This window comes from Aneurinibacillus tyrosinisolvens (assembly GCF_001015055.1).
Classification (GTDB): Bacteria; Bacillota; Bacilli; order Aneurinibacillales; family Aneurinibacillaceae; genus Aneurinibacillus_A; species Aneurinibacillus_A tyrosinisolvens.
Window position 1 is genome coordinate 1 of record NZ_BBWZ01000015.1, and the last position, 88936, is coordinate 88936.

General features: G+C 44.7%; 79 protein-coding genes, 12 tRNA genes, 5 pseudogenes, 1 riboswitch and 1 other annotated feature. Of the genes and pseudogenes, 62 read left to right on the plus strand and 34 right to left on the minus strand.

The window, feature by feature from the left end; genetic code table 11:
• The first annotated feature begins 108 nt into the window (after positions 1 to 108).
• The 13 genes from MBEAL2_RS14475 (at position 109) to MBEAL2_RS14535 (ending at position 2401) form a co-directional block, all read left to right on the plus strand.
• Positions 109 to 185, plus strand: a tRNA-Arg gene (locus tag MBEAL2_RS14475).
• Between the two features lie 7 nt (positions 186 to 192).
• A tRNA-Leu gene (locus tag MBEAL2_RS14480) sits at positions 193 to 277 on the plus strand.
• A gap of 20 nt (positions 278 to 297) precedes the next feature.
• A tRNA-Pro gene (locus MBEAL2_RS14485) sits at positions 298 to 374 on the plus strand.
• 9 nt (positions 375 to 383) lie between these two features.
• Positions 384 to 460 (plus strand) — tRNA-Met (locus MBEAL2_RS14490).
• 16 nt (positions 461 to 476) lie between these two features.
• Positions 477 to 552, plus strand: a tRNA-Met gene (locus MBEAL2_RS14495).
• A gap of 37 nt (positions 553 to 589) precedes the next feature.
• Positions 590 to 663, plus strand: a tRNA-Trp gene (locus MBEAL2_RS14500).
• Positions 664 to 689: 26 nt separating this feature from the next.
• Positions 690 to 778, plus strand: a tRNA-Ser gene (locus MBEAL2_RS14505).
• Positions 779 to 795: 17 nt separating this feature from the next.
• Positions 796 to 871: transfer RNA gene (locus tag MBEAL2_RS14510), tRNA-His, on the plus strand.
• A 4-nt stretch (positions 872 to 875) separates the two neighbouring features.
• Positions 876 to 948 (plus strand) — tRNA-Ile (locus MBEAL2_RS14515).
• 31 nt (positions 949 to 979) lie between these two features.
• Positions 980 to 1065: transfer RNA gene (locus tag MBEAL2_RS14520), tRNA-Leu, on the plus strand.
• 156 nt (positions 1066 to 1221) lie between these two features.
• Positions 1222 to 1296: transfer RNA gene (locus MBEAL2_RS14525), tRNA-Cys, on the plus strand.
• Between the two features lie 14 nt (positions 1297 to 1310).
• Positions 1311 to 1399: transfer RNA gene (locus MBEAL2_RS14530), tRNA-Leu, on the plus strand.
• A 117-nt stretch (positions 1400 to 1516) separates the two neighbouring features.
• Positions 1517 to 2401 carry a GNAT family N-acetyltransferase gene (locus MBEAL2_RS14535; RefSeq protein WP_047153005.1) on the plus strand — a complete coding sequence of 295 codons (885 nt, stop codon included), beginning with the start codon at positions 1517 to 1519 and terminating at the stop codon, positions 2399 to 2401.
• Positions 2402 to 2406: 5 nt separating this feature from the next.
• Here the strand turns inward: MBEAL2_RS14535 and MBEAL2_RS31805 are convergent, their stop codons facing one another.
• The 5 genes from MBEAL2_RS31805 to MBEAL2_RS14555 form a co-directional block, all read right to left on the minus strand.
• Positions 2407 to 2583, minus strand: coding sequence for a YwzD family small protein (locus MBEAL2_RS31805; RefSeq protein ID WP_161798213.1), 177 nt, complete (start codon positions 2581 to 2583; stop codon positions 2407 to 2409).
• Positions 2584 to 2705: 122 nt separating this feature from the next.
• On the minus strand, positions 2706 to 3113 hold the full coding sequence (locus tag MBEAL2_RS14540; RefSeq protein WP_047153006.1) for a KGG domain-containing protein: 408 nt from the start codon (positions 3111 to 3113) through the stop codon (positions 2706 to 2708).
• Positions 3114 to 3300: 187 nt separating this feature from the next.
• Positions 3301 to 4323 (minus strand): NADPH-dependent curcumin/dihydrocurcumin reductase, encoded by a 1023-nt coding sequence (gene curA, locus MBEAL2_RS14545; RefSeq protein WP_047153007.1) that lies wholly within the window; start codon positions 4321 to 4323, stop codon positions 3301 to 3303.
• A gap of 20 nt (positions 4324 to 4343) precedes the next feature.
• On the minus strand, positions 4344 to 4643 hold the full coding sequence (locus MBEAL2_RS14550; RefSeq protein WP_047153008.1) for a hypothetical protein: 300 nt from the start codon (positions 4641 to 4643) through the stop codon (positions 4344 to 4346).
• Between the two features lie 12 nt (positions 4644 to 4655).
• Positions 4656 to 5069: a DUF309 domain-containing protein gene (locus MBEAL2_RS14555; RefSeq protein ID WP_236692861.1), complete on the minus strand. Its 414-nt coding sequence runs from the start codon at positions 5067 to 5069 to the stop codon at positions 4656 to 4658.
• Positions 5070 to 5232: 163 nt separating this feature from the next.
• Here MBEAL2_RS14555 and comX point away from each other — a divergent pair, with 163 nt between their 5' ends.
• Positions 5233 to 5406: a competence pheromone ComX gene (gene comX / locus MBEAL2_RS14560; RefSeq protein WP_173427720.1), complete on the plus strand. Its 174-nt coding sequence runs from the start codon at positions 5233 to 5235 to the stop codon at positions 5404 to 5406.
• 58 nt (positions 5407 to 5464) lie between these two features.
• Positions 5465 to 7807 carry a sensor histidine kinase gene (locus tag MBEAL2_RS14565; protein WP_047153009.1) on the plus strand — a complete coding sequence of 781 codons (2343 nt, stop codon included), beginning with the start codon at positions 5465 to 5467 and terminating at the stop codon, positions 7805 to 7807.
• Positions 7808 to 7811: 4 nt separating this feature from the next.
• Here MBEAL2_RS14565 and recU read toward each other — a convergent pair.
• A pseudogene (gene recU, locus MBEAL2_RS14570) lies at positions 7812 to 8339 on the minus strand (Holliday junction resolvase RecU); the annotation flags it as partial.
• 240 nt (positions 8340 to 8579) lie between these two features.
• On the opposite strand from recU, the gene MBEAL2_RS14575 reads away from it, so the two are divergent.
• Both MBEAL2_RS14575 and MBEAL2_RS14580 read left to right on the plus strand, forming a co-directional pair.
• Positions 8580 to 9698, plus strand: coding sequence for an alpha/beta fold hydrolase (locus MBEAL2_RS14575; RefSeq protein ID WP_047153070.1), 1119 nt, complete (start codon positions 8580 to 8582; stop codon positions 9696 to 9698).
• Positions 9699 to 9712: 14 nt separating this feature from the next.
• Entirely contained in the window at positions 9713 to 10288 is a 576-nt protein-coding gene (locus MBEAL2_RS14580; RefSeq protein WP_047153010.1) for a nitroreductase family protein, read from the plus strand.
• 50 nt (positions 10289 to 10338) lie between these two features.
• Here the strand turns inward: MBEAL2_RS14580 and MBEAL2_RS14585 are convergent, their stop codons facing one another.
• The 3 genes from MBEAL2_RS14585 to MBEAL2_RS14595 are packed head-to-tail and all read right to left on the minus strand — an operon-like array spanning position 10339 to position 11443.
• Positions 10339 to 10908 (minus strand): manganese catalase family protein, encoded by a 570-nt coding sequence (locus tag MBEAL2_RS14585; RefSeq protein WP_047153011.1) that lies wholly within the window; start codon positions 10906 to 10908, stop codon positions 10339 to 10341.
• A 38-nt stretch (positions 10909 to 10946) separates the two neighbouring features.
• Complete coding sequence (locus tag MBEAL2_RS14590) at positions 10947 to 11210, minus strand: spore coat protein CotJB (RefSeq protein ID WP_047153012.1); 264 nt, start codon at positions 11208 to 11210, stop codon at positions 10947 to 10949.
• Positions 11207 to 11443, minus strand: coding sequence for a spore coat associated protein CotJA (locus MBEAL2_RS14595; RefSeq protein ID WP_047153013.1), 237 nt, complete (start codon positions 11441 to 11443; stop codon positions 11207 to 11209). The genes MBEAL2_RS14590 and MBEAL2_RS14595 overlap by 4 nt, the downstream gene beginning before the upstream one ends.
• 165 nt (positions 11444 to 11608) lie before the next feature.
• Here MBEAL2_RS14595 and MBEAL2_RS14600 point away from each other — a divergent pair, with 165 nt between their 5' ends.
• Complete coding sequence (locus MBEAL2_RS14600) at positions 11609 to 12181, plus strand: YhcN/YlaJ family sporulation lipoprotein (protein WP_047153014.1); 573 nt, start codon at positions 11609 to 11611, stop codon at positions 12179 to 12181.
• Between the two features lie 153 nt (positions 12182 to 12334).
• Positions 12335 to 13906 carry a peptide chain release factor 3 gene (locus MBEAL2_RS14605; RefSeq protein WP_236692863.1) on the plus strand — a complete coding sequence of 524 codons (1572 nt, stop codon included), beginning with the start codon at positions 12335 to 12337 and terminating at the stop codon, positions 13904 to 13906.
• Between the two features lie 7 nt (positions 13907 to 13913).
• Here MBEAL2_RS14605 and MBEAL2_RS14610 read toward each other — a convergent pair whose 3' ends face one another.
• Positions 13914 to 14627, minus strand: a complete 714-nt coding sequence (locus tag MBEAL2_RS14610) for a S1C family serine protease (RefSeq protein ID WP_047153016.1) — start codon at positions 14625 to 14627, stop codon at positions 13914 to 13916.
• Between the two features lie 168 nt (positions 14628 to 14795).
• On the opposite strand from MBEAL2_RS14610, the gene MBEAL2_RS14615 reads away from it, so the two are divergent.
• Complete coding sequence (locus MBEAL2_RS14615; protein WP_047153017.1) at positions 14796 to 15005, plus strand: hypothetical protein; 210 nt, start codon at positions 14796 to 14798, stop codon at positions 15003 to 15005.
• 73 nt (positions 15006 to 15078) lie between these two features.
• Positions 15079 to 15453, plus strand: coding sequence for a hypothetical protein (locus tag MBEAL2_RS14620; protein WP_047153018.1), 375 nt, complete (start codon positions 15079 to 15081; stop codon positions 15451 to 15453).
• 323 nt (positions 15454 to 15776) lie between these two features.
• Here MBEAL2_RS14620 and MBEAL2_RS14625 read toward each other — a convergent pair whose 3' ends face one another.
• Entirely contained in the window at positions 15777 to 16856 is a 1080-nt protein-coding gene (locus tag MBEAL2_RS14625) for an isocitrate/isopropylmalate family dehydrogenase (RefSeq protein WP_047153019.1), read from the minus strand.
• 234 nt (positions 16857 to 17090) lie between these two features.
• Here MBEAL2_RS14625 and ytxJ point away from each other — a divergent pair, with 234 nt between their 5' ends.
• Positions 17091 to 17411 carry a bacillithiol system redox-active protein YtxJ gene (gene ytxJ, locus MBEAL2_RS14630; protein WP_047153020.1) on the plus strand — a complete coding sequence of 107 codons (321 nt, stop codon included), beginning with the start codon at positions 17091 to 17093 and terminating at the stop codon, positions 17409 to 17411.
• A 51-nt stretch (positions 17412 to 17462) separates the two neighbouring features.
• On the opposite strand, the gene MBEAL2_RS14635 is transcribed toward ytxJ, so the two are convergent.
• A complete protein-coding gene (locus MBEAL2_RS14635) occupies positions 17463 to 19619 on the minus strand; it encodes a cell division protein FtsA (protein WP_047153021.1) in 2157 nt (718 codons plus the stop codon).
• 185 nt (positions 19620 to 19804) lie between these two features.
• Between MBEAL2_RS14635 and MBEAL2_RS14640 the strand changes: the two genes are divergently transcribed.
• From MBEAL2_RS14640 to MBEAL2_RS14665, 6 genes and pseudogenes are all read left to right on the plus strand, one after another.
• On the plus strand, positions 19805 to 20896 hold the full coding sequence (locus MBEAL2_RS14640; protein WP_047153022.1) for a bifunctional 3-deoxy-7-phosphoheptulonate synthase/chorismate mutase: 1092 nt from the start codon (positions 19805 to 19807) through the stop codon (positions 20894 to 20896).
• An 81-nt stretch (positions 20897 to 20977) separates the two neighbouring features.
• Positions 20978 to 21961 (plus strand): 2-hydroxyacid dehydrogenase, encoded by a 984-nt coding sequence (locus MBEAL2_RS14645; protein WP_047153023.1) that lies wholly within the window; start codon positions 20978 to 20980, stop codon positions 21959 to 21961.
• 111 nt (positions 21962 to 22072) lie between these two features.
• Positions 22073 to 24364 (plus strand): S-layer homology domain-containing protein, encoded by a 2292-nt coding sequence (locus tag MBEAL2_RS14650; RefSeq protein ID WP_047153024.1) that lies wholly within the window; start codon positions 22073 to 22075, stop codon positions 24362 to 24364.
• A gap of 89 nt (positions 24365 to 24453) precedes the next feature.
• On the plus strand, positions 24454 to 24966 hold the full coding sequence (locus MBEAL2_RS14655) for a hypothetical protein (protein ID WP_047153025.1): 513 nt from the start codon (positions 24454 to 24456) through the stop codon (positions 24964 to 24966).
• A gap of 152 nt (positions 24967 to 25118) precedes the next feature.
• Positions 25119 to 26148, plus strand: a pseudogene (ccpA, locus tag MBEAL2_RS14660) (catabolite control protein A).
• 16 nt (positions 26149 to 26164) lie between these two features.
• The gene (locus MBEAL2_RS14665; protein WP_047153026.1) at positions 26165 to 26860 is read left to right on the plus strand and encodes a 5'-methylthioadenosine/adenosylhomocysteine nucleosidase; all 696 of its coding nucleotides are present in this window, start codon (positions 26165 to 26167) and stop codon (positions 26858 to 26860) included.
• A gap of 196 nt (positions 26861 to 27056) precedes the next feature.
• On the opposite strand, the gene MBEAL2_RS14670 is transcribed toward MBEAL2_RS14665, so the two are convergent.
• The 3 genes from MBEAL2_RS14670 to MBEAL2_RS14680 all read right to left on the minus strand — a co-directional run bounded on the left by MBEAL2_RS14670 (position 27057) and on the right by MBEAL2_RS14680 (position 29580).
• Positions 27057 to 28214, minus strand: a complete 1158-nt coding sequence (locus tag MBEAL2_RS14670; RefSeq protein WP_047153027.1) for an acetoin utilization protein AcuC — start codon at positions 28212 to 28214, stop codon at positions 27057 to 27059.
• Positions 28211 to 28861 (minus strand): acetoin utilization AcuB family protein, encoded by a 651-nt coding sequence (locus tag MBEAL2_RS14675; protein ID WP_369405505.1) that lies wholly within the window; start codon positions 28859 to 28861, stop codon positions 28211 to 28213. Before MBEAL2_RS14675 ends, MBEAL2_RS14670 begins: the two co-directional genes overlap by 4 nt.
• Before the next feature lie 86 nt (positions 28862 to 28947).
• Positions 28948 to 29580, minus strand: coding sequence for a GNAT family N-acetyltransferase (locus MBEAL2_RS14680; RefSeq protein WP_047153028.1), 633 nt, complete (start codon positions 29578 to 29580; stop codon positions 28948 to 28950).
• Between the two features lie 222 nt (positions 29581 to 29802).
• Between MBEAL2_RS14680 and acsA the strand changes: the two genes are divergently transcribed.
• Complete coding sequence (gene acsA / locus MBEAL2_RS14685; RefSeq protein WP_439644874.1) at positions 29803 to 31521, plus strand: acetate--CoA ligase; 1719 nt, start codon at positions 29803 to 29805, stop codon at positions 31519 to 31521.
• A gap of 60 nt (positions 31522 to 31581) precedes the next feature.
• On the opposite strand, the gene MBEAL2_RS14690 is transcribed toward acsA, so the two are convergent.
• Positions 31582 to 34059, minus strand: coding sequence for a transglycosylase domain-containing protein (locus tag MBEAL2_RS14690; RefSeq protein ID WP_052947728.1), 2478 nt, complete (start codon positions 34057 to 34059; stop codon positions 31582 to 31584).
• A gap of 119 nt (positions 34060 to 34178) precedes the next feature.
• Positions 34179 to 34411, plus strand: a binding site (T-box leader).
• 76 nt (positions 34412 to 34487) lie between these two features.
• Between MBEAL2_RS14690 and tyrS the strand changes: the two genes are divergently transcribed.
• The gene (tyrS, locus tag MBEAL2_RS14700; RefSeq protein WP_047153030.1) at positions 34488 to 35750 is read left to right on the plus strand and encodes a tyrosine--tRNA ligase; all 1263 of its coding nucleotides are present in this window, start codon (positions 34488 to 34490) and stop codon (positions 35748 to 35750) included.
• A 66-nt stretch (positions 35751 to 35816) separates the two neighbouring features.
• Here the strand turns inward: tyrS and rpsD are convergent, their stop codons facing one another.
• Positions 35817 to 36413: a 30S ribosomal protein S4 gene (rpsD, locus tag MBEAL2_RS14705; protein WP_047153031.1), complete on the minus strand. Its 597-nt coding sequence runs from the start codon at positions 36411 to 36413 to the stop codon at positions 35817 to 35819.
• A 238-nt stretch (positions 36414 to 36651) separates the two neighbouring features.
• Positions 36652 to 37593, minus strand: coding sequence for a DMT family transporter (locus tag MBEAL2_RS14710; RefSeq protein WP_052947729.1), 942 nt, complete (start codon positions 37591 to 37593; stop codon positions 36652 to 36654).
• 256 nt (positions 37594 to 37849) lie between these two features.
• On the opposite strand from MBEAL2_RS14710, the gene MBEAL2_RS14715 reads away from it, so the two are divergent.
• The 6 genes from MBEAL2_RS14715 to MBEAL2_RS14740 all read left to right on the plus strand — a co-directional run bounded on the left by MBEAL2_RS14715 (position 37850) and on the right by MBEAL2_RS14740 (position 45645).
• Positions 37850 to 38455: a histidine phosphatase family protein gene (locus tag MBEAL2_RS14715; RefSeq protein WP_047153032.1), complete on the plus strand. Its 606-nt coding sequence runs from the start codon at positions 37850 to 37852 to the stop codon at positions 38453 to 38455.
• A 45-nt stretch (positions 38456 to 38500) separates the two neighbouring features.
• Positions 38501 to 40798 carry a sensor domain-containing diguanylate cyclase gene (locus MBEAL2_RS29305; protein WP_052947730.1) on the plus strand — a complete coding sequence of 766 codons (2298 nt, stop codon included), beginning with the start codon at positions 38501 to 38503 and terminating at the stop codon, positions 40796 to 40798.
• A gap of 90 nt (positions 40799 to 40888) precedes the next feature.
• On the plus strand, positions 40889 to 41869 hold the full coding sequence (locus MBEAL2_RS14725; protein WP_047153033.1) for an MBL fold metallo-hydrolase: 981 nt from the start codon (positions 40889 to 40891) through the stop codon (positions 41867 to 41869).
• Between the two features lie 113 nt (positions 41870 to 41982).
• Positions 41983 to 42642, plus strand: a complete 660-nt coding sequence (locus tag MBEAL2_RS14730; RefSeq protein WP_052947731.1) for a TVP38/TMEM64 family protein — start codon at positions 41983 to 41985, stop codon at positions 42640 to 42642.
• Positions 42643 to 42681: 39 nt separating this feature from the next.
• Entirely contained in the window at positions 42682 to 43317 is a 636-nt protein-coding gene (gene refZ / locus MBEAL2_RS14735; RefSeq protein ID WP_047153034.1) for a forespore capture DNA-binding protein RefZ, read from the plus strand.
• Between the two features lie 93 nt (positions 43318 to 43410).
• A complete protein-coding gene (locus MBEAL2_RS14740; protein ID WP_047153035.1) occupies positions 43411 to 45645 on the plus strand; it encodes a septation ring formation regulator EzrA in 2235 nt (744 codons plus the stop codon).
• A gap of 258 nt (positions 45646 to 45903) precedes the next feature.
• Here the strand turns inward: MBEAL2_RS14740 and MBEAL2_RS14745 are convergent, their stop codons facing one another.
• The 5 genes from MBEAL2_RS14745 to MBEAL2_RS14765 all read right to left on the minus strand — a co-directional run bounded on the left by MBEAL2_RS14745 (position 45904) and on the right by MBEAL2_RS14765 (position 50902).
• On the minus strand, positions 45904 to 47442 hold the full coding sequence (locus MBEAL2_RS14745) for a solute symporter family protein (protein WP_047153036.1): 1539 nt from the start codon (positions 47440 to 47442) through the stop codon (positions 45904 to 45906).
• Positions 47439 to 47801: a DUF485 domain-containing protein gene (locus MBEAL2_RS14750; RefSeq protein WP_047153037.1), complete on the minus strand. Its 363-nt coding sequence runs from the start codon at positions 47799 to 47801 to the stop codon at positions 47439 to 47441. Before MBEAL2_RS14750 ends, MBEAL2_RS14745 begins: the two co-directional genes overlap by 4 nt.
• A 252-nt stretch (positions 47802 to 48053) precedes the next feature.
• Entirely contained in the window at positions 48054 to 49214 is a 1161-nt protein-coding gene (locus tag MBEAL2_RS14755) for a DUF294 nucleotidyltransferase-like domain-containing protein (RefSeq protein ID WP_161798214.1), read from the minus strand.
• A gap of 13 nt (positions 49215 to 49227) precedes the next feature.
• The gene (locus MBEAL2_RS29310) at positions 49228 to 49581 is read right to left on the minus strand and encodes a CBS domain-containing protein (RefSeq protein WP_052947732.1); all 354 of its coding nucleotides are present in this window, start codon (positions 49579 to 49581) and stop codon (positions 49228 to 49230) included.
• 7 nt (positions 49582 to 49588) lie between these two features.
• On the minus strand, positions 49589 to 50902 hold the full coding sequence (locus MBEAL2_RS14765; RefSeq protein ID WP_047153039.1) for a BaiN/RdsA family NAD(P)/FAD-dependent oxidoreductase: 1314 nt from the start codon (positions 50900 to 50902) through the stop codon (positions 49589 to 49591).
• A 180-nt stretch (positions 50903 to 51082) separates the two neighbouring features.
• Here MBEAL2_RS14765 and MBEAL2_RS14770 point away from each other — a divergent pair, with 180 nt between their 5' ends.
• The gene (locus MBEAL2_RS14770) at positions 51083 to 51889 is read left to right on the plus strand and encodes a DUF169 domain-containing protein (RefSeq protein ID WP_047153040.1); all 807 of its coding nucleotides are present in this window, start codon (positions 51083 to 51085) and stop codon (positions 51887 to 51889) included.
• A gap of 65 nt (positions 51890 to 51954) precedes the next feature.
• Here the strand turns inward: MBEAL2_RS14770 and MBEAL2_RS14775 are convergent, their stop codons facing one another.
• Complete coding sequence (locus tag MBEAL2_RS14775) at positions 51955 to 53118, minus strand: SAM-dependent methyltransferase (RefSeq protein ID WP_047153041.1); 1164 nt, start codon at positions 53116 to 53118, stop codon at positions 51955 to 51957.
• Between the two features lie 180 nt (positions 53119 to 53298).
• On the opposite strand from MBEAL2_RS14775, the gene MBEAL2_RS14780 reads away from it, so the two are divergent.
• The 8 genes and pseudogenes from MBEAL2_RS14780 (at position 53299) to MBEAL2_RS14815 (ending at position 62249) form a co-directional block, all read left to right on the plus strand.
• Positions 53299 to 53481 carry a hypothetical protein gene (locus tag MBEAL2_RS14780; protein ID WP_047153042.1) on the plus strand — a complete coding sequence of 61 codons (183 nt, stop codon included), beginning with the start codon at positions 53299 to 53301 and terminating at the stop codon, positions 53479 to 53481.
• 289 nt (positions 53482 to 53770) lie between these two features.
• The gene (locus tag MBEAL2_RS14785; RefSeq protein WP_047153043.1) at positions 53771 to 54595 is read left to right on the plus strand and encodes an electron transfer flavoprotein subunit beta/FixA family protein; all 825 of its coding nucleotides are present in this window, start codon (positions 53771 to 53773) and stop codon (positions 54593 to 54595) included.
• 1 nt (position 54596) lies between these two features.
• A pseudogene (locus MBEAL2_RS32910) lies at positions 54597 to 54740 on the plus strand (DUF362 domain-containing protein); the annotation flags it as partial.
• Between the two features lie 138 nt (positions 54741 to 54878).
• Complete coding sequence (locus tag MBEAL2_RS14790) at positions 54879 to 55940, plus strand: electron transfer flavoprotein subunit alpha/FixB family protein (RefSeq protein ID WP_052947739.1); 1062 nt, start codon at positions 54879 to 54881, stop codon at positions 55938 to 55940.
• Entirely contained in the window at positions 55933 to 57228 is a 1296-nt protein-coding gene (locus MBEAL2_RS14795; protein WP_047153045.1) for an FAD-dependent oxidoreductase, read from the plus strand. The genes MBEAL2_RS14790 and MBEAL2_RS14795 overlap by 8 nt, the downstream gene beginning before the upstream one ends.
• Entirely contained in the window at positions 57228 to 57524 is a 297-nt protein-coding gene (locus tag MBEAL2_RS14800; protein ID WP_047153046.1) for a ferredoxin family protein, read from the plus strand. Before MBEAL2_RS14795 ends, MBEAL2_RS14800 begins: the two co-directional genes overlap by 1 nt.
• A gap of 228 nt (positions 57525 to 57752) precedes the next feature.
• A riboswitch (cyclic di-GMP riboswitch) is annotated at positions 57753 to 57854 on the plus strand.
• Between the two features lie 113 nt (positions 57855 to 57967).
• A complete protein-coding gene (locus MBEAL2_RS29315) occupies positions 57968 to 60010 on the plus strand; it encodes a methyl-accepting chemotaxis protein (RefSeq protein ID WP_052947733.1) in 2043 nt (680 codons plus the stop codon).
• A gap of 712 nt (positions 60011 to 60722) precedes the next feature.
• Complete coding sequence (locus MBEAL2_RS14815; protein WP_047153048.1) at positions 60723 to 62249, plus strand: ferredoxin-like domain-containing protein; 1527 nt, start codon at positions 60723 to 60725, stop codon at positions 62247 to 62249.
• Between the two features lie 57 nt (positions 62250 to 62306).
• Here the strand turns inward: MBEAL2_RS14815 and MBEAL2_RS14820 are convergent, their stop codons facing one another.
• Positions 62307 to 63266, minus strand: coding sequence for a proline dehydrogenase family protein (locus tag MBEAL2_RS14820; protein WP_047153049.1), 960 nt, complete (start codon positions 63264 to 63266; stop codon positions 62307 to 62309).
• Between the two features lie 124 nt (positions 63267 to 63390).
• Between MBEAL2_RS14820 and pdxR the strand changes: the two genes are divergently transcribed.
• Positions 63391 to 64791, plus strand: coding sequence for a MocR-like pyridoxine biosynthesis transcription factor PdxR (pdxR, locus tag MBEAL2_RS14825; protein ID WP_047153050.1), 1401 nt, complete (start codon positions 63391 to 63393; stop codon positions 64789 to 64791).
• Positions 64792 to 65004: 213 nt separating this feature from the next.
• Complete coding sequence (locus MBEAL2_RS14830) at positions 65005 to 65232, plus strand: hypothetical protein (protein WP_047153051.1); 228 nt, start codon at positions 65005 to 65007, stop codon at positions 65230 to 65232.
• A gap of 542 nt (positions 65233 to 65774) precedes the next feature.
• On the opposite strand, the gene MBEAL2_RS14835 is transcribed toward MBEAL2_RS14830, so the two are convergent.
• From MBEAL2_RS14835 to MBEAL2_RS14845, 3 genes are all read right to left on the minus strand, one after another.
• The gene (locus MBEAL2_RS14835) at positions 65775 to 67919 is read right to left on the minus strand and encodes a sensor domain-containing protein (RefSeq protein ID WP_047153052.1); all 2145 of its coding nucleotides are present in this window, start codon (positions 67917 to 67919) and stop codon (positions 65775 to 65777) included.
• Positions 67916 to 68932 carry a GGDEF domain-containing protein gene (locus MBEAL2_RS14840; RefSeq protein WP_269082482.1) on the minus strand — a complete coding sequence of 339 codons (1017 nt, stop codon included), beginning with the start codon at positions 68930 to 68932 and terminating at the stop codon, positions 67916 to 67918. Before MBEAL2_RS14840 ends, MBEAL2_RS14835 begins: the two co-directional genes overlap by 4 nt.
• Before the next feature lie 465 nt (positions 68933 to 69397).
• Positions 69398 to 71083: a methyl-accepting chemotaxis protein gene (locus MBEAL2_RS14845; RefSeq protein ID WP_047153054.1), complete on the minus strand. Its 1686-nt coding sequence runs from the start codon at positions 71081 to 71083 to the stop codon at positions 69398 to 69400.
• 422 nt (positions 71084 to 71505) lie between these two features.
• Here MBEAL2_RS14845 and MBEAL2_RS14850 point away from each other — a divergent pair, with 422 nt between their 5' ends.
• Positions 71506 to 71811: a PAS domain S-box protein gene (locus MBEAL2_RS14850; RefSeq protein ID WP_047153055.1), complete on the plus strand. Its 306-nt coding sequence runs from the start codon at positions 71506 to 71508 to the stop codon at positions 71809 to 71811.
• A gap of 181 nt (positions 71812 to 71992) precedes the next feature.
• On the opposite strand, the gene MBEAL2_RS14855 is transcribed toward MBEAL2_RS14850, so the two are convergent.
• Positions 71993 to 72607: a LysE family translocator gene (locus tag MBEAL2_RS14855; RefSeq protein ID WP_047153056.1), complete on the minus strand. Its 615-nt coding sequence runs from the start codon at positions 72605 to 72607 to the stop codon at positions 71993 to 71995.
• Positions 72608 to 72928: 321 nt separating this feature from the next.
• On the opposite strand from MBEAL2_RS14855, the gene MBEAL2_RS14860 reads away from it, so the two are divergent.
• From MBEAL2_RS14860 to MBEAL2_RS14870, 3 genes are read left to right on the plus strand one after another with little or no spacing between them, the layout of a single operon-like run.
• Complete coding sequence (locus MBEAL2_RS14860) at positions 72929 to 74347, plus strand: YncE family protein (RefSeq protein ID WP_152667801.1); 1419 nt, start codon at positions 72929 to 72931, stop codon at positions 74345 to 74347.
• Positions 74348 to 74386: 39 nt separating this feature from the next.
• Positions 74387 to 75127: a hypothetical protein gene (locus tag MBEAL2_RS14865; protein WP_047153058.1), complete on the plus strand. Its 741-nt coding sequence runs from the start codon at positions 74387 to 74389 to the stop codon at positions 75125 to 75127.
• Positions 75128 to 75174: 47 nt separating this feature from the next.
• A complete protein-coding gene (locus MBEAL2_RS14870) occupies positions 75175 to 75993 on the plus strand; it encodes a DUF817 domain-containing protein (RefSeq protein ID WP_047153059.1) in 819 nt (272 codons plus the stop codon).
• 5 nt (positions 75994 to 75998) lie between these two features.
• On the opposite strand, the gene MBEAL2_RS14875 is transcribed toward MBEAL2_RS14870, so the two are convergent.
• Positions 75999 to 76358 (minus strand): hypothetical protein, encoded by a 360-nt coding sequence (locus MBEAL2_RS14875; protein ID WP_047153060.1) that lies wholly within the window; start codon positions 76356 to 76358, stop codon positions 75999 to 76001.
• A 201-nt stretch (positions 76359 to 76559) separates the two neighbouring features.
• On the opposite strand from MBEAL2_RS14875, the gene MBEAL2_RS14880 reads away from it, so the two are divergent.
• Positions 76560 to 77699, plus strand: a complete 1140-nt coding sequence (locus tag MBEAL2_RS14880) for an aminotransferase class V-fold PLP-dependent enzyme (protein WP_047153061.1) — start codon at positions 76560 to 76562, stop codon at positions 77697 to 77699.
• A gap of 42 nt (positions 77700 to 77741) precedes the next feature.
• On the plus strand, positions 77742 to 77978 hold the full coding sequence (locus MBEAL2_RS14885) for an FMN-binding negative transcriptional regulator (RefSeq protein ID WP_052947734.1): 237 nt from the start codon (positions 77742 to 77744) through the stop codon (positions 77976 to 77978).
• Here MBEAL2_RS14885 and MBEAL2_RS33995 read toward each other — a convergent pair.
• Both MBEAL2_RS33995 and MBEAL2_RS31810 read right to left on the minus strand, forming a co-directional pair.
• On the minus strand, positions 77900 to 78136 hold the full coding sequence (locus MBEAL2_RS33995) for a LysE family translocator (RefSeq protein WP_082129957.1): 237 nt from the start codon (positions 78134 to 78136) through the stop codon (positions 77900 to 77902). The two genes, MBEAL2_RS14885 and MBEAL2_RS33995, sit on opposite strands and share 79 nt — an antisense overlap.
• Positions 78097 to 78246 (minus strand): hypothetical protein, encoded by a 150-nt coding sequence (locus MBEAL2_RS31810; RefSeq protein WP_161798215.1) that lies wholly within the window; start codon positions 78244 to 78246, stop codon positions 78097 to 78099. Before MBEAL2_RS31810 ends, MBEAL2_RS33995 begins: the two co-directional genes overlap by 40 nt.
• Positions 78247 to 78409: 163 nt before the next feature.
• Here MBEAL2_RS31810 and MBEAL2_RS14890 point away from each other — a divergent pair, with 163 nt between their 5' ends.
• From MBEAL2_RS14890 to MBEAL2_RS14905, 4 genes and pseudogenes are all read left to right on the plus strand, one after another.
• Positions 78410 to 79078 carry a GntR family transcriptional regulator gene (locus tag MBEAL2_RS14890; protein ID WP_047153062.1) on the plus strand — a complete coding sequence of 223 codons (669 nt, stop codon included), beginning with the start codon at positions 78410 to 78412 and terminating at the stop codon, positions 79076 to 79078.
• Positions 79079 to 79113: 35 nt separating this feature from the next.
• Positions 79114 to 79314, plus strand: a pseudogene (locus tag MBEAL2_RS14895) (cupin domain-containing protein); the annotation flags it as partial.
• Between the two features lie 998 nt (positions 79315 to 80312).
• Positions 80313 to 80702: pseudogene (locus tag MBEAL2_RS14900) on the plus strand (SRPBCC family protein); the annotation flags it as partial.
• Between the two features lie 186 nt (positions 80703 to 80888).
• Complete coding sequence (locus tag MBEAL2_RS14905; protein ID WP_052947735.1) at positions 80889 to 81722, plus strand: hypothetical protein; 834 nt, start codon at positions 80889 to 80891, stop codon at positions 81720 to 81722.
• A gap of 137 nt (positions 81723 to 81859) precedes the next feature.
• Here the strand turns inward: MBEAL2_RS14905 and MBEAL2_RS14910 are convergent, their stop codons facing one another.
• A complete protein-coding gene (locus MBEAL2_RS14910; protein ID WP_047153063.1) occupies positions 81860 to 83158 on the minus strand; it encodes an aminotransferase class I/II-fold pyridoxal phosphate-dependent enzyme in 1299 nt (432 codons plus the stop codon).
• Positions 83159 to 83432: 274 nt separating this feature from the next.
• Between MBEAL2_RS14910 and MBEAL2_RS30270 the strand changes: the two genes are divergently transcribed.
• The 4 genes from MBEAL2_RS30270 to trpB all read left to right on the plus strand — a co-directional run bounded on the left by MBEAL2_RS30270 (position 83433) and on the right by trpB (position 86125).
• Positions 83433 to 83597, plus strand: a complete 165-nt coding sequence (locus MBEAL2_RS30270; RefSeq protein ID WP_201780822.1) for a hypothetical protein — start codon at positions 83433 to 83435, stop codon at positions 83595 to 83597.
• Positions 83598 to 83616: 19 nt separating this feature from the next.
• On the plus strand, positions 83617 to 84297 hold the full coding sequence (locus MBEAL2_RS32920) for an FGGY family carbohydrate kinase (protein WP_052947736.1): 681 nt from the start codon (positions 83617 to 83619) through the stop codon (positions 84295 to 84297).
• The gene (locus MBEAL2_RS32925; protein WP_236692865.1) at positions 84251 to 84883 is read left to right on the plus strand and encodes an FGGY-family carbohydrate kinase; all 633 of its coding nucleotides are present in this window, start codon (positions 84251 to 84253) and stop codon (positions 84881 to 84883) included. The genes MBEAL2_RS32920 and MBEAL2_RS32925 overlap by 47 nt, the downstream gene beginning before the upstream one ends.
• A gap of 75 nt (positions 84884 to 84958) precedes the next feature.
• Positions 84959 to 86125, plus strand: a complete 1167-nt coding sequence (trpB, locus tag MBEAL2_RS14920; protein ID WP_047153064.1) for a tryptophan synthase subunit beta — start codon at positions 84959 to 84961, stop codon at positions 86123 to 86125.
• Between the two features lie 218 nt (positions 86126 to 86343).
• On the opposite strand, the gene MBEAL2_RS14925 is transcribed toward trpB, so the two are convergent.
• Positions 86344 to 86619 (minus strand): DUF2642 domain-containing protein, encoded by a 276-nt coding sequence (locus MBEAL2_RS14925; RefSeq protein ID WP_047153065.1) that lies wholly within the window; start codon positions 86617 to 86619, stop codon positions 86344 to 86346.
• A gap of 654 nt (positions 86620 to 87273) precedes the next feature.
• Here MBEAL2_RS14925 and MBEAL2_RS14930 point away from each other — a divergent pair.
• Positions 87274 to 88806, plus strand: a complete 1533-nt coding sequence (locus MBEAL2_RS14930; protein ID WP_047153066.1) for a phospholipase D-like domain-containing protein — start codon at positions 87274 to 87276, stop codon at positions 88804 to 88806.
• Positions 88807 to 88936 lie beyond the last annotated feature (130 nt).

The window sequence follows — 88936 nt, forward strand, 5'->3', positions numbered from 1 at the left end:
GCTACGTCGACTGTGCTTCTTTGTTCAGATGAAATCAGTAGTATCTGCGCAAGACAGATGCTCCACTGTTTTTGCAGGGATCTCAAGAAAATTATGAATAACAAACACGTGCCCGTAGCTCAATCGGATAGAGTGTCTGACTACGAATCAGAAGGTTGGGAGTTCGAGTCTCTCCGGGCACGCCATTTTTGTGCCGATGTGGCGGAATTGGCAGACGCGCACGACTCAAAATCGTGTTCCTTCTGGAGTGTCGGTTCGACCCCGACCATCGGTACCATTCATATTTGCCTTTATTAACGGGAAGTGGCTCAGCTTGGTAGAGCACCTGGTTTGGGACCAGGGGGTCGCAGGTTCAAATCCTGTCTTCCCGACCATTTTATGATGGCGGTGTAGCTCAGCTGGCTAGAGCGTACGGTTCATACCCGTAAGGTCGGGGGTTCGATCCCCTCCGCCGCTACCATTTATTATTGAATTATCGCGGGGTGGAGCAGTTGGCAGCTCGTCGGGCTCATAACCCGAAGGTCGCAGGTTCAAGTCCTGCCCCCGCAACCAATGAAATCGGGAGTACCCGCGAGGGTGCAATCAACATAGGGGCATAGTTTAAAGGTAGAACTGAGGTCTCCAAAACCTCCAGTGTGGGTTCAATTCCTACTGCCCCTGCCATAAATCTAAATAGGCTTTTTTTTTGCGGAGGGATACCGAAGTGGTCATAACGGGGCGGTCTTGAAAACCGTTAGGGTGCAAGCCCACGCGGGTTCGAATCCTGCTCCCTCCGCCAGTTTTCTTATCATGATGGCGGCCGTGGCGAAGTGGTGAACGCATCGGATTGTGGCTCCGACACTCGTGGGTTCGATTCCCATCGGTCGCCCCATTAAGGGCCCTTAGCTCAGTTGGTAGAGCGGTCGGCTCATAACCGATTGGTCACAGGTTCGAGTCCTGTAGGGCCCATTACCAACCATTAAAATTATATTCTTTCTATGCGGTCGTGGTGGAATTGGCAGACACGCTATCTTGAGGGGGTAGTGATCCTCGATCGTGCGAGTTCGAGTCTCGCCGACCGCACCATTAATTGTCATTCTGACCACGTCGAATTACTTCCTGTTAGAATGACATCAGTAGTATCTGCGAAGATAGATGCACCATAAATGTTCATCTGAACTACGTCGAATGAACTTCTTTGTTCAGATGAAATCAGTAGTACCCGAAGGGTGCACCATACATGGAGGCATAGCCAAGTGGTAAGGCAAAGGTCTGCAAAACCTTTATTCCCCGGTTCAAATCCGGGTGCCTCCTCCATATGCCCTTTATAAGCCGGGGTGGCGGAACTGGCAGACGCACAGGACTTAAAATCCTGCGGTAGGTGACTACCGTACCGGTTCGATTCCGGTCCTCGGCACCACATTTTACTGTTTTTATACATACATGATAACCTTTGATGAAAAACATCAAGGGTTTTTTGTTGTTTTGTCTAATAAATTAGGAGTACATAATACATTTGGCAAGAGGAGGAAGGGATGTGCTTACGATAAAACGATTAACCTCCTGTACTTTTGAGGAAGCAGCCCAATTGTGGAATGAAGGGTTTGCCGATTATTTTTTTCCAATGAGCATGACGGTTGATATGTACGTGAGGCGGATGGCGGGCGAGGGACTTTCCCCTGAATATTCCGTTGTAGCCTATGTAAACGAACAGCCGGCAGGCTTTATCCTTAATGGAATTAGGCATAACAAGGGGAAGAAAATAGCATGGAATGGCGGAACTGTGGTGATTCCCCGTTTCCGTGGCTTAGGGATCGCCAGGAGCATGGTTCAGGCTTCACTGGCAATCTATCAGGAGAACGGAGTGGAGATTGCAACGCTGGAAGCAATAAGTGAAAATAACAGGGCGATTCAACTGTATAAAAGTATGGGGTATAAGGTTGCAGATCATTTAGCAATATATCGTCAGGACAACGAATCCGGCGAGTGCGTCCATTACAATGAAACGCCAACCCGTTACCGAATGACATATGGGCGTCCGTCTGATACGGCCGGATTGCCTTTCTACAAGCATTTTGTTTCGTGGCAAACACAATGGCAAAGCCTCCGTGATGGAGGAGAAGCCTTTCTTGTTTCGGATAGTTCCGGCCAGACGGTTGGTTATACCCTTTATAAAAGAACGGTAGATGAATCCGGGAATTTGTTAGGTATTACCCTTTATCAGTGTGAAGCGGATAACAATAGGGAGGACAGGGAGGAAATCGCGGTGTATACCGTAAATAAGCTGTTTTCTTCCTGCACAGTACCCTGTAAACAAACAGCAGTCAACATCGCTTCTACTAATGCTCCTGCCGCAAGAGCGCTTGAAAGAATGGGCTTTACAAGAGATGCCGAGCAGGCGTGGATGGTGCGCGACCTATAAATGTCTTACACGTACGTTTCATCAGGTACGGAAGAATGAAGAGATACAAATGGCTTTAATTTGGCAGCAATGTCGGAGATAAGGTCAGCCGCCTGAAGTGTGTTTGAAGTTTGCCCTTTTTTATATGCATCAAGCAGAATAGTCAGTAATTCATTCTGGTCTAATTTCTGGTGCTGGTTCATTATGTTTATGGCTCCTTTTATTAAATGATTAAATATTGCATAGAATAATAATGAATAAGAAACAGCCCATCTAGACAAAGATGGGCTGCCTGGCCAACTTGTTTCCCGGTTGTAAGCCTTCCTTAGTCTCGATTGTTGTTATTATTACGGGCTTCTCCGCCCTTGCGTCCGATTTCCTCATAGAACTCCTTGCCATGGGATTCAGAGGTGGCTTCACCGCCTTTACGGCCGATTTCCTGGTAGAAGTCTTTATCGTGATTCTCAGCGGTCGCTTCTCCGCCTTTGCGTCCAATTTCCTCATAGAACTCTTTGCCATGGGACTCGGCGGTGGATTCTCCGCCTTTACGGCCGATTTCCTGGTAGAAGTCTTTGTCGTGGGACTCAGCAGTTGATTCTCCGCCTTTGCGTCCAATTTCCTGATAGAACTCCTTGCCACGGGACTTAGCGGTTGCTTCCCCGCCCTTGCGTCCACGTTCTTCCATGCTCATCTTATTATCATTATCGCGCCTGTTATTTTTATTACGTGCCATTTAACATCGCTCCTTTGGTAATAATTTTGTAGCATGAAATATATTTACCCCCCATTTTCATCTGTAAACATTAAATCTAAAATATGTAACTAAATCTATTTTTTTCTTACTATTCAAAAAATAGATTTACAAGTTAACTTTGAAGATGCCACAGGTACGGTGAAGGGGCGTGGCTTTTTGCATTGCGCTAACGCGTACGTTCAGCTACCTTTACCAGCTGTTTGCCAAGGTTTTCACCGGAAAACAGGCCGAGAAATGCTTTCGGAATATTTTCAAACCCTTCGACAATGTTTTCCGTGTATTTAATCTTTCCTTCGACGACCCATTGGGCAAGCTGGGTCGCTCCTTCTTTGAAGTGAGCCGAATAGTTGGAGACGATGAATCCTTGCATCATTGCGCTCTTAATCAGCAGCTGTGTTTGAACGCGAGGGCCAACGTCCTGCTTCTCAAGATTGTATAGGGAAATCTGCCCGCACAGGGGGATACGCGCGTTAAAATTAAGAAGTTTCATAACCGCGTCTGAAATCTCTCCGCCCACGTTGTCAAAGTAAACGTCGACACCGTTTGGGCAGGCCTTTTTCAGTGCGTCTTTCATATTGTCTGTTGTTTTATAATTAATCGCTTCATCGAAACCGAGCTCATCCACGAGATACCTGTTTTTTTCGTCAGACCCGGCGATGCCCACAACGCGGCACCCTTTGATTTTTGCAATCTGCCCGACAATCATTCCGACGGCTCCTGCTGCTCCCGAAATGACAACCGTTTCTCCTTCTTTTGGCTGTCCGATATACAACAGGCCGAAATACGCGGTCAGGCCCGGCATACCAAGAACGCCGAGAGCGGTAGTAACAGGGGCAATTGTAGAATCGATTTTTCTTACCTGATTCTTGTCTGCGATCGAATACTCCTGCCATCCGAGATTTCCGACGACGATATCCCCTTCTGCAAAATCCGGCGTTCGAGACTGTACGACTTCACCGACAATCCCACCGCTTATGACTTCGTTTAATGCAAAGGGAGGTACGTATGATTTTGCATCGTTCATTCGTCCGCGCATGTACGGGTCAACAGAAAGATACAGTGTTTTTACTAAAACCTCCCCTTCCGTCGGGCTGGGGATAGCAGATTCAACGAATCGAAAGTTTTCTTCTGTCGGCATTCCCTGGGGCCTGCTGGCGAGCAGAATTTGGCGGTTTACCTGTTCAGTCATATACTTATCTCCTCCATTTTTTAAATGTGAAAACGCTTGATTTGTTCCCACTGCTGTTCTTTATACAGAATTTCCTTTTGCTTCTCTCCGATTAAATCGAAATGTGGAAACGAGGCGCGGTAATGTATGTATTCCTTAGGTAAGCCGTATTTCCTTCCCCAATCGATTAATCGTTTGATATCGGAACACCCTGCTTTCGTTACCGTAGTAATTCCGGGATAGCGTGGATGCAGCCAGTAGTGGGTTAAAAAGGCGATTTCCCCCTGTGCCACCCGCTGCTTCCACTCAGTTAACTGTTCCCGTTTTATTCCAAAAGCCATAGACTCGCCTCCTTAGAATTTATCGTCCTCGGCAACTCCTTCTGGTACACACGCCGCGACTGCTTCTGCAAGTATCGGATCAAGGATGGATATATACAGCGGATAGAAGGAAAAAGGTGTGCTTTCATGCTCATGCAGCTTTTCAAGGTACTCTTTTGTTTTGGAGAAAAGGAGTGCAGCATCGATTCCAAGTTCGCCTTCCCACGTCTCGTTTGACTTGGCAAGCGCTGCCTCGAATAGCTTGATGGCGCCCTCTATGTTCTGGTTGCGGAAGTGATGCAGGCCGACGGCAACCTGCAGAAGAGCCTGGAGCAGCCGGTTTCTCCCTTCGTTTAACCAGTATTCCTCCATTACCTCATGGCATTCATAATAATCCTGCTCGATATTAAAGTAATATAAGTATTCAATATACAAACGGTGATACATGAGCATCCCTTCCTTTCTTGCTTCATCTCTGTATTCAGTTATTTTCACTATATCACCGTAACCATATTTCGGAAAACCGCAACAAGATTTGCGGACCGAAAATTTCAATTTTATGATATGTTTAACACGTGACTATATAACTATAAAAGGAGAAATGAAGACTATGCTGCAACAAATCGTAGATTATTTAGTACAAAACCCAGACGTTATCGAAAAAGTAAAAGCCGGTACGGTTAGCCTAATAGGGTTATCCGATACGGAGCAACAAGCGGTTCTCGATGTTTTTCAGAACACAGTCTCTTATGCTACTATGGCTACAATGGGTTACTGGCAATAAGATGCACATTGGTTACAGGTCAGGGGATCCTGGCCTGTTTTTTTGAAGGGAGAGCAATATGAGTAATATGAGAAAAAACGTCTTATTTTTGATGACTGTATTTATCACTTTGCTAACACCTTTTTATTTAATATGGATTACTTTGCATGTTCCTTTTGTGGGATTATCTATAGAAAAGGATAAAACAGGTCAATGGCACATTTCTCATGTTACAAAAATAAGCTGGGCTAATCAGCATGGAATTAAACTAGGGGAAACTGTTACCTCAGTAAATGGAAGTGAACCCGGTAAGCATCCAATGGTTAAAAAATACAACATTGTGGAAAATGTAGAGAGTTTTGAACTGGTAAGAAATGGTGAACGGTTTACTTACCGTATATCCAAGGATATGTTCCCTGAGCTATTCGTTTATCATACCCTGGTACCCACCGTGGCCTTTATCGTCTTTTTAGCTTTTTCTCTATTTTTGTATACGAAAAAAAGAGAGGATAAGTCCGCCATCATCCTCATTCTCTTTTTACTGGCGGTAGGGTTAAGTTATTTAAGTGCCGGGGGGTCGGCACGTGGTGATTCCGCAGCACGGTTTATAAATGGAATGACCTTTTTATTTATTCCGGTGCTCTTTCTGCATTTTCTATACCATTATTATGGACGATTGAACATTCGCCTTTGTCATTCTAAATTATTATCCGCTCTTTATGGAGTGAATGGGGCGCTTATTTTTATCAATGGAGTCTTCATTATAGGTGAGTTCGGTAAACTATTCCCTATTATTCGCATCTCTCAACTTTCTTTTTTTTGTATCAATACTTTTATTTGTCTCTACATTTTGCTTTCCGGTTATATTCGCAACAGAAAAACCATATATGAACCGGTTCTTAAATTAATAGTAGCAGGCCTTACCGTTGTCTTCTCCCCCTTTATTGGGTTAGTGGCTATACCTGGAATTTTTTGGGAAATCGAATTGATTCCCGAAACACTGGCGGCTATTTTTTTGATTTTGCTTCCTGTCTTTTTAATTTATCTTGTCATAGCGAATCGTTTACTGGATATTGATTTTGTTATTCATCGCTTACGATATTATTCTTTATTATCGATTTTTCCTACTGTCGGCATCCTTCTACTTCTTTATCTAATCGATAGAGAAGTTATGCTAATTCAATGGATTCAATCCTTTATGGTGGTTTATCTGGGAATCACAAGCTTTTTCTATATCAAAGAGGAGCTTGATTTTCGGTTTCGCCCGAAACTGTTTAAAGAAAAATATAATTTTCAGGCGAGTTTGGATCGGTTTTCTTACGATATAGCCAAGGTTATGAAGATCCCTGATTTGGAAGAGCGGTTAATAGCAGAAGTGAGGGAAGTTCTGCCTGTTAAATCCGTTGGCCTATTCGACATGGATTTGACGGATTTCTCTATCTCGATTAAGAAAGGCTCCGTTGATTCTTCGTATGAAAGAATTGCGAATCAGTTTAAACAGGACAGCAGCTTGATTTCGGTTGGCGAATACAAAGATTTGGACGACGGTATTGTTTTAATGGTTGGTGAACATAGACGGAAGTGTTATCTTTTATGGATTGGAGAAAAAAAGAATCGAGTCGATTTTAATCAGAATGAAAAAGTATGGCTAAAAACCATTGCACATTATACCAGTATCGTATATGAAAACCTGCATCTAGTTAAAGGGATGATAAAGGAGTTAGAGGAGTCAGTAAATAAGCAAACATCAGCCCCTCCCTGGATTTTGCGTCTGCTATTCAATTTATCGGAGAAGGAAAGGCGCCGCCTCGCTTCGGACTTACATGATTCCGCTCTCCAGGATCAATTGCTATGGTATCGCCAGCTGGAAATGATCTCATCACATCCAGAAATCCCCTCCTGTCTTACGGAGCGGTTAGATCAGGTGAAAGAGGGATTTCTTGATGTCATTCACCAAATTCGTGAAACTTGCAATGAATTGAGACCGCCTTTTTTAAAAGAAAAAGGGATGGTAGAAGCTTTAGAGGATTTATCCGGTTTTGCCCAGCTGCGTTCTGATTATATGGTTCATTTTCATGCAGATTTTAATCAGGACTTGGATTATGAACACATTCTGGCGATTTATCGAATCGTGCAGGAGCTTCTGACTAATGCATCGAAACACTCTAAAGCGACTCTCGTTCACATCACCTTAGGAAGTAACGATGAGTCGATTTATTTAAATTATCGGGACAACGGTGTGGGGATGGACCTGAATCTTCTGCAGCCTTCTTTTCAGCATATGGGTTTGTCTGGAATCAAAGAACGGGTTTTAAGCCTTGAAGGAGAAATCCATTTCCATTCAACAGTAGGGGAAGGGTTGGAGGTCTCGATTTGCGTACCTGTCACTCCGGCAGCGGGTATGTATGAACCAGTTGTATGACGTATTAGTAATGTTCCTTGATTACTGCAAGATAGTCCAGACGGGGGCGGTATCCGGCCGGGATAAGATATCCATGTTCCTGCACATACGCATATGGAATCGATTTGCGGCCCCCGAGTTTCGACTCCTCCCAAAACGCGATGATATGCTCAGCATCCAAAACATACGTCTCATCATGGGAAGTAAAACGGATGATCGCGAAAGAGATACCCTGATGCTTACGGACGAGGCGCATATGCTCGATCTGGTGCTCATGAAAGTTGCTTAAAGGAAGGGAGGTTTTATTCCTTGTTTCCTTTGCCTCAAAATCGAGATGGCGTCCCTCAAAAATCCCGTTATAATCCGTTGTTGAAGGCTGCCTGAAATAAGCCTCCCGAATAACGGCGGCGGAACGGGAAGGATAATCCACCTTTACTATTTGCACAGGAGTCGGCTTCTTATGCACGGACGCGATACCGTGGGCTACGTAATATTCATTGCTCTGGTTTACTTCATCTTCAAGGCTCATTCCCCGGTTGGCTGCCGTACCTTTTGCACCAAGCGCCGCCAGGAAATCCTCCGCTTTCATCCGGTCAGAGATAACAGGGCCCGAGGGGATTGTGCTGCCTGTTCCCGGATGTGGATAGCGTATTTTTCTCATTGTGCACACCTCTCATTTCTTTCTGTATCATAGCAGAAACGAAGAAAAAGTGGTATGTTCTTCTTAAATAGGATAAATTGCCATAAGAAAATCGGAAGGAAAACGAGTCAGGAGGAATGGGAGCGGATGACAATGCAAAACGTAGAAAAGCAGCCTTTTTCACTGGAGGAATACACGCTTGAATGCGGGGAAACAATTTCTGTAACCATTGGTTTTGAGACGTATGGAAAGCTGAATGCCGAGAAAAACAACGCGATTCTTGTTTGCCATTTTTTCAGCGCAACAAGCCATGCGGCGGGGAAGTATTTTCCTGCTGATGAAGAATCAGGGTGGTGGGATCAGCTAATCGGGCCGGGAAAAACGATGGATACGGACCGCTATTTTATTATTGCTTCTGACACGCTATGCAATATCCAGCTGAAAAATCCTCATGTAATTACAACCGGTCCGGGAACGATAAATCCAAAGACGGGTGAGAAATACGGAATAACATTTCCCCAATTTACATATCGTGATATGGCGGGGATTCAATACGAATTGGTTACGTCGCTTGGCATTTCACGCCTTGCCGCGGTCATCGGGCCTTCTGCGGGGGGCATGCAGGCGCTGAATTGGGCTGTCCACTACCCGGACATGCTGGAAGCGTGCGTTTGTGTCATTAGCGGCGCGCAAACCCCGGTGCTTACTTCCCTTGCGTATTTACAGTCCGCCATTGACGCCATTACGCTCGATCCGAAGTGGAAGAGTGGGAGCTACAGCGAAGGAAGCGAACCCGAAGCCGGATTGACGCTGGCCCTGTCGCTCATGAACCTGGCCGCTTACCAGTACGGGTGGTATGAGGAAGCATTTCCCCGAATTTCGAACGAAAGTAAGCCATATACCTCTATGGAAGAGCAGCCTTCTTTCCAACGCCAGTTCCGTAATATGGTCACACAGAGAATGGTACCGTACGATGCCAACCATTATATTTATACGGCACGGGCGGCGATGCTTCATAATATCGCCCACGGGTTTTCTTCACTAGAGGATGCGCTGGGCCGAATCAAGGCAAGACTATTGATGATTCCGTGTACGAGCGATTTGTTGTTTCCGCCTGAATACAGCAGGCAGGTCGTTGATATAGTTACAGGGCACGGAGGGAAAGCGGAATGTTATGAAATTAGCAGTCCATATGGTCACATGGCAGGTGTGCTTGATACCGGCCTGTTTGCTGAAAAGCTTGCTTCTTTTTTGAACAAAGCACCGGAATAGAAAGGGAGGATTCGATGGAAGAATTTTTTGAACTGGTTGCAGCGCGCAGATCGATTGGAAAAGTTACGCAAGAACCTGTTCCCCGCGAACATATTGAAAAAATGATAGCAGCGGGCAACTGGGCGCCGAGCCATCACAATACGCAGCCGTGGAAATTCTTCGTGCTGGCAGGAGAAGGCAGAAACAGGCTTGGAAAGGCGTATGGAGAAATTGCTGTTATCGAGAAAGGGGAAGGAATTTCTGAACAGGAACGGAAAGAGCTTTACGAGAAAGCTTACAAAAAAGCCTTCCGCGCCCCCCTTATTATTGCGATGGCCTGCCTTCCAACCCAGGAGGAACGGATTATTGAGTCAGAAGAATTTTCGGCTGCAGCGGCTTGTATTCAGAACATGCTGCTGGCGGCCCATTCACTTGGATACGGTTCAATCTGGCGAACAGGAAAGCCCAGCTACCATCCTGTAATGAAAAAGCTGTTCGGCCTTGGAGAGAAGGATAGGCTTATGGGGCTCGTTTATATAGGGAAACCGGACATGGTAAAAGAGCCAAAGCGGACGCCTGCCGAGGAAAAAACGGAATGGTGGTTATCTTAAAATTAACTGCAAAAAAGGGGAGGCGTCTTTGCTGGCGCCTTCCCTTTGCTTTAAAATACCTTCTTGCGATCCCGTTCCTCTTTTAATATCTCAACGCATTCCCTAAATCGCTGGGAATGAACGATTTCCCGTTCTCTTAGGAAGCTTAAACTATCCTTTAAATCGGTATCATCGGTCAAATTGATCAGCCATTGGTACGTAGCTCGGGCTTTCTCTTCTGCTGCAATATCTTCATATAAATCGGCAATCGGATCGCCCTTTGCCTGAATATATTTGGCAGAGAAAGGAACGCCTGCGGCATCACGGTAAAAGAGGGCTTTATCATGGGCTGCATAGTGATCCCCCAGTCCAGCACATTCCAGCTCTTCAGGTGTCGCATCTTTCGTTAATTTATAGACCATTGTCGCGATCATTTCCAGGTGGGCCAATTCTTCGGTTCCAATATCGTTCAGAACGCCAATCACCCTATCAGGTACAGTATAACGCTGGTTCAGGTAGCGAAGAGCGGCTGCCAGTTCCCCGTCCGCACCGCCGTATTGTTCCATGAGAAATCGAGCCATTCGCACATCGCACTTGCTCACACGAACCGGGTACTGTAGCTTTTTCTCATATATCCACAAGAAACATCCCCTCCTCTATGTTTGGTTTCGTGCTATTTTTACACCTGCCATGGCCATGGTGAACTGTTCCACGTCCACGGCGTCGTGGAGAAACTGCAGCCAAAGTTGGCAAGTGGACCGTATATCGCTTCGAAGTTTTTCTTTAACTGCATGTTCCGTTGTGTATAGTCATTGTACTGGGCAATCGCTGCCTGGTCATCCGGATGAGTATTCAGATAAAGATTAAGCTCAATGACAACGAACTCGACCTGTTGAATTTCTAGCAGAAGGTCATAATAAGCGGTGTCCGGCTGCTGTTTCATGGTTTGCTTCCTCCTTTGCTGTATTTATCTCTATAAGGGCTTTCGTACGGAGCGTACAATGCAGGCCAGAGTGTCCCCTGACAAAGCGCTTCAGGCGGCGGATATTGAGGTAAATTATAGGGCTGGAATCCCATATACAGTTGTGGCGGCGTTTCATACGTTCTTTTTACAATAGGGGGACACGGATTGTTCGGGCTGCAGTATACATGGTATTTCTTTCGGAAGGTATACATTGCGTCGCATCTCCTTTCCAATTGAATTCTTCATATAAATATTGGAGGGAGGCTTGGTTTAATTCCATCTTTTTAGTAGACAAGAAAGTATAACTTTCTTATCCATTAACCTCCAAAGTGGTGTTCAAACAAGATGAACATACTAAGGGTGGAGGTGATCAAAGCATGAAGCAAGCTGTAAAAAGCTTAGCAGTTGCCTCACTTGTTGTTGTAATGGCAGGATCAATCGTTGGATGTAACCGGGCACCGGGTGGCGATGGCAAGGCGAACACACAAAATTATCGCGCCAACCAGAACAGTACAAACAGAGTAGCAACGCCTGATGGAGTCAGAACCCGTTCGGATGGGGCCGGCACGGCACGTTACAATACGATTGGTGTCCGTCCTCATGCGGCCAGGAACAATGAGCAGCGTGTTGCAGACCACATGGCGAGATTAGCGACCGGTGTGAAAGGCGTGAGCCGCGCCAGTGCGGTCGTGAACGGCAAGGATGTTATCATTGGGATAGACGGCGCAAATGCCGCGGATGCAAAGGTAAAAGAACGTGAGGTTTACCAGGCTTTACGGAAATCGCAGCCGGGATACAACATTCATGTAACGTCCGACCGGAACCTCCACCAGCGCATACGAACGCTGAATACGCAAATGGCGGCAGGGCACCCTGTCCGGGACCTCACGGCTGACATCGGCGCGCTTATCCGCGACATCGGCCGGACGGTTACAGCACCGTTTCGTTAAACTAGAGAGGGCCTGTCTGATCGGGACGAGCCCTCTTTTTTCCTTTACATACAGCCTAGCTTTCACTACCTTCTTCCTTTTCCTATATGGTATAGTTAAATGTGGCCTATACAGCGAATTTTTATCATGGAAAACGGAGGCGTTTTTAAATATATGACAGATCCTAGAAAAACCTTTGCGATTATCTCCCACCCGGATGCCGGGAAAACGACACTTACGGAGAAACTGCTTTATTTTGGCGGAGCGATTCATACAGCCGGTATGGTAAAAAGCCGGAAATCCAAATCGGCAACGTCTGACTGGATGGAAATCGAAAAGCAGCGCGGGATTTCCGTTACATCAAGTGTGATGCAGTTTTCTTATAATGGCTACGCCATTAATATCCTTGATACACCCGGACACCAGGACTTCAGTGAAGATACGTACCGGACACTGACGGCGGCGGACTGTGCTGTCATGCTGATTGACGCGGCCAAAGGAGTAGAGCCGCAAACGATTAAGTTGTTCGAAGTGTGCCGGATGAGAAATATTCCGATTTTTACCTTTATAAACAAAATGGACCGGGATGCCCGCGACCCGCTTTCATTGCTTGAAGAGCTGGAAGAGGTGCTGGGCATTCGCTCCTGCCCGATGAACTGGCCGATCGGTTCAGGGACTGATTTTCATGGGGTATACGACAGGGAAAAACAACAGGTGGAATTGTTCAAGCGGGGTGAGGCGGAGCGGAAATTTGTTCCGGCCTTCCAGAGTGAAGAAACGGATCGGGAGATTCGGTCCATTATTGGAGATATGCTCTACACCAAGCTGGAGGAAGATGTCGAGCTGCTCGACATTGCCGGCGATCCATTTGATAAAGAAAAAATTGATTCAGGACAGCTGACCCCTGTCTTTTTCGGGAGTGCCTTAACGAATTTCGGGGTCCAATCTTTTCTTGAGTACTTCCTCAGCCTTGCGCCGGGTCCTGCGCCCCGCATGAGTGAGAAAGGGCTGATTACGCCGGATCATACTAAATTCTCCGGATTTGTTTTTAAAATCCAGGCAAACATGAACCCTGCCCACCGTGATCGGATTGCTTTCCTGCGCATTGTGTCCGGTACCTTTACGAGAGGGATGACCGTGCAGCACGTGCGGACAGGAAAGAAAATTAAATTGTCGCAGCCGCAGCAGTTTTTAGCACAGGAGCGCAGCATTGTGGAAGATGCCTACCCGGGAGATATTATTGGCCTGTTTGACCCGGGGACGTTTGGAATTGGCGATACACTTGTGGAAGGAAACAGCAGCTTTTCCTTTGCGGGCATTCCGAGTTTCTCGCCGGAGATTTTTGCCCGTGTGCGTGCAAAGGATGCGATGAAGCATAAACAATTCCATAAAGGAATGCAGCAGTTGACAGAAGAGGGGGCTGTCCAATACTTCACGACGGCCGCTCCCGGTGCCGAGAGTTTAATCCTTGGCGTGGTCGGCCAGCTGCAACTGGAAGTGTTCGAACACCGCCTTCGCGGGGAATACGGTGTGGAAGTAGAAATTCAGCCACTTGGATATGAGCTTGCCAGATGGATAAAAGGGGATAAGAAAGAACAGGATTTGAATTTAATCCAGTATGGCGGAAGCCTTCTTGTTCGTGACCGGGAAGGAAAGCTCGTTGTCCTTCTTGAAAACGAGTTTGCGGAAAGATGGGCGAAAGAGAAAAATCCGAATGTTGAGTTTGTCAGTACATCATACGAATAAAGCAGCGTTATAAATACTTGCGGATGAACGGTTTAATGCTGTCGATGCCGATGGCAAACCCAAGTCCGTGGTTATCCCGTATAATAAATGCGTTCATGCCAACCGCTTCCCCGTTCAGATTGATCAAGGGACCGCCGCTGTTGCCAGGATTAATGGCTGCGTCGGTTTGGATAATGTCTTCATATTTCCTTCCTGCGATTTGAACGGGGCGGTTTTTGGCGCTTATAACCCCCGTTGTCACTGTGTTTTCTAACCCCAGTGGATTCCCAATTGAAATGACAATTTCCCCTACCTGAGATTCCTTCGAAGAACCGATGGGCAGAACCGGATAGCTCGATCGGCCTGTGATTTGGATAAGAGCAAGATCACGCCGGGCGTCCGTCCATACAATATCCGCGTTCTTTGTCTCTCCATTTGCCAATTTTACCTGGATCGTTTTGGCATTATGAATCACATGCTCACTTGTAAGAATGTAGCCCTTGGGGTGGATAATAAACCCGGTCCCGAAGCTGCGGCGAACTTCTTTTCCTGTGGCAGGCGCATTTGGAAAAAGAAATTCATGAAGAATTTGAGACATTTTCCGGTTGGATGAGTGATCCTCTGTTGTGATGGAGATGATGGCGGGTTTCGCTTTTTCTACAATGGAAACAAAATAGTTTGCAGGATGCATATAGGAAGGCTGTCTGAATGTTTGAGTCGCATACGTTTGTTTCCGCTTCAATTCATTTCCCCCTTTCCTATTGAATAAGTAGTTGTTCAATTTCTTTTTTACTAATGTATGTAGAAAAAAGGACAATGTGAAACATATTTATTTTCATACAATTCGTATACAATCGAATGATTCAGTCAAGGATAGGCATATATCGATATCGAATCAGGAGGTTATACGATGAGTGAGAGCATTAGCTTGATTTCAACAGGTCAAACATTTAAACCTTTTGCCTGGAAAGCTAATTTTGATATGGAATTTTCGTCCGAATGTTTATATTGTGACACCGGCGTATCCCGCTTAAAAGGGTATGTTGTGGAGGATGAAAAAGGCACCGCCCTGCGTGTAGCGATTTGTCCCGTGTGCCAGAAGGTAAACGCAAGATATTAATGGGCTAAACGTTCCCTTCTTCGAATATGATCTATTGCACAAGATTGTGTTCGGCGGGAAAGGGGAAGGGACAATGGAGAAAAAGTGTGCCCAGTGCGGGCATGTTATGTATTTAAGCTTGCGAAAAGTAGTGTATATGAACGAAACCCAGATTAACCATGTTCCGGTATACAATTGCACAGAGTGTGATCATAACGAACTCGTGGAGCATGTGAAAGAGGAGTTAAAGCGATTTCTACTGCAGGTTGTACCAGCGGAAGGCGCAGGTGTTTTTTCCTTTGCGAACCATTCCGCTTTTACCCGTGTCATGCTGCGGATGAGCCAGCAAACAGAGCAGAAGCCGATAGATGATTTGCTTGATTTATACCTGCTCGCCCGCTCGCTAAATGATGCGATATGGATGGATGAAATCAAGCAGGAATGGCTCCTCAGAGCCAATTGTGAATAAAGTTTTACAATTGTCTGGAAAACACTGAAATTCCATAAAGCACCCCCTCTATAGCAATAGACGCAAATGGATGGATATGGTTAAATGGAATCATATCATCTGAGGTAGGGGGGTAACTCTGATGGGAGGACAGACAATTGCGATGGCCGGTTTAATTGGGTCCATGGCGATTCCATTAATTTTAATTACAACAATGTTTATTGCATCCAAGAGAAAACCAAGAGCGTAAACACATAGGAAAACCCCTTCTACCGGCAAGGCTGGTAAAAGGGGTTTTTGTTTATTTCCGCCAAACAAACCTGCAGGGGTTGTCCCCTTTAGGTTTAGAAGCTTTGCATCGTTGCCCAAACATCAAGTTTTGTTCTTACCTTTTTAATGACCTCGTCTGTGAAGTCGCTTGTTGTTGTGCCTCCACCTAGATCGGATGTGCGTGTGCCTTCGCTTACCGCCTCGATTGTTGCCTCGTAAATGGCCCGTGAAGCCATAGAAGCTTTTTGATCCTGGAAATAGGTGAGGAGAGAAGCCGCTGCGAGGATCATCGCCATCGGATTGGCTACATTTTTCCCGTAAAGAGCAGGAGCGGTACCGTGCGGTGCTTCCACCATAACAGCCTGTGTGTTGAACTCGTCGTCAAATCCGAGAAGGACGGATTCAGCACCGGCGATAGAGCCGAACATTTGAAGTACCATGTCGCTCAGGCAATCTCCGTCACGGTTCAATGCCGGTATCACCATCGCATCTCCGGCGGAAGAAAGAAGGAGTGCATATGTAGCATCAATGAGTTGCGGTTCATAGCGAACGGTTGGATATTTTTTGCTTGCCGCGTCCATTTCTTCCTTCAGCATACCTTCGTATACGGGGCTTACTGTATATTTCGGTCCGCCGAATACTTTTGCGTTCGTTTTCTGCGCATGACGGAAAGCAAACTCAGCAACTGCACGGCATGTTTTACGGTCGATTGTTTCTGTACGGTATGCGATTTCGTTAACGCCTTCGCCTTCGCGCCATTCTTTCGCGCCGTATGCATCGCCTACAGCCATCCGTACAACAGAGATTGGAGCGTATGCACCCGCTACCGGGCGAATCCCTGGAATTCGGCGTCCTGTACGTACAATAACTTTTCCATCAATTTCCTTGCGAAGAATCGCATTTGGACTTCCTACAGTCCCTTTTTCTTCGGGTGTAATCGTTGCGGCTTTAAAGCCGAACCCGTTCTTTTTCATTGCACGTGCAGCTTCATGCACGACTTCGTTGTCTGTTTTCTTGCGGTTTTCAAGGCTGAGGTCATATGTTTCAAAATCAATTTCAAAACCAATTACGTCTGGTTGTAATACGCGTAATGATTCCTCAAGAAGCTCCTGTCCGGTCTGGTCACCCTGCATAACAACAACTGTTTTTTTCATTCTAATCACCTCGTAATAATCTTTCCTTATCTGGGTAGGTATGACACGCAGCATTACTTATTATGCACGATTCTGTGAAATATCTCAATCGTTATTGGCTGGAATTGCGAATTACGAACATAAAAAAGCGAAATAACGAAAAATCCGATGGGCTTTCTGTGCAGTTTTTTTATTTATTGTTCGGCTGGGAACGGGTAATATAGAGGGAGACATTACAAAAAGGAGAGATAACCTATGCAGGAACTCGTATCCATTGAACAGCTGAATGAATTTCTACAACAAAATCCGGAAGCAATTTTATTAAAGCACAGCAATACATGCCCAATCAGCGCTGATGCATACAATCAATTTATGAAATACACGAAGGATGAGGAGACGAAGCCGTGGGCGCTCGTTATCGTGCAAAATGCACGCCCTGTTTCCAATGAAATTGCGGAGCGTTTCGGCATCAAACACGAATCGCCGCAAGTGCTGTATGTAAAAAACGGGCAGGTGGAATGGCACGCATCCCACTGGAACATTACACAGGACAATCTCAAAGCTGCCATCGTGTAGCAGGTAAGAAAAAGAACCGGCAGGATTAAAACTGCGGTTCTTTTTCTTTGCTCATTCCCATCGAAATTCGAGCGCATCCCCCGTTTTGATCGGATCGGTAAAGGCGGCGGGGGCGCCGTTAATTGTTGTGATGAGGGCCTTTCCTGTTTCGGGAGCGTGCAGGCTGCTCTCAACATAACGAAATACATCGCTGAATACGGGGTCGTTTCTGAAATGAACACGGGTTACAATCGTGGCGTTCGTATGGACAGGTTCGCTCCATTCTGCTTTTTTTCCATCAACGAAAAGCTCCAGCTCGCTGGACGGCATTCGAATCGTCTGCCCGTTAAATGTCACGGTGGTTGCCAGTTCGGTCCGGTCCTCCACAGGGATGACCTCCTGTAGAGAGGGCAGAGCGATACCCGGCTTTACATAAGTAATGGCATCGTTTTTGTTTACCCGGTCCTCCATCTTCGCTTCGCGGCCATTGATGTAAAAGGAATAGGGAGAGTAGGAGCAGCTCGTCCCTTTGCCATTTACGGTAAAAGGAACGACGCGCTGCTCCATCTCGGTATGGTATAGTTCTGCCGCCGCCAGAGCTTCCGCCAGAGTGCGCGGCAGCCGCACTTCAATCTGATCGCGGTCGGCAAGCGGTGTTTCCCATTCCCCCGTTTCCCCGTTAATTTTAATAAAGGGCGGCAAAGAATAAGGAGTATCATGAATCGTAATGTCAAGGGTGTCAATGCTCTCAAGCAGTTCAACCGGCCTTGCGGCAGCCGGCTGGCCATTTTCCCCTACCTGCAGTGTAATTCGATCTTCGGATTGAACGGGGGAATCAAGCAAGGCTGCTTCTCCGTTAACAAGAAGCAGAGGCGATTTGCCATGGCTTCCTGGGATCATTTTCATCTTTCCGTTAACATGTACCGTCATCGCCAGGCCGGGGCGCCCGTGAAGTCTTTTAATATCTATGCCCGCGTAAAGGAGAACGTCGCCGACCGACATTTCTTTTAAGTCAAAAATACGCAAGGGTTCTTCATTCAGGTAAACCGTTAAGTATTTAATGGGGTGCTTCTGGGCGGCTACAGCGATGCCGAGCGGCGTTACAAATTCAGGGCCGCTTAACGAGGCTTTATCTGTAAACGTCTGGATCGCATCTGCGCCGCGGACGGCCACCCTCGCCAAAGGAAGTTCGAGCTTGCTTGCCACCCGGGCAGGCAGATCCGGCGTTAGGCTTCCGCCGCCGATAAGCATGACCGCCTGCGGTGCTTTTCCGTTCAACTCAACAATACGATCGCCGATAAGTGAGGCCAGGTGGTCGATTTCGGACGCGATTTGCTCGACGACTTGCTGGCGGCTGTATGTATGTTCCATCCCGAGAATATCGTGAAAAGAAACCTCATCCTTCTCTGAAAGCTGCCGCTTCATTTCTTCCGCCACAGTAAAATCGAGCAGGTAAGCCTGGCTCAGTGCGTCTGTGATTTCGTCTCCGGCTGTAGGAACCATTCCATATGCGCTGACCGTCCCTTCTCCTGTGATGGCGATATCGGATGTGCCGGCTCCAATGTCGACAAGCGCCACATTGAGCCTGCGCATCGTGGACGGAACAAGGACGTTAATGGCGGCAATCGGCTCAAGCGTGAGCGCCTGCATCTCAAGCCCGGAGCGCTGGAGGGCCGCCATAAGCGAATCTACAACGACACGGGGCAGAAACGTAGCAATGACATCCACTTTTGCTTCCTTTCCCCGTTGATCGATTAAGTTTCCGATCATTTCACCGTCAAGAAAATAGTTCACCACACTGTATCCCACGCAGTAATACTGGCTGAAATCATTCGCATTATGTTCCTGTGCAAGCGCGTGCTGTGCCTGCTGTACCGCTGACAGTTCGAGAGCGATAATATCATTCTTCGTTACCAGCCCCGTCGTGGAGATATCCTGGGAGCTCTCCACGCGCTGTGTATGCAGCGACCTGCCTGCTGCTGCAACGGCAACACGCTGCAGGGTAACGTTTAATTTAGCTTCCAGGCGCTGTTTAACCCGGGTTATGACTTTTGCCACTTCAACGACGTCGTGAATTTGTCCGTCAAGCATGGAACGCTCCGCATGCTCCTCCCGCTCGTAGCCGATAACCTTAAACGCACCGGCTTCATCGGGTTCAACAAGCAAACCGACGACACTGCGTGTGCCAATGTCAAGGGCAAAAATTGCTTCCTTTCTTTCTTCGACCATAACCGCAACTCCTTCAATAAACGTACATCTAACCTTTTGTACGATATATGTAAATATTCGCGGCGGGAATGTAAATTCCTTTTGGAAGGGATAAATTAAAAGCTGACAAAAAACGAAGAATAAGCTATAATTCTTTTTAATATTTTTTAAAAATTATCTGAAAAAGCAGAAGAGGTGGAGAGAAGATGAGCAACGAAACATTAGAAGAGCTACGCAGAGAACTAGACGAGGTAAATCTTAAGATTCTTGAGTTGATCAATGAAAGGGCCGCACTTGTCCAGGAAATTGGAAAAGTTAAGCTTAAGCAGGGTGTGAACCGATTTGATCCGGAACGCGAGCGTCAGATGCTGAACCTGATTCTGGAACACAACGAGGGACCTTTTGAAGATAGTACGATCCAACACCTTTTCAAACAAATTTTCAGTGCATCTCTCGAATTGCAGGAGGATGATAATCGCAAAACGCTTCTTGTCAGCCGGAAGAAAAAGCAGGAGGACACAGTCGTTGTACTTGGCCCGGTTGAAGTTGGCGGAGGAGAGCCGCTGCTTGTAGCGGGACCGTGCTCTGTTGAGTCCTATGAGCAGGTGCGCCAGGTCGGGGAAGCTCTTAAAGCGAACGGAATTACCCTGCTTCGCGGCGGGGCGTTTAAGCCTCGTACATCCCCGTATGACTTCCAGGGACTCGGTTTGGAAGGGCTGCAAATTCTCCGCCGGGTAGGCGATGAACTTGGCCTGCAAGTCGTGAGTGAAATCGTAACGCCTGGGGATATTGAAATGGCAACCGAATATGTCGATGTTATCCAGATCGGTGCCCGCAACATGCAGAATTTCGAGCTGCTAAAAGCGGCCGGGCGTGTGAAAACACCGGTGCTGCTTAAGCGCGGTCTGTCTGCAACCATTGATGAATTCATTCATGCAGCCGAATACATCGTATCCGGCGGTAATTCAAATGTCATGCTCTGCGAGCGCGGAATCAGAACGTACGAGAAAGCAACGCGCAATACGCTTGATATTTCTGCGGTTCCGATTTTGAAGAAGGAAACGCATCTGCCTGTGTTTGTGGATGTTACCCATTCCACCGGCCGCCGCGATATTCTGCTGCCAACCGCGAAAGCGGCGCTTGCTGTAGGCGCGGATGGCGTAATGATCGAAGTGCATCCGGATCCGGACGTTGCTTTATCTGATGCGAAGCAGCAAATTACGATTCCACAGTTCCATGAGTTTGTTGCTAAACTTCGGGAGTCAGGCTTATACAAGGAAAGTGCACCTGTATTATAAACAGAATGACAGAGAGGGCGTCCTAAAATTACTTTTTGGGACGCCCTTTTTATATCTTTATATGAAAAAGGAGATTGGGCGATGAAGCATAATGTTATCGTATACAAGAAAATTCCGGAAGAAATACTCGATCTTATCAAGGAAACATGCAATGTTACGTATTACGAAAGGGAGGAAGATTTGTCTTCTCCCCACTTTTTTGAAAAATTGAAAGGAACGGATGGCTTACTTGGCTCCGGTCTTAAGATAAACAAGGAGTTGCTTGAACAGGCGCCGCGTTTAAAAATCGTATGCAATGCTTCGGTAGGTTACGACAACTTTGATATTGCCGAAATGACAAAACGCGGGATTATGGCCACGAATACTCCCGATGTTTTAACAGATACGACCGCGGATACTGTTTTCGGATTGTTATTAGCAAGCGCTAGGAGAATATCGGAGCTGCATAATTATGTTAGAGAAGGAAAATGGAACAAAATGATAGAGGAAGAAAGGTTCGGGGTGGACGTACACCATAAAGTGCTTGGAATTATTGGGATGGGCCGCATCGGTACAGCTGTCGCAAAAAGAGCACATTGCGGCTTTGATATGAAAATCCTCTATCATAACCGTACAAGAAATAAGGAAGCGGAAGAAAAATACATGGCGACATACAGCAGTCTCGACGAGCTGCTAAAACAATCGGATTTTGTTTGCCTTCTGACTCCGCTGTCACCTGAAACGAAAGGATTGATAGGGAGCAGGGAGTTTAACCTCATGAAAAAATCGGCTGTTTTCATTAATGCCTCACGAGGGGGAACGGTGGATGAGCATGCTTTGATAGAGGCGCTAAAAAACCGGGTGATACTGGCTGCCGGACTGGATGTGTATGAAAAAGAGCCGATACATCCTGACAACGAGCTTCTGCAATTGGATAGAGTCGTGACGCTGCCCCATATCGGTTCGGCTACTGGAGAAACTCGCTTTAAGATGGCGATGCTAGCTTCTGAAAACCTTGTTCAAGGTTTAAACGAAGAGCGGCCTTCATGCCTGCTAAACCCCGAAGCATGGCAGAAGAAGTTTTGATGTATTTATTTCCAGTATAAAATAAAAATGTTAATATATTCTTAATATTTAAGCATATAGTATAGTACAAGCGTTTTAACAGAAAGAAAACGTATGAGAGGGGTAAGGGAAGTGAAGAAAAAAGCAGAAAAAATTGCATGCACCACTGTACTTGCAGCATGTATACTCGCAGGGGAAGCTGTCCCGTACAACGTGTTCGCAGCAGAGGCTACGCCGGCGGCACTGGCAGCGGCAGCGGAAAATAAGGCCACTGTGTCTAAGATTTCCCGCGAAAAAGCAATCTCGATTGCCAAAAGCTTTGTAAATGTGCCAGAAGGCTACAGCAACACACAGGTAGCACTGGAAAATGACGTATACATGGGACGGGCTATATGGCGCATTGGCTGGAACAGGCAGGCCCCTGATTTCGGAGACATTACGGTTACAATCGATGCGCAGGAAGGAACCGTTTTAAACATGTGGTCCTGGTCGAGGGAAGCTGAGCAGAGTGCGGGTTTTCCCGGGAAAATCAACGATGAGCAGATGGTAAAGGACGCGAACGAGTTAATTCAGCGATTTTACCCGGCTTATGCAGGGCAGGTGCAGTTGGACAAAGACAGCCTGGAAAACTTGAAGAAGAGAAGCAGTTCTCCGTATGTGAATAACATGCTCTTTTTCCAGAGGCACAAGGATGGAGTTCCTGTCGCCGAACAAGGGATCCGCATGAATTATGACAAGAAGGGAAACCTGCGCGGGGTCGATTTTATGTGGAATGAGTTTGCCTTCGATAATAAAAACGGCATAAAGAGCCAGCAGGAAATTAGCAAAGCCATTAGTGAATCCCTGCGGATGGAAATTTGCTACATTCCGAATCTATATGGTTCGGGGACCAAAAGCAAAGCAGATATTGTATACATACCGGAAGGACCACTGCTGCCTTATTTTAACGCAAATCCAATTACAATTGACGCGAAAAGCGGAAAACAGGTTAACTTTCTTACAGGTAAAAATGTAGACGCAGCTAAAGAAGGAAGAAAACCGCTATCGGATAAAGAGGAAACCGTTCCAAATACGCTTAATTACGGTGAGGCGGAAGCCATTAATCGAGTGAAAGAAGTCATCCCGATCGAAGCTGGCATGGAAATCAGGCAGAAAAGCTACCGTGAGGATGCCTTCCCTAACAAACGAAGGGTTTGGGATATCTTCTGGGAGAACAAGGACAAGAGGGATGAAAGCAAGAGCGCAATGGTTGACGCCGATACAGGAGAAATTATCGGCTATAACTCGAACGCCGGGTTTGAGCGGAAAATGCGTGATCCCCAGGCGATTAAGGTGAACATTACACAGGATCAGGCGAGGGAAAAAGCGGAAGCGTTCGTTAAGAAAACGGTGCCGGCCCGGCTCGGTAAACTGCTTGGCGCACAAATTACCCCAAGTTTATACCAGGGAGACGAAACAAAACTGCTTGGGTACGATGTGTACTTCCCGAGAGTGGAGAAGGGGACCCGGGTAATAAATGAAGGTGTTAATTTAACGATTGACGCGGACACCGGACAAGTCACAAATTATAATTTGAACTGGTCCAATGTAGAGATGCCTCCGATTGCCAATGTTATTTCTGAAGAGACGGCGAAAAAGAAGTACCTTAGCGTTCTAAAAACAAAATTGCAGTATTCTACGTTCCCGCCGTACTTCGATGGAAACAGGGCGGGACAAAAGACAAAGGACAGCAAGCTTGTTTATGCTGCTTCGTTCGATAACGGGAAGAGCCCATTTGGCGAACCGAGCTATCTCAACGCAAAAACAGGCGAGTGGAACCAGTATGGACCTAGAGTTGTAAATAACGACAAGGATAAACCCGCGGGTGACATTGCTAATCACTGGGCAAGAAAAGAGCTGGAGGAATTAATTGCGAACAACTTGCTTGAAGTCAAAGACGGAAAAGTAAACCCTGATCAGAAACTCACCCGGGCAGAGCTGATTCAATTGTTCCAGACTGCAAGCGGAAACATGCCTGGATACTACGGTCCGGAACAGAAGCCGGCCTTCGTGGACGTAGCTGACGATAAAGATTACTACAGTGCTGTTCAGTGGGCCGCACAACAGCGCATTCTCGAACAGAACAGCAAAGAATTTAAACCAGATGCACCCGCTACCCGGGAATTTCTCTCCGTCCTGCTCATACGGGCGCTTGGCTATGACAAGCTGGCAAGTCGAGGAGACTTGTTTGAGTTGCCGTTCAAAGATGCAGCAGCGATTAAAAGAAAGGGGGAGGTCGGGCTTATCAGCCGCCTTCATATCGTGACAGGAAACAAAAATAATGAGTTCCTGCCCGAACAGCAAATAACGAAGGCGGAGGCCGCCGTTGCGATTTATCACTATATTAAAACGAAAGAAGAACTTGGTATAAGAGCAGGGGAATAATGGACAGAAGGCCGCCTGCCGCCTCATGTGCATAATTGCTCTGTTCGAGTACACCCTAATCATACAGGAACAAGGATAGGGTGACACATATGGAGCCATGGAGCATAAAAGCCTTGCTGGCTATAGTATTCATTTCCGGCACGCTTACGATAACGACAGCCCAGCGCAATGAGCTGGTTACAACCGTTCAAACAGCGGAGCGCATGGTTCAGGAGGCTGTTTCATCCACAAAGCATGAGACGGCCAAGGGCCGAAGGGTCTATGTTTTTTCCGATTTCATAAGTAAAAAGCAACTGTATGACTATTATGCACAGATGTGGAGTGCCTCGCTGGCCACCCAGCTTGCACATGAAACGAGTGATTTTAACCATTCCATACCGGGCAGGGGGCTCGCTATCCACCCTTATTTTCATCAGATAAGCATTCTAACGATGAAAAAACCAGAGGTGCGCGTTACTTCTTACCTTAAAAATACAGCCATTGTTGAGTGTTTGGGGCAAGTTGAAGGGGGAGAGAGGTACCGCATCGAGTATAGGCTTACGAAAAAAGCGGATAGCAGCCGCTGGCTTGTTGCCCACAAAGTCGTTACCCCGGAAAGGTGAAGAAACCGAGCTTTTTGTTTCTTCACCTTTTTCTTTTATTAAAGAAAGATGAATACGATTGCACGATTATCTCATTTGTATTATGATAAATGAAAAATTATGAAAACGATTGAAAACCATAATTTGTAAAAATGTCTTAGGAGGAGTTACTAGTGCCAGTGACTATTTATGATGTAGCAAGAGAAGCCGGTGTTTCCATGGCTACGGTTTCCCGTGTAGTCAACGGAAATCCGAATGTGAAACCGTCAACAAGAAAAAAGGTGTTGGCAGCAATCGAACAGCTCGGATACAGGCCAAATGCCGTTGCGAGAGGGCTCGCCAGCAAGAGAACCACAACGGTCGGTGTCATTATTCCGGACATTGCAAGCCCGTTCTTTGCTGAACTGGCCCGGGGGATTGATGATATCGCCAGCATGTATAAATACAACATCATTTTGTGCGATTCCGATGAACGGATTGAACGCGAGCTTCATCTTACGAATACGCTGCTGGAGAAGCAGGTAGATGGAATTATATTTATGGGCCGCGAAATCACCGAAAACCATATGCAGGTATTCACAACGGCTGCCGTACCGATTGTGCTTGCGGGTACAAAGGATCCGACCGGACAGCTTCCTTCGGTGGATATTAGTCACTTCGAGGCAGGGTATGATGCTACCCGGTTTTTAATCGAAGCCGGGCATACACGGATTGCAATGGTAACAGGCCCGCTTGTCGATCCGCTGACGGGCATGCGGCGTTTTGAAGGGTATAAGCGTGCGCTTGAGGAAGCCGGGCTGCCTTTCAAAGACAGTTACGTGTATAACGGAAACTTTAAATACGAATCAGGCATTGAGGCTGTCAAACAGTTCCTCTCCCTCGTGGAGCGGCCGACCGCTATTTTTGCCGCCAGCGATGAAATGGCAGTAGGGGTTATCCATGGCATTCAGGACAACGGCTTAAAAGTTCCGGATGACATTGATGTCGTCGGGTTTGATAACATTCGGCTTGCTGAAATGGTGCGGCCTCGCCTTTCCACTGTCGTTCAGCCGATGTATGATATCGGCGCTGTTGCTATGCGCCTTCTGACGAAGTATATGAACAACGAAAAAAGTGGAGCACCATATTGTCATTCTTCCTCACCGAATTGAGGAGCGGCAATCAACGAAGGTAAGAAATAAAGAAACACAGAACATAGATTGAGGAGAGAAAATTGGATATGAAGATCGGAATTATTGGCGCAATGGATGAGGAAATCGCCCTGTATAAGGATGGGATGGAACTTGCGCGTGAAGTGCGGAAGGCCGGCATTACATATTATGAAGGGCAATGGGACGGAAAACCGGTTGTTCTCTGTAAATCCGGGGTCGGAAAAGTGAACGCCAGTGTGTGCACCCAAATCCTTGTTGATACGTTTGCGGTTGATTCTGTTATTTTTACGGGTGTAGCAGGTGCGCTGCACCCCCAATTGGAAATCGGAGATGTTGTTGTATCGCTGGACTGCCAGCAGCACGATATGGATGTAACCGCACTTGGATTCGCAAAGGGGACGATTCCTTTTTCCGAGATCTCCATATTTGCCGCAGACCCGGGCCTTGTTGGCCTGGCTGTAAAAGCAAGCGAACAGACAGCGGAAGGAAAAACAATAACCGGCCGCATTTTGTCAGGGGATCAGTTTGTCGCGGACCGCGCTCTCGTGCAGCAGCTTCATGAGGAGATGAAGGGGGCGTGCACGGAGATGGAGGGGGCTGCTGTCGCCCAGGTATGTGCGATGAATGGAGTTCCGTTCGTCGTCATCCGTTCGATGTCTGATAAAGCGGACGGATCTGCGCATGTAAACTTTGCCGAGTTTACTGAACTGGCGTCCCGGCGTTCGTTTGAAATTGTGAAAAATATGATCGCACATATTGAATAGAGGAGCAGATAGCTTCTACAGCAGGAAAGCCCGGGTGAAAAATCCCCGGGCCTTTTATGTTCCTGGATGAGAAATTATATGCTGCATTAAAAGCAGTAGAAAAAAGACCGCAAGGTCAGAAGCGTCAGAAAAAAGGAAGGGCAGTTCTTCCTTCCTCGCGGAAGGGAAAGGCAAGTGGAATGAACTTTCTTTTTTCTTATCCTTTCGGACAATATAAAAGCGCTTTCTCAATTGTGTTCTTATTTTTTGTTGTAATTTCCTGTCGCCGCGGAATCGGAGGAAACAGGCCTTCAGGATCGAAAATCGTTGGGGCCAGCTGCACCGGGCTCTCCTGCTGGTACTTCTCAATCCACTCGGAAGGGAGCGGGAGATTATCCACGATGCGCCGCCCCGATAGCTCTGCCCAGAGGATGCTCCATGCCCTTGGAACAACCCGCCATATGTCATAGCCTCCCCCCCCTGTAGCGATAAGCCGGCCCTCACATAGCTCGTCCGCCAGCGTGCGCGCCAGCCTCGGGATTTCCCGGTAAATTTTCATGCTAGCCGACAGGTGGGTTAGCGGGTCGAATGTATGGGCATCGCATCCGTTCTGTGTAACAATAACATCCGGTTTGAATCCGCGGGCGACAGTAGGAAGCACATTGTAGTAGGCTTCCAGCCACGATTCATCTTCAGTAAATGCGTCAAGCGGAACATTTACGCTCAATCCGTACCCCTGGCCATCCCCGCGTTCAGTAATATTTCCGGTGCCAGGAAACAGGTACTTCCCGGTTTCATGAAAGGATAATGTCAGCACGTTCGGATCGTCATAAAAAGCCCACTGCACGCCGTCCCCGTGATGGGCATCCGTGTCGATGTACAGCACTCTGGCATTGTAATGCTTTCGCAAGTAAGCGACAGCTACGGAACAGTCGTTATAGATACAGAACCCGGAGGCTCGTCCACGAAAGCCGTGGTGCAATCCCCCGGCAAGATTTAACGCATGGCGGTACTCGCCGGACATGACAAGTTCGACGGCTCGAAGCGTTCCGCCCACCGTTAGGGCGGTCGCTTCATGCATGTTTGGAAAAACAGGACAGTCCTCGGTGCCAAGCCCGAAGCTTCCGGCAACCGCCAATTCTTCTGTTGCGTGCCCTGCTGCCTCTACAACTTCAATATACTGGCGATCATGGACGAGGGCGAGCTCCTCCTTGGTGGCTAATCGGGGAGCGACAATATCGCTGTCTTGCAGCAGGTTCATCATGCGCAGCAAATCAACGGTCATAACAAGCCGCTTCTGATTAAATGGATGATCATCGTTAAAGAAATAATCCAAATATTCTTCACTATAAATAAAGGCTGTTTTAATACTCATAGTACTCCCTCTGATTCCCTGGGCCATACAACGCGGTAACCGGCCTCTTCAATTTTGGAAACTACTTTGCGCGGATTAATGGTCTGCACTCGAAAAGCAAGGTTTTTCTTTCCGGTATGCTGGCCGGGGAAAACAAGAACACTTGTTACGTTGCAGTTTGTTTCCTTAAAAAGCTGTGCAACATCGGCGAGCAATCCTGTCCGGTCATCCACCTCCACTTCAATGTGCGAGCTTGGATAGTGTACGCCCATAAGTTCTACCAGAGTGTGGAGGATGTCTGTCTCGGTAAGGATTCCTACCAGTGTATCGTCAACGACAACAGGGAGGCATCCGATGTGGTTTTCATACAATACAAGAGCCGCCTCTTCGACAAAATCAAGCGGATGAGCGGTAATCACATCCTTTCTCATAATCGTGGAGACAGGTGTGGTCATTACTTTTTCATCATCCGGATGGGAAGCACTAATGATAGAAGGGCATGCGTCGCGGATATCACGATCGGAAATAATTCCAACCAGTTTTCCCTGTTCAATAATCGGGATGTGGCGAATCCGGTTCTGGTGAACCTTCAGAAGAGCCAGGCGCAGCGAATCATTTGAATCGATCGTTATAACATCCTTCTTCATTATATCCTCAACAAGCATCATATGGCCTCCCCCTGCATTAGTTATTTATCATTCTATTTCGTTCGCTTTCAAAGTAGTAAATGATTTTCGGCAAAAAGGTAAAAAGGCTAGTACATATATCTGTTTTGAAAGCGAATGCGGTCAAATGCCTGAATGGAATCAAGCGATACCCGCTTTCCTATGCGTGCCATCATACAATTGGCAGGATGAGAACAGATTTCCGGATCGTCAGTAGCAAACCATTCAAGACCGGCAGATGCCATCACCTTCTCCATAATCTTCCGGTATTCCCAAACGGTAAGACCCGTACCTTTTAAATCCCAGTGCCAGTAATATTCCGTTGTAAACACAATATAGTCTTCCATGGCATCGTCAAGAAAAGCAACGGCCAGCATATCTTCGCCGACATGCTGGTGGCGGAAGTGGCTGCTCACCTCAATTGCGCCCAGTTCGATGAGGTTATCCATGCCGGATTGCGACCAGCGTTCCATCGGATCGGGGTATAGAAAGGTTACGTAGCCGATGATCGTATCTTCGTGTACAGCGACGATAATGCGGCCTTCCGGCAGGCCGGCGATTTCAACCAGCGCTTTCTGCTGTTCATGAGGCCTTCGGAAGGCGGTTAATCCTTCGTCCATTTTTAAAGAAGCGATCGTTTCGGCAGCAGCCGGGCCATAAATGAGCAATGTTCCGGATGAAGTTGCTTTTTCTTGCTGATAAAACGCTTTATTATATTCCATTATAAATTCACACCCTGTCTGGCATACAGTCCAAAATACAAAATTCTCTATCAATTATACACGATAATCATTTCAATGATTCCGAAAATGATGTGAACGAATAAATTGCTTAAAATACAGATAATTTGATATAATAAAAATTACGAAAGGGTTTTCAAAGTAGATAGAGAATAAAATAATTAAACCATAATATAGGGAGAGGAGTTTGATCGTATGAAAGAAATGATGGACAAGAAGATACTTCCCGTAGTAGGTAGTGGATATAATATGCCCGCATATGAAGAAGCATACAAAAACTTCAGATGGGAAGATGCAGAAAAGCAGTTTACCTGGTATGAGACCGGTAAAGTAAATCTAGCTTATGAAGCCATTGACCGGCACATCGGAACTCCACGTGAAAATAAAGTAGCCCTGTATTACAGTGATGCGATTCGGGAAGAACAGTATACATTCACACAAATGAAAGCGTTATCCGATAAGTTTGGCAATGTTTTGCGCAGCCTTGGAATTGCAAAAGGGGACCGTGTTTTTGTATTCATGCCGCGCACACCTGAGCTATATGTAAGCGTTCTGGGAGCAATTAAAGTGGGAGCCATTGTCGGCCCCCTATTCGAAGCCTTCATGGAAGGGGCGGTCCGGGATCGCCTGGAAGACAGTGAAGCAACTGCGATTATTACAACGCCGGCCCTGTTGTCCCGGGTTCCGGTAGCCGAATTGCCTGCCCTTAAGCACGTTATTGTAGTTGGGGCGGAGGATAAGCTTCCTGAAGGACAAGTCAGCTATGAGCAGGAAATGGACAAGGCTTCCCTTGAGTTTGAAATCGAGTGGGTAGACCGGGAGGATGGGTTAATCCTTCATTATACATCCGGTTCGACTGGAAAACCGAAGGGAGTGCTCCACGTTCATAATGCCATGATCCAGCATTATCAGACGGCCAAGTGGGTTCTGGATTTGCAGGACAACGACGTTTACTGGTGCACAGCCGATCCGGGCTGGGTTACAGGAACATCATATGGAATCTTCGGTCCGTGGCTCAATGGAGCGACCAATGTGATCCGAGGGGGACGTTTTAGCCCGCAGGACTGGTATTCCACCCTTGAGAAATACAAAGTAACAGTATGGTATAGCGCACCAACCGCTTTCCGCATGCTGATGGGAGCAGGGGACGAGGTTGTGAAACAGTATGACCTGTCAGCCCTCCGCCATGTGCTAAGTGTCGGGGAGCCGCTTAACCCTGAGGTTGTATACTGGGGAGCGAAAGTGTTTGATAAGCGTATCCATGATACATGGTGGATGACGGAAACCGGCGGCCAGTTAATTTGCAATTATCCATCCATGGAAATTAAACCGGGTTCGATGGGTAAACCATTCCCTGGGGTTGTGGCTGCCATTATTGACGATGAGGGGAACGAGCTGCCGCCAAATCGCATGGGGAATCTGGCCATTAAAACAGGCTGGCCTTCTATGATGAGAAGGGTATGGAACAACCCTGCGAAGTATGAGGAGTACTTCCGCCTGGAAGGCTGGTATGTATCAGGTGACTCCGCCTATATGGATGAGGAAGGCTATTTCTGGTTCCAGGGCCGTGTAGACGATGTAATCATGACGGCCGGTGAGCGCGTAGGTCCGTTTGAAGTAGAGAGCAAGCTTGTTGAACACCCGGCGGTAGCAGAGGCGGGTGTAATCGGAAAGCCCGACCCGATACGTGGTGAAATTATCAAAGCCTTTATCGCACTGCGCGACGGATACGAGGAATCGGAAGAATTATTGGCAGATATTCGCCAGTTTGTAAAGGTAGGTCTGGCTGCGCATGCTGCACCGCGTGAAATCGAGGTAAGAGACAAGCTGCCGAAGACACGCTCCGGTAAGATTATGCGCCGGGTACTTAAAGCATGGGAACTCGGATTGCCAACCGGTGACCTGTCAACGATGGAAGACTAAGCAGGGGAATAAGAAAAGAGAGGCGGTTTACGTACCCGCCTCTCTTTCTTTGTGTTAATACTATTGCTGTGTTTGATCTGTTTTCTTTTTACTGTGCCTATCCGTTTGTTTGCCTGATTGCTTGTTGTCTGATTTGGTTGAGTGATCAGGCTTGCCCGATTGGCTAGGGTTGCTCGACTGATCAGGCTTGGCCGGGTGATCGGGGCTGCTTTGTGTGTCAGTCTGCTGTCCAGGTTGTTGATCCGGTGTTTTTCCCTGGCCGTTATGACTCTGATCCGTCTGCTGTCCGGATTGCTGATCCGTATTCTGGTTTTTGCCACTATCAGACTTCTTCGACCCATTTGACGAATCAAGCGGAGTTTGGTCTGCCTGGTTGTTTGTTGAGCTTCCCGTTTTCCCCTGGCCTTTTGTGCCATAGCTGGAGTAGGACGACGGATTCGTCGACTTCGCCAGGTTTTCATTGTAAACCGTGCGAAGGGAAGTTCCCGGAGGCATGGCCATCTGGTTTCCCGCAGGCGAGATGGAAGGGTCGATTTTGATAGCCGAGGTAAAGATTTTTCCCCATAACAATTGCGCCCGTGTAAAGGAGCTTTCGTTAACCTCATACTTCTTATCGTATCCGATCCACACACCGAGGGAGACATCAGGAGTGTACCCTACAAACCATTTATCCATATTGCTGTTTGTCGTCCCTGTTTTTCCTGCAACATCTCTGCCTGATGTGTATTTTCGTACCTTCGTAGCTGTTCCTGCACGTATAACATCACGGAGCATATCGGTGACAAGCCATGCGGTAGATGGCTTAAACACGCGTACAGGCTTAACCTCGTGATGATACACTTCTTCATGGTCGCTGTTTTCAATCCGTTCAATCAAATAAGCGTCTGTGAAATTTCCAGAGTTAGCGAACGTTCCATATGCGTTCGTCAATTCTTCTACCGATATCCCCGTTGTTAAACCGCCAAGACCCGTTGCGAGTCCCGTATCCCTTACAGGGTCAAGCGATGTAACGCCCATCTTTTTAACATAGGAAAGGGATTCAGGAACGCCGGTCTCAAAATATACTTTGAGCGCAGGAATGTTCGTGGAAGACCGGAGAGCATCCCTTACTGTCATCGGCCCCCTGAATTTCTCTCCGTAGTTCTTCGGCGGCTTGTCGTAGCCAGGGAATTCTGTTTCTTCATCGACAACCGTAGTGCCCGGAGAAATAATTCCGCGTTCAATGGCCGGGGCATATACAGCAATCGGCTTCATTGTTGAACCGGGCTGTCTCGGAGCCGTGGCGTGCGACATTTTCTCTATGTTGAAACCACGCCCTTCAATCATACTAATAATCGCACCGGTTTTGTTATTGATTAAAGCTGCTCCGATTTGCTCCGGCATTTTTTTTCCGTTAATTGGTTTTTTCTCCGGTCCGAAGTTGTTCGCATTGGAGGCGATTTCTCTCATCTTCTCATAAATTTTTTTGTCAATCGTCGTATAGATATGATAGCCGCCCTGGCGGATGTCCATCCGTCTTTCCTCTACCAGCTGATTAAAGTTTTTCGTTTTCAAGTCGGGATTTTTTTCAATGTCCTGGTTAACAAGCACTTCTGCTGCCCGCTTTTCAATTTCCATTGTTAAATAAGGATAATTTTCGTATGCTTTTATGCTTCGTTGTTGGGCAAGGTGGCCCTCAATATTGTAGGAGAGAGCCTCATTATATTGGCTGCTTGTTATTTTTCCGTTTTCGAGCATCCGGGTGAGAACAAGCTTCTGCCGCTTCAAACCCGCCTTTAATCCGTTTTTCTGGTACGCTTTAAAGGGTATGTAATTATACGGTGCCTGGAGCATTCCCGCCAGATAGGCTGACTGGGGAATATTTAAATCTTTTGCGTCTACCTCGAAAATTCCCTTGGCAGCAGCCTGAATGCCGTACACATTTGAGCCGCTTGCGCTCTTCCCGAAGTACATTTTATTAATATACGCATCCAGAATTTGATCTTTAGAGAACATACGCTCAACACGCATCGCAAGAAAGATTTCCCTGAACTTTCGTTCCATCGTCTGGGCGCGTGTTAAAAACGTCTGTTTAACGAGCTGCTGCGTCAGCGTGCTTCCACCAGTTTGTACGGCAGATCCTGTAATCTGCTGGATTCCGGCACGGGCGATAGCTGTGGGCACGACGCCGCGGTGCTGATAAAATTCCTTGTCTTCAGTTGAAATAACAGCGTCAATAAAATAGGGCGATACTTCTTTGTGTGTGACAAGCCGCCTGTCTTCTGTCGTCTGAAGCTGTCCGATCAGTGTTTTGTCCCTAAAGTAGGCAAAGCCAGTGAGATTATTGCTGGATAACTCTTTATTGATCTCATTATAGCTTCTTACCGGGTCATCTTTTACGAGGGAAGCTACATATCCTCCCGCAACGCCTCCGGCAAAAAATACACCCATAAAGAATAAAATAGCAGACATTTGGAAAATAACAAGAAGAGTGCGCCATATGTTTCTTTTCTTTACGGATGTATTCGGCCGATTCGATGAATCGTTTTTATGATCCATATAATTCCCCCTTACAAATAACAGCAACATTATATCATAAAGACGTTTTGTTAGGATAAATGTTGCATCTTAACATTATTTTTAGTTATTATTGAAATAACATGAGCCTAAATATTTTATTATTCACAGAGAAGGCGAGCGAGTAGCGATCCATATCCGGAGTGGCAGAGAGTCGGTGGCAGCTGAAAACCGGCCCGGGCGGAAAGTGAAGTACAGCGCTGGAGTGAATCCCTGTTCTTTCCCTGCTTTTTTGGGGAATAGGGCGGTTGGCGGCCAGCCTGCCGTTATTTTCTCAAGTGAAGGACAATATGTCCTTAATGAGGGTGGTACCGCGAGCGAACTCGTCCCTTTTATAGGGACGGGTTTTTTTTGGCTAAAGAAAGCATGTTCTTTTATTTACTATTATACGTAAAGGTGGGATTCAAAAGATGAGTGAAGAAAAAGGAAATAAGCTCACAGATGAGCAGAAGCTTGAGGTTGAGCGGCAGATGGAAGTTATTCGCCGCGGTGTGGCGGAGATTGTACCGGAGGAGGAAATGAGGAAAAAAGTTGAGCGCTCCGTTGTTACCGGTAAACCGCTAAAGGTTAAGCTTGGCCTCGATCCGTCAGCGCCGGACATTCATGTTGGACACACCGTTGTATTACATAAGCTTCGTCAGTTCCAGCAGCTTGGCCATACCGTACAGCTCGTTATCGGTGATTTTACGGGCCGCATCGGTGACCCGACAGGCAAGTCCGAGACAAGAAAACAGCTCACGGAAGAAGAAGTAAAGGCGAACGCCAGGACGTATATCGAGCAGTTCGCTAAAATCCTCGATGTAGACAAAATCGAAGTGAATTACAACAGCACCTGGCTTGCCCCGATGAATTTCTCCGATGTTGTAACGCTGGCAGCCAAAGTAACGGTTGCCCGCATGCTTGAGCGAGACGATTTTGAAAAGCGTTATACAAGTAACCAGCCGATCAGCATCCACGAATTTTTCTACCCGCTTATGCAGGGGTATGATTCCGTCGCGCTGGAGAGCGACGTAGAGCTTGGCGGGACGGACCAGAAGTTTAATTTGCTTATGGGCCGCCAGCTGCAGAAAGAATACGGCTTATCGCAGCAATGTGCACTTACGATGCCGATTATCGAGGGGCTGGACGGCGTTCAGAAAATGAGCAAAAGCCTGGGCAACTATATTGGAATCAGCGAGCCGCCGAATGAAATTTATGGTAAGGCGATGTCTATTCCCGATGAGCTAATGGTGAAATACTACGAGCTTGCGACAAGCATTTCACTTGAGGAGCTGGAAAAGCTAAAGAGTGGTCTTGCGAATGGAACGATTCACCCGCGGGATGCGAAGATGCGTCTGGCCCGTACGTTTGTAGAAATGTATGTGGGAGAAGAAGCGGCGCAGGAAGCGGAAAACCACTTCAAAACCGTCTTCCAGCAGCGCGCCCTGCCTGCGGATATACCAGAAAAGACTGTTGCAGCTGCAGATCTTGAAGATGGAAAGATGTGGATTGTAAAGCTTTTATCTGAGCTTGACCTTGTGCCGTCCAACGGAGAAGCGCGCCGGATGGTACAGCAGGGAGCGGTTAAAATTAACGAAACGAAGGTAGAATCCGTCGATGACCGCATTGCTGTAGAGGACGGCATGATCATCCAGGTAGGTAAAAGGAAGTTTGCCAAAGTTACAATTCAATAGCATCAATAGCATAAAAAAAATCTCACCGTACTGTACGGTGAGATTTTTGTGTTATTTAGAAATCGATTAACGAGAGTAGAACTCAACGATGAGTTTTTCGTTAATTTCCGCAGGAAGCTCTTCACGGTCAGGAAGACGAGTGTACGTTCCTTCTACTTTAGCATCATCAAAGCTCAAGTAGTTTGGAAGGTAAGAGCGGGCTTCAATAGAATCTTTTACGATATCAAAGCCACGGCTTTTTTCACGAAGTCCGATAACATCGCCTGGTTTTACACGGTAAGAAGGAATGTCTACTTTCTTGCCGTTTACCGTAATGTGGCCGTGTGTTGTCAGCTGGCGTGCAGCTGGACGACTAGCGGCAAATCCAAGACGGTATACAAGGTTGTCCAGACGGGACTCTAACAATTTCATGAAGTTTTCACCAACAACGCCAGGCATTTTGCTTGCATCGTCGAATACTTTACGGAATTGTTTTTCCATCATTCCGTACATGTGGCGAAGTTTTTGCTTTTCAGTCAATTGAACCGCGTATTCGCTCATTTTACGGCGACCATGTCCGTGTTGTCCCGGTGGGAAATTACGTTTGATGTCTTTGCCAGTTCCGTCTAAAGAAATTCCAAGACGGCGAGCAAGTTTGTGGCGTGGGCCAGTATAACGTGCCATATTAATTCGTTCCCCTTTACAAATAAGATTAATTAGGTGTTTACTTCCACCTGGCTAGTTCCGTAACTTTCTACATGCTCTCCGGACGGTAGCGTTTCCGCCGCATGCTCCGTTAAGGGAAGTCAGCCGCAGCCCTTAAGGGATGAAACTAATGAAAGTGACCAGGCGTTTTTACCTAAAATCATTGCTACCCTGCATAAAGCACATAAATAATATTATACATCCGGTATAGCAAAAGTCAACTTTTTTCCGCGCTTACAGCAACGATCTCTTTTTCACTGTTTACAATGACGATTCCTCCTATAACAAAAAAGAGGGAGATAAAAACGACGGAGTGCAGTGTTTCAGCAAGGAGAAGCGTGGATAGAAGCACACCGAACACCGGGACAAGAAAAAAGTACATCGATACCTTTCCAACTTTATTGAACTTTAGGAGCGTGTTCCACAGGGCAAAGCCCGCTGCGGAAAGAAAGGACAAGTATAATAAATACAGCAAAGATGTTCCGTTAAAATGAAAAGGGGCCCACCCTGCTCCGGCTGCACCGATGATGATGAGCACGAGGGAGCCCAGCAGCATTTGATAGCACGTAAGATATACCGTATTTAACGTGGACGCTTTGTTTTTCGCTAAAATTCCTCCGAGCGAATTGGAGAAAGCAGCGATGAGGAGTGCGATTTCCCCAAGGCCGAAAGCAAGATGAAAGGAACCTGCTGTGCTGCTCGCCAGGATGACACCGAAAAAGCCGAGAGTGAGCCCGATTGTTTTGTGCCAGTTCATGCGATCATTTTTATACATGTAATGGGCGAGCAGCACGGAAAAGAACGTCCCGGACCCGGTAATAATCGAACCTTGAATGCCTGTACTGTATCCCAATCCAATGTAGAACAGAATATACTGGAGGGTCGTCTGGAAAAAACCGACCTGGATGATGGCGGGAAGCGAACCTCTAACGAAGAAGGCGCGGCGCTCCTTAATGAACAAAAATCCGGCGAGCATAAGCGAGGCAATAAAGAAGCGGTAGCCAGCAAATAAAATTTGGGCATATGTATCGTTTTTTTGAATGGAGAGAAGCGTATAGCTCATTTTGATAAAAGGGAATGCGCTTCCCCACAAAAAACAAACAAAAGTTGCCGTAGCGATAAGTCCAAACCGGCCGGTGAGTAATTTTTCTGCGTTCAAATCAGGTTCCTTCTTTCCATAAAGTAAAGCTGAATTCAAAGAAAATTCAAAGATGGCAAACAAATTTTAATAAAAAACATATAAAAACATAGTACAATAATAAGAAGGTATTTTTAAATAGCCAGATTCAGTTTTGTGCCGATCGGGACTTCTCTCTATGCCTAAAAGAGAATAATTGGCAATTTATATAAATAGTACGTGAAACATTCATGAGTATCCCGTATAATTAAATTAGAAAAAATAGGCAGGTTACCTGATGAGAAATAATCATAAAAAACATGTTTATCTTGTCCGCCACGGCCAAACGGATTGGAACGTTCAGCGGCGGATCCAGGGACATAGCGATATTCCGTTAAACAATGAAGGAGTAAGGCAGGCCAGGCTTCTGGCTGATAAATTAAAGGAAATCCCTTTTACACTTGTGTGTTCCAGCGATTTACAGAGAGCCATACATACTGCCCGATACCTGGCCGATGCTAAGGGGATTCAAGTTGAAGTCTATCCTGGGCTTCGGGAACGCCACTACGGCCTGTGGGAAGGGGAAGACTATGAGACCGTACGTGCCCAATTCCCTGATTTCGATCCGGGGAATGACCATATGGGCAAATATAAAGTCGAAACATTTTCTGAAATGCAGCATCGCGGCGTTCAGTGCTTACATGAAATTGCAGAAAATAGCGATGCCGAGCACGTTCTGATTGTAAGTCATGGGGGATTAATCAACGCTGTTCTTCATCATATGAGTGGAGGAGAGCACGGCACGGGGAAAACCCGGCTTACCAATACATCCATTAATTACGCCACATATGAGAATAGCAAATGGATGCTTCATACAGTGAATGATGACAGTCATTTGGAGTAGATAAATAGCAAGCAGGATGGTAGAGGATAGAAAGAAGGCGAAACATTGAATAATTACGGGTTATATAATCAGGAGGGGCAGGCCGGGGTGGATGATGTGTCTGTACATAGGCTTGAAGAGGCGTTTTCAACTGATTTACAATGCTTTTCTCCTGACTCTTTTCTTGCCGATTGCGGGTGGATTTTTGCCATGGATGAATCGGGAAAGTTGCTTACTTCGGTAGAAATAGGAGACCCGGAATTTGTCATTGCTCCGGTCTGCCTCAAGCCCGAACACGGACAGAAGGTTCACTGGCAGGCTCAAGAGAACGATTACACCCTGTGCATGCAGGTTATCCAGCACGAAACCGTTTTAGGATACGTGGGGATTGCGCTTCCCCATGAGGTTGAGCAAGCGGCCGCCTTGTCTTATATGAATGGATTTATGTGCAGGATTTATCAAGCATTAAAAATGAATCAAAATGAGAAGGTCAGCCATTTGCTTCTGGAAGTAAACCGAAGCCTGAAACTCGATGAAGTAATGGAAACCATTGTCACCCGTATTGCATCTATTATTAATAAAGGGGATTGCATGGCTGTTATTTTTGATGAGGAACAGGACATTGTGGCACCATGCTGGTCCTCAAGTGAAAACAGCCTTAACTGCTGGAATGAAAGCATAAGCCGCAATTCAGAATGGCTGTTATACCAGAGCATCCTTGAAGCTTTGGCGGGGAAAGAGCTGCTGACGGGCAGAGAAACAGACGACCTCCAATTATTTGGAGAGGACACCTCATTTGCGGGCGAATATGTAATCGTTCCGCTTAAGTACAAGGAAAGAACGCTCGGATTGCTTATTGTTCTGAATGAGACAGGTTCCCCCTACACGCCGTTGGAACAACATCTTATTTACAGTTTAACAAAGGATTTGGGGCTTTCCATTCATAATTCAAGCATGCAGCTCCGGGCACAGCGGGATGAACAAAAGCGAAACATGTGGTTCGAAATCACTAAAAAAATTCACTCCTCGATCGATGTGGATGAAGTTCTTCACGCTTTTATCGATAACGTAAAAAAACTGTATCCGCAGATGCAGGTGGATTTATGGCTTTCCCATGACTCTTATTCCAGCACCCTCCCTGTAAAACAGTTTACTTTCTCTGCTGCCGGTTACGATGTGAGTGCACAGGCTTTTATGGAAGCCCGCACGATTATGGTTAATTCTACAGGGAATCGTACCTTCACGCTTGCAGCTCCACTGAGGGGGAAGCAGGGGGTATACGGTGTGCTTGAGGTATATACGGATAGGCCTCTGTCGCTGCATGAACGCGAAGTTGAATATATTACAATGCTTGCCGACACAGCCGGGAATGCATTTGAGAATGCCCAGCTGTACCGTCAATCGCAAAATTTGATTAAGGAATTGCTCCTTATTAATGAAATAACCCAGCAGTTGAACCGAAGCATTAAAATGAATGATGTGCTGTCCTTCATTACATTTAAGTTAACAGAGATTTTTAAGACGCAATACTGCTGTATCCTTCACCCGACGAAAGGCACCGAGGAATTTACGATACAGGCCGCTACAAACCATGAGCATATAAATTTGTCAATCAAGGCGGATGGAAGGCTAAAGGATTTGCTTACAAACAGAGAATCGATTCTTATCGCCGACACATGCCAGGGGGAACAAATCTTTGAGCCATTTGCTTACCGTTCTTTCATGGCTGTGCCGCTTGTGAACGGTGAGAATGTTGACGGAGCCATCCTGCTGATGGATAAACGCCCTCATTTCTACATGTTTGATGATTTTAAGCGCCTCGAGATCCTCGCCCAGCATGTTAGGGTTGCCATGACGAACGCCTCCCTTCATGCCGAAGTGGAGAGAATGGTTATTACTGATAATTTAACAGGGCTTAATAACCGCAAGTATCTCTATGATAAAATGGCAGAGTCGCAGGCATTGGACGGTTATGGCTCCATTATTTTGATGGACATTGATCACTTTAAATTGGTAAACGACAACTTCGGACACCAAATAGGAGATAATATCCTTATACAGGTGGCCGGTATTCTTAAATCCTCGATTCGGCCTTCTGATATTGCGGCTCGCTGGGGTGGTGAAGAGATGGTTATTTACCTGCCAAGAGTGAACATGGAGATGGCGCAGGAAGTTGCCGAGCGCGTTCGCATTAAAGTGAAGGAGCAAACAACGCCGCCGGTTACCATTTCCAGCGGAGTGACTACCTGGTTTAAAGAGGATGAACGCCTCAGTGTTGAGCATGTATTCCAGCTGGCGGACGAGGCGCTATACGAAGCGAAACATGCCGGAAGAGACCGTGTTTTTATCGCTTCACAATCATAAGTGTGGAAAGAGTGCTTCTATAGTAAAGAAGCCTCTTTATTTTCAATTATAATGAGTGACTATTCAGTCATCAAATTACAGGAGGTTTATATGAAATCGCATAGCGTAGAGACAGAGATTTTGTCGCTTCAAATTCCCACACCGTTCAACGTTGGACCGATTAACATTTTCTTAATTAAGGGCGAAATGTTAACGCTGGTTGATACGGGACCGAAAACAATAGAAGCGCGTGAATTGCTGGACGCATTTTTAAAGAAAAACGGATTTTCCTGGAGTGATATCGGGCAGGTTTTTTTAACCCATCAGCACGTGGATCATACCGGTCTTTTGGCGGAAGTCCACGAACGTTCCGGAGCTACGGTCATTGCACACCCCGATGCCGTGCCCTATATCGAGATGGATGCGGGCTTTGTTGAATACCATGATGCTTTTTTTCTGCGGATTTACCAGGAGAACGGGGTTCCGGACGAGATGCTTGGGCATGTGATTAAGTTTCGCCAGATGATGGAGAAGTTTGGAGAACCGGCACCTGTGCATGTCAGGGTAGAGGGAGGGGTGCCTCTTCAAGGTGTTGAAGAGTGGAAGACCGTGTTTACGCCTGGCCATACGCAAAACCACCTGGCGCTTTATCGTGAGCAGGATGGCTGGATGCTGTCCGGTGATTTCCTTATCAAGGAAATTTCTTCGAACGCTTTTCTTGAACCGCCGGTATATCGTGAAATGCCAAGGGCACGTCCGCTTCTCGTCTATCGCGAAGCCATGGGAAGGGTAGCTAAAATGAATGTCACACGCATGTTTTCCGCACACGGTGAGGAGATAACGGAGCACAGAGAATTAATCGAGCACCGGCTAAGGCGTCATGGGGAGAGGGCGGACAAAATCCATCAGCTGCTTGAGGAAGGACCTAAAACCGCGTTTGAGCTTTCCGTCAGTCTTTTCCCGAAAATATTTAGCAAAGAACTGCCGCTTACCTTCTCTGAAACGCTCGGGCATTTGGATTTACTCGAAGCAGCGCAGCGCGTAGAAGTGGTTGAGCTGGGCGGTGTAAAAAAATATCGGAGAGTGGAATAGGAAACGAATTCCCTGCATTTTTACAATGAAGCTTCCAATAATGGAGGCTTTTTCTTTTTATTAATGATATAATGATTCGTATGTGAAGCTATATGAGTAGAGGAGGCCGTTATTTGAAGCGGATCATTTTTTCTGTCCTCTTCCTGGTCGTAATTATTTATTTTGTGATGCAAACAGAGTTTGGTCATTTGTTGCGTACAGGGAATATTCAACAGGTTGCAGAGTATATCCAATCCTATGGTTGGGTTGCTTTTCTTATAGCTATACTGGCAGTAATGCTGCAGACGTTCTTTCCGGTTGTGCCTTTTGTTTTACTGGCGGGTGCGAACGTTATCGCGTTCGGACTCGGGCTCGGTTTTGCAGTCAGCTGGACGGGAGCGGTTTTTGCCGCGATTGCAAACTTCTTTCTAGCTCGCTATGCGGCACGGGAATGGGCGGAAAGGAAAATGGGCCACCATTCTTTTGTGAAGAATTTAAATCGCCATGCGGAGACGAGAGGATTCGTCGTTATCCTGCTGGCCCGCTGGATTCCGATTTTACCTTCCAGCGCGGTAAATACGGCTGCCGGTATATCAAAAATACCCTTTCGAGCGTTTTTATTTGCCACATTAATCGGAAAAGTCCCCGCTGTTTTTTTTGAGTCGCTGCTCGGCCATTATTTGATTAATTGGGAGCATCATAAAGGAAAACTTGTTCTTATTTTAATTGGATTAATCTTGTTCATGCTCGGGTTAAACTACTTAAAGAAGAAGAAATCCACCTTGCTTTCGTAGGAAGCAAGGTTTTTATACTTCCAGTGGGGGGAGAGGCATTTGAAGCGTTCGCCGAAGTTCACGAAGGAAAAAATTGTCCAGGCTGCGATTCGGCTGTTTGATTCGCAAGGGTTTGACGGAACAACCGTGCGGCAAATCGCCAGTGAAGCAGAGGTGAATCTTGCGCTCATTTCTTACCATTTTCAAAGTAAGAAGGGGTTACTGGAATATGTAATGATAAACTACTATGAAGGGCTTTTCGGGCGGCTGGATGAATGCCGATACCGGAGCGACTGGGATTCCCTCCATGTTCTGCTTCGCAATATGCTGGAAGAGTGGGTTCGTTTCCAATGTGAACATTATCAGGTGACACGTTTAATTCAGCGTGAATTGTCCGTAGAGTCCATGCTGGGCAGAGAAATTATGAGCACCTATATTGCCAGGCTTAGGCATTATTTCACGGCCATTCTCGAGGAAGGTGTGCTGGAGGGAGAATTCCCTGCTCTGGATGTCGATGGAATTGTGATTCATATTTTATCGATCATGAGCTTTCCTTACGCTTACCCACAGATTATTAGAGAAGTATTCCACGCTGAGCCGCTTGAAGAGCAGTTCGTTCAGAAAATGGTCAATTATGTATGCGACTTTTTACAACATATGATGACACCGATTGACACTGCACGGCAGGTTTTTTAGAGAAAAGTTCCTGATCAAGCAGGAACTTTTTTAGTGTATACCTAATTAATAAGATAGGTAGGTTTATTTCTTTCTTAAAGGAGCAACTGCGTGATGAGATGTACGATAGGGCGAGCGTTTCGTTTTCTACTGGTTTTCACCTTACTCATAGTATTCTATCCTGGTACTTCTACGATATGGGCTGCTGAGTTCCCCGCTTCTCTTGATGCGCCGGTTATTGATCAAGACAATGCGATCAGCGGTGATCAAGAGAGGGAAGTGGGCAAGGCTATAGCAAAAATGCCGCAAACGTATCGGCTTGTTGTAATTAAGAGTCCGAAGCCGCTCAGCCTGGACGGTTATGCAAAGGCCTTTTCCGAGAAGCTTGCTGTTTCAGATAAAATGATGGTGATTATTCTTTCCATAGAAGAAAAAAGAATGGTTGTCATCAGCGGCTCCTATTTCTCGCAAAATGGAATTACACCGGATGTTATTAAAAGAAAAATAGAAAACTATTTTGATCCTTACATAGTGGGAGGAACGATGCCGAAGGGCGTGTCCTCATTTATACAGTCGATAAACGAAGAGCTAAAGAGCTATAGCCAGAAGAAATCCAGTGGGCAAATCGAGCAGGTTGTTACTGCAGGTGCACCGGCTCAGGCAGGTCAAGAGGTGCAGTCCTGGCCCATGTGGCTGGTTGCAATCGGGGTCGTTTTCGCTGCACTGTTCATCGCTCTCTTTGTTGCTTACTCAAGAAAAAAGCAGACCTTCAAGGAAGTGGATGAAGTAGATGAATGGCGAATGAAAGTAGCCGAGCAGTTGAACGCCTTTGAGATGGACCCGGCGTGGAAGAAGGAACCCGGCAGAGTAAAGGAAAAATACCTGGCGATTCTTACTTCCCTGGATGATTTGAAAAAGGATGCTGTCACAGATATTGAACTCATTTTAGTCGATGCGGAAGAGATGATCGCAAAGTTTCACTTTAAAAAAGGCCGAGAAATTATACAGGAAGCGAAAAACAAGCTTTTCCGTATTGAGGAAGAAAATCGAAGCCTGCATACAAAACTGGACAAACTGAAAGAAACGCTCAATGATGCTGCATCTTTTAAGGAAGAATCGGAGCAGCTAAGGCAGAAAACGGAACGCAGGCTGGATGAACTGCGCATCCAATACGGAACTTCCTTCCATACGCTCAAGGAATGCCTGAATCAATTTGAACGGGATACCCAATCGATGAAACAGGCGGAGGAGCAAGGAGAATTTGAAGAAGTAAAGGAACGGGTACAGCTGATCTGTGAAAGGCAAAAGGCATTAATGGAAGTTCTGCAAAAGGTCCCGCTTGTCCGCCAAACGATCGAAAAAGATTTGGATCAGGAAATCCGGCAGCTTGATGAGGATTGCAAAGAAATGCTTGCGCAAGGATATGCCTTCGGGGACGAGCCATTCACAGCACGAGTGATGCAAATCCGCGGCAAAGCAGAAGCGCTTCCGATTTTATTTGAGGAAGGAAAAATCCTGGAAGCAGAAGAGCATATTATGAAAGTGCGTGAGGAGATTGAATCCGTTTATCAAACAATGGAAGAAATCGTGACCAGCCGCCAGCAATACCGTCAATATATAAACGAACTTCCATACCATGTGGCAACGCTGCGGCAGGATCAGCGATACCTCATGGATGAATTGAACGATCTGGCAGAAAGATACCAGGTAGAAGACGGGGAAGCATTTCATTACTTCCAGCAAATACCTGAAGTTGTTGCCGAAGTGGAGAACGCACTGGAACAGGCCGCAGGAGCTAAAGAAACGGGAAGATACGAGCACCACAGCGAAACGCTTGGCCAGGCAGCTGAGCGGGTGTTTGCTATGATGGAGCGCCGCGAACTCGTCATGAATGAACTAAAGGAATTCCGTAAAGGCGAAACGATAGCCCGGGAAGAGCTGCAGGGACTGCGTTCGGATGTCAGCAGAGTGGAGCAGCAGTTAAAGAGGCTGCACCTTCCCGGCATTCCCGAAAGTGTAAAAAATAGCATACAAGTTTCAAGGCAAGCCGTGTATGAGGTGGAAGCGGCGCTGCAGGAAATCCCGCTAAACATGCAGAAAGTGGACCACTTCTTAAAAGAGGCGAAGGAAAGGGTCATCGGCATGCTGGATCATGCGGCCGACATGGTGCGTGACAGCCAGGAGGCAGAGCAAAAAATCCAGCGTCTGAACCGCTTCCGCCGTTATGACAAGGAATTGGCCGCAGTGTTAACGAAAGCGGAACAGGCGTTTCGAAACGCGGACTATGAAGAAGCAAACAGCATCGCTGACCAGGCTGTTGAAATGGCCGAAGAAAAATTTGAAGTTTAGAAGCAAGCCCAAAAAAGAGCTGAAACAAAAGGCTCTTTTTCTTTTGAGCAAAAAAAGGGACGCATCAATCGATGCGTCCAATTAGGGAGTAGAGGTGTGAGAGTCAGTTGCAATTTCAAGGGGGAGTAGGTTCACTATTATACTTCCCCACCTTTCGCCTCTCTAAACAAAAAAACCCAAAAAAGCAAAAAAAATTTTAAAAAAGTTTTTGGGCAAGAAAAGCCCCCTGCCTGGTAAATAAAGCAGGGGGCTTGCTTGTTATGCGGATTCACGTATACCGGTGTTCGCTTTCACGAGCACCTCGTCGTATTTCGCAGGATCCTCTTTGCGTCCGGAAATGACCGTTCCGAGGTAGGCCGCAAGAAACCCGGCTGGAATCGAAATGAGCGCCGGATTTGTCAGGCTAATTAACGGAGTTCCAACAAAGATCGCTTTTCCTGCCGTTGGATCGAACACGTTCGGGCTGACAACTACGAGAACGAGTGCGGTTAGAAGGCCGACGATCATTCCGGTTACAGCGCCGGCGGTGTTGAATTTCTTCCAGTAGATTGTGAAAATGATAACGGGAAGATTTGCGCTGGCAGCGACGCAGAATGCAAGTGAAACAAGGAAGGCAACGTTCATTTTCTGGGCAAAAAGCGCCAGGATAACGGAGATAATCGCAACACCAATGGAAGCGTAACGGGCGGCAACCATTTGCTCTTTTTCCGTTGCTTTCCCTTTACGCAGGATATGGCTGTAGAAATCATGCGCAAAAGCGGAAGCGGCTGCCAGAACAAGTCCGGCTACTACGGCGAGGATGGTTGCAAAGGCAACCGCGGCAACAAATGCCATGAGCAGCGGACCGCCCAGCTTTCCAGCCAGTAAAGGTGCTGCCATGTTTCCTGCCTTGTTTGCTTCTATGATGGCATCATTTCCGACGAATGCGGCGGCACCGAATCCGAGGAAAACAGTCATGACATAGAAAGCTCCGATTAGCCATGTTGCATACACGACTGACTTACGCGCGGTCGGTGCGTCCTTTACCGTAAAGAAACGGATAAGAATATGCGGCAGTCCGGCAGTACCAAGCACGAGCGCCATATTCATTGAAATGTTGTCGAGTCCGTTCTTGTACTTGACCCCGGGATCCAGATATTTAAGACCGAGCGGGGTTGCTGTTTTCATGTGCTCGAACATTTCTGTAATGCTAAAGTGGAATTTGGCAAATACCATAACAGAAATGAGGAACGTCCCGAACATGAGCAGTACAGCTTTAACGATCTGTACCCAGCTTGTCGCCGTCATTCCGCCAAAGATTACATATACCGTCATCAAGGTTCCTACGATGAGAACGGAGGTAGTATATTCAAGCCCCAGAAGAAGTTTAATAAGTGCACCTGCCCCTACTAGTTGGGCAATCATGTAAAAGATAGAAATGGTAATTGTGTTAAGCGCTGCTACTCCGCGGACCTTGCTATCATTAAAGCGGGCAGCGATCATATCAGCCATTGTGAACTTTCCAAGGTTACGAAGGGGCTCCGCAACGATATAGAGAACAACGAGATAGGCTACCAGGTATCCAAGGCTGTAGAAGAAACCGTCAAACCCAGTCAGGGCAATCGCTCCTGCGATACCGAGGAAGGAAGCGGCGGACATGTAATCGCCTGCAATAGCTAGTCCATTCTGCCAGCCTGTCAGGCCGCCGCCTGCGGTATAAAATTCGCTGGTCGTATTCGTTTTTTTTGAAGCAACGTACGTAATCACAAGCGTTGCGGCAACAATGGCAATAAAGAATAAAAAGGCGGTTGTATTCATGATTGATTTCCTCCCTTTGCGTTTTCTTCGACGATTTCTTCGGCAAGTTTATCAAAGGAGGAAGCTTTTCTTGAATAAATCGTGCACAGCGTCCATGTCATAATGAATTGGGCAAATGCAAAAATCCAGGCCCATGTAATCGCCCCGATGGCAGGCGTATTCAGTACTTTACTATAAGATGTCATAACCGGAAGCGTAAAATAAAAGATAAAGAAAAATATACTCATCGGAACGATAAAACTTTTTTTGGCCGCAAGAAGCGATTTGAACTTTTCGCTTTGAGCGATAGCTGTGTAGTCAATCCCGGTAGAACGTGTTCTCCCCGATTTAGTAGTATTGCTTTTTGCAAGATTCGACATCAAGTCACACTCCATTCTTTTGTTTTTTCTCTCTTTCTTTCTTAAATAGTGTGAATCTCTCTTTTCACCCCCTGTTTTTAAAGCGTTTTCAATTAAATTGGGTATAAAACAGTGGATATTTAGTACCCTATCATAATATTAAAATATTTGGAAACATTTGAAAACACTTTTTTTTCGACTGTGGTCGACAAAAAAAACGATACTCGGCTAGTAAGCGCCTGTATCGTTTCGAAGGATGCGTTTCTAGAGAAGCTAGATTCGAATACCGCGAACCTGAAACTGCCGCATTAATTTTTGCTGCAGCCATTTCGCTGTATTTAACGCTTTTTTCAGCCTGATCTGTTCCTCTTTGGATAGTCCGGGAACATGCAGATCATTGGAGAGAGGAAGGCTCTGTTTATATTGATTCATATTTTCGCGAATTCTAAAATAGAGCAGGGTATTGAAAGAATCCAGAACTTCTTCCTCTTCTTCTTTTGTAAACACCTGGTGCATGGTGAGCTGGTGCAGGCGTTCGATCGTTGAGACGGCTTCCAGCCCCTCAAAAATAGCGAGAAGCCTCATTGTGTTAACGAAATGAACAAGGGCGCCGCCTTTAATATCAATTCCGTCACCGACTTTTTTATCGTAGACAATGCGGCCGAACATTCCAAGCGGAACAGAGGACATGGCATCATCTTCCGCAAGCAGGTTATAAATGAACGGAAACTCCTTTTTTTTAGTTAAAAAGTACTGGCGCAGTTCCTGTGCTAATTCCATCCGCCCATATACCGGGCGGAAGTCGAGGAAAATCGTAAACATACGAATCTCTTCACCCTGCATGTGGGAGAACCAGGCATTCATCATCCGTTTCCAATCCGATAGCGACTTGCGCCATTTAGGGTTTGTAGCCATTACGTCTCCCTTGCAGCGGGGAAATCCGCATTGTTCGAGCCCGGAAACAATTTTTTCAGCCAGCACGGCAAAATAGCGATCGGCCTGCCTGTGCTGCTCTTCATCATCGATATGAGGATAAATAATCCCGTTATCCTGATCCGTGCTTAGCGTCTGCTCTTTACGGCCTTCGCTTCCCATCGTAATCCAGCAGTAGTCGGTAGGGGGGGCGCCGTACTCATTCTTTACCATGGACTGCTCGGAGAGTTCTATAATTCTGCGCAGTATACGATCGTTAAACTCTGTTGTGAGCGAGCATATTTCATGGGGAGTTGCACCTTCATTCAGCATCCGCTCGATGAAGCTTGCGACACTTTTATGCTGCAGGGCTAAACGTTCTATGTTGTCCGCGTCATCAATTTCCTTGACCATTTCCAGAACGAGATTGCCGCGAAAGTCGGTAAGCTTTCTCAGCGTAACCATTCCATTCATTTTTCCGTTTGCGAGGACGGGAAGGTGCTTTATGTTATGTTTCATCATCGTGAGCATTGCTTCATAAAGATAAGGCGTCTTCCCGTATGGTGATAACCTGCCTGCTCATAATGTCTGAGACAGACAAAAGCGGGATTTTGTTATAAGAAGGAATAAGCTTCATTAAATCGCGTTCTGTGATGATTCCTTCTGCTTGCCCGTCCTCCATAACAAGCAGCGAGCTGATTTGTTTTTCCATCATCAATTGTGCAGCAGGGATAATACCCGTGCCGGGTGGAACAGAGAGCACGGGGCTGTCCATAAGTTCGCCTACCTTTTTGCGGTACGGGTATGTCTCAAAGCCATGGGAGTCAGATGAAGACTCCAGTGCCAATAACACATTGCTTTGCAGCGTTTCTTTTACTCTCTCCTTCATCGCTTCCCTATCTCCCTTTTTTCTTTTCTTTTAACGGAAGAAAGCTATCCTCTAGCCCTAGCGCCTGTCTTGCCGCTGCCGTACCTGCCGCGTGTCCGGTCGTAAAGGCGACGGTGATATTATAGCCGCCCGTATGGGCATGCACGTCGAGCACTTCCCCGGCAAAAAACAACCCTCGCTTCAGCTTTGACTGCATCGTTTTCGGGTCGATTTCTTTGGTGTGGACGCCGCCCCCGGTTACCGTTGCCTGTTCAAGCGGAAGGGTGCCGGTAATGGTGACAGGGAAGTTTTTTATAAGCTGAGCCATCCTGCTCCACTTTTCTTTTGAGATGTGGGCATAGGTTATGTCCTCGTCAATGCCTGCTATCTCAAGGATGAGCTTCATTAGGCGCTCAGGCACATACGTGCGCAGCACATTTTTGACAGCTTTCTTCGGTTCATTCTCCATTAGTTCAAGCGTTTCTTTCATAATTTGATCAGCGGATTTATCAGGGAGTACATCAATCGTCAGGAGCAGAGGGGAATTGTCAAATTTCCGCCGGGTAACCGATACATAATGGCTCGTTCGCAGCGCTGCGGGGCCGGAAACTCCCTGGTGCGTGAATACGATATCCCCTTCCTCGGTGCTTACCTTTTTATTTTTAGGATTAAACAGCGTGAGTGCGACGTTTCGTAAGGAAAGTCCCTGAAGCCTGTTTTCTTTTATGTAAGCATCGTTGGCCGTCAAGGGAACTTCCGTCGGGAACAGCGCGGTAATCATATGGCCTGCCGCCCGCGCCCACGGATAACCGTCGCCTGTTGAACCTGTGGCCGGAACCGAGGCTCCGCCTGAAGCTACTATCACAGCTTTAGCTTCAATTATTTCGCCTGATTGCAATCTCACCCCCTTAATGGATGTATCATCATATATAACCTTTTCTACCGGTTCGTTCGTGCGAATGCTGACACCGAGCTTTCTTACCTCGGAAAGAAGAGCTTCCACCACGGTTTTTGCCTTATCGCTGGCAGGAAACATCCGGCCCCTGTCTTCTTCTTTTAGCCGGATACCGAGCCCGGTAAAGAACTCCATAATATCCGTATTGCTAAAAGAATCGAGGGCACTGAACAGGAACTTCCCGTTTCCTGGAATGTTTTTAATTAATTCCTCTTTTGGTTTTGCATTTGTAACGTTGCACCGCCCGCCGCCGGAAATCATAAGCTTGCGCCCTAATTTATTTCCTTTATCAATAAGCAGTACACTGGCTCCGTGCTGTGCGGCGGCCACAGAGGCCATAAGGCCCGCCGGACCCCCGCCAATAATAAGAACATCCCATTGTTTCATCGTTCTTTTCACCTTCCTCCTCTCTATTCTTGACAGGAGAGCGGAGAAATTGCAAGAAACACAGCAAAAAAGATGGAAGAAAGGAAAAGAAGGGGAAGTGACACAAAAAATAGAATATAGTAAATATTTAAATCGACATTAGGAGCGTATGCAATATCATCTTAAAAGGAGAATTGAAAAATGAGTGAAACCTTGCATGTTACAGGAAAAGATAAAATGGAGCTTTTGCATCGTGAAATTGAAAAGCATGTGCGGCCTGATACCTTTCCACTTGGAATCCGGGTGGTGAGGGATAACGGAGAAATCCCGCCCCGGGCGAAGCGGCCGGTAAGAGATCTCGGTGTACAGATAAGCATTTGCCAGGGGATTACGATGGCTCGCCGCTACGGCTGGACAATCGCGATGGGAGGGGAAGATCTTTCCTGCCCGATTGCCAAAGCGGTTTTTCATTTTGAGGAGCCGGTTGAATTTTATACGGAAGGCAATCTTGCACATGGGATGTATACTGAAACGCTAGAATGCGGGAAAGCAACTGAGGCGGATGTTCCGAAATTTACAAAAGAAGAGGGCGGCGTTATTGTCGTTGGACCGCTCGATCGCATTTCCTTTGAACCTGATGTTGTCGTTATATACGGGAATTCGGCACAGGTGATGCGCATGGTGGCTGCTTCACTGTATAAAAAAGGCGGCTCTATCACCTCGCAGTTTTCGGCCAGGGCAGATTGCGCGGATATTATTATTCGTACGATGCAGACCGCCGACGCCCAGGTTATTTTGCCATGTTACGGAGACCGTGTGTTTGGACAAACATATGACCATGAAATGGCTTTTTCTTTCCCATACTCGATGGCTGAAGACGTTCTTGCAGGGTTTGAAGGCACCCATAAAGGGGGCGTACGCTACCCGATTCCGACATTTCTGCAATACCAGGCGAAGTATCCGGCTACCTATGAGAAACTGAATAAAATGTGGGAAAAAGAAGAATAGAACCGCAAGATTCCAAGGTACAAGAAAAACATCGTGGGCATGCCCGCGATGTTTTTCTGATGTGTTTATCGATATAGATAGTCCCGAGTCATTTCCAACTCGTTGTTTAACCCTTTAGAGAACAGGATTTGGTGAATATTGAGCCCGCTTAACCGGAAGGAAGCAGCGGCTGCCTGCAGGTATAACCGCCACATCCGGACGAAGCGTTCCCCGTACATTTCCCTTATTTTATCAACATGGTTTTCGAATCTTTCCGCCCATCGGTCAAGGGTCATTGCATAGTGCAGTCGCAGGCTTTCAGCATCGATGATGTTGAAATCATAGTCGGGAAGAAGTTGAATAATTTCACGGAAAGACGGAATATATCCGCCCGGGAATATATACTTCTCAATCCATGGATCGGTAGGCTCTTCTATAAGGTGTGTGATCGTGTGCAGAAGCATGACTCCTCTGTCCTTGAGCATCGTTTGCACGGACTTCATAAAGTCAGGGTAATAGGCCTGCCCGACATGTTCAAACATTCCTACGCTCGCAATCTTATCGAACGTCCTTCCTGTTTTCGCCAGCTCTCGGTAATCCAGCAATTCCACGTTTACCTGATCCTCCAAACCAAGCTCGGCAATCCGCTCTTTCGTTTTCTTATATTGTTCCTCGCTTAGTGTTACACCGGTTGCTTTTACCCCGTACTGCTGGGCTGCACGTATAATGAGCCATCCCCAGCCGCTTCCGATATCGAGCAGCGTTTCACCCTGCTTTAACTGCAGCTTCTTGAGCACATGGTCGATTTTCTGCAGCTGGGCCTGATCAAGAGAGTCCTCAGGAGTGCGGAAATAGGCGCAGGAGTAGCTCATTGTTTTATCGAGCCATAAAGAGTAGAAATCGTTCCCCAGGTCATAGTGATGCTGGACATTTTCTTTCTGTTTCCGCAGGGAAGGCAGAGAGGAAAGGCGGGAGAGGGTTTTGCTCCAGAAAACGCTTTTGTTCATATTTGCAGTTCTGATTATTTCCTCGATCGATCCGATGATGTCAATATCTCCGTTCATATAGGCTTCACCAAAAGCCATTACCGGATTTTTGATGAAATCGGAAAGAGCCACTTTTTCGTGAAGAACAAGCGTGAAGCGCGGTTCTCCTGTGCCGTATCTTTCGCTCTGGCCATCCCAGTACGTAATCTCGAAATCAGCCGACCCTAATCCGTTAAAAAACTTTTGAAATAAATACTTTTGCATACAGAAGCTCCTTTCGTTTTACATTGAAAATAACGAGTAACTTATTTTAAGTTTGCTACTTTGCAAAATAAAAATCAAATTTAAATGTGCTCACTCCATACTCCCGCTGTGACCCCGCCGGTGATATAATGGAAATAAAGCTGAGTAAGAATCATACTATATACAATATGGGAGGGAGCTATGGTGGAACATTACTTACAGATGTTGTCTGAAAACGAAAAGAAGAACGGCGGTACACACGAGTTTGTACTTGAATTAATTCGCCAGGTGACATTTGACGCAAGCCTTTCATCCAAGGAACGGACAGACGAAATAAAGAAAATATACTGGGCGCTGGACGAATATTCCCAGATTTTAAAGTAGAATAAAAATAAAGGCAGGGCGGCCTGTCTTTATTTTATTTTTCAAAAGGAATTTTACATTTTTTATCGAATATGGTTAACAAAACAATTATGCAATAAATTCAACAAAAATCTACTGATTGCATAGTAAATAACAGGGTTATAGTATTAAATATCTGAATATTATTTATAGTGTGAATAATTTGTCCGCCATGTTACCTGTGCAATCCTGTATGCGTAGAACTTATTTTTTTATCTCTTTTATGTACAATTTTTCACAATATATTCTTGCATAAGAAAGGGGAATGCATATGCACATCCTGGTCTGTATCAAACAGGTACCGGACACGAAGATTATTAAAATCGATCCGAAGACGAACACGCTTGATCGCCGCGGGGTTCCCGCAATCCTTAACCCGTATGATACGCATGCGGTAGAGGAGGCTGTCAGGCTGAGGGCGCGTTATGGGGGGAAAGTATCCGTATTGTCTATGGGGCCGCCGCAGGCAGTGGCAGCGATAAAAAAATGTGTGGAGATTGGGGTTGACGAAGGATATCTTATCTCAGATCGGGCGTTCGCAGGGGCGGATACACTTGCAACGAGCTACGCCCTATCGAGAGCGATCTTTAAAATAATGAAAGAGGAACCGCTTGACATGGTAATATGCGGAAAAATGGCGATTGACGGTGATACAGGCCAGGTGGGTCCTGGAATTGCCCGCCGGCTGGGCATTCCTCCGCTTACCGGTGTGAAGAAGGTGGAGGAAGTAAACGAAGCCGGGAAACAAATTATTGTCCATAGAAAACTTGAGGATGGATATGAAGTTCTGCAATCCTCGCTTCCCTGCCTGCTTACGGTGGAGAAGGAAATAAACGAAGTGCCGTACTCCTCAATGCCTAATATGATCCGCGCGGCGAGATATCGGCCTACCGTCTGGACAGTCGATGATCTTGGAGAAGTAGACCGCAGCCAGCTTGGATTAAAAGGATCGCCAACGATCGTTGGCAAGATGTTCAGCCCTCCGAAACCGGAAGGCGGGAAGCGCCTTGAAGGAAAGCCGGATCAGCAGGTAAGCCAGCTGGTAGAAATCCTAATGAAAGAAAAACGTGAACTCTTAGTAAAGGGAGGCGTGTAACATGGCCGTAACGATTTCCGCCGCTTGTATTTCCTGCGGAACATGTGTGGATACATGCCCGGTAAGCGCGCTTTACCTTGGGCCTGATAAATGTGAAGTAGACGCAGCGAAGTGTGAGGAATGCCAGGAGTGCATTCCTGTTTGCCCGACAGAGGCAATCACCCTGCCGAATCCAACGAAGAAAAAAATCGAACCTAAAGAAGAGCCGGCTCCAACTGCGGCTGCCGCTGCTCCCGCTCCCGCTGAGGAGAAGAAGGAACCGGTTGCACAGACGGCCGCTGCTATACCTGAAAAAGAAACAAAAAAGGAACAGCGTACAGACCGGTTCGCTGACCATGAAGGTGTCTGGGTATTTATCGATCAAACGGACGGGAAAATTGCGGGTGTATCGCTGGAATTGCTGGGAGCAGGGCGGCGGCTTGCGGATAAGCTGAACACTCAGCTGTCCGGATTCATGCTTGGGCATAACATTGATTCCTTAACAGACACATGCTTTGCCTACGGTGCGGATGCTGTGTATATGATTGATGATCCTGTCCTTAAACAGTATCGATCTGAAACCTATATGAAGGGAGTCGTTGATATTTGCAATAAGTACAAACCGGAAATCATTCTGTACGGTGCAACGACAAACGGAAAGGACCTCGCCAGTGCCGTGGCTACCGATTTGGCGACAGGGTTAACTGCAGACACCACGATGCTTGATGTAGATCCGGAAAAACGGCTGCTCGAAGCAAGCCGTCCGGCATTCGGCGGAAACATTATGGCAACAATCCTTTGTAAAAACCACCGGCCCCAAATGGCGACCGTTCGTTCAAAAGTGATGAAGGCGCTCGAGCCTCAGCCGGGCAGAACAGGGAAAGTCATTCATGAACCGCTTGGGATACACGAGAAGGATTTGCAGACACGCGTACTTGAAATTGTTCGTGATACAACCCAGCGCATGAAACTTGATGAAGCGCACATTATTGTTGCAGGTGGAAAAGGGTTAGGTGATGAAAAAGGGTTCCGGATCTGTTATGAGCTTGCAGAAGTGTTAGGTGCAAGTGTCGGTGCAACCCGGGATGCAGTGGAAGCAGGCTGGATTGATCACCATTACCAAGTCGGCCAGACAGGCATTACTGTTACGCCGAAAATTTATTTTGCAATCGGAATTTCCGGAGCCGTTCAGCACATTGTTGGCATGCAGAATTCAGAATTTATTATTGCGATTAATAAAGACCCGGAAGCACCGATCCACAATGTTGCAACATACAGTATTGTCGGTGATGCGTTTGAAATTGTTCCGCATATGATTGAGGCATTTCAAAAAGCAGTGAATGGCGGTGAAATAGCATATGTCTGAGAAATTTGATGCGATTGTAGTAGGTGCGGGGCCTGCCGGGACGTCTGCGGCTTTTAGCATGGCGAAAGCAGGGCTGAATGTTCTATTAATTGAAAGAGGCGAATACCCTGGATCAAAAAACGTGATGGGGGGCATACTTTACCGCCACCAAATGGAAGAGATTATTCCCGGCTTCTATAAGGAAGCACCTCTGGAAAGGCCTGTTATCGAGCAGCGCTTCTGGATGCTTGGCGAGGAGTCCGTATTTACTTCCGGATACAAGGGGCTCGAATGGGCAAAAGAACCGTACAACAATTTCACGGTATTGCGTGCAAAGTTTGATCAGTGGTACGCAAGTAAGGCAGTAGAACAGGGAGCTCTCCTGATTAACGAAACCGTTGTCAGGGAATGTATCGTAGAAGACGGAAGGGTTATCGGCGTCCGAACAGACCGGCCGGATGGGGATGTATACGCTGACGTCGTTGTTCTTGCGGACGGGGTTAATTCACTGCTCGCGAAATCGCTCGGCTTCCATAAAGAATTTAAGCCAAGCGAAGTAGCGCTCGCCGTTATGGAAGTCATCAATCTTCCGGCAGAAAAAATAGAAGATCGTTTTAATCTGGAGCCGAACCAGGGGACAACAATTGAAATTTTCGGTGATGCGACAAAAGGAGTTCTGGGAACCGGGTTTATTTACACGAACAAAGAGAGCATCAATATCGGGGTGGGTGCTACGCTATCGGGGATGATTAAACAAAAAATGCGCCCCTATGATTTACTTGAGTATTTAAAGAAGCACCCGCTTGTTCGCCCGTTAATCCGTGGGGGAGAGGCGGCGGAGTATGCAGCCCACTTGATTCCTGAGGGCGGCTACCATTCGATGCCAAAAATCGTTGGCAACGGGGTCGTTGTCGTTGGTGATGCGGGCCAGATGGTTAACGGAGTTCACCGGGAAGGAAGTAACATGGCAATGACGGCGGGCAGGCTTGCTGCCGAGACCATCGTACTTGCGAAGGAAGCAAACGATTTCTCTGAGAATATGCTCGATACGTATCGAATCCGTCTGCTGGAGAGCTTCGTTGGACAGGATTTGAAGAAGTATAAGGATGCAACCCATACGTTTGAAGAGCACCCACAGTATTTCAAAGATTATCTGCCGATGATTAATAAGGCTGCCAGCCAGTTCTTTACCATCGACGGTACGCCGAAGAAAGAGAAACAGAAAAAAATTATGAAAAGTATGACGGAAGGCAGAAGTAAACTGGGCATGTTCCAGGACATTTATCGAGCATGGAAGGTGATGAAATAATGAGTGAGATTCCCAAAACAAACACGATTGAAGAGAAACAATATCTTGTTCGTTTTCGTGCGGATACCCAATCCCATCTTCATGTTATGAACCATGATGTATGCGCTACAAGTTGTCCTGATAAGCTGTGTACGGTGTTCTGTCCGGCTGAAGTATACAAATGGGAAGGAATGCGGATGGCGGTCGGTTATGAGGGATGCCACGAGTGCGGGAGCTGCAGGATTGGCTGTCCGTACCAAAACATTAAGTGGGAGTATCCAAAAGGCGGGCATGGCATTGTGTTTCGTCTGGCATAGAAGAAGAAAAAAAAGAGGGCTAAAAAGCCTTCTTTTTTTATCTGATTATCCATCTTTTTAAAGATATAGAATATACAATAATGCTAAAGATTGCAGAGGTATGAAAGGGTGACTACAAGTGTGAAATTTCTCCATGAGCAATTACGAGACAAACTCAGTTATTCAAAGGAAAGAATTATAAAAATAAATCTATAACAAGAAGATTAATAAACTCCTAATGATTGCAACTATTGTAATAGGTATTTATTCGTCGTAAAATAAGAAAGTTCGAGTAGATGCAAAGCCAGGGGGTCTAACGTTCTAGTGAACTATGACAGCCGAGTTACCGAAAAGCCTCAAAGATAGATGACTAAGTGGAAATATGGTCTAGGCTAATCCTATACCGGATTAGCCTAGTATGATATAAAACAAAATTAAAGAATGAAACACAAAGGGGACATCACATGAACACTTCTAAGAAAAGTTTAAAAAACATTGTAAATTTTAATTTTGGTACTAAAATAGCTGTCATAACGATTGTTATTATTATCGCAACCGTTATCAGTTTATCCGCTTTTACTTATAATGCCCAACAGAATGTTATTAATAACCAAATGAAATTGGAAGTGCGTAGCAACACCACTAAATTAGTATCTGATTTTAATTCCTATTATCAAACCGTCAACATATTAAAGGAAAGTTTGCAAAACGATAATCTGAAATTGGCTAATTCTGTTAGAGAGGTACTTAAGGGTCGTACTAGTTATACCACTGTAGAACTTTCTGTTTTGGCAAATAGAATTGGTGTTTCGGAAGTTAACGTGATGAATGACAAAGGAATCATGGAGTTTAGCAGTAATCCCGCCCTCATTGGTTATAAGTATGATTCATCCGAACAATCTAAACCCTTTATGGAAGCCATAACAAATAAAGATTTTGAACTTGCACAAGAACCCTCTATTCGTGGTGCAGATAAAAAAATGTTCATGTATATCGGAGTTGCCCGCCAAGATAAGCCGGGAATGTTTCAACTCGGGATGGAACCTGTAGAGTACCAAAAAGTGGTTGATTCCGTTAACCTACAAGATGCAATAAAAAAATATTCGTTTGCAAAGACAGGATTTACTTTTGTCGCTAATTCCAAAGGAGATATCATCGCTCACCCACAAAAGGAGTACATTGGGAAGAACCTTAATGCCCTTCCTTTTAGAAATTTAATTACGGCGGATAACCAGGGAGATTTTCAATACCAAGAAGGCGGGATAACAAAATATTTGGCATTTAATCGTACTTCTGACGGAAACATTATTATGGCTACTGTTGAAACCAAAGATTACTTAGATTCTCTGAATAATTTAATGTTTAATCTTATTCTGACTGGAGGTATTATCCTTCTTGCTTCAACACTGTTCATGTTACTTTATGCTAAAAGAAACATTTCAAAGCCGATAACAGAAATTCAAAATGCCATGAGTGAAATTGCATTGGGGAATTTAAGACAAGAATTTGCTTCAAAACGAAAAGACGAAATTGGGCAGATGTTCAATCATTTAAATGAAATGTCCAGCAGTCTTCGTGAATTAGTCGGTAAGATATCGGGAAATTCAGATCAAGTAGCAGCTTCTGCAGAGGAGTTATCAGCGAGTGCGGAACAAACAGGAAAAGCCACAGAACAAATCGCTCATACAGTTCAAGAAGTCGCTTCGGGTACAGACAAACAGATGCAAAGTGTAGAAGAAAGTTCAAGAACCATTAGTGAATTAGCCGTTGGTGTACAAAAAATTGCAGATAACGCCCAATATGTTACTACTTCTGCAACAGAGACTTCAGAAAGAGCGGAAGAAGGGGCTAAAAACATTCAATTGGCGATTGAACAAATGAATGCTATTAACAGTACTTTTGGTGAGCTTTCCGGGACAGTTAAATCCCTGGGAGAGCGTTCAGATGAAATTAGCCAGATTGTACAAGTAATTACGGATATTTCTTCTCAAACGAATCTACTTGCTTTAAATGCGGCTATTGAAGCCGCCAGAGCAGGAGAACATGGAAAGGGGTTTGCAGTTGTAGCGGATGAAGTCCGTAAATTAGCCGAACAGTCGTCAAGTTCAGCGCAGCAAATCGCACAGCTGATTACCGCGATCCAAGAAGAAACAAATAAGACGGTTCAATCGATGGAGCATGCTACGAAAGAAGTAGAACAGGGGATTGATGTTGTCAATTTCTCTGGAGAATCTTTTAAACAAATTCAGCGTTCTGTTAACGAAGTGGCGAGCCAAATTGAGCAGGTTTCTTCTGCAGCTCAACAAATTTCTGCTGCTACAGAGGAGGTTGTTCACTCGATTGAACTTATTTCAGAAGTGGCAGAGGTGGCCGCAGCTGGAACACAAAATGTTTCAGCTGCTACCGAAGAACAACTGGCTTCAATGGAAGAAATCTCTGCTTCTGCCTCTTCTTTAACCAATATGGCCGAAGAGTTACAGGAGACCATTGGTAAATTTAAAGTATAACTTTTTTATACTTTAAACAGTAGCTGAAATTGGTATGATTTTTTAACGCTGTAATAATACAAAACCCGGTCTTGGAATAGTAGGCACTCCAATCAACTCCTTCATTGTGATTAATTTAGTAAATGCGTAGAAGAGTTGATTGGAAACGTACAACAGTTTAAACAATGCAAATATTCGCAAATGCCTGGGTAAAAGAGAAGATTTATTTATATTGAACATAAATTAGCCCCTGCTGTATCTAAACAGCAAGGGCTTGTTCCATTTATGCAACTGCATAGTAGTAAACATATTGTAACAGTTAACATGTTTCGGATTAAGATGAGCGCTCTATTTCTTGTATTCTCTCATTAATTAGTTGCACTTTGTAATATAATTCTAAGCGTTCTGTCCAGTGAATAGGTTGAATGATCTTAGATTTAATTTCCTCTTTTAATGATACCAATACCTCAATCTTATCTATGGTGCTCAATTCTTTGATGAACGATTCCAATGGCTTATTTCCCCTTACTACAAGCAACATTTGGTAACTATTCTATCAGTGAACACCCCTTCTATTCAACTGGAAATATCATACATAACCTTCGCTTATATATCTTTGCTTATATATGATGAAAGAAAGTGTGTAAGGTAATATAACATAAAAAATCCATTTTTTATAATTCAAAGTAAAATAATAGCTAATGTTACATGTCCTTACACAGGGGTGATGATAATGAACAAAATTGAGCGAATGAAACAAGAAAAAGAAGGGTTATCTATCCTGCCTGATATTTATATGTATGCCAAAGGAGCCATTGAGAATGTACCTGAAGAAGATATAGCACGCATGAGGTGGTACGGGTTGTTTTATCGTAAAAGGGAAGGCGGCTTTATGCTGCGTGTACGTGTTCCTTCCGGGAAACTGGCCTGCCACCAGGCGGAAAAACTGGCAGACATAGCCGAACGCTATGGGGATGGAATTGTAACGATTACAACGCGTATGGGGGCCCAAATCCGCAAGCTTGCCCTTCATGATTTACCTGAGGTACTCGAGGCCTTACGCGATAGCGGCTTAGATTCCAGGCAAACCGGGTTGGACAACGTGAGGAATTTAATGAATTGTCCGGTCGCAGGAATTCAAGAGCACGAAGCTTTTGATGCAAGTGAAATTCTAAATGAACTATCAAAACGTATTGTCGGTAACCCTATCTATGCGAATTTACCCCGAAAATTCAATATATCTGTGACAGGTTGTTATGAAGATTGCGGGCATTCACGTTTGAACGATATTGGTTTGATACCCCAGGTTATTCCTTTAAAAGAAGGGGTTAAGGAAGGATTTCGAATCCGGCTGGGCGGTGCGATTGGAAAGCTGTATGCCAGCGTAGCTAAAGACCTCGGTGTATGGGTGCCGAAAGAAAAAGCTGTAGAATGCGTCATGGTTATCCTTGACCTGTTTCGAGAACATGGAACCCGTGAAAATCGGAATAAAGCCCGCATGCTTCATCTCATTGAGCATTGGGGAACAGAACGGCTGCTGGGCGAGATAAATACCAGGCTCGATCAGCCGTTAACTTCAGTTGTTTATGAGGTTAAGGAAATAAAGCATCATGATCATATCGGAATCCACCCGCAAAAGCAAAAAGGATATTTTTATGCAGGGTTATGTGTGCCGAATGGAAAAATGACATCGAACCAATGCCGGGAGCTAGCACGGCTAGCCAATAAATATGGGCGAGACGAAATTCGGTTTACAGCCCAACAGAATGCTGTTATTCCGCATATTCCTGAAATTAACCTCAGGAAATTCCAACTGGAACCATTATTAAGTGATTTGCCATATAACCCTACTCCGCTTCACCGGGGATTGGTCACATGCACAGGTAAGGAGGGCTGTGATTTAGCTATCGTTGACACTAAAACACCGGCTATTAAATTACTGGATGAACTGGAAGAGCGTCTTGTTATACGACGTGAAGAATTGCGTATTCACTGGTCGGGCTGTCCAAATTCCTGTGCGGTTATTCAAACAGGCGATATTGGTCTCCGCGGAACAAAGACGAGAGTGGATGGAGAATTGGTTGATGCTGTCGATATTTTCTATGGCGGACACATCGGTCATGATGCACGAATCGGAACGTTGCTTAAGGAAAAAGTACCTGTTCGTGAACTCGCCGATACATTGGCCGATTTGCTGACAGATGAACGGTATTTTACCGGCATCTATGCAAAAAAGCAAAAGGAGATAAACTATGTATAATGAAAAAGGCTGGTTTTCCTTATGGCTGAGGAATGACCAGCCTTTTTCATTCTAAGGTCAATAAGATGTTTTATTTGTACGATTCGGCTCAACAATATCGGCAATTGCAGCATAGATGTTTTCCGGATATTCAGCAAGTCTGTGGCACAAATACAAATACCACTCCGTCCCGTATGTTAAATATACCCTTGCCTGATAACCATCTGCCTTCAGTCTCTGCATTAAATCGGAGCGTATTCCATACAGCATTTCACACTCCGTATTGGCTTGTTTAAGATAGCCGCGCCGTCTTACTTCTTCGATAATAACTTCGTCATGCGTTGCAATCGATACAGGGTGATTTTTTGTTGCTAATAAATCAACAAGCTGTAAATAACGTTCATTCAATTCTTCGGATCGAGGAAGCATAATTTCAGGAGATTCCTGGTAGGCTCCTTTTACAATTCGTATCTTCCCGGGATAATCAAGTAATTCAAGTATATCGTTCATAGCGCGGTGTAAATGAGCTTGTATGGTAATCCCAACATTAGAATACGTTTCCGCTGCTCGTTTATAAATTTCAATAATCGCCTCGGTCTTTTCGGATTCTTCCATACTAATCATGAGAGAAAGGCCGTTTTTTGTGGCTGCTTCAGCCAGTTCATTTACATTGCTGAAAGCAAGCTCTCGGTCCACAGACAAACCGATGTGAGATAAGTCGAAAGAGATTGTAGGTGAAATTAAATGCCGGCCAGCCTCACTGATTAAAGTAAGGAATTCATCTTTCGCTTGGAAGCAGTCCTCTGCAGTTCGAGTATTTTCTCCTATGTATTCAAGGGAAATGGCGTATCCTTTATTCAATAATTCTAGCCCCTTCGAAATGCCATGTTCCCTTGTATCCCCCGCTACAAAACGTTGTGCCGCGCGGAATAACAGAGGATATAGATCTTCGGATTGTTGAATATAACGTTTGATCCGCTGGTCCCTTGCGATTGATTTTAATGCATGAATAACCTGGATTTGGTCATTGGAAAACATAGTGTAACTCCCTTCAGGATTTGTGTGAATTTTTGTATCTTAAAAATATCATGGTAAACTGGTTTATATGAGTACCACTTTTGGTGAACTTTTTTAGTACCAATTTAGTTGAAAGGAGAATCGCATGTTTTGGATACCAATCGATCGGTCGTTACATCTTTCTCTAATTAGACAGGTTTATGAACAAATACGTATGCGGGTCTTGCGTGGGGAAATTCAGGCTGGAGAACGCCTCCCGTCCAGTCGTGAATTGGCGTCCAGCCTGGAAGTATCACGCAATGTAGTCATAGAAGCATATGAGCAATTGCTGGCGGAAGGCTACATCGTGGGACAGCAAGGATCGGGTACGTATGTTGCGGAGGGAGCTTATTTAGATCAAGAGCAGGAAGAGGAATTTTCTTCTTTTTTTAAAAGGAGTCATTTGGTTGAGGAGAAAACCGGTGAGATCATTGACTTTCGTTCCGGCATCCCCGCCTTAGATATGTTTCCAAGAAAAATATGGGGACAGATAGCAAAGGAGGTGTGCATTGAAGTACCACACGCTATATTCGGTTATGGCCATCCTGAAGGGCGCGCGGAGCTAAGACACGTCCTCTCGCGATACCTGAAGAGGACGAGAGGGGTTCACTGCCATCCTGATCAGATCGTCATCACATCCGGTGCAACCCAGGCTTTGTCCCTTGTGGCCCATCTGCTGCTTTCATCAGAGGATGAAGTCATTATAGAGGATCCTATTACGCATGATATCCAAACTATTTTTTCATCCCGAGGCTCTTTTCTTTATCCTGTACCTGTAGATGAATTTGGCATGAAAACGGACCTTATCCCGCCTGATAAAAAGCCAGGCCTTATTTTCGTTACTCCGTCCCATCAGTTTCCATTAGGGGGAACTCTATCGATTCAACGCCGTATACAGTTGATCCAGTTCGCTAGAAAAGCGAATAGTTATATTGTAGAAGACGATTATGACAGTGAGTTTCGTTATCAGGGTACACCGGTTAGCTCACTTCAAGGGTTGGATCCGGAGCGGGTCATTTACATTGGAACGTTTAGCAAGATTCTTTCTCCCGCGTTGAGGTTAGGATATTTAATTCTGCCGCCTTCCCTTACCGAACGGTGTAAAGACCTAAAATGGTTCACTGATCTTCACACTCCATCATTAGAACAGCTTACGCTTGCGCGCTTCATTGATGAAGGACACCTGGAACGCCATGTTAGAAAGATGAAGAAACAATATAAAGCCCGCCGTGATTGTGTCAAGACATGTTTGAAAAAAGAATTCGCGGACAGCGTCAACGTTCTGGGTGATTCAACGGGGTTACATCTTGTTGCTGAATTTAAAGGTGTTGATTTCTCGGAACAACAACAAATGGAAGCTATACAGCAAAAAATTAAAATTTACCCCGTAGAATTCCATGCAATCGAAAAAGGAAACCATAAAAATAAAATTATTTTAGGATATGGAAACTTGTCGAGGGAGGAAATAGAAGAAGGGATACGAAGACTGAAATGCACTCTTACTTAATAGGGGATGAAAAGATGAATAAATTTAAATAAGCCTCTGGCAGTAGGGTTTCTTCTCGGATTTGCTTGCCTAGCGCTGCTTAGCTGGAGTAAGAAAATCCCGGCAGGGGAGATTCTACCGGTAAAAATTACTGTGGATTTATACTCTCTTCATATTTCTATAACAGTGTAAGTATAAAATATACATATACGTTCATGGGGAGGGATTGGAACTATGACTGTATTGACAAATGATGCGATATACAGATTTGCTTTTATACTGTGCAGGTCGGATAAGGAACTTTGCGAAAGCTACAAGGCTTTTATGCGGAACATCCTTGATGAATGTGAGAACGAGCTTGATTTAAGATGCGAGATATACAGGCTAGATAATGCGTTCGAAGAAATCAAAAGAAAAAGGATTGCCAATAAAAATGATGGTGTCCAGGCCGCTCCGCAATAATGCGAAGCGGTTTTTTGTGTGCTCCGCTAACGGGAGTTTAGTTGAATAAGCTTCTGACTTCTTTTTACCAATAAGCTCTATTAAATTTCAAGTTGAGGAGTGGATGCCATCGCTCATCTTCGTTGCTTCTATTGAAGTAAAGGGCATCGATGACAAGAACTGAATAGGAGTGAATAGTTTTAGCGGCAGTAATAAAGATAATGATTGATACCAAATTATTGATGGTGTTATGATCAATTAGAAATTTCTAATTAGTTGAGTAGAGAGGGGAAGAGATAATATGAGTAGAATTGCAAGGACACCTCAGCCCACGGAGTTGCACAACAAAAAGGAAAGACAGAGTGGTATAGAAATTTTGCATTAAGAGTATGTAAGGTTGAACGAGATAATTTTTTCGAAGTGTGACAAAGCTCTTTCTTTAGCAGCCAACCTTAGAGATGAGAATACTACATGGTACTGGATTACTTCTATTTCTATCCTGATGAAAAATACCCCATATTACCGTTTTAAGAAAAGAAGCTGCCCGTTTAGGCAGCAACTTCCTATATTTTAGGTAAATCAAGTTGAAGCGAATGAACCGGTAGGGGGCGACTGAAGAAATAGCCCTGTCCTCCATCACATTTTTCTTCCTTTAAATACCTCAACTCAATTTCACTTTCAATTCCTTCCGCCACTACGTTCATGTTTAAACTGTGGGCCAAAGATATAATAGCGGACGTGATTCGCTTTCCGTTCAAGTCGCGGCTAATATCATCAATAAAACTTTTATCGATTTTTACTTTATCAAACGGATATTGACGGAGGTAACTTAAAGAGGTATATCCCGTACCAAAATCATCAATAGATATGGAAACGCCGATTTTCTTCAGTTTCAAAAGACTGCCCTTTATTAAATCTACATCATCCAACAGGATGCTCTCTGTTACCTCAAGCTCCAGCCACTCGGGTTGTAAATTTGTTTCCTCCACTATTTTTGCAACAGAATCAACAAAGTCAAACTGCTGCAGTTGTTTCGTAGAAATATTAACAGCTACTTTGAAGGGTGGAATACCTGAATCCTGCCATATTTTATTTTGGCGGCATGCCGTTTCGAGTACCCATGTTCCGATAAGTATAATTTGTCCACTTTCCTCTGCAACAGGGATAAAATCACTCGGCGGAACAAGTCCCAATTGCGGGTGATGCCAACGAATGAGAGCTTCTAATGCGATAATCTTTTCGTTTTTTAAGTCCATAATGGGCTGGTAGTATAATTCCAATTCATTATTTTCAATCGCGTTCGTTAAATCACGTTCGATTGTTAATTTGTTAGAAGCTTTCAAGTCCAACTCTTCCGAATAGATGGTATAACGATTCCTTCTGAACTTTTTCGTATAATACATGGCTGTGTCCGCATTACGAATTAATTCATGAACATCGTCACCTATTCCTTTGCTAAAAGCAATTCCTATGCTTACTGAAACTGTAACGGAATGGCCTGAAACACGGAAAGGTTCCGTCATCACTTGATTAATACGTTCCGCTAATCGTATGACTTCTTCCTGAGAAGTTTCAGGAAGAAGAATGGTAAACTCATCTCCGGCTAGTCGACTCAGGGTATCTGTTTTACGGATGGTTTGCTTTAAACGTTCTGCCACCATTTTTAAAAATTCATCACCCATATGATGTCCCAATGAATCATTAATAAACTTAAACCGATCTAAGTCAAGAAAGAGAATGGCAAATGGATGCCGGTCTTCCCTTGAAAGGTTAATTATTTGCCCTAAGCGGTCTTCAAATAACTTTCGGTTTGGCAGTCTTGTTAGAGGATCATAAAAGGCGAGTTCTTTTATTTGTTGTTCATATAGAGTTTTTTGTGTGATATCTCTGGCAGTCCCGTACGTACCAACAATTTTTCCGTTTACCCTCATAGGAAAATGAGTTGCATTTATATGTATCCTCTTTCCATCCTTTCGTGTAAGAACAAGCTCAGTACTACTGGGTATTCCTTTTTTTGCCTCTTCAAAATGTTTAATGGCCTCTGGTAAATCTTCCGGGGCAATCAGGGGCGCAAAGGGCATTCCTACTGCTTCCTGATTAGAATAACCTGTAAGCAACTCACTAGCCGGATTCACGTTAATGAATCTTCCTTCGTCATCAAGGGAGTAAATAGCGTCTGGGCTGCTATCAAAAAGGGATTTGTATTGTTCATTACTTTCTTGAAGCTGTTGTTGTGCTACTACCTGTTCCGTTATATCAATAACGCTCCCAAACAATGCTGTTTTCCCATACATCTCCGCTCCCGTAGTGTGAATTTCAGTGTAGATTAGACGGCCATCTTTATTAAATTTTCGTACCCGATAGCGTTCTTCTTTGCTGTCTCCTTGTTTTCTTTTTTCAATATTACGCTGTATCACCGGAAAATCATCGGGATGGATCGTTTTATCAAGGCAAACCTTTCCTTGGGTTAATTCCTCCTTTGTATACCCCAAAAGAGCGGCATAGTAGGTATTAACATAGGAATAGGCCCCCTCTTCCAGTATATAAATACCAACAGGAGCCTTTTCAATTAGGTTTTGAAACATTGTTCGATAGAATGGAAGTTCGGCTTCCTTGTTTTCATTATTGGTTGTTAACTGGTTTATAAAATCACGTAAAAATTGAGTGTCTTTTACAAAATGTTCTTTCTTTTGGGGACTACGATTCATTGGTAACCTCTCCTATATAAAGAATGATTGCTGCTAATTCGGTTTCTGCCCGTTCGTTTTGCCCTGTATAACCCTTCGTCTGCTTGATGAATCAGTTGTCCAATAGAAACCATGTTCTTTTGGTTGAGCGTGGTATAACCGATGGAAACCGTTACCTTTAATTCTACGTCCTTATTTATTACAAATACGCTCTCTTCTATAGACTGGCGTATCCTTTCTGCAATCGTTCTGGCAGAGGCGGAGTCACAAGCTGGCATGATGATACTAAATTCTTCTCCTCCGTTGCGGGAGACAATATCCACAGAACGACATGACTGTATGAGGATATGCCCCACCTTTTGCAGCACTTTGTCGCCAGCAGGATGCCCGTACGTGTCATTTACCTGCTTGAAATGATCGATGTCTATGTATAACAGGGATAATTCTTCTTGATGTTCTTTTGCCTTTAAGAAGGCAGAATCTATAGCATGATTAAATGATCGAATATTATCCAAACCAGTGAGATAGTCTTTTTGGGCAAATTTTTTTAGTCTTGCATAATCCTGATCGTTGCGCCAAAGGTAAGATTTAAGCAGATAAGTTCCATAAGTTCCACAAATAACAGCAAAGGCATACTGAGTGAATATGATGAATGCTTTTCTAAAATCAGGTATAACGAAGGGAATCGTAATACCAAGAATTGTGATGAACGATACAGCCATAAAGCTCCATTTTCTCTCTATTTTCATGTTGGAATGAGAAATCAAGGAAAATGTGATAGCAGATAAAGTAAGAACAACAACGTTAATGAGGGCGGAGTATGAGATGGGATATAATGCTAATCTGCAAAAAATGATGATAACCGTCGCCACAACAGCGGATGCCCATCCGCCAAGATAGGCTGCTATCATCATGGGGATCGTTCGAAGATCAATAAGCACACCACCTTCTATATGAATGCCAAATTGCATGATAAGTACCCCGAAGCCCCCTTGTAAAACTCCAGTAAGGACTCTCCTTCTAGTGAGAGACATTGATGCAACCCTGTCTCTATAAAGATATTGATGTATCAGGAAAATTCCTGTACATAAGATACAAAAATTTATAAAAAAGTCTTTTAATACAATCAATTTTTACAAAATCCTCTCTAGGGTCATATTAATTTATTGAGCTACTATTGATTGATAGAGTAGATAATTTTCTTTTTATATATCGGTATCTTATTCTCAATTTCAAAGCCAAGAAGCAATTAAATCATTTCAAAATCTATAAATAGGGCTGTGGTAACATCGATTTGGAGTTAGGTATAAACTATTTCACGACGGGAATCGTTAGTGAAGTACGGCTCTTTCGGCAGCTATTTTTCATTGCTGCGCTAACGGGAGTATAGTTAAGGATTGTTAGAAGTGTAAAAAAAAGACCGCCCTGCGTCAATAGGAACGGCTCATGGTGAAATGGCTTAAAAAATAAAAACACCGCCTAGATTCAATTATAAAAAACTATATTTTAAATTTAGCAACTTCAGTTTGTAATTCTTGAGCAAGCTTACTTAAAGATTCAGATGAAGCTGTAATTTCTTCCATCGATGCCAGTTGTTCTTCTGAGGATGCAGCGACTCCTTGTGTACCCATTGAAATCTCCTCAGAGGTACGTGTCAATTGCTCCACAGAAGCTGTCAATTGTTGTGTGCTTGCAGAAATTTGTTCGGTAGCTGCCGAGACTTCTTGAACTTGATCAGTTACACGTTGAATCGAAGTCAAAATATGATGGAAAGCTTCTCCTGCCTGGTTTGCAATTACCGTTCCAGACTCAACTTCTTTTGTTCCTTGCTCCATTACGGTAATCGCATGACTTGTGTTCTGTTGTATATCTTGAATTAAGGTTGCAATCTGTTCGGAAGATTGCCTGGATTGTTCAGCCAGTTTACGAACTTCATCCGCTACAACCGCAAATCCTTTTCCATGTTCACCCGCTCGTGCCGCTTCAATGGCAGCATTAAGGGCTAATAGATTGGTTTGGTTTGCAATGTCACTGATAACTTCAATAATTTGTCCGATTTGTTTTGAATTTTCTCCTAAGTCGTGAACAACAGTAGCCGCTCCCTGTACAGAAGTGCTAATCCCTTGCATTTGGCGAATCGTTTTATTAATGATCTCGTTTCCTTGTTTTGCCTCACGCAGAACTTCTACAGAAGTTTCAGAAACGTTAGTAGCTGACTCAGCAATACGCTGCAATCCGACTGCACTTTCTTCCATTGACTTCTTATTTTCTTCCATGCTTTTCATTTGACCCTCTGTTGCACTAGAAATTTCTGCTACGACCTCAGCCACTTGATTAGCCGCTTGAGAAGATTGTTCGGAACTTGCATACAGTTCTTCAGAAGAAGCGGCGACCTGTTCAGATCCTTCACTTACTTTGCGAACGAATTGGTGTAAGTTTTGTTTCATTTCATTAAAGGATTGGGCCATTTCACCAATTTCATCCTTGTTTTTCACATTAATATCTGGAATAGAAAGATTACCGTTCGCAATTTCTTTCGCCGCTTCAGCTACTGCTGAAACGGGTCGAGAGATAATACGGCTGATATAGAGAGCAATGGCAATTCCAAGTGCTAGTGTGAAAATGGATACGACTATAATAATGGTTTTAACCTGAGAAGCTAGCTGTTTTGTGTGTGCATTCTCTGAATTTAGGAGATCAACGCACATTCCTTCGAGTATAATTACCTTTTTAGTTAACTCGTTGGCGATTGGAGTTCCTCGCTCTGCAAACAGTTTAATATAACCCGCTGGGTTATTTTGATTTTTGAAAACAATTGCTTCTTTCGCTACTTGACCGTAATCTGCATTAAGTTGATTAATTTCTTGAATAAGTTTTTGTGTCTCCGCCTTGATTAGCACCTTTCCTAATTCACTTGATACTGTGCCATACTGTTCGTTAACTTTGTTATAACTTTCGATTTGTGCAGAGTTGCCAGTAACTAGATATCCTCGGATATATTTTACTTCTTCTGCTGCTAAAAACTTCATTTCTTTAGCTTTCAAAGCTTTTGTTGCCTGCTGTTCAACCAAAAAAGAGTATGTATCCGTAATAGTTGTGACTTGATACAAGCTAATTGCTGCGATAGTGATTAAGAGTAAAAGAATTGCTGAAAAACCACTGAACAATTTTTTGCTTATGCTCATTTTTATTCTCCGTTTCTACCTAAGATATGGTCACTTTTAACTGTGTAACTGTACATTTTCATAGTGAGTATATTAGTTTTAACATTAATTAATTTTTGTTTCAACATATTTATATATTTTTCGACAAAGTGTTTTTTGCTTGAGGCTGTACACATGAAGATAGACCAAAAGTAAAAGAATTATCTCTACTCGACATTCAAAATGATTTTATGGACAATGTTTCTTTCTAGTATTTTATTACTTTGTGCACAAGCCGACGCCTTTGTGGCACGCTCCTTGGCAGGCTTAACCACCACAGGTGGAATCGCCGGATTTCTTTTTATAGGGATTTAGAAGAGATTTGCATGATAAAATATTGATTTAATTATCTGCGTCCGATAATATATTAGAGAATTTTTCGAAAATAGTAAGGGGCGAAAAAAATGGAAAGTTTCAATGAAGAAATATATCAGGTACTACTTAAAAGAGAAGAAATGTATCGTCAGATTGTTGAGTCTTCCGCAGAAGCGATTATGATTCACTGTGATGAGAAATTTGTATATGTAAACCAGGCTGGAGTAAAACTTCTAGGAGTTTTTTCTAAAGAAGAAATCATAGGTAAACCTGTATTTGGGGTCCAACTAACAAAACGCGGAAAACATACGCTAAGCAAAATTCGACATAATAAAAGCCGATTTTTCCTACGCTTAGGAATCATCGACTTTTTTGAAGTTAATTTATTCCATTGATAAGTGGATCTCCGATAAATCCTCCTATATTCAATATCCTTTCGTTTATTTTACCTAAAGAAGTATTAAGGGTTACCGTATCAAAATAAGGAAAAATACATATTAAGACATTTGAGGACACGAAAAACCCAGTTAATCCTTTTTTAGAGGAAGAATAACTGGGTTTTTTGTTTATTACTATTCAATGTTTTAAAACAAAAATAACTATTCCGGTGATGATCAAATTAAGTGCTCCAATTCTATGTATCCATTTCTGGGACTGATTATTCAAAAATCGAACAACTTTATTTGCCATTACGGTATAAGTAAAGTCATTCAACAACCCTAAGCCAAGAAATGTTGCCCCTAAAAGTAAAATCTGGGGTAAAAATGCTTCATGTTTACTTACAAATTGAGGCATGAATGCCACATAAAACAAAAAGCTTTTGGGATTTAAAATAGTCACCCAGAATGCCTTTAATGCGGATTTACTTTTATTAGTTGATGGCTTTTTTTGGGTTGTTGCATTACTAGCAGACTCGTACCAAATGCGCACACCAAGGTAAATAAGATAGGCTGCTCCAACTAATTTCATAATACTGAAAAGGGTTGGAGAGGCCAGTAGTAAAACTCCTACACCAGCAAATGACAATAGCATTGATGTTAAGTCACCCAAAAAAGTACCAGGAATCATTGAAAAAGCAGCACTTTTACCTTGACTAATACTTGTAGTGATCAATAAAGTTACGACTGGACCTGGTGTTGCAATAATAAGCAAAGAGGCTAAAACAAATGAAATCCAAATCTCAAAGGTCACTTACTAAAACCCACTTCCTATAGACTAGATGTGTACTTTTTCATGAAGATTTATTCTACTTTTTTCAGACGGGACTCCAAATTCAATTTCATCAAGACCCATTATAATCTTTGGTAACCTTTCGTAACAAAAAACGGAAGGAATGCAAGGTGGTATGAGTTCAGATACAAGATCTTTTAGGGACTTTTGTGAATTAGAAGCCATAATAATATAAAAGTTACCACTATTCCATGTCATGACGGCATGCTTAAAAAGTATAGTAGAAATCAATAGAAGCCCTGAGTTTAAAGCGTTTGCCATAACAAAGGAGGAGGTTAACCCGTGAAGAAATGGATACTATGCCTCATGCTTGTTTTCAGTGTAGGATGCCAGGCTGGACAAAACACTCTGGGAAAGGGCAAGGTGGAAAGTCTACCCAATCAACCGGCCTCATTACTTATGGTGGAAGACGATAAAAGCCGTAATGGATTATTGTCCGGCACCCCCGTCGATCCCGTGACCATGAAACCTGTATCAGATAAACTCAAATTGGATCTGGGCCATCATTACAATTATGCAGTGAGTCCGGATAGAAAGAAGATCGCCGCCTTTATTTGGCCGACTGGGAAGGAGAATGAAAAAGGCCGGCTTTCCTTCATCGATCGAACGACGTGGAAAGAGAGTGTCCAGCAGAAGATAGAGGTGGATGAGCGTACCGGCCCATTGATTTATCATCCGGACGGCTCCTCGCTTTTGTGGACGGTTCCAGCCGAGATAGACGCAACTCACGGAGTCCCATCGGTCTTTAGCCTTGTTCGTTATATGATTGAGGATAAGACGGAGGAAGAAGTTCTCCGCTTGCCGAAGCTCTTTACTCCCTATGAGACGCACGTGCTTCCTTCCGGCCTCCTGGCAATGTACGGACAAACAATCGATGAAAATAATCTGGCAAAGGATGCGCCGCAGCTTTTGTTTATTGATTTGGAAAAAAAGAAAGTCGTTCAAGCTATTCATATTAAAGGACTTGCTGATGGGCAAATCCAAAGAAATGAATCGGGATCGGACGGAATGCCTAATATAACCGCAATGAAACCGGGGGTTGCCTGGGATTTGGCACGTAATAGGCTATATATCGTACATGCGGACCAAAATAAAGTAACTGTAATCGATTTGCAAAAAAGGGCGATTATCCAGGAAAAGGCGTATAAACCATCGATTTCTTTAGCTCAGCGAATCCAACATTGGCTCATTCCGCACGCAGAGGCGAAAATGGCATCCGGAACCGATATTCGGGCCGCAATCAGCCCGGATGGCCGCTCTCTTTTCATTACCGGAACAAAGAGGGAAGTGGAAACCCAAACGAACGGGGTTTCGGGATATCGTGAACTCCCTCTAGGGCTACAAGTGATGGATACGTCCAGCCTCCGGATCAAGCATCATGTCGACCTTCCGGTTAATGATTTCGGCTTATCACCGGGCTCCGGGAAACTGCTGCTGACCGGATATATCCTTGAGCCCAAGCAGCAAAAAAATAGCGGAATCTATATATTTAACTTCCAAACAATGAAAATGGAAGAACACTTGGAGGGAAAAACAGCCTTTTTCGTAGATGGATTTTCAGAAGATTTCCGATATGCGTATGTCAGTAACTGGAGTGAGCACCCGGAGCAGTGTATAATTGATTTGAAAACGAACAAGATTGCGGATCGGAAGAAAGGAAATGGCCATTTCATTAGCCTGATGCCTCTCTACAGGAAATGAGGGAATGAATGATTGATAAGTTAGCAGGAGGAATTTTGTTTGAGAAGGTTTAGAGATGTGTTTTATATTAATGCCTTTCCGGAGAACAACGAAATTGTGTATTACGGAATGGAGTTAAGGGAATTTGTCAAATACGCTCCAGTAGAATTGAATAAGTTGCTGCTGCTGGAAGCAGAGTACTTCAGCCCGGGTTTCCGTTCCCGTACACAGTTTGAAGTCGTTGATAAAGAAGAAATGGAAGATTTCTTAAAAGAGGATGTATATAGTTACGGAAACTTCAGTTGGGTTGACTTTAATCAAAAAGAAAACATTGAGAAGCTTGAATCTCCAGAAATAGCGGGATTGCTGTATCTTGGGCATATGTTCGAGCCTATCGAAAGCCCATTTTTTGAAAAAATTGAGAATCGATATGCTTATCTGGCCCATGATGATGGATGGTTTTGCAGAGTCTACTGTAAATATTACAGTGACTTTCAAGAAATCATCGCGAATAAAGTAACTGGCATGGTCTCAACGTCAAAGAGAAGGAAGATATACCCGTTTCCTGAAGAGGTGAAGAAACAGTTACTTTCGCTTGCTGTTAATGGTTTGCTCATTGATTTTAGCAATATTTTAAAAGCTGATAAATCAATCGAGATCCCTATCTATACGATTGGTAAGTTTCTTGATATGGATGCAATGTATAATGATTTAAGACGGCATATCGGCCGTTCCAGGTATACTGCCCGGTTGGTTCACAAAAATAAAAAGTGGTCAATTGATTATGTAATGGAAAAGTAAAGTGAGTTGAAAAGGCTGCCGGTGCAGATAAATCAAAGAGGAGTTGCATTGTGTATTTAAGACAGTTGCTTTATTTCGGCTACCAGCAAGCTATGTCTTGCATCTTTCCCGTTGCTATTTTTTTAACGCTTGCCCTTTCCAAACTAATCACCCTTCCTATCTTGCACCGATACGATCTCATTTTGCTTATCTGCCTGTTCATTCAGTACCTAATGTACCGTTCCGGCCTTGAAACAAAAGATGAATTAAAGGTCATTGCTGTTTTTCATCTTATTGGCTTAGGTCTGGAAATCTATAAGGTCAATATTGGTTCCTGGTCATATCCTGAGCAAGCGTGGACTAAGATATTTGGTGTTCCGTTGTACAGCGGTTTTATGTACGCCAGCGTAGCCAGTTACATGTGCCAGGCATGGCGTAGATTGCATCTGCAGCTGCATGGATGGCCAGCGGCTATGTGGACAGTTTCATTGAGCGCCCTGATTTATCTTAACTTCTTTACGAACCATTACATCTACGACATGCGCTGGATTTTGATGGCGCTGCTGGTTGTTCTGTTTTTTCGTACATACGTACACTATTCGCTGGAAGGGTCAACGTACAAAATGCCGCTTGTGCTGTCGTTTGTTCTTATCGGCTTTTTTATCTGGATCGCGGAAAATATTGCGACGTTCTTCGGCGCCTGGCAGTACCCCAATCAGCGGGAGGCCTGGACAGTGGTCCATGTCAGCAAAATTAGTTCGTGGTTTCTGCTTGTCGTTATCAGCTTTATAATTGTTGCACAGTTGAAGCATGTAAAGAATGGATTAAATAGGGCAAAGGAAAGGGACATTCTTTCTGTACAAGAATCCAAAGAAGAGGAAATGTAATCGATTTAACTTATATTTTGCTGTGATTGCCCATACGATTTCTTTACTAGTGACGGAAGTGTTAATAAGAAAAAGCCTCCTATGAACAATACAGATAAGCCTATTACGTAAAACAGGGTTTCTATTTTAACTGCTGAAGGAAAAACCATGGCGATTAGGCTTAGTGCCAGCGATTGTGAAAGCATGGATAAGGGGTCCAGCCACCCCTGAACCCGCCCCATCATATTAGGGCTCACGTAGGTGCAAGCTTGTATTTCATCATAAATATTGGCATGACTGTAAGCCCGCCATTGACAATCCCTAACATAAAAGCGAATGGCCCGCGGAGATATTTTCAGCTTGTTTGGGATTTCCTTAATCTTCATCAACTCTCCTCCCCTTTCCCTTATTCTAAACATTAACGTAACGTAAAAGTAAAGGGAAACGGAAGCAGCCGGCGAAGTTTCTTCGGCTGCTATTTCACTTCTTTTGGCAGGTTTTTTACTCCGTATTCCGAATTATATTGAGGTAAGGAGGCATTCTTTCGTATGTAAAAATCCACACTGTGCTTTCACAAGGGAGGGCTAATGATTCATCCATACGATTCTTATCGTTCGTTATTTCCTACATTGTCCACTCATGTACATCTGGCTAGCTGTTCTCAGGGGGCATTGGCCCGCCCTGTTTCCAAAGCGATTGAGGAATATCATGCGGGTCTGCTTTTGTCAGGCAGTAATTGGAACGAAGCGATGAAAAAACTAGAGGAGACGAGGGAGAAATTTGCTGAACTCATTGGGGCGGAACCGGATGAGATTGCTGTAGTATCCTCTGTTTCTCATGCCATTTCTGCTATAGCGGCTTCCCTTCCTTACCAAAAAGGGGAAAATAAAATCGTGTTCACAGATATAGATTTCCCTACTGTCGGCCATATATGGCTTGCACAGGAAACGATGAAAGACAACATTACCCTGATTCGATCTTCCAGTGGAGTGGTACACCTGGAGCAATATGAAAAAGAAGTAACACATGATACAATTCTTACATGTATACCCCACGTATATTATTACAATGGATTTAAGCAAAACCTTAAAGCGATTGCGGACATTGTGCATAGAAAAGGTTCTCTTTTGTTTGTGGATGCTTACCAATCGGCAGGGCATATTCCGATTGATGTAAAAGAAATGGAAATTGATATACTGGCAGCCGGAACGCGCAAATATATGCTGGGAATCCCGGGCATAGCGTTTTTGTATATAAAAAAGGAGCTTGCCGAGCAATTAAAACCGAGAGTGACTGGCTGGCTTGGACAGGAAAAAGCATCAACGTTTGATATTTATCACCCTGTTTTTGCAGCGGGGGCTCGCCGGTTTGAAACGGGTACGCCTTCCTTTATAAGCGTTTATGCGGCGTATGAGGCATTAAAGCTGCTGCTTGGAGTTGGGATACATAACATTGAGTCGTATTTGCAAGAGTTAACCCAATTCACCTTGCATTATGGACAGGAAAAAGGGCTGCACATTATCGGTCCACAATCTTTTGAATCCAGAACAAGTCTGGTGTCTTTTTATGTGGAACAGGCATCGGAAATTGAGGGATTGTTGAAAGAAAAAAACATCGCAGTTTCTGCAAGGCAGGATGTAATAAGAATGGCCCCTCATTTCTATAACACAAAGGACGAGCTAAAGCATGCAATCGATGAACTTTCCAGTTTAATGAATGGCCGGTAACGTTATATTTGCATACTTGACTAATAGGAGGAACAGGGAATTATGTATATACCATCATCATTTGAAGTAACCGATAAAGAAGCTCTTTTCGATTTTATTGAGCACAATAGCTTTGCTGTTCTGTTTTCTCAGAAAGATAATCTGCCTTTTGCTACTCATTTGCCTTTTATTGTTGATAGAGAGAACCAAATTTTATACAGTCATATGGCGCGCGTGAATCCACACTGGCAGGACATAGACTGGCCCGGAACGATAAACTGCGGAATAAAGGTGAAATAGAAAATAACGGCTTTAGGGTTAAGCAAATTGGATAAAATCCCTTGTAAAAAACACGAGTTTTCCCGCTGAGTTGCGGTGTAAGGAATAGCGGTCTTATCAAGAATGATTGTCTCAACCGTTAGATGATCCTTCTTTGAAAAAAGGGTCGATATCCCCATGTAGAGAAGATAAATAGCTCCAGCGTATTCTTTGTTGCCAATACGGTATCAGCTCCAGGTGCAATAACAAGGGCAATCGTTGTTAGAAAGAACAAATAAAAGTGCTCCATACAAAACCTCCTTATTGGCATCGAAATACCCAATATATTACATATCGATCATAACAAAAATAAAACCTATATGCAATATATCGCATGCAAGTTGTGTCTGATATATCAATGAGATATACTACAATAGATTATATTTCGTTACCGAAGCAAGAGAGGGAATCGAATGCCAATACCTAAAAAATTTTCGACACCTGCTCGCTTATCTGCCAAAGAGCGTGCATTTTCTCAAATACAAGAATGGATTATTGATGGTACTCTTCAGTCTGAAGAAAAGCTCAATGATGCTGAACTGGCCCAGGCACTGGGAGTGAGCCGGACTCCTATTCGGGAAGCCTTGCAATTGCTTAGTGTCCAAGGCTTTGTCGAGATGCACCCGGGCGTGGCTACTCAGGTTACGCCGGTCAATAAAGAAGATGTATCAAAAATCTTACCGCCCTTAGCCGTGTTACAAGCCTTAGCTGCAGAACTCGCCACGCCGGCTATTAGTCAACAAACGATTGATTCGCAGCGTAATATCAATACCGAATTTTCGCAAGCCGTTGAAAGGGGCGATTTTTATTCCGCGTTAAAGCTGGATGAACAATTCCATAATGCTATTGTTGAGGTTGCCCAAAATCCGTATATTGCAAGTACGATATCGACACTCCAGGCACACGTTCGCCGGCTTTTCTTCCACAAATCTATTATCCTTACAACGGACTCCATCGAAGAACATGAAGGAATCCTGAAGGCTTTTGAATGTCAAGATAAAGAGACCGCTGCGAGTATCGCACGAACCAATTGGCTTCGTCCTATTGATGTGTTCTATTCCAGACTGCAGGAACAGCAGTGATAAATTAATTCCGTTATTTAAAGGGGGAGTGAAAAATGAGTGCGCAGAGCCGGCTAGAAGTAATCAATCTTCATCACCTCGGCCAGGAAATTCGTGAAACGTATAGAAATTTTGTCGTAAGCCACGTAAATGACAGCTGTCTGCGTTTTGCAGTTTTTACCGGAGAGTATGAATGGCATTATCATCCCGATTCGGATGAATTATTCATCGTGCTCGAAGGTGAATTGTTTATTGATTAGTTTTAGCCTGCTTTTTTGGTTAATCAACACTTGTGTTATTATTTATCTTTTAGCCTTTACTTGTTTCAATATCCCTTAACTCATAACCGCAATCAGGGCAGTTGTAGATTACATTTTGATTGGATTGTGCAGTTAATACGAAGTGGATTTCTTTTCGTGAATTGCAATTTGGACACGTGACGACAGGCAGGTTTAAGTTCATATACATCTCTCCATTCAGCAGTAGTTTCACCTTATTTTTTCAATATAGGAAGGATTTTATGAGCACGTTTAAAATAACCCGGTTATGGTGCGACAAGAAGGTTGCTTTTTTGTATACACAAATTTAAAGGGGATTAAAATGATACAATTTTCTTCTAATCTTTTTCATGGTGAATTAGTAAAACTTTCTGCTGTTTATCGGGATGGGAAGGCTTAACTCAAGTAAAATAAGCTGCTGTACTTTGCTCGTGCCTATTCCAATTTAAGAATATATCGTTGTTTTTCAAGTGAAGAGCATTGCTGATTATGTCAGTAATGCTCTTTTGATTCCGCTGCCGAGCAGGTATTTTTTTAAAATAGGAGATTATAATGTGAAGAGCTTCCCGAAAAGGTGGTTATACATATCACTGGGTGTATCCCAATTGATATTTTTATCACTTCCAACAGCCTATCCTAATTCCGTATCGCATATTCAGCTTATTTATTATCCTGTATAGTGTTTCTTTACTTATACTGTTGTTTTTTCGCCCCTCAAATCAAACGTATAACCGATATAACCTACTTCCGTTCCAGACAATTTCCTACTATTTTGTAGGCAAGGCAGATCTTTCTATAGCTGTATACAATTTGGCGGGAAATATTGGTCTGTTCATCCCACCGTGGTACATTGGATATTGATGATTTTATTTTTAATTTGGCAGGTATTTACCTGGGTATATGGGTATTCGGTAGAATCAAGAAGATGATCAAAATAGAGTAGCGCTTTATAAATGCTTATGAAAGGAGGGGATGAAGTGCCTGTTATTAAGCATCAACAATTTATTAAGGCGCCTGTTACAGTATGTTTTGACCTTGCGAGGAATGTGGATATTCATACACAAACAACCTCTAAAACAAAAGAAAGAGCTGTCGGTGGCGTTACAGAAAGGTTATTAGAGGAAGGAGACATGGTTACCTGGGAAGCTGTTCACTTCGGTATCAAACAAAAGCTAACAGCCAGGGTAATAACAATGGAGAAACCTTATAAATTTGTAGACATTATGCTGAAGGGAGCCTTCCATTCTTTCATTCATACACACCAGTTCGTGGAAGAAGGGAATGGGACAATCATGGTGGATATATTTCAGTATAAGTCCCCATTAGGTTTAGCTGGAGTTATCGCCGATAAATTGTTTTTGCAAAAGTAAATGAGAGACTTTATTGCTTCCCGTGCAGCGGAATTGAAAAAGATTGCTGAGAATATGGGTTAATCTTACCAAGTTAACCCTTTCCGGCTGGCTTTCGCAACATTTCGAAGGAGTCCAGCGTCTAGAAAGAGAGGTACGGTAAAGCATCTATACCGACAATTCTAATACACAGAGGGATGACAAATGAGAAATAGGTTTTACTCTATTGTGTTACCGACGACACTGGCGATTTCTGTTACTCTGATTGCCTGCGGAGCCGGCACTAGCAGAAGTGAACCGAGCAACTCACAGAGTGTGGCAGCTTCGGCCCAAACGCCGCCTTCTCAGAGCGATAACAGCAATCAGGGTAATCAAGCAGCTGACAAAGGCATTGATCAAACAAAGTCCACTGCTGATGTGGTCAGTGAGGTGAAAAGCAAGTTGAAGATGGAGGGTGCAATGATTCCTTCTTCCTTTCCGATTGACGCTGGTCATCACTTGACGGCTTCTATAGAAAGCAATGGAGCGCAGTCATACGAAGTTATTTTTTATCAAACCAAAAAGGCTCTTCCTATTAATGATAAATCTCTGCAGCCAAACAGAAATGTACCCGTTATTGCTTCTTTTATAGCGAGGACCTATGAAGATCAGAGTAGTGCCACAGATGTTTTTCCGCCAATAAATGTTGAAGGTGGCCCTGAAGCTGTAGATCTGGGTCACGGCATCAAGGGGTTTTCAGAAGGCGCAGCCGGCCATTCCTATTTGAACTGGCGTGAAGGAAATTGGATTCTGCAGATTCATTCACTTCTGACAGATCAAATGAACAATCAGGGTATTGCGAGGAAAATGGTTGCTTATTTGGAAAACCACTCCTTACCTGCCCCTAAAGATAAGGGCCGCGTGAAAGTAGAGTACCGGTCTGGAGGGAAAGAGGTATATGTTGGTATCTACTGGCAGGATGGAAACGTAATTTATGAGTTGGAAACAGATAAGGTGCCTCTCGAGGCGCTGAAGATTGCGGTGTCGGTCAATAAATAACGACACCGGCTGAGATCTGAAATGATTATGTAGTGGACTTCATTCCCGAACCATTTATATATGTACAATTATCCACGAAAGAAAGGGATGCTTAAATTATGGCATCCCTATTCTGATCAGTATAATTGTATTTATTGTTACATCTTCTCGATATCTTTAACACCCTGATAAATATCCGCGAACAATTCTTCAATATCCGATTCCTCAACACAAGAAAATGCCACACGTAAGTCTGTTGCACCGAGTGCAATCGTACCTACCCCGTAATTTTCCAGAAGATGAGTACGCAGCGTTTCCGCATCAACCGTATTAAGCTTCAGACACATGAAATAGCCGGAGTTGAACGGATAGTAATCCCAGACATCGTTGTATTTACCGGAATCAAGAACCTGTTTAACCCGATTGGCTCGGCTTTTCATAATCCCATATTTCTCTTGCTTCTGAGCTGCGTATTCCGGAGACTGAAGTGCCTTTAAAACAAACGTTTGCGACGGGTGCGGTCCGCTGGAAATGGTAGCCCGGATAATTCCCATTGTCTTCTGTTCCAACGCGGAAAGCAGTGACTCGCTTTGTGCCGCGAATGTGATAAAGCCCACCCGGAATCCCCAGACGTATTCTTCTTTCGTTGCACCATCGATCTTCACCGCTAATACTCGAGGGTGGATATTCGCTAATTTTCCGAACAGCGACTCCCGAATGGAGTCTTCGAAAAATAGCCCGTAGTAGGCGTCATCTGTCAGAACGACAACGTTAATCCCTGCCTCCGCTCCTGCCAGTACAGCAGCAACGATTTCTTCTCCTTCTTCCGCTCCTGGAGTGTAACCGGTAGGGTTGTTCGGGAAGTTTAGAAGTACAATGGCTTTGCCGCTTTCCTTTTGGGCCAGGATAGCTTCCTTAAGGCCAGCAGCATTAAATTTACCGGCCGAATTGTAGAGCGGATAATTCACCAATTGCGCTCCCCGGCGGATCCCGAAAGTAATCTCATAATTCTCCCAGTTTTTATCCGGAACAATAATCGCATCGTTCTGGTCGACAAATAAATCGGCTGCAATACTCAAACCGTGCGTGAGCGCATTCGTGACAATAGGGTTACTAAAAACTTTTCCTTCAAGAGACGGCGTTTCAGCCAAAATCTTTTTTCGCCAAACCGAGCGCAGCTCAGGTTTCCCTGCAGGAGGAGCATATTCATACAGATCCTTGGGAGCGTAGGCAGACAGTGTTTCCTGAATGACTTCTAAATGCATGGGCTGTCCGTTTTCAATTGCAATCCCGATCGTCGCGTTAAATTTTTTCGCCTTGGCCTTCGCTTCAGCGGATTGGCTAAGTATCCCTTCCTTTGGAAAATAAATCGCTTTTCCCAGAGAGGAAAGCATTGAATAAACATGAGGATTTTCTTGTTCGATTGTTTCGTTTAATTTTTTTACAAGTGAATTCATTTTTTCTCTTCCTTTCAGATAATGGGAACCGCTATCCATTGTCGAATTAATCTGGATATAAGACAAAAAATTTCAATGGGGCCGTCTTTAAACAAAATTTTATCATGATTCCTCTCTACATCTTACTTTTATTATGTTACAAATGTAATAATATATCTAGATCCAGAAAAGAGATTGCTACTGAAAGGAGCGTACGTTGAATGATATAATCCTATGTTGAGTTCTTTTATGTTGGTTGTAAAGTCAGGCTATTTTGACTTCTTTCAAAGAAGGAGTGCCTAATATCTGGGGGACATTTGTTGGAGCCGCGATTATTGGAATTCTGGCTAATGGATTAACGATTCTGGAAGTACCGCCATTTATGCAGGATGTCATTACAGGACTTATTGTAATCGCTGCTGTTCTCTTACAAAGAATGGAACGTGGTTCACGTCTATGAAGGAAAGAAGTGAGAAACCGTGTTATATATTGCCTCCTTCGATATCGGGACAACAAATGTAAAAGGGTTATCTGCCGGGATTTATGCGGAGGATATTGCTGCGATTTCGTTTAGCGGTCAAATGCAGGATTGTATACCTGTTACTCACGAAGGAAATCCGGCCAGACCGGCTATTCTCTATTCGGATAGCCGCGCCGCTGAACAAGCTGAACGAATGAACCAAGATCTTGGAACGCCGGCGATACGAAATATTACCGGAAATCATTTGGACGGCACACTCACATTTCCAAAGATCCTGTGGATTAAAGAGCAAGAGCCGGAAATCTATCAGCAAACTTCTGTGTTTTTAATTAGTGCAAAAGATTACGTCATTCGGCAACTAACCGGCCGGAATGTAACGGATCCAACATCTGCAGCAACAGTTGGGGTTATGAATGTAAGCAAGAGGCAGTGGGAAAGCGAGTGGCTGTATCGATATAACATAGAATCGGAAAAACTTCCGGTTATTTGTCCTTCCGATGAAATCGCTGGGCATGTGAATGAACAAGCCTCTAAAATAACCGGCCTTGCGGCAGGCACTCCGGTATTATGCGGTATCGGGGATGCGGGTGCTGCAACAATAGGAGCAGGGGTTACCCGCTGCGGAAAAGGAATTGTATATTGCGATCGCGCCGTTAATGAATGCTGGGAATGCACATAAATGGGCCGTTTCAGTCTTTGGTAATAGCAGTGAGTACAATAATGATTTTGCCTTTCAAGAGGCGGAGAAGCTTATGCAGTCTTGTGATCGAGGGAAAAACGATATTCTTTTCCTGCCCTATTTGAACCGTGAACGTTGCCCTGTTCAAAATCCAAATGCCTCTGGATCTTTTATTGGAATTAGACCTACTACTACGAAAGCAGAAATGTGCTGTGCCGTCTTAGAAGGCGTAGCAATGGGGATGAAGCAGGCTATGGAGCTTGTTTCTTCAGATAAAAGCCGGTTGTCTCTAATTGGTGGAGGAAGCAAGAGTGTAATTTGGAATCAGATCATTGCTGATATTTTTGATATGGAAGTAATTGTCCCTCAGGAATCTGAATATCTTACTTCCATCGGCGCTGCAGCTTTAGGCTTTATCTGTTTAGGCTGGGAACAAAGTTATTATGATTTTTATCAAAAGTCGTTATCCTATCAAATATTTAAGCGTTATATTCCGGATAAAACGAAGGCAGCGCATTATAAACGTAAATATAAAAAATACACAATGCTTTATCCTGCATTAGAACCTATATTTAGCTTAAATTAGCAATATTCCATTTTTCATAGTATCATGTTACAATTTCTATTGTACGACTTTCAAAAACTAAGGAGTTGAGATTAGATGAGTCAAGTAGAGCAAGTTGAGAGAGGTTATTTCGGAGAGTTTGGAGGGAGTTTCGTTCCTGCGGAACTTCAAAATGTGCTGGACATTCTTGAAGAGCAATTTTTGAAATACAAGGATGAACCTGAGTTTAATGAAGAATTTCAGTATTATTTGAAAGAATATGTAGGCAGACAGACCCCGCTATATTTCGCTGAACGCTTAACGAATAACGCCGGCGGGGCGAAAATCTACTTAAAGCGGGAAGATTTAAACCATACAGGTTCCCATAAAATTAACAATGTAATTGGACAGATTCTATTAGCGAAACGAATGGGTGCAAAACGTGTGATTGCGGAGACCGGTGCAGGTCAGCATGGCGTTGCCACAGCTACCGCATGTGCGATGTTCGGGATGGATTGCATCATCTATATGGGTGCTGAAGATACGAAACGCCAGGCACTTAATGTATTCCGGATGGAGTTGCTGGGTGCTAAAGTGGTGGCTGTTTCTAAAGGACAGGGCCGTTTGAAGGACGCAGTAGATGAAGCTTTTGCCGATTTAGTGCAAAACTATGAAAATACCTTCTATCTGTTGGGTTCGGCTGTAGGACCCCACCCGTTTCCTACAATGGTGAAACATTTCCAGTCTGTTATTAGTAAAGAAAGCAGGAATCAAATCCTTGAAAAAGAAGGCCGTCTTCCGCATGCCGTTGTTGCTTGCATAGGTGGCGGAAGCAATGCCATCGGTTCTTTTGCGGAGTATATACCTGATACAGAGGTTCGCCTCATCGGTGTAGAACCGTCCCGGGCAGCAACGTTAACCCAGGGGACAGCCGGATTGCTGCATGGATTTAAATGTTTAGTCCTGCAGGATGAAAAAGGAAATCCAATGCCCACCTATTCCATCGCTGCCGGGCTCGATTATCCTGGGAGCGGACCGGAGCATAGCCATTTAAAAACGTCAGGCCGCGCAGAATATGTAGCGGTAACGAATGAGGAAGTGCTCGAAGCTTTCCAGGCGTTAGCCAAAGTAGAAGGAATTATCCCCGCCCTTGAAAGCGCCCATGCTGTAGCCTATGGAATGAAACTGGCTGCAACTTTGAATGAAGAACAGAGCATTATTATTAATATTTCCGGGCGCGGCGATAAGGACGTAGAACAGGTATTTGAGATGCTGAAGAAATAAAATTGTTTGAAAAGCATGGTAAAGAATCGGAAAAGGTTCTTTACCATGCTTTTTTTTATGCTTTCTAAGTGGACATAAAGAGCAACTACTATAATCAGCAGTATTCTCCTCGAAAGTTTATAGGCACACAAAACTACACAATTTGTGTGTTGCAAAAAAAGCAGGCGCTTTACAGGAAACCAAATACTCGATTGTTTCTATCTGTATCTTTTTTATTTTTAATTAATATAGATAATCCCCTCAAGTCTGATGTGATAATCTTCTCCCTCATTGGAGACTAAAATATGATCGGAGTAAACCTCCTCTAATGTTCCTGTAATGATTTCAACGGGAGTAGCAACGGATATTTTCCTTCCCCTTCGCTGCTGCAAATGATTCAGAAGTTGTTTCGTGAATGTTACAGTATTCATGACAGTGGATTCTCTTGTATCAGGTACGAGTTCAATTTGGTCTGATACAGGATAAACATAATGGCGATAAAACGGATAATGCATGTTTACCTCCCTAATTTTTAGCCGTAATAGAAATATATGCGGAAGGCAGGAAGATGACCTAGGACAGATACCCAAATTGCTAATTGATCCTTTTATTTGTAACTACATGACCCTGTAATTTGTTTTTCAAATGGTTCAGCCAATATTCTTCTTACGTTGCAAAAGAGGTTTTTCTTACTTTTTTGATTGGTTACTATCTGGTTTTGTTTTGACACAGTTATTCTTATATAAAAATTAGGCAGGTGGACCTACTGGCTACACGATATTAGGAAGATGGGCAGATGTTCCTCGAGGAAGAAGAATGAGTTCTGGTGAATTGTATCTTCAAATAGGGAGAGAGTTTACACAAATAAAGGCATTAAATAAGACGGGTGGCTTTAGCGGTTCGCTTTGGACAAAAATAAGGTAATGGTTTCATACGGTCATTTAATTATTAAAACATCCGCTACTATCCAAAATGTAAACGAAAGCAGCCGTTCTGGATACGGAACGGCTTTTAAACTATCACTATCCTTCCTAAATCAAGAAGTATGCCCACAGCGCTTTCCTGCCATGTACATGATTCCAACTCCCGAGCGTATTATTCCAAATTTCAAACGTATACGCGCATCCTAGTCTGTACATATTATAGGATAAACAAGGGAGGAATTCCAATTGGTGTGGATTCTTGGGCTGTACCTATTAAATACGTTCTTTATGTTAATTGTAGCAATCCGCGAGGTGCGCAGGCCGGCCAAGGCATTGAATTGGCTGGTCATCTGTCTCATCTTACCTGTCATCGGTTTCGGACTCTATCTCAGCACAACGAATCCCGTGCATATTCGCCGTCGAGAAAGACTGACATCTCCGCATAATGAGTCGGACACGTTGCCTGATTCATTTAGCCGTTCAGCTTCAGTTATCGCTCATGCTTTACGGCATTTGACCGTACATGGGCTTCGGACTGGCCAAGTCCAAGTACTTATAAACGGCATTGAAACCTATGAAAAACTCATCGAATCCCTACAGAACGCCCAAAAAATGATTGATGTGGAATATTACATATTTCGGGATGATCAAATTGGTAGACGCATCACGAGCCTGCTGATGGAACGCGCCGCAGCCGGTGTTCGGGTCCGCTTTGTGAGAGATGGTTGGGGGAGCCGGAAATTTCCAAGGCGTAAGATTATTCAGATGATGGAGGCAGGGATTGAATGCCGGACGATGTTTCCATTGAGTTTCCCTTGGATCATGTCCAATTGGAATTATCGGGATCATTGTAAGATTGTCATAATCGACGGAAAGGAAGCTTTTACAGGGGGGATCAACGTCGGATATGAGTATACCGGATTGAAGCCGAATGTAGGGTTCTGGCGCGACACTCATTTGCGAATCACAGGTGAAGCTCCAGTCGATTTGCAGGCTATTTTCGACGCCCATTGGCACATCGCTTCGCCGGAACGGAGGAAGGCGAGGACACGCTGGAACACGAAAGCTGAAGATACGCGAAAGCCCATTCAGGGTCCAGGGCGTAAATCGCAGAACAGTGCTCCACCCGGCAGGACAGCTCTTTCCGGATGGTCGGCAGAATCGGGCACTGAGTTGGGTACCATGGAGAGCACCGGCGTAGAAACCTCTCCAAGCGCAGAAGCGTTGCATAAAGCGTATGTGCACACGTTGGAAGGGAATCCTGGCATTCCTACTCCCGTCATCCGGCAGGCTTACTTCATTTGCCTGACACAAGCGGCCAAGACTATTGATATCACCACCCCCTACTTTATACCCGATGCAGATATCATCAATGGGATAAAGACAGCCGTGGCGCGCGGTGTGCGCGTAAGATTGCTGGTTCCTCACCACGTGGATCAAAAAGTCGTCGGCCTTGCAAGCCGCACCTATTACGGAGAACTGTTGGAAGCCGGGGTTCATATCTATCTATATGACAAAGGCATGCTGCATGCAAAGCAGATGATTATCGATGAGGAGATTGCCGAAATAGGCGCCGCAAACTATGATCTGAGAAGTTTTCGCCTCAATTACGAGGTGTGCGAAGTCTTGTACAGTATCGATGTGGCACGGGAACTCACAGAGCAATTCGAGCGCGATCTCACTGATTCTGTGCCGTTGCGCATCGAAGACTTGCTGCAGCGCTCCCTTTCACAACGTATTCTCGAGCAAGGAGCTCGCCTGCTTTCCCCGTTGTTATAGCCGGCGCATACGCTCTGCTGCCTCACGGCAGTTTGTACTACGCACAGTGGATCTGTGATTAAGAGTAAATTTCATTCTATTTAAGAAAAGGAGAAACTTGATGCAGTATGGATGCTGTGTCACGTGCCAG

Excerpts from the sequence above, each read along its gene's own strand:
- MBEAL2_RS31805 (WP_161798213.1), bottom strand. The coding sequence starts at position 2,583 with ATGAACCAGCACCAGAAATTAGACCAGAATGAATTACTGACTATTCTG.
- MBEAL2_RS14540 (WP_047153006.1), bottom strand. The coding sequence starts at position 3,113 with ATGGCACGTAATAAAAATAACAGGCGCGATAATGATAATAAGATGAGC.
- curA (WP_047153007.1), bottom strand. The coding sequence starts at position 4,323 with ATGACTGAACAGGTAAACCGCCAAATTCTGCTCGCCAGCAGGCCCCAG.
- MBEAL2_RS14550 (WP_047153008.1), bottom strand. The coding sequence starts at position 4,643 with ATGGCTTTTGGAATAAAACGGGAACAGTTAACTGAGTGGAAGCAGCGG.
- MBEAL2_RS14555 (WP_236692861.1), bottom strand. The coding sequence starts at position 5,069 with ATGTATCACCGTTTGTATATTGAATACTTATATTACTTTAATATCGAG.
- comX (WP_173427720.1), top strand. The coding sequence starts at position 5,233 with ATGCTGCAACAAATCGTAGATTATTTAGTACAAAACCCAGACGTTATC.
- MBEAL2_RS14565 (WP_047153009.1), top strand. The coding sequence starts at position 5,465 with ATGAGTAATATGAGAAAAAACGTCTTATTTTTGATGACTGTATTTATC.
- MBEAL2_RS14575 (WP_047153070.1), top strand. The coding sequence starts at position 8,580 with ATGCAAAACGTAGAAAAGCAGCCTTTTTCACTGGAGGAATACACGCTT.
- MBEAL2_RS14580 (WP_047153010.1), top strand. The coding sequence starts at position 9,713 with ATGGAAGAATTTTTTGAACTGGTTGCAGCGCGCAGATCGATTGGAAAA.
- MBEAL2_RS14590 (WP_047153012.1), bottom strand. The coding sequence starts at position 11,210 with ATGAAACAGCAGCCGGACACCGCTTATTATGACCTTCTGCTAGAAATT.
- MBEAL2_RS14595 (WP_047153013.1), bottom strand. The coding sequence starts at position 11,443 with ATGTATACCTTCCGAAAGAAATACCATGTATACTGCAGCCCGAACAAT.
- MBEAL2_RS14600 (WP_047153014.1), top strand. The coding sequence starts at position 11,609 with ATGAAGCAAGCTGTAAAAAGCTTAGCAGTTGCCTCACTTGTTGTTGTA.
- MBEAL2_RS14605 (WP_236692863.1), top strand. The coding sequence starts at position 12,335 with ATGACAGATCCTAGAAAAACCTTTGCGATTATCTCCCACCCGGATGCC.
- MBEAL2_RS14615 (WP_047153017.1), top strand. The coding sequence starts at position 14,796 with ATGAGTGAGAGCATTAGCTTGATTTCAACAGGTCAAACATTTAAACCT.
- MBEAL2_RS14620 (WP_047153018.1), top strand. The coding sequence starts at position 15,079 with ATGGAGAAAAAGTGTGCCCAGTGCGGGCATGTTATGTATTTAAGCTTG.
- MBEAL2_RS14625 (WP_047153019.1), bottom strand. The coding sequence starts at position 16,856 with ATGAAAAAAACAGTTGTTGTTATGCAGGGTGACCAGACCGGACAGGAG.
- ytxJ (WP_047153020.1), top strand. The coding sequence starts at position 17,091 with ATGCAGGAACTCGTATCCATTGAACAGCTGAATGAATTTCTACAACAA.
- MBEAL2_RS14635 (WP_047153021.1), bottom strand. The coding sequence starts at position 19,619 with ATGGTCGAAGAAAGAAAGGAAGCAATTTTTGCCCTTGACATTGGCACA.
- MBEAL2_RS14640 (WP_047153022.1), top strand. The coding sequence starts at position 19,805 with ATGAGCAACGAAACATTAGAAGAGCTACGCAGAGAACTAGACGAGGTA.
- MBEAL2_RS14645 (WP_047153023.1), top strand. The coding sequence starts at position 20,978 with ATGAAGCATAATGTTATCGTATACAAGAAAATTCCGGAAGAAATACTC.
- MBEAL2_RS14655 (WP_047153025.1), top strand. The coding sequence starts at position 24,454 with ATGGAGCCATGGAGCATAAAAGCCTTGCTGGCTATAGTATTCATTTCC.
- MBEAL2_RS14665 (WP_047153026.1), top strand. The coding sequence starts at position 26,165 with ATGAAGATCGGAATTATTGGCGCAATGGATGAGGAAATCGCCCTGTAT.
- MBEAL2_RS14670 (WP_047153027.1), bottom strand. The coding sequence starts at position 28,214 with ATGAGTATTAAAACAGCCTTTATTTATAGTGAAGAATATTTGGATTAT.
- MBEAL2_RS14675 (WP_369405505.1), bottom strand. The coding sequence starts at position 28,861 with ATGATGCTTGTTGAGGATATAATGAAGAAGGATGTTATAACGATCGAT.
- MBEAL2_RS14680 (WP_047153028.1), bottom strand. The coding sequence starts at position 29,580 with ATGGAATATAATAAAGCGTTTTATCAGCAAGAAAAAGCAACTTCATCC.
- acsA (WP_439644874.1), top strand. The coding sequence starts at position 29,803 with ATGATGGACAAGAAGATACTTCCCGTAGTAGGTAGTGGATATAATATG.
- MBEAL2_RS14690 (WP_052947728.1), bottom strand. The coding sequence starts at position 34,059 with ATGGATCATAAAAACGATTCATCGAATCGGCCGAATACATCCGTAAAG.
- tyrS (WP_047153030.1), top strand. The coding sequence starts at position 34,488 with ATGAGTGAAGAAAAAGGAAATAAGCTCACAGATGAGCAGAAGCTTGAG.
- rpsD (WP_047153031.1), bottom strand. The coding sequence starts at position 36,413 with ATGGCACGTTATACTGGCCCACGCCACAAACTTGCTCGCCGTCTTGGA.
- MBEAL2_RS14715 (WP_047153032.1), top strand. The coding sequence starts at position 37,850 with ATGAGAAATAATCATAAAAAACATGTTTATCTTGTCCGCCACGGCCAA.
- MBEAL2_RS14725 (WP_047153033.1), top strand. The coding sequence starts at position 40,889 with ATGAAATCGCATAGCGTAGAGACAGAGATTTTGTCGCTTCAAATTCCC.
- MBEAL2_RS14740 (WP_047153035.1), top strand. The coding sequence starts at position 43,411 with ATGAGATGTACGATAGGGCGAGCGTTTCGTTTTCTACTGGTTTTCACC.
- MBEAL2_RS14745 (WP_047153036.1), bottom strand. The coding sequence starts at position 47,442 with ATGAATACAACCGCCTTTTTATTCTTTATTGCCATTGTTGCCGCAACG.
- MBEAL2_RS14750 (WP_047153037.1), bottom strand. The coding sequence starts at position 47,801 with ATGTCGAATCTTGCAAAAAGCAATACTACTAAATCGGGGAGAACACGT.
- MBEAL2_RS14755 (WP_161798214.1), bottom strand. The coding sequence starts at position 49,214 with ATGATGAAACATAACATAAAGCACCTTCCCGTCCTCGCAAACGGAAAA.
- MBEAL2_RS29310 (WP_052947732.1), bottom strand. The coding sequence starts at position 49,581 with ATGAAGGAGAGAGTAAAAGAAACGCTGCAAAGCAATGTGTTATTGGCA.
- MBEAL2_RS14765 (WP_047153039.1), bottom strand. The coding sequence starts at position 50,902 with ATGAAACAATGGGATGTTCTTATTATTGGCGGGGGTCCGGCGGGCCTT.
- MBEAL2_RS14770 (WP_047153040.1), top strand. The coding sequence starts at position 51,083 with ATGAGTGAAACCTTGCATGTTACAGGAAAAGATAAAATGGAGCTTTTG.
- MBEAL2_RS14775 (WP_047153041.1), bottom strand. The coding sequence starts at position 53,118 with ATGCAAAAGTATTTATTTCAAAAGTTTTTTAACGGATTAGGGTCGGCT.
- MBEAL2_RS14780 (WP_047153042.1), top strand. The coding sequence starts at position 53,299 with ATGGTGGAACATTACTTACAGATGTTGTCTGAAAACGAAAAGAAGAAC.
- MBEAL2_RS14785 (WP_047153043.1), top strand. The coding sequence starts at position 53,771 with ATGCACATCCTGGTCTGTATCAAACAGGTACCGGACACGAAGATTATT.
- MBEAL2_RS14795 (WP_047153045.1), top strand. The coding sequence starts at position 55,933 with ATGTCTGAGAAATTTGATGCGATTGTAGTAGGTGCGGGGCCTGCCGGG.
- MBEAL2_RS14800 (WP_047153046.1), top strand. The coding sequence starts at position 57,228 with ATGAGTGAGATTCCCAAAACAAACACGATTGAAGAGAAACAATATCTT.
- MBEAL2_RS29315 (WP_052947733.1), top strand. The coding sequence starts at position 57,968 with ATGAACACTTCTAAGAAAAGTTTAAAAAACATTGTAAATTTTAATTTT.
- MBEAL2_RS14815 (WP_047153048.1), top strand. The coding sequence starts at position 60,723 with ATGAACAAAATTGAGCGAATGAAACAAGAAAAAGAAGGGTTATCTATC.
- MBEAL2_RS14820 (WP_047153049.1), bottom strand. The coding sequence starts at position 63,266 with ATGTTTTCCAATGACCAAATCCAGGTTATTCATGCATTAAAATCAATC.
- pdxR (WP_047153050.1), top strand. The coding sequence starts at position 63,391 with ATGTTTTGGATACCAATCGATCGGTCGTTACATCTTTCTCTAATTAGA.
- MBEAL2_RS14830 (WP_047153051.1), top strand. The coding sequence starts at position 65,005 with ATGACTGTATTGACAAATGATGCGATATACAGATTTGCTTTTATACTG.
- MBEAL2_RS14835 (WP_047153052.1), bottom strand. The coding sequence starts at position 67,919 with ATGAATCGTAGTCCCCAAAAGAAAGAACATTTTGTAAAAGACACTCAA.
- MBEAL2_RS14840 (WP_269082482.1), bottom strand. The coding sequence starts at position 68,932 with ATGTCTCTCACTAGAAGGAGAGTCCTTACTGGAGTTTTACAAGGGGGC.
- MBEAL2_RS14845 (WP_047153054.1), bottom strand. The coding sequence starts at position 71,083 with ATGAGCATAAGCAAAAAATTGTTCAGTGGTTTTTCAGCAATTCTTTTA.
- MBEAL2_RS14850 (WP_047153055.1), top strand. The coding sequence starts at position 71,506 with ATGGAAAGTTTCAATGAAGAAATATATCAGGTACTACTTAAAAGAGAA.
- MBEAL2_RS14875 (WP_047153060.1), bottom strand. The coding sequence starts at position 76,358 with ATGAAGATTAAGGAAATCCCAAACAAGCTGAAAATATCTCCGCGGGCC.
- MBEAL2_RS14880 (WP_047153061.1), top strand. The coding sequence starts at position 76,560 with ATGATTCATCCATACGATTCTTATCGTTCGTTATTTCCTACATTGTCC.
- MBEAL2_RS14885 (WP_052947734.1), top strand. The coding sequence starts at position 77,742 with ATGTATATACCATCATCATTTGAAGTAACCGATAAAGAAGCTCTTTTC.
- MBEAL2_RS33995 (WP_082129957.1), bottom strand. The coding sequence starts at position 78,136 with ATGGGGATATCGACCCTTTTTTCAAAGAAGGATCATCTAACGGTTGAG.
- MBEAL2_RS31810 (WP_161798215.1), bottom strand. The coding sequence starts at position 78,246 with ATGGAGCACTTTTATTTGTTCTTTCTAACAACGATTGCCCTTGTTATT.
- MBEAL2_RS14890 (WP_047153062.1), top strand. The coding sequence starts at position 78,410 with ATGCCAATACCTAAAAAATTTTCGACACCTGCTCGCTTATCTGCCAAA.
- MBEAL2_RS14905 (WP_052947735.1), top strand. The coding sequence starts at position 80,889 with ATGAGAAATAGGTTTTACTCTATTGTGTTACCGACGACACTGGCGATT.
- MBEAL2_RS14910 (WP_047153063.1), bottom strand. The coding sequence starts at position 83,158 with ATGAATTCACTTGTAAAAAAATTAAACGAAACAATCGAACAAGAAAAT.
- trpB (WP_047153064.1), top strand. The coding sequence starts at position 84,959 with ATGAGTCAAGTAGAGCAAGTTGAGAGAGGTTATTTCGGAGAGTTTGGA.
- MBEAL2_RS14925 (WP_047153065.1), bottom strand. The coding sequence starts at position 86,619 with ATGCATTATCCGTTTTATCGCCATTATGTTTATCCTGTATCAGACCAA.